Annotated in this window: 99 protein-coding genes, 1 tRNA gene and 1 riboswitch (1 of these 101 running past the window's edge); of the genes, 56 read left to right on the top strand and 44 right to left on the bottom strand. The window is 73.2% G+C overall.

Features of this window, described 5'->3' with window-relative positions:
* On the bottom strand, nt 1-1,885 hold the 5' portion of the coding sequence (locus ATJ97_RS13150) for a cation-translocating P-type ATPase (RefSeq protein WP_098484135.1). 707 nt of this gene lie to the left of the window's left edge; the window shows 1,885 of its 2,592 coding nt (coding positions 1-1,885); its start codon is at nt 1,883-1,885; its stop codon lies beyond the left edge, outside the window.
* A gap of 23 nt (nt 1,886-1,908) precedes the next feature.
* Nucleotides 1,909-2,637, bottom strand: a complete 729-nt coding sequence (locus ATJ97_RS13145; RefSeq protein WP_170037450.1) for an alpha/beta fold hydrolase — start codon at nt 2,635-2,637, stop codon at nt 1,909-1,911.
* A 365-nt stretch (nt 2,638-3,002) separates the two neighbouring features.
* Here ATJ97_RS13145 and ATJ97_RS13140 point away from each other — a divergent pair, with 365 nt between their 5' ends.
* The 4 genes from ATJ97_RS13140 (at nt 3,003) to ATJ97_RS13125 (ending at nt 7,489) form a co-directional block, all read left to right on the top strand.
* On the top strand, nt 3,003-5,714 hold the full coding sequence (locus tag ATJ97_RS13140) for a sodium-translocating pyrophosphatase (protein WP_098485455.1): 2,712 nt from the start codon (nt 3,003-3,005) through the stop codon (nt 5,712-5,714).
* A complete protein-coding gene (locus ATJ97_RS13135) occupies nt 5,711-6,781 on the top strand; it encodes a glycosyltransferase family protein (protein WP_098484133.1) in 1,071 nt (356 codons plus the stop codon). Before ATJ97_RS13140 ends, ATJ97_RS13135 begins: the two co-directional genes overlap by 4 nt.
* 79 nt (nt 6,782-6,860) lie before the next feature.
* Nucleotides 6,861-7,193 (top strand): hypothetical protein, encoded by a 333-nt coding sequence (locus tag ATJ97_RS13130; protein WP_098484132.1) that lies wholly within the window; start codon nt 6,861-6,863, stop codon nt 7,191-7,193.
* Nucleotides 7,194-7,225: 32 nt separating this feature from the next.
* Complete coding sequence (locus ATJ97_RS13125) at nt 7,226-7,489, top strand: hypothetical protein (RefSeq protein ID WP_098484131.1); 264 nt, start codon at nt 7,226-7,228, stop codon at nt 7,487-7,489.
* Nucleotides 7,490-7,500: 11 nt separating this feature from the next.
* Here ATJ97_RS13125 and ATJ97_RS13120 read toward each other — a convergent pair whose 3' ends face one another.
* Nucleotides 7,501-8,949: an amidase gene (locus ATJ97_RS13120; protein ID WP_098484130.1), complete on the bottom strand. Its 1,449-nt coding sequence runs from the start codon at nt 8,947-8,949 to the stop codon at nt 7,501-7,503.
* Between the two features lie 40 nt (nt 8,950-8,989).
* Entirely contained in the window at nt 8,990-10,642 is a 1,653-nt protein-coding gene (locus tag ATJ97_RS13115) for an alpha/beta hydrolase (protein WP_098484129.1), read from the bottom strand.
* A gap of 363 nt (nt 10,643-11,005) precedes the next feature.
* On the opposite strand from ATJ97_RS13115, the gene ATJ97_RS13110 reads away from it, so the two are divergent.
* The 18 genes from ATJ97_RS13110 to ATJ97_RS13025 all read left to right on the top strand — a co-directional run bounded on the left by ATJ97_RS13110 (nt 11,006) and on the right by ATJ97_RS13025 (nt 30,240).
* On the top strand, nt 11,006-11,188 hold the full coding sequence (locus tag ATJ97_RS13110) for an antitoxin (RefSeq protein ID WP_098484128.1): 183 nt from the start codon (nt 11,006-11,008) through the stop codon (nt 11,186-11,188).
* Between the two features lie 198 nt (nt 11,189-11,386).
* The gene (locus ATJ97_RS13105) at nt 11,387-12,619 is read left to right on the top strand and encodes a substrate-binding domain-containing protein (protein ID WP_098484127.1); all 1,233 of its coding nucleotides are present in this window, start codon (nt 11,387-11,389) and stop codon (nt 12,617-12,619) included.
* Nucleotides 12,620-12,702: 83 nt separating this feature from the next.
* A complete protein-coding gene (locus ATJ97_RS13100; RefSeq protein ID WP_098484126.1) occupies nt 12,703-13,464 on the top strand; it encodes an ABC transporter ATP-binding protein in 762 nt (253 codons plus the stop codon).
* The gene (locus tag ATJ97_RS13095) at nt 13,461-14,186 is read left to right on the top strand and encodes an ABC transporter ATP-binding protein (RefSeq protein WP_098484125.1); all 726 of its coding nucleotides are present in this window, start codon (nt 13,461-13,463) and stop codon (nt 14,184-14,186) included. Before ATJ97_RS13100 ends, ATJ97_RS13095 begins: the two co-directional genes overlap by 4 nt.
* The gene (locus tag ATJ97_RS13090) at nt 14,183-15,061 is read left to right on the top strand and encodes a branched-chain amino acid ABC transporter permease (protein WP_098484124.1); all 879 of its coding nucleotides are present in this window, start codon (nt 14,183-14,185) and stop codon (nt 15,059-15,061) included. The genes ATJ97_RS13095 and ATJ97_RS13090 overlap by 4 nt, the downstream gene beginning before the upstream one ends.
* On the top strand, nt 15,058-16,242 hold the full coding sequence (locus ATJ97_RS13085) for a branched-chain amino acid ABC transporter permease (RefSeq protein ID WP_098484123.1): 1,185 nt from the start codon (nt 15,058-15,060) through the stop codon (nt 16,240-16,242). Before ATJ97_RS13090 ends, ATJ97_RS13085 begins: the two co-directional genes overlap by 4 nt.
* Nucleotides 16,239-17,789 carry a class I adenylate-forming enzyme family protein gene (locus ATJ97_RS13080; RefSeq protein ID WP_245862493.1) on the top strand — a complete coding sequence of 517 codons (1,551 nt, stop codon included), beginning with the start codon at nt 16,239-16,241 and terminating at the stop codon, nt 17,787-17,789. Before ATJ97_RS13085 ends, ATJ97_RS13080 begins: the two co-directional genes overlap by 4 nt.
* Entirely contained in the window at nt 17,786-18,436 is a 651-nt protein-coding gene (locus ATJ97_RS13075) for a TetR/AcrR family transcriptional regulator (protein ID WP_098484122.1), read from the top strand. Before ATJ97_RS13080 ends, ATJ97_RS13075 begins: the two co-directional genes overlap by 4 nt.
* Nucleotides 18,433-19,188: a 3-hydroxybutyrate dehydrogenase gene (locus ATJ97_RS13070; RefSeq protein ID WP_098484121.1), complete on the top strand. Its 756-nt coding sequence runs from the start codon at nt 18,433-18,435 to the stop codon at nt 19,186-19,188. The genes ATJ97_RS13075 and ATJ97_RS13070 overlap by 4 nt, the downstream gene beginning before the upstream one ends.
* Complete coding sequence (locus tag ATJ97_RS13065) at nt 19,185-20,099, top strand: alpha/beta fold hydrolase (RefSeq protein WP_098484120.1); 915 nt, start codon at nt 19,185-19,187, stop codon at nt 20,097-20,099. Before ATJ97_RS13070 ends, ATJ97_RS13065 begins: the two co-directional genes overlap by 4 nt.
* 110 nt (nt 20,100-20,209) lie before the next feature.
* Complete coding sequence (locus ATJ97_RS13060; protein WP_425432759.1) at nt 20,210-21,601, top strand: short-chain fatty acid transporter; 1,392 nt, start codon at nt 20,210-20,212, stop codon at nt 21,599-21,601.
* A gap of 46 nt (nt 21,602-21,647) precedes the next feature.
* Nucleotides 21,648-22,475 (top strand): CoA transferase subunit A, encoded by an 828-nt coding sequence (locus ATJ97_RS13055; RefSeq protein WP_098484119.1) that lies wholly within the window; start codon nt 21,648-21,650, stop codon nt 22,473-22,475.
* A 1-nt stretch (nt 22,476) separates the two neighbouring features.
* Nucleotides 22,477-23,139 carry a CoA transferase subunit B gene (locus ATJ97_RS13050; protein ID WP_211287232.1) on the top strand — a complete coding sequence of 221 codons (663 nt, stop codon included), beginning with the start codon at nt 22,477-22,479 and terminating at the stop codon, nt 23,137-23,139.
* Complete coding sequence (locus tag ATJ97_RS13045) at nt 23,136-24,371, top strand: acetyl-CoA C-acetyltransferase (RefSeq protein WP_098484118.1); 1,236 nt, start codon at nt 23,136-23,138, stop codon at nt 24,369-24,371. Before ATJ97_RS13050 ends, ATJ97_RS13045 begins: the two co-directional genes overlap by 4 nt.
* 91 nt (nt 24,372-24,462) lie before the next feature.
* Complete coding sequence (locus ATJ97_RS13040) at nt 24,463-25,539, top strand: alpha/beta hydrolase (protein WP_098484117.1); 1,077 nt, start codon at nt 24,463-24,465, stop codon at nt 25,537-25,539.
* Between the two features lie 76 nt (nt 25,540-25,615).
* Nucleotides 25,616-27,745: a prolyl oligopeptidase family serine peptidase gene (locus ATJ97_RS13035; RefSeq protein WP_098484116.1), complete on the top strand. Its 2,130-nt coding sequence runs from the start codon at nt 25,616-25,618 to the stop codon at nt 27,743-27,745.
* A gap of 2 nt (nt 27,746-27,747) precedes the next feature.
* Nucleotides 27,748-28,251: an HIT family protein gene (locus ATJ97_RS13030; protein ID WP_211287358.1), complete on the top strand. Its 504-nt coding sequence runs from the start codon at nt 27,748-27,750 to the stop codon at nt 28,249-28,251.
* A gap of 69 nt (nt 28,252-28,320) precedes the next feature.
* Complete coding sequence (locus ATJ97_RS13025; protein ID WP_143427023.1) at nt 28,321-30,240, top strand: HNH endonuclease signature motif containing protein; 1,920 nt, start codon at nt 28,321-28,323, stop codon at nt 30,238-30,240.
* A gap of 254 nt (nt 30,241-30,494) precedes the next feature.
* Here ATJ97_RS13025 and ATJ97_RS13020 read toward each other — a convergent pair whose 3' ends face one another.
* The 5 genes from ATJ97_RS13020 to dnaK all read right to left on the bottom strand — a co-directional run bounded on the left by ATJ97_RS13020 (nt 30,495) and on the right by dnaK (nt 36,357).
* Entirely contained in the window at nt 30,495-31,904 is a 1,410-nt protein-coding gene (locus ATJ97_RS13020) for a hypothetical protein (protein ID WP_143427022.1), read from the bottom strand.
* A gap of 312 nt (nt 31,905-32,216) precedes the next feature.
* On the bottom strand, nt 32,217-32,645 hold the full coding sequence (locus ATJ97_RS13015) for a heat shock protein transcriptional repressor HspR (RefSeq protein ID WP_098484113.1): 429 nt from the start codon (nt 32,643-32,645) through the stop codon (nt 32,217-32,219).
* 97 nt (nt 32,646-32,742) lie between these two features.
* The gene (locus ATJ97_RS13010; protein ID WP_098484112.1) at nt 32,743-33,744 is read right to left on the bottom strand and encodes a DnaJ C-terminal domain-containing protein; all 1,002 of its coding nucleotides are present in this window, start codon (nt 33,742-33,744) and stop codon (nt 32,743-32,745) included.
* A 73-nt stretch (nt 33,745-33,817) separates the two neighbouring features.
* A complete protein-coding gene (gene grpE / locus ATJ97_RS13005) occupies nt 33,818-34,483 on the bottom strand; it encodes a nucleotide exchange factor GrpE (RefSeq protein ID WP_098484111.1) in 666 nt (221 codons plus the stop codon).
* Nucleotides 34,480-36,357: a molecular chaperone DnaK gene (dnaK, locus tag ATJ97_RS13000; RefSeq protein WP_098484110.1), complete on the bottom strand. Its 1,878-nt coding sequence runs from the start codon at nt 36,355-36,357 to the stop codon at nt 34,480-34,482. Before dnaK ends, grpE begins: the two co-directional genes overlap by 4 nt.
* Nucleotides 36,358-36,910: 553 nt before the next feature.
* Here dnaK and ATJ97_RS12995 point away from each other — a divergent pair.
* The 3 genes from ATJ97_RS12995 (at nt 36,911) to ATJ97_RS12985 (ending at nt 43,700) form a co-directional block, all read left to right on the top strand.
* Nucleotides 36,911-42,370 (top strand): ThuA domain-containing protein, encoded by a 5,460-nt coding sequence (locus ATJ97_RS12995; protein WP_098484109.1) that lies wholly within the window; start codon nt 36,911-36,913, stop codon nt 42,368-42,370.
* A 203-nt stretch (nt 42,371-42,573) separates the two neighbouring features.
* Nucleotides 42,574-42,897 carry a YciI family protein gene (locus ATJ97_RS12990; RefSeq protein ID WP_098484108.1) on the top strand — a complete coding sequence of 108 codons (324 nt, stop codon included), beginning with the start codon at nt 42,574-42,576 and terminating at the stop codon, nt 42,895-42,897.
* A 275-nt stretch (nt 42,898-43,172) separates the two neighbouring features.
* Nucleotides 43,173-43,700 carry a CarD family transcriptional regulator gene (locus ATJ97_RS12985; RefSeq protein ID WP_170037447.1) on the top strand — a complete coding sequence of 176 codons (528 nt, stop codon included), beginning with the start codon at nt 43,173-43,175 and terminating at the stop codon, nt 43,698-43,700.
* Nucleotides 43,701-43,843: 143 nt separating this feature from the next.
* Here the strand turns inward: ATJ97_RS12985 and ATJ97_RS12980 are convergent, their stop codons facing one another.
* Entirely contained in the window at nt 43,844-44,533 is a 690-nt protein-coding gene (locus ATJ97_RS12980) for a DUF981 domain-containing protein (protein ID WP_098484106.1), read from the bottom strand.
* 199 nt (nt 44,534-44,732) lie between these two features.
* On the opposite strand from ATJ97_RS12980, the gene pip reads away from it, so the two are divergent.
* Complete coding sequence (pip, locus tag ATJ97_RS12975; protein ID WP_098484105.1) at nt 44,733-45,767, top strand: prolyl aminopeptidase; 1,035 nt, start codon at nt 44,733-44,735, stop codon at nt 45,765-45,767.
* Here pip and ATJ97_RS12970 read toward each other — a convergent pair.
* A complete protein-coding gene (locus ATJ97_RS12970) occupies nt 45,694-45,897 on the bottom strand; it encodes a hypothetical protein (protein ID WP_098484104.1) in 204 nt (67 codons plus the stop codon). The two genes, pip and ATJ97_RS12970, sit on opposite strands and share 74 nt — an antisense overlap.
* Nucleotides 45,898-46,025: 128 nt before the next feature.
* On the opposite strand from ATJ97_RS12970, the gene ATJ97_RS12965 reads away from it, so the two are divergent.
* Nucleotides 46,026-46,574, top strand: a complete 549-nt coding sequence (locus ATJ97_RS12965) for a type 1 glutamine amidotransferase domain-containing protein (protein ID WP_098484103.1) — start codon at nt 46,026-46,028, stop codon at nt 46,572-46,574.
* Nucleotides 46,575-46,680: 106 nt separating this feature from the next.
* On the opposite strand, the gene ATJ97_RS12960 is transcribed toward ATJ97_RS12965, so the two are convergent.
* The 8 genes from ATJ97_RS12960 to glyA are packed head-to-tail and all read right to left on the bottom strand — an operon-like array spanning nt 46,681 to nt 56,753.
* On the bottom strand, nt 46,681-47,841 hold the full coding sequence (locus tag ATJ97_RS12960) for a YkvI family membrane protein (protein ID WP_245862489.1): 1,161 nt from the start codon (nt 47,839-47,841) through the stop codon (nt 46,681-46,683).
* 51 nt (nt 47,842-47,892) lie between these two features.
* Nucleotides 47,893-48,840 (bottom strand): formyltetrahydrofolate deformylase, encoded by a 948-nt coding sequence (gene purU / locus ATJ97_RS12955; protein ID WP_098484102.1) that lies wholly within the window; start codon nt 48,838-48,840, stop codon nt 47,893-47,895.
* A gap of 11 nt (nt 48,841-48,851) precedes the next feature.
* Nucleotides 48,852-50,249: an L-serine ammonia-lyase gene (locus tag ATJ97_RS12950; RefSeq protein ID WP_098484101.1), complete on the bottom strand. Its 1,398-nt coding sequence runs from the start codon at nt 50,247-50,249 to the stop codon at nt 48,852-48,854.
* Nucleotides 50,249-50,956: a sarcosine oxidase subunit gamma gene (locus ATJ97_RS12945; protein WP_245862487.1), complete on the bottom strand. Its 708-nt coding sequence runs from the start codon at nt 50,954-50,956 to the stop codon at nt 50,249-50,251. The genes ATJ97_RS12950 and ATJ97_RS12945 overlap by 1 nt, the downstream gene beginning before the upstream one ends.
* Nucleotides 50,949-53,918 carry an FAD-dependent oxidoreductase gene (locus tag ATJ97_RS12940; RefSeq protein WP_098484100.1) on the bottom strand — a complete coding sequence of 990 codons (2,970 nt, stop codon included), beginning with the start codon at nt 53,916-53,918 and terminating at the stop codon, nt 50,949-50,951. The genes ATJ97_RS12945 and ATJ97_RS12940 overlap by 8 nt, the downstream gene beginning before the upstream one ends.
* A 2-nt stretch (nt 53,919-53,920) precedes the next feature.
* Nucleotides 53,921-54,211, bottom strand: coding sequence for a sarcosine oxidase subunit delta (locus ATJ97_RS12935; protein ID WP_098484099.1), 291 nt, complete (start codon nt 54,209-54,211; stop codon nt 53,921-53,923).
* A gap of 14 nt (nt 54,212-54,225) precedes the next feature.
* Nucleotides 54,226-55,446, bottom strand: coding sequence for a sarcosine oxidase subunit beta family protein (locus ATJ97_RS12930; protein ID WP_098484098.1), 1,221 nt, complete (start codon nt 55,444-55,446; stop codon nt 54,226-54,228).
* Entirely contained in the window at nt 55,446-56,753 is a 1,308-nt protein-coding gene (gene glyA, locus ATJ97_RS12925; protein WP_098484097.1) for a serine hydroxymethyltransferase, read from the bottom strand. The genes ATJ97_RS12930 and glyA overlap by 1 nt, the downstream gene beginning before the upstream one ends.
* Before the next feature lie 339 nt (nt 56,754-57,092).
* Here glyA and ATJ97_RS12920 point away from each other — a divergent pair, with 339 nt between their 5' ends.
* The 8 genes from ATJ97_RS12920 (at nt 57,093) to ATJ97_RS12885 (ending at nt 66,581) form a co-directional block, all read left to right on the top strand.
* On the top strand, nt 57,093-57,770 hold the full coding sequence (locus ATJ97_RS12920; protein WP_098484096.1) for a GntR family transcriptional regulator: 678 nt from the start codon (nt 57,093-57,095) through the stop codon (nt 57,768-57,770).
* 313 nt (nt 57,771-58,083) lie between these two features.
* Complete coding sequence (locus ATJ97_RS12915; RefSeq protein WP_098484095.1) at nt 58,084-59,463, top strand: MFS transporter; 1,380 nt, start codon at nt 58,084-58,086, stop codon at nt 59,461-59,463.
* A 68-nt stretch (nt 59,464-59,531) separates the two neighbouring features.
* Nucleotides 59,532-60,785, top strand: a complete 1,254-nt coding sequence (locus ATJ97_RS12910; RefSeq protein WP_098484094.1) for a M24 family metallopeptidase — start codon at nt 59,532-59,534, stop codon at nt 60,783-60,785.
* 255 nt (nt 60,786-61,040) lie between these two features.
* Complete coding sequence (locus ATJ97_RS12905; protein WP_342746901.1) at nt 61,041-62,831, top strand: BCCT family transporter; 1,791 nt, start codon at nt 61,041-61,043, stop codon at nt 62,829-62,831.
* A 45-nt stretch (nt 62,832-62,876) separates the two neighbouring features.
* Nucleotides 62,877-63,776 (top strand): creatininase, encoded by a 900-nt coding sequence (locus ATJ97_RS12900; protein WP_098484092.1) that lies wholly within the window; start codon nt 62,877-62,879, stop codon nt 63,774-63,776.
* A gap of 38 nt (nt 63,777-63,814) precedes the next feature.
* Entirely contained in the window at nt 63,815-64,657 is an 843-nt protein-coding gene (locus tag ATJ97_RS12895) for an IclR family transcriptional regulator (RefSeq protein WP_245862483.1), read from the top strand.
* A 59-nt stretch (nt 64,658-64,716) separates the two neighbouring features.
* Nucleotides 64,717-66,042 (top strand): DUF4921 family protein, encoded by a 1,326-nt coding sequence (locus tag ATJ97_RS12890; RefSeq protein ID WP_098484091.1) that lies wholly within the window; start codon nt 64,717-64,719, stop codon nt 66,040-66,042.
* A gap of 14 nt (nt 66,043-66,056) precedes the next feature.
* A complete protein-coding gene (locus ATJ97_RS12885) occupies nt 66,057-66,581 on the top strand; it encodes a 2'-5' RNA ligase family protein (protein ID WP_098485449.1) in 525 nt (174 codons plus the stop codon).
* On the opposite strand, the gene ATJ97_RS12880 is transcribed toward ATJ97_RS12885, so the two are convergent.
* The 3 genes from ATJ97_RS12880 to ATJ97_RS12870 form a co-directional block, all read right to left on the bottom strand.
* Nucleotides 66,571-67,122, bottom strand: coding sequence for a hypothetical protein (locus ATJ97_RS12880; RefSeq protein ID WP_143427021.1), 552 nt, complete (start codon nt 67,120-67,122; stop codon nt 66,571-66,573). The genes ATJ97_RS12885 and ATJ97_RS12880 overlap by 11 nt on opposite strands.
* Nucleotides 67,123-67,193: 71 nt before the next feature.
* Nucleotides 67,194-68,486 (bottom strand): glycosyltransferase, encoded by a 1,293-nt coding sequence (locus ATJ97_RS12875; RefSeq protein WP_098484089.1) that lies wholly within the window; start codon nt 68,484-68,486, stop codon nt 67,194-67,196.
* Between the two features lie 71 nt (nt 68,487-68,557).
* On the bottom strand, nt 68,558-70,792 hold the full coding sequence (locus ATJ97_RS12870) for a glycoside hydrolase domain-containing protein (RefSeq protein ID WP_098484088.1): 2,235 nt from the start codon (nt 70,790-70,792) through the stop codon (nt 68,558-68,560).
* A 150-nt stretch (nt 70,793-70,942) separates the two neighbouring features.
* Between ATJ97_RS12870 and ATJ97_RS12865 the strand changes: the two genes are divergently transcribed.
* Together ATJ97_RS12865 and ATJ97_RS12860 are read left to right on the top strand one after the other, a co-directional pair.
* On the top strand, nt 70,943-71,614 hold the full coding sequence (locus tag ATJ97_RS12865) for a cytidylate kinase-like family protein (RefSeq protein WP_098484087.1): 672 nt from the start codon (nt 70,943-70,945) through the stop codon (nt 71,612-71,614).
* 77 nt (nt 71,615-71,691) lie between these two features.
* On the top strand, nt 71,692-72,036 hold the full coding sequence (locus tag ATJ97_RS12860) for a cupin domain-containing protein (RefSeq protein ID WP_098484086.1): 345 nt from the start codon (nt 71,692-71,694) through the stop codon (nt 72,034-72,036).
* A gap of 88 nt (nt 72,037-72,124) precedes the next feature.
* On the opposite strand, the gene ATJ97_RS12855 is transcribed toward ATJ97_RS12860, so the two are convergent.
* Nucleotides 72,125-72,364: a heavy-metal-associated domain-containing protein gene (locus ATJ97_RS12855; protein WP_098484085.1), complete on the bottom strand. Its 240-nt coding sequence runs from the start codon at nt 72,362-72,364 to the stop codon at nt 72,125-72,127.
* Between the two features lie 167 nt (nt 72,365-72,531).
* Between ATJ97_RS12855 and ATJ97_RS12850 the strand changes: the two genes are divergently transcribed.
* On the top strand, nt 72,532-73,968 hold the full coding sequence (locus ATJ97_RS12850) for a lipase maturation factor family protein (RefSeq protein WP_098484084.1): 1,437 nt from the start codon (nt 72,532-72,534) through the stop codon (nt 73,966-73,968).
* A 22-nt stretch (nt 73,969-73,990) separates the two neighbouring features.
* Here the strand turns inward: ATJ97_RS12850 and ATJ97_RS12845 are convergent, their stop codons facing one another.
* Nucleotides 73,991-74,305 carry a GNAT family N-acetyltransferase gene (locus tag ATJ97_RS12845; protein WP_098484083.1) on the bottom strand — a complete coding sequence of 105 codons (315 nt, stop codon included), beginning with the start codon at nt 74,303-74,305 and terminating at the stop codon, nt 73,991-73,993.
* A 122-nt stretch (nt 74,306-74,427) separates the two neighbouring features.
* Between ATJ97_RS12845 and ATJ97_RS12840 the strand changes: the two genes are divergently transcribed.
* From ATJ97_RS12840 to ATJ97_RS12820, 5 genes are all read left to right on the top strand, one after another.
* Nucleotides 74,428-74,886, top strand: coding sequence for a YflT domain-containing protein (locus ATJ97_RS12840; RefSeq protein WP_098484082.1), 459 nt, complete (start codon nt 74,428-74,430; stop codon nt 74,884-74,886).
* A gap of 181 nt (nt 74,887-75,067) precedes the next feature.
* Nucleotides 75,068-75,535, top strand: coding sequence for a TspO/MBR family protein (locus ATJ97_RS12835; RefSeq protein ID WP_098484081.1), 468 nt, complete (start codon nt 75,068-75,070; stop codon nt 75,533-75,535).
* 54 nt (nt 75,536-75,589) lie between these two features.
* Nucleotides 75,590-75,904, top strand: a complete 315-nt coding sequence (locus tag ATJ97_RS12830; protein ID WP_098484080.1) for a putative quinol monooxygenase — start codon at nt 75,590-75,592, stop codon at nt 75,902-75,904.
* Nucleotides 75,901-76,422 carry an SRPBCC family protein gene (locus ATJ97_RS12825; RefSeq protein WP_098484079.1) on the top strand — a complete coding sequence of 174 codons (522 nt, stop codon included), beginning with the start codon at nt 75,901-75,903 and terminating at the stop codon, nt 76,420-76,422. The genes ATJ97_RS12830 and ATJ97_RS12825 overlap by 4 nt, the downstream gene beginning before the upstream one ends.
* Before the next feature lie 45 nt (nt 76,423-76,467).
* Complete coding sequence (locus ATJ97_RS12820; protein WP_245862481.1) at nt 76,468-78,216, top strand: bifunctional 3'-5' exonuclease/DNA polymerase; 1,749 nt, start codon at nt 76,468-76,470, stop codon at nt 78,214-78,216.
* Here ATJ97_RS12820 and ATJ97_RS12815 read toward each other — a convergent pair.
* The 10 genes from ATJ97_RS12815 to ATJ97_RS12770 all read right to left on the bottom strand — a co-directional run bounded on the left by ATJ97_RS12815 (nt 78,198) and on the right by ATJ97_RS12770 (nt 89,431).
* Nucleotides 78,198-79,349: an ABC transporter ATP-binding protein gene (locus ATJ97_RS12815; protein WP_098484078.1), complete on the bottom strand. Its 1,152-nt coding sequence runs from the start codon at nt 79,347-79,349 to the stop codon at nt 78,198-78,200. The two genes, ATJ97_RS12820 and ATJ97_RS12815, sit on opposite strands and share 19 nt — an antisense overlap.
* Complete coding sequence (locus ATJ97_RS12810) at nt 79,343-81,022, bottom strand: ABC transporter permease (RefSeq protein WP_098484077.1); 1,680 nt, start codon at nt 81,020-81,022, stop codon at nt 79,343-79,345. The genes ATJ97_RS12815 and ATJ97_RS12810 overlap by 7 nt, the downstream gene beginning before the upstream one ends.
* A complete protein-coding gene (locus ATJ97_RS12805) occupies nt 81,022-82,116 on the bottom strand; it encodes a thiamine ABC transporter substrate-binding protein (RefSeq protein WP_098484076.1) in 1,095 nt (364 codons plus the stop codon). Before ATJ97_RS12805 ends, ATJ97_RS12810 begins: the two co-directional genes overlap by 1 nt.
* A gap of 58 nt (nt 82,117-82,174) precedes the next feature.
* Nucleotides 82,175-82,279: riboswitch (TPP riboswitch) on the bottom strand.
* 22 nt (nt 82,280-82,301) lie between these two features.
* Nucleotides 82,302-82,565 carry a DUF4235 domain-containing protein gene (locus ATJ97_RS12800; RefSeq protein ID WP_098484075.1) on the bottom strand — a complete coding sequence of 88 codons (264 nt, stop codon included), beginning with the start codon at nt 82,563-82,565 and terminating at the stop codon, nt 82,302-82,304.
* Between the two features lie 100 nt (nt 82,566-82,665).
* A complete protein-coding gene (mnhG, locus tag ATJ97_RS12795; protein WP_098484074.1) occupies nt 82,666-83,106 on the bottom strand; it encodes a monovalent cation/H(+) antiporter subunit G in 441 nt (146 codons plus the stop codon).
* The gene (locus tag ATJ97_RS20075; protein WP_211287230.1) at nt 83,103-83,687 is read right to left on the bottom strand and encodes an MrpF/PhaF family protein; all 585 of its coding nucleotides are present in this window, start codon (nt 83,685-83,687) and stop codon (nt 83,103-83,105) included. Before ATJ97_RS20075 ends, mnhG begins: the two co-directional genes overlap by 4 nt.
* On the bottom strand, nt 83,684-84,304 hold the full coding sequence (locus ATJ97_RS12785; RefSeq protein ID WP_098484073.1) for a Na+/H+ antiporter subunit E: 621 nt from the start codon (nt 84,302-84,304) through the stop codon (nt 83,684-83,686). The genes ATJ97_RS20075 and ATJ97_RS12785 overlap by 4 nt, the downstream gene beginning before the upstream one ends.
* Nucleotides 84,301-85,860, bottom strand: coding sequence for a Na+/H+ antiporter subunit D (locus ATJ97_RS12780; protein WP_245862851.1), 1,560 nt, complete (start codon nt 85,858-85,860; stop codon nt 84,301-84,303). The genes ATJ97_RS12785 and ATJ97_RS12780 overlap by 4 nt, the downstream gene beginning before the upstream one ends.
* Before the next feature lie 14 nt (nt 85,861-85,874).
* The gene (locus ATJ97_RS12775) at nt 85,875-86,405 is read right to left on the bottom strand and encodes a Na(+)/H(+) antiporter subunit C (RefSeq protein WP_098484071.1); all 531 of its coding nucleotides are present in this window, start codon (nt 86,403-86,405) and stop codon (nt 85,875-85,877) included.
* Complete coding sequence (locus ATJ97_RS12770) at nt 86,402-89,431, bottom strand: Na+/H+ antiporter subunit A (RefSeq protein WP_098484070.1); 3,030 nt, start codon at nt 89,429-89,431, stop codon at nt 86,402-86,404. The genes ATJ97_RS12775 and ATJ97_RS12770 overlap by 4 nt, the downstream gene beginning before the upstream one ends.
* A gap of 313 nt (nt 89,432-89,744) precedes the next feature.
* On the opposite strand from ATJ97_RS12770, the gene ATJ97_RS12765 reads away from it, so the two are divergent.
* Both ATJ97_RS12765 and ATJ97_RS12760 read left to right on the top strand, forming a co-directional pair.
* A complete protein-coding gene (locus ATJ97_RS12765) occupies nt 89,745-92,033 on the top strand; it encodes a (Fe-S)-binding protein (protein WP_245862479.1) in 2,289 nt (762 codons plus the stop codon).
* Nucleotides 92,030-93,319, top strand: a complete 1,290-nt coding sequence (locus tag ATJ97_RS12760; RefSeq protein WP_245862477.1) for an MFS transporter — start codon at nt 92,030-92,032, stop codon at nt 93,317-93,319. The genes ATJ97_RS12765 and ATJ97_RS12760 overlap by 4 nt, the downstream gene beginning before the upstream one ends.
* Before the next feature lie 6 nt (nt 93,320-93,325).
* Here ATJ97_RS12760 and ATJ97_RS12755 read toward each other — a convergent pair whose 3' ends face one another.
* Nucleotides 93,326-94,207, bottom strand: a complete 882-nt coding sequence (locus ATJ97_RS12755; RefSeq protein ID WP_098484069.1) for a hypothetical protein — start codon at nt 94,205-94,207, stop codon at nt 93,326-93,328.
* On the bottom strand, nt 94,204-94,782 hold the full coding sequence (gene dcd, locus ATJ97_RS12750; RefSeq protein WP_170037444.1) for a dCTP deaminase: 579 nt from the start codon (nt 94,780-94,782) through the stop codon (nt 94,204-94,206). The genes ATJ97_RS12755 and dcd overlap by 4 nt, the downstream gene beginning before the upstream one ends.
* A 201-nt stretch (nt 94,783-94,983) precedes the next feature.
* On the opposite strand from dcd, the gene ATJ97_RS12745 reads away from it, so the two are divergent.
* A tRNA-Gly gene (locus ATJ97_RS12745) sits at nt 94,984-95,054 on the top strand.
* A 181-nt stretch (nt 95,055-95,235) separates the two neighbouring features.
* A complete protein-coding gene (locus ATJ97_RS12740) occupies nt 95,236-96,378 on the top strand; it encodes a serine hydrolase domain-containing protein (protein ID WP_170037441.1) in 1,143 nt (380 codons plus the stop codon).
* 23 nt (nt 96,379-96,401) lie between these two features.
* Here the strand turns inward: ATJ97_RS12740 and ATJ97_RS12735 are convergent, their stop codons facing one another.
* The gene (locus tag ATJ97_RS12735) at nt 96,402-97,136 is read right to left on the bottom strand and encodes a M50 family metallopeptidase (RefSeq protein WP_245862475.1); all 735 of its coding nucleotides are present in this window, start codon (nt 97,134-97,136) and stop codon (nt 96,402-96,404) included.
* A 92-nt stretch (nt 97,137-97,228) separates the two neighbouring features.
* Between ATJ97_RS12735 and ATJ97_RS12730 the strand changes: the two genes are divergently transcribed.
* The 7 genes from ATJ97_RS12730 (at nt 97,229) to ATJ97_RS12700 (ending at nt 105,500) form a co-directional block, all read left to right on the top strand.
* Nucleotides 97,229-98,191, top strand: a complete 963-nt coding sequence (locus tag ATJ97_RS12730; protein ID WP_098484066.1) for a TIGR03885 family FMN-dependent LLM class oxidoreductase — start codon at nt 97,229-97,231, stop codon at nt 98,189-98,191.
* 3 nt (nt 98,192-98,194) lie between these two features.
* Complete coding sequence (locus tag ATJ97_RS12725) at nt 98,195-99,880, top strand: alpha-amylase family protein (RefSeq protein ID WP_098484065.1); 1,686 nt, start codon at nt 98,195-98,197, stop codon at nt 99,878-99,880.
* A gap of 166 nt (nt 99,881-100,046) precedes the next feature.
* On the top strand, nt 100,047-100,763 hold the full coding sequence (locus ATJ97_RS12720; protein ID WP_098484064.1) for a YqeB family protein: 717 nt from the start codon (nt 100,047-100,049) through the stop codon (nt 100,761-100,763).
* 110 nt (nt 100,764-100,873) lie between these two features.
* The gene (locus ATJ97_RS12715) at nt 100,874-103,351 is read left to right on the top strand and encodes a circularly permuted type 2 ATP-grasp protein (RefSeq protein WP_143427020.1); all 2,478 of its coding nucleotides are present in this window, start codon (nt 100,874-100,876) and stop codon (nt 103,349-103,351) included.
* Nucleotides 103,348-104,406 (top strand): transglutaminase family protein, encoded by a 1,059-nt coding sequence (locus ATJ97_RS12710; protein WP_143427019.1) that lies wholly within the window; start codon nt 103,348-103,350, stop codon nt 104,404-104,406. The genes ATJ97_RS12715 and ATJ97_RS12710 overlap by 4 nt, the downstream gene beginning before the upstream one ends.
* Before the next feature lie 171 nt (nt 104,407-104,577).
* Complete coding sequence (locus ATJ97_RS12705) at nt 104,578-105,039, top strand: PPOX class F420-dependent oxidoreductase (protein WP_098484061.1); 462 nt, start codon at nt 104,578-104,580, stop codon at nt 105,037-105,039.
* Nucleotides 105,036-105,500, top strand: a complete 465-nt coding sequence (locus ATJ97_RS12700) for a (deoxy)nucleoside triphosphate pyrophosphohydrolase (RefSeq protein WP_342746899.1) — start codon at nt 105,036-105,038, stop codon at nt 105,498-105,500. Before ATJ97_RS12705 ends, ATJ97_RS12700 begins: the two co-directional genes overlap by 4 nt.
* A 31-nt stretch (nt 105,501-105,531) precedes the next feature.
* Here the strand turns inward: ATJ97_RS12700 and ATJ97_RS12695 are convergent, their stop codons facing one another.
* Nucleotides 105,532-106,365 (bottom strand): variant leucine-rich repeat-containing protein, encoded by an 834-nt coding sequence (locus ATJ97_RS12695; RefSeq protein WP_098484060.1) that lies wholly within the window; start codon nt 106,363-106,365, stop codon nt 105,532-105,534.
* 111 nt (nt 106,366-106,476) lie between these two features.
* On the opposite strand from ATJ97_RS12695, the gene ATJ97_RS12690 reads away from it, so the two are divergent.
* Together ATJ97_RS12690 and ATJ97_RS12685 are read left to right on the top strand one after the other, a co-directional pair.
* Complete coding sequence (locus ATJ97_RS12690) at nt 106,477-107,112, top strand: TetR/AcrR family transcriptional regulator (RefSeq protein ID WP_098484059.1); 636 nt, start codon at nt 106,477-106,479, stop codon at nt 107,110-107,112.
* Nucleotides 107,113-107,194: 82 nt separating this feature from the next.
* Nucleotides 107,195-107,770, top strand: a complete 576-nt coding sequence (locus ATJ97_RS12685; protein WP_098484058.1) for a mycothiol transferase — start codon at nt 107,195-107,197, stop codon at nt 107,768-107,770.
* A 3-nt stretch (nt 107,771-107,773) separates the two neighbouring features.
* Here the strand turns inward: ATJ97_RS12685 and ATJ97_RS19855 are convergent, their stop codons facing one another.
* From ATJ97_RS19855 to ATJ97_RS12655, 6 genes are read right to left on the bottom strand one after another with little or no spacing between them, the layout of a single operon-like run.
* A complete protein-coding gene (locus ATJ97_RS19855) occupies nt 107,774-108,901 on the bottom strand; it encodes a hypothetical protein (RefSeq protein ID WP_098484057.1) in 1,128 nt (375 codons plus the stop codon).
* Nucleotides 108,898-109,926, bottom strand: coding sequence for a vWA domain-containing protein (locus ATJ97_RS12675; RefSeq protein ID WP_143427018.1), 1,029 nt, complete (start codon nt 109,924-109,926; stop codon nt 108,898-108,900). The genes ATJ97_RS19855 and ATJ97_RS12675 overlap by 4 nt, the downstream gene beginning before the upstream one ends.
* A complete protein-coding gene (locus ATJ97_RS12670; protein ID WP_143427017.1) occupies nt 109,923-110,936 on the bottom strand; it encodes a vWA domain-containing protein in 1,014 nt (337 codons plus the stop codon). Before ATJ97_RS12670 ends, ATJ97_RS12675 begins: the two co-directional genes overlap by 4 nt.
* Nucleotides 110,933-111,406 carry a hypothetical protein gene (locus ATJ97_RS12665; RefSeq protein WP_098484054.1) on the bottom strand — a complete coding sequence of 158 codons (474 nt, stop codon included), beginning with the start codon at nt 111,404-111,406 and terminating at the stop codon, nt 110,933-110,935. Before ATJ97_RS12665 ends, ATJ97_RS12670 begins: the two co-directional genes overlap by 4 nt.
* Nucleotides 111,390-112,283: a DUF58 domain-containing protein gene (locus ATJ97_RS12660; protein WP_098484053.1), complete on the bottom strand. Its 894-nt coding sequence runs from the start codon at nt 112,281-112,283 to the stop codon at nt 111,390-111,392. Before ATJ97_RS12660 ends, ATJ97_RS12665 begins: the two co-directional genes overlap by 17 nt.
* Before the next feature lie 15 nt (nt 112,284-112,298).
* Nucleotides 112,299-113,318, bottom strand: coding sequence for an AAA family ATPase (locus ATJ97_RS12655; protein WP_211287229.1), 1,020 nt, complete (start codon nt 113,316-113,318; stop codon nt 112,299-112,301).
* Nucleotides 113,319-113,504: the final 186 nt, after the last annotated feature.

Here is a 113,504-nt window from a genome sequence, read left to right as displayed (position 1 = left end):
CCACGCCGGCCACGATGGAGGCGAAGTGGTCGTCGAGGATGACCAGGTCGGAGGCCTCGCGGGCGACGTCGGTGCCCGAGGCCCCCATGGCCACGCCGATGTCTGCCTCGTGCAGGGCCGGTCCGTCGTTGACGCCGTCGCCCGTCATGGCGACGACGTGCCCGCGCGAGCGCAGCACGCGCGCGATCCGCAGCTTCTGCTCCGGGGTCACCCGGGCGACGACGGCACCGGGCCGCTCGAGGAGCCTGCCCAGCTCGCCGTCGTCCGCCGGCAGCTCGTCGCCCGTGACGACCGGCGCCCCCGGGCGGTGCAGGCCGACCTCGTCGGCGATCGCCACCGCCGTGGCCGGGTGGTCGCCGGTGACCATGACGACCGTGACACCGGCGCGCCGGCAGGCGTCCAGGGCCTCGCCGACGTCGGTGCGCGGCGGGTCCTCCAGCCCCAGCAGCCCGTACAGCTCCAGGTCCCGCTCCGCCTGGTCGGCCGTCGCGGGCACACCGGTGACGGCCGTGCCCGCGACGGCGAGGACCCGCAGGCCGCGGGCGGTCAGCCGGTGCAGGGCCGCGGCGGCCGCGCCGTCGTCCCCGCCGCGGCAGAGCGGCAGGACGGCGTCGGGCGCGCCCTTGACGTGGACGTGCCCGTCGGCGACGACGGACATCCGCCGGCGCCGTGGGTCGAAGGGGAAGCGGGCCCGTGCGCCGTCGGCACGGACCGCGTCGGTGTCGACCCCCGCCCGGCGTGCGAGGACGTCGAGAGCGGCCTCCATCGGGTCGCCGTGGGCGACCCAGCGGCCGTCCTCCTGACGGACGTGGCCGTCGGAGCACAGCACGGCGGTCCTCGCCGCCCGGAGGACAGCCTCCCGCGACCCGCCGGCGGAGAGCCGGAGCGACCCCCGCGGGTCGTAGCCGGGCACGTCCGTCGTCGCCGTCCCGCCCGCGGTCCAGACGGCGACGACGGTCATCTGGTTCTGGGTGAGCGTCCCGGTCTTGTCGGTGCAGATGTGCGTGACCGAGCCCAGGGTCTCGACCGCCTCGAGGTTGCGGACCAGGACGTTGCGCCGGGCCATCCGTTCCGCGCCGATCGCGAGCGCCAGCGTCACCGTGGGGAGGAGCCCCTCCGGCACCAGCGCGACGGTGACGCCGATCCCGAGGACGAAGCTGGCGCCGGTGGGCATGCCGAGGAGGAGGGCGACGGCGTAGAAGGAGCCGCCGACCCCGAGCGCGACGAGGCTGATCGTGCGCACGACCCGGCGCAGCTCCCGGGTCAGCGGGGTGACGGGCTCGTCGGCCGCGGCCGTGAGGCGGGCGATCGCCGCGAGCCGCGTCCCCTCGCCGGTCGCCGTCACGACGGTGTCCGCCTCCCCCTCGACGACGAACGTCCCGGCGAACAGCTCCGCGCCGTCGTCGACGGCGGCCGGCTCGCTCTCCCCCGTCAGCATCGAGGTGTCGAGGAGCAGCCCGTTGCCGGCGAGGACCTGCCCGTCGGCGGGGACGCGGTCGCCGGCGGCGAGGAGGAGCACGTCCCCGCGCACGACCTCGGTGGCGTCCACGACGACGGGCCGGCCGCCGCGCCGAACGTTCACCCTGGCGGGCAGGAGGGCCCGGAGCCGTTCGGCCGCCCGCCCCGCCCGGCTCTCCTGGATCACCGAGAACGTGGCGTTGAGGGCGACGACGGCGACGATCGCCACCGTCAGCTGCGGCATCCCGGCCAGCCCGGCCAGCGTGGCCGCGAACCACAGCAGCAGCGCGAAGAAGTGGGTCAGCTGCGCGACGATCCGGCGCACCAGCGATCTCGGGCGCGGGTGGGGCAGCACGTTGGGGCCGTCCGCCGCAAGCCGCTGGGCGGCCTCCTCGGCCGAGAGGCCCTGGGCAGAGGGCGTGCCCATGTCCCGATGGTAGGGACGCGGGCCTACGGTGCGGCGAGGAACGAGAGGATCGCCCGGCGGGCGGTGCGCGAGGACACGGTGACGCCGTGACCGGCCCGCGGGAGCAGCAGGAGGCGGGCGCCGCGGACGCCCTCGGCCGTGCGGCGGAACAGCTCCGCCCCGTAGAAGGCGTCCCGGCCTCCTCCGACGACCAGCGTCGGGGCGCCGATGCGTGCGAGGTGCGCCGTGGCGTCGAACGCGTCCTCGGACTCGATCGTGCGCACCAGGTCGTCCACGTCGACCGGCGGCAGGCGGCGGGAGAGGATCCAGGTGAGCGCGGCCATGGCGGCCGCGCCGACGCTGGTGGCGGCGACGGCCCGGGCGCTGGACGCCTGGGCGAGCCGGTGCCGGCCCGCACGCAGGTGCCCGGCCTCGGCCCGTTGCACGGCACGGCCGCGGTCGGAGAGCCGGCACGCGCTCGCCCAGATCACCAGGCGCCGCACGACGTCGGGGTGGTCGGCGGCGAGCTGGAGCGCGACGGAGCCGCCCGTCGAGATGCCGACGACGTCGACCGGGGCGTCGAAGCGCTGTCGCAGGGCTCGCGCGTGGTCGGCGGCGAGGTCGGCCATCGAGGTGCCCGCGGGCAGTCCGCGGCGCCGCCGCAGCACCACGACGGTGCACCGCTCGGCGAGGGCGCGGTAGCGGCGTACCTCGAAGGCGCGCGCCGCTCCCTCCGGGTTGACGTTCGGCCCCTCCAGGCCGGGCAGGACCACGACCGGGGGGGGCCGGCCCCGAAGGTCAGGCAGGGCAGCCCTGCCACCTCGCCCGCGGTGGGGGCCGCCGTCGCACGGGCCGTCGTCGTCGACCGCATCGCGCCTCCCTCGTCCCCGCCATCGTGCGTCGGCGCCCGTCCGGCCGCCAGGGACCGACGGCCCGGGCCGAAGGTCTCTTCTCCCCGGCCGGGACGAGTCGTAGCGTCGGAGGCGGACGGCGTCGCAGCCGGCGGCGGCGTCCGGACACCGACAGCGAGGTCACGGTGAGCGCAGGGCGACGAGGCAGCGAGGTGCCGCGAGGCACCTCGGGGACCGGAACCCGTCCCGGCGGCGCCCCGCCCGGCCGGACGCCCCGCGCGCCGGTCCTGCTCGCCGTCGTCCCTCTCCTCCTCCTTCTCGCCGGGTGCGCGGGCGGGGCGCCCGGGGCCGGGGCCGCCCCGGAGCACCGGGGCGAGATCAACCTCGTGCTGCCCGACCTCGGCGCGACGACGGTGCTCGGCGGGATTCGCGGCACCACGGTGCTCTGGCTGGGGCTGGTGGTCTGCGCCGTCGGTCTCGCCTCCGGGCTGGCCGCCTCCGTGCAGCTGCGCCGCCTGCCCGACCACCCGTCCATGCGGGCGGTCGCCGAGCTCATCTACACCACCTGCAAGGCGTACCTGGTCCAGCAGGGCCGTTTCCTTATGCTGCTGTGGACGTTCATCGCCGCGGTGATCGTCACCTACTTCGGTGTGCTGGTCGCCCTGCCGTGGGGCCGGGTGGCCGTCGTCGTCGCGTTCAGCCTGGTCGGGATGGCCGGCTCCTACTCGGTGGCGTGGTTCGGGATCCGGGTCAACACCCTCGCCAACTCGCGCACCGCGTTCGCCTCGCTCGCGGGACGGCCGCTGCCGGTGCACCGCATCCCGATGCGGTCGGGCATGTCGATCGGCATGGTCCTCATCAGCCTCGAGCTGGGCACGATGCTCGTCATCCTGCTGCTCCTGCCGGCCGACATCGCCGGCGCCTGCTTCATCGGGTTCGCGATCGGGGAGTCCCTCGGCGCCGCGGCGCTGCGCATCGCGGGCGGCATCTTCACCAAGATCGCCGACATCGGCTCGGACCTGATGAAGATCGCCTTCAAGATCAAGGAGGACGACGCCCGCAACCCCGGCGTCATCGCCGACTGCACCGGTGACAACGCCGGCGACTCCGTCGGCCCGAGCGCCGACGGCTTCGAGACCTACGGCGTCACGGGCGTCGCCCTGGTGACCTTCGTGCTGCTGGCCGTGGAGGACCCGGCGGTCCAGGCGGTCCTGCTGGTGTGGATCTTCACCGTGCGGATCGCGATGGTGGTCACCTCGGGCGTGGCCTACCTCGTCAACGACGCGATCACCCGGGCGAAGTTCTTCCGCGCCGACCGGCTCAACTTCGAGACCCCGCTCACCGCGCTCATGCGGCTCACGTCCGTGCTGTCCGTCGCCGCGACGTACGCGGTGGCCTGGGCGGTCCTGGCCCCGAGCACCCCCGACGGGCTGTGGTGGAAGCTCGCCACCATCGTCTCGTTCGGCACCGTGGCCGGGGCGGTCATCCCCGACCTGGTGCGGGCGTTCACCTCCACCGGCAGCCGCCACGTGCGCGAGATCGTCAAGAGCTCGCGCCAGGGCGGGGCGTCGCTGAACATCCTCTCCGGCCTCGTCGCGGGCAACTTCTCCGCGTTCTGGCTGGGGATCGTCGTCGTCGCCCTGACCGGCGGCGCGTACCTCGTCAGCCTGCAGGGGCTCGACGCCCTCATGCTCGCCCCGGCCGTCTTCGCGTTCGGGCTCGTGGCCTTCGGCTTCCTCAGCCTGGGACCGGTGACCATCGCCGTCGACTCCTACGGCCCGGTCACCGACAACGCCCAGAGCGTCTACGAGCTGTCCATGATCGAGGAGATCGACGGCGTCGAGGAGGAGATCCGCCGCGAGCACGGCTTCGAGGTCCGCTGGGACCGCGGCAAGCAGATGCTCGAGGAGAACGACGGCGCGGGCAACACCTTCAAGGCGACCGCCAAGCCGGTCCTCATCGGCACCGCCGTCGTCGGCGCCACCACGATGATCTTCTCCATCATCATGGCGCTCACGGACGGCCTGACCACGGACCTGGACAAGCTCTCCCTCATGCACCCGCCGTTCCTCCTCGGGCTGATCACCGGCGGGGCCGTCATCTACTGGTTCACCGGTGCCTCGATCCAGGCCGTGACCACCGGCGCGTACCGGGCGCTGGAGTTCATCCGCCGCACCATCCGGATCGACGACGAGGCCACCCGGGCCTCCGCCGAGGACTCGCGCCGGGTGGTGGAGATCTGCACCCAGTACGCCCAGAAGGGCATGCTGAACATGTTCCTCGGGGTGTTCTTCGCGACGCTGGCGTTCGCGTTCCTCGAGCCCTACTTCTTCATCGGCTACCTGATCTCCATCGCCGTGTTCGGCCTGTACCAGGCGATCTTCATGGCCAACGCGGGCGGGGCGTGGGACAACGCCAAGAAGATCGTCGAGGTCGACCTGCACGCCAAGGGCACCGCGCTGCACGACGCGACCATCGTCGGCGACACGGTCGGCGACCCCTACAAGGACACCTCCTCGGTGGCGCTGAACCCGGTCATCAAGTTCACGACGCTGTTCGGGCTGCTCGCCGTCGAGCTGGCCGTCTCCCTCACCGCCCAGGGTCTGCACACCCTGGTGCTGGTCCTCTCGGCGGCGTTCTTCGTCGTGATGGTCGTCTTCGTCCTGCGGTCCTTCTACGGGATGCGCATCCGCACCTCCCTCGCCGGCGACGGACCGGACCTCGCCGGCGAGGGCGTTCCCCTCCACGACGACGGCGCCCGCGCCGCCGGCGGCGACGGTGCGCTTCCGGCGGCCCACCCCGCCGCGTACGACGGCCACCTCTCCCCCACCCCCGGACGTGCCGGGCCGGCCGGCGTCGCGGCCACGGACGGCGCCCCGGCGTCGGACGGCCCCTCGGCGTCGGACGGCCGCGCGGGCACGAGGCACGACGAGCCCCCGCGGACGAGGGGAGCCGTCAGACGGGAACGGGCCGACGCAGGAAAGGGTGAGCAGCGATGAACGTGGCGGTGCGCCTCGGCACGATCCAGCTCGAGGACGGCCGCGTCGGCGGCCACGACGCGGGCGCCACGCTCGTGCGGCGGTTGCTGCGTCTCTTCCCCGACGCGCAGGTGATCGGCCCCGAGCGCCGGGCCGGCGACGTCGACGTCGTCCCGCTCGAGGAGGTCGACGGCTCGAGCACCGTCGTGGTCAACATGGACGTGATCGACTCCGTCGCCGTGTGGCAGACCCTCGCGCGCCGGTGCGAGCGCCCGCAGGTGATGAACCTCGTGTGGTGGAACCCCTCGCGGTACACCCGCACGGTCGACGTCGCCGCCCTGGCGCTGTCCTGCGCGCTGTTCCCGACCTTCTGCAACTCCGAGCGCACGGCCACCGAGGTGCGCGAGACCGTGGCCTCCTGGGCGGTCCCGCGCCTCGCGGGGCGGGCCCGGATCGCGTGGGTGAACCTCGGCGTGCGGCTCGACCACGTGCAGCCGCGCCAGGAACCGCCGGTGCCGGTGGTCCTGTACCCGGCCATCTACGTCTCCGACCGCAAGCGGCCGGACCTGTTCCTGCGGGTCGTCGAGCGGGTCGCCGCCCGCACCCCCGTCCGGGTGGAGGGCCGCCTGCACGAGTCCCACCTCGTGACCGAGCGGGCCATGGCCCTCTCCCGCAAGGAGTGGGCCTGGTTCGGCCCGCTGACCGCCAGCCGGGAGACCTACTGGGAGTCGCTCGCCCGGACGACGGCGTTCCTGGCGACCGCCGAGGAGGAGTCCTACGGCCTGGAGTACGTGGAGGCCCTCGTCGCCGGCGCCGTCGGCATCTTCCCCGACCGGCCGTGGGTGGCCGGGATCGTGCCGGAGGGCTACCCGTTCGTGTACCGCACCGCCGAGGAGGCGGAGTCGATGCTCCTGCGGGCGGTCACGGACCCTGCGTCCTGCCGCGCCGAGATGGACCGCGCGGCCGGCGGCGACTTCGGGGCGTGGCTGCGGGCCCGGCACGACGACGACGCCTTCGACCAGGCCGTCACCGCCCGGCTCCGCGAGTGGTTCGGTGTGGGCGCCAGCCCCGTCCCGGCCGGCTCCTGACCGCCTGCGCGTGCGCCGGAGCCCGTCAGGCGCGACGATCAGGGCAGCGCGCGAGGTGCGCGCAGGACCGGAGGTCGTCATGAGCACGTCCGACAGCACCGACCCGATGCGCCGCGACGACGCGGCCGCGGACGCCTACGCAGAGGGTGCACCGAAGAGTCCCGGCAACCCGGCGGTGCCGGGCACACCGGGCGTCCCGGGAGAGCCGGAGAGTCCCGGCGTCCCCACGCACGCGCGGCACCGGGCCGGCAGCCCGGTCTCGGCCGAGACGCCGGAGGAGCCCCGCAGCCCCGGACCGCCGCCCGGGTCCGGCCCCGGCAACGACCCGAGCCAGGCGTTGCGCTCGGCGGAGTCCCCCGAGGAGCCCACGAGCCCGGGCCCGCCGCCCGGGTCCGTCCCGGGGAACCGCTGACCGAGCCGAACGCGACAGAGCGAGGAGACGAGATGGGGCTGGACGACCTGGCACGCAGGGCCAGGGAGGCGTGGCAGGAGGAGAAGGAGCGCAACGCCCGCGAGTCCGGGCGGGCGGGCCTGACCGCGGTGGGCACGGAGCCGCCGTCTCCTCCGGACCCGGCGACGCCTGACCGGCCGGAGCCGAACCCCGAACCGGGGACGGTCCCGGAGCCGGGCTCCGTGCCGGGGGCACCGACCGACCCGACGGTTCCGCCCACCACGCCCCCGACCGAGCCGCCGGTGCGGCCGGTCTGACCCGCCGGAGGTCAGGCCGGCAGGCCCGGGGCGAAGGCAGGCCACGGGTCGGCCGCCTCGAGCTGGGCCGCGAGCGCCAGCAGGGTCTCCTCCTGGCCCGTGCGCGCCCCGAGCATGACCCCGAACGGCAGCTCGGCGCCGTCCACGACGGCGCGGTGCAGCGGGAGGCTGATCGCCGGCGCCCCGATGATGTTCCACGCCGACGTCCAGGGCGTGAAGGCCTTCTGCGCCTGGAAGTCGGCGGCGGGGTCGGCGTCGTCGCGCATCGACCCGATCGGGACGGGCGGCTGCGCCAGCGTGGGGCTGAGGATGACGTCGAAGGCCGACCATGCCAGGGCGGTCTGCCGCGTCAGCCGCTGGACGCCCGTGACGGCGTCGGCGTACTGCGCGCCGGTCACCGACCGGCCGACCTCGCGCATCCAGCGGGTGAGCGGGACCAGCCGCTCCTCCCCGCCGGGCGGCAGGGGTGCCTGGAGCGGTCCGACCGACCACAGCGGCATGAACGCGTCCCACTCGGCCTCCCCGAAGGGCAGGGGCGCCCGGTCCACGTGGTGCCCCATCCCCTCCAGCAGGCGCACCGCGCGGTCGACCGCCGCGAGCGCCTCCGGGTGGACGGGCGCGTCCGCCACGTTGACGGGCTCCGTCAGCACGCCCACCCGGAGGCGGCCCGTGTCCCGCTCGCAGGCCTCGAGGAACGTGCCGCGGGGGGCGGGCAGGAGATAGGTGTCGCCCGGCCAGGGCTGGGCGAGCACGTCGAGGAAGGCGGCGGTGTCCCGGACCGTGCGGGTGAGCACCCCGTCGGTGGTCAGCCCCGAGCCGTCCACGCCGTGCGGCCCCTTCGAGACCCGGCCGCGTGAGGGCTTGAGCCCCACGAGGCCGCAGGCCGCGGCCGGGATGCGGATGGAGCCGCCGCCGTCGCTGCCGTGCGCGACGGGCACGATGCCCGCCGCCACGGCGGCGGCAGCCCCGCCGCTGGAGCCGCCGGCGGTGCGGCCGAGGTCCCACGGGGTGCGGGCCGGCGGCGCCACGTCCGGCTCGGTGTACGGCGGGAGGCCCAGCTCCGGCGTCGTCGTCTTGCCGACCATGAGGGTGCCGGCCGCCCGCAGCAGGGTGGCCACGCCGTCGTCCACGGGGGCGACGAAGCCCTCGAAGGCCGCCGAGCCCAGCTCGAACGGCAGCCCGGCCACCATCGTCAGGTCCTTCACCGGGACCGGGACGCCGAGGAACGGCGGGAGCGCGCCGCCGCCCCGGGCGGCGGACCCGACGTCGGCGAGCAGCTCCTCCGCCTCGGCGGCCTGGGCGCGGGCCCGTTCGTCGGCGACGTGCGCGAACGCGCCCACGCCCGGGCCGAGCCGGTGCGCCCGCTCGAGCGTGTGCTCGGCGACCTCGGTCGGCGAGACCTCCCCGGCGCGGACGGCGGCGGCGAGGTCGAGGGCGGACAGCTCGTGGATGTCGGTCATGAACCGACCGTAGCCGCGCCGCCGCCGGTCCGGCGGACGGCTACCGGATGCGGGCGAGGAGCGCACCGAGGTCGTCGAGCAGGGCGCCGGCGTCGGCCGGGACCTCGGCGGGTGCGGGCTGCGGCGCGGTGAACGGCGTGGTCTGCTCGCAGACCAGCCCCTCGGCGGGGAGCGTCAGGTCGACGAGGTAGGACTCGACCGCGGCGTTCACGCAGGGGGACCCGGCGGGGTAGGCGCCGTGGCCGTCGCCCCTCATCGTGACGAGCCGGGCGTTGCCGAGCTCGTGGACCGTCCGCACCCCGCCGTTGTACGGCGTGGCCGGGTCGTACGTGGTGGCGACGACGAGCGGGGTCGGCGAGGAGGCCGGCACGGTGAAGGGTCCCTCGTACGCGTCCTCGTCACGCACCGGCCACAGGCCCCACGGCGTGTCCGAGTAGCCGGAGTTGTACCAGAAGTGCGGGAACGCGGCCCAGGACTCCGCGCCCTTGTCGAGGTAGGCGTCGATGTCCCGCGGCCAGTGCCGCTCCGCCGCGCTGATGGCGAAGAACTGGTCGGAGCCCGGCGCGTACGACCCGTCGTTCTGCCGGTTGTAGGCCAGGTCGACGACGAGACGGAGCACCGAGGCGTCGCCCGCGGCCGCCTGGGCGAGCCCCGCGCCGAGGATGCCCCAGAGCTGCTTCGAGTACAGCAGCGTCGTGGTCGCGACCCGGATGTCGTCGCCGTCGACGGGCCGGGGGTCGGCCTCGTGGCGCGGCGCCGGGATCGGCGCCCGTTCCGCGAGGGCGACAAGAGCGTCGTAGGCGGTGGACGGCCGGGCCCCGCCGAACCCCGAGCACGCCCCCTGGTCCTTCGCGCACGCCTCGAAGAAGCGCTGCAGCTCGCGCTCGAAGGCCGCGGTCTGCGCGGTGCCGTTGGCGAGGGGGTCGTCGACGTACTGCTGGAGGTCGACCGGGGAGTCGAGCACGAGAGCCCGGTAGCCCTCCGGGAAGAGCGCGGCGTACGTGGCGCCGAGGAACGTGCCGTAGGAGTAGCCCAGGTAGGTGAGCTGCTCGTCGCCGACGGCGGCGCGCAGCAGGTCCATGTCCCGCGCGACGTTCGCGGTGGAGACGTGGGCGAGGATGTCACCGTTGTTCGCCAGACAGCTGTCGACGTACGCCTGCGCCCTGGCGACGTGAGCGTCGACGTCGATGTCCAGCGGTGTGGGGAAGGGCTGCGCAGAGACGCCGAGCTCCTCGGGGTTCACCTGGCAGTCGACGGCAGGGGTGCTCTGGCCGACGCCGCGCGGGGCGACGCCGACGAGGTCGAACCGCTGGTTCAGCGCCGCCCACGTGCGCCCGCCGCCCCGCTGGAGGACGTCCACGATCGTCCCGCCCGGCCCGCCCAGGTTGACGAAGAGCGAGCCGACCCGGTTCGCCGCGTCCCTCGCCGGGACCCGGGCGACGGCGATCCCCACCTGCTCACCGTCCGGGTCGTCGTAGTCGATGGGCAGCGTCGCGGTGGCGCACTGCACCCCGGCGGCGGTGCCCTCCGGCGTGGTGCCGCAGGCCGCCCACGCGAGCTCGGGGACGGGCACGTCCCGGCGCTCCTCGACCGCCCGGTCTCCCAGCGCGCGGTCCTCGACCGTGCGGTCCTCGACGGCAGCGGCAGAGCCGCCGCCCGCGACCAGGGCGGCGAGCAGCGGACCGAGCAGCATCCCCACTGCCGCGCGCCGCCGGCGCGGGCGGCGGTGCGGGCGGCGGCGCGAACTGGCGGTGCGTGGTCGTGGTCCTGGAGCTGTCATCGCGGTCCCCTGTCACGGTCCCCGGGGCGACGCCCGGGGGGCTACGTCGTCGGCCCGGGGTCCGGGCCTGGCTGGAAGGGACCGGTCCGCGCACCCTCGCACGGCGGCCCCTGGATCACGCGGCGCCCTGGAAGTCTGGCACCCCGCGCGTCACCCGGGTGTGACCGGAGGCTTACCGACGCGGCGGGACGGCCCGGTTGCAGGTGCCCGGGCCCCGCCGGAGACTCGAACTGGCCGTACCGGCCGGTGCGACCGCCCCGAAGAGAGGAGAGACCGATGGGTCTCGGTGACCTGGCAGGCAAGGGCAAGGACTTCCTCGGCAGCGAGAAGGGCGAGAAGGCCAGCGACGACGCTCTGGAGAAGGGCTCGGACCTCGCCAGCGACAGGACCGGCGGCAAGTACGACGACAAGATCGACAAGGGCAGCGACGCTGCCGACAGGCGCATCGGGAACGAGTAGCGCAGCAGACCTGGAAGGGGCGCGGCCGGCACGACCGGCCGCGCCCCTTCGCGTCTGCGGGTGTGCCGAACGGACACACGACCGCCTGGGACTATGGTCCCGGTCGCCATCGACTGGAGGCTCCGGACCGTAAACCCTGTACCTGAATCACCTCTCAGGTTGGGAGGTGCAGAGACGAACTTCAGGAAAGGCGGTCTCATGCGAGTCACGAAGAAGTCCCTCGCGCTGACCTTCGGCGTCGCGACCATGATGGCCGTCGCCGCGTGCGCACCCTCGACCGGCGACGGCGGAGCCGAGCCGGCCGGCGGCTCGAGCGCGTCGTCCGGGGCCGAGGCCTCGGGCGAGCCGATCGACGTCGCCCTCATCACCTCCACCACCGGCCCGCTGGCCGCCTACGGCAAGACGTTCGTCGAGGGCTTCGAGGCGGGCCTCGAGTACGCCACGGACGGCACCGGCGAGGTGAACGGCAGCGAGATCAACGTCGAGATCATCGACGACGCCGGTGACACCGACAAGGCCGTCGCGGCCGCTCGCGACGCCATCGGCCAGGGGCACAAGATCCTCACCGGCACCGCGTCCTCCGGCATCGCCCTCTCGCTCGCCGAGCAGGCCGAGCAGAACCAGGTGCTCTACATCTCCGGCCCGGCCGCCGCCGACGCCGTCACCGGGATCAACGACTACACCTTCCGCTCCGGCCGCCAGTCCCTCCAGGACGTCGCCACGGCGGGCTCGTTCATCGACGCCGACGGGCAGAAGGTCCTCGTCTTCGCGCAGGACAACGCGTTCGGCCAGGGCAACCTCGCCGCCGTCGAGGGCCTGCTCGGCGGGCAGGGCGCCGAGGTCACCTCCGTGATGGTCCCCGAGGACGTCACCGAGTTCACGCCGTTCGCCGCCCAGGTGCTCGACGCCGACCCGGAGATGGTGTTCGTGGCGTGGGCCGGTGCGACGTCGGGCGCCATGTGGCAGGCGCTGGACCAGCAGGGCGTCCTCGACGACATCACCGTGGTCACCGGCCTGGGCGACACCTCCACGTACAACGCCTACGGGGCCGCGTCGGAGAAGATCGACTTCCTCAACCACTACTTCGCGGGCGCGGCCGGCAACGACGTCGAGGCCGCGATGATCGAGCACGTCGAGGGCGCCGGCGGCACCCCCGACCTGTTCACCCCTGACGGCTTCACCGCCGCCCAGATGGTCGTGCACGCGATCGAGGAGGCCGGCGGCGGCGACGACGTCGACGCCATGGTCTCCGCCCTCGAGGGCTGGAGCTTCGACGGCCCGAAGGGCAGCTACACGATCCGCGAGTCCGACCACGCGCTGATCCAGCCGATGTTCCAGGCCAAGCTCGTCTCCGACGGCAACGGCGGCTGGAAGCCCGAGCTCGTCGGCACCGTCGCCGCCGAGGACGTCGCGCCGCCCGAGGCCGGCTGACCCTCCCCGCACCGCACCACCCACGACAGGCCCCGGCCCCAACGGTTCGGGCCGGGGCCTGTCGCACCCAGGAAGAGGCCACCATGCCCCCCACCGCAGCCGCGCTCACGGTCGAGAGCCTCTGCTTCGCCGTCGGAGGCGCGAAGATCCTCACCGACGTGAACCTCGAGGTCCCGTCCGGCGAGATCATCGGCGTCATCGGCCCCAACGGCGCCGGCAAGACCACGCTCTTCAACATGATCTCCGGCATCCATGCCCCCACCGCGGGCCGGATCCTGCTGGACGGCCGGGACATCACCCACGACCAGATCCACCGGCGGGCGCGCGCGGGCCTGGGCCGCACCTTCCAGACCTCCAACCTCTTCCCCGGCCTGAGCGTCCTCGAGAACGTCCGCCTCGCCGCCCAGCGCCGCCTCGGCGGCAACCTGTCCGTCCTGCGCTTCCCGCGCCGGGACGACGACGCCTCCGCCGTCGCGCTCGATCACCTCGCCGAGGTGGAGCTGACCGACCGGGCGGACGTCCTCGCGGGCGGCCTGAGCCACGGCGGCAAGCGCAAGCTCGAGATCGCCGTCCTGCTCGCCATGAACCCCAAGGTGATCCTCCTCGACGAGCCGATGGCCGGCGTCGCCCGCGCCGACGTCCCCGGCCTCTCGGAGGTCATCCGGCGCATGCACCGCGACCACGGCTGCACCGTCCTGATGGTCGAGCACCACATCGACGTCGTCATGGGCCTGGTGGACCGCGTCGCGGTCCTGCACCAGGGCACGATCCTGGCGCTCGACGAGCCCGGGAAGATCATGGCCGACCCGCTCGTGCAGAGCGCCTACCTGGGAGCCGCCGCGTGAGCGCGATCCTCGAGGTCGAGCACCTCTCCGCCACCATCAACGGCCAGCTGGTCGTCGAGGACGTCACCTTCTCGGTGCCGGCCACCGGCGTGACCGCGATCCTGGGCCGCAACGGCGTCGGCAAGACCTCCACGATCAAGGCGGTCATGGGCCTCATCGGCCGCGCCGGCCGTGTCGAGTTCGACGGGCACCGCATCGACCGCGAGGACACCCACCGGATCGTGCGGCGCGGCATCGGCTACGTCCCGGAGGACCGCGAGGTCTTCGCCGGCCTGACGGTCGCCGAGAACCTGCGCCTGGCCGAGCGGGACGCGAAGCCCCGCCGCGAGCTCGTCGAGCAGCTCTTCCCCGACCTCGTGCGCCGCTCCGGCCAGCGGGCCGGCACCCTCTCGGGCGGCCAGCAGCAGATGCTCTCGCTCTCCCGCGCGCTGCTCAACGCCAACCGTCTGCTGCTGGTGGACGAGCCCACCAAGGGCCTGGCCCCGAAGATCGTCACCGAGGTCGCCGAGGCGCTGGAGGAGGCGGCCCGCACGGTGCCGATCCTCCTCGTGGAGCAGAACCTGCCCGTCATCGAGCGCCTGGCGCAGGACGTCGTCGTCATCGACGCCGGCACCGTCGTCCACACCGGCGACGCCCGTTCGCTCCTCGCCGACGACGACGCCGTCCACCGTCTGCTCGGCGTGCACGCCGAGACCACCCCGGCCCCGGAGGGAGCCAAGTGAGCATCCTCGTCCTGCTGCTGGTCACCGGCCTCGGCCTGGGGGCCCTGTACTTCCTCGTGGCCTCCGGCCTCTCGCTCATCTACGGCCTGATGGGCGTGCTGAACTTCGCCCACGGGGTCTTCCTCTCGCTCGGCGCCTTCATCGGCTGGGAGGTGGCCCGCCGGCTCGACCCGAGCTCCTGGACCGGCTTCCTGCTCGCCATGGTCGTCGGGGCCCTGGCCGGGGCGACCCTCGCCGCCCTCACCGAGCTGCTGCTCATCCGCCCCCTGTACAACCGCCACATCGAGCAGGTGCTCGTCACGGTGGGGCTCGGCCTGGTCGGCGTCGCCCTCTTCGAGGGCGTGTGGGGCACCGATGCCGCCTTCATCTCCGGCCCGCCCTGGCTGAAGCAGACGACGTCGATCGCCGGGGCCCGCATCTCCAACACCAACTTCCTCGCGATCGCGGTGGCCGTCGCCGTGCTGGTCGCCCTGATCCTCTTCCTCAGGCACACCCGCTACGGCCTCATCATCCGCGCCGGGGTGGAGAACCGGTCGATGGTCACGGCGCTGGGCATCGACGTGCGCAAGTCGTTCACGCTCGTCTTCTCCATCGGCGGCGCGGCCGCCGGTCTGGGCGGCGTGCTGGCCTCGCAGTACTTCGGCTACGTCTCCGCCCACCTCGGGCAGACGCTGCTGATCTTCGCGTTCATCGTCACCGTCATCGGCGGCCTCGGCTCCCTCGGCGGCGCCGCCGTCGCCGCGGTGGTGGTGGCGATCCCGCAGCAGCTCGCCAACTACTACCTCGGCGGCATCGGGGACCTCATCGCGGTCCTGGCCCTCGCCGTCGTCCTGCTCATCCGCCCGACCGGCCTGATGGGAGCGAAAGCAGCATGACCTCCCCCACCTCCACCGAGCGTCCCGCGACCGAGCGGGCCGCGGCCCCCGAGGCGTCCCCGGCCCCCGTCCGCGAGCGCCGTCGCCTGCCCGGCTGGCTGCTCGGCGTCGTCGCGGTCGTCGTCGCCGCCTGCCTGCCGCTGCTGAACCTGTCGGTGCCGGGCGTCCTGCCCGGACCGACGTACATGCCGGGCAGCCTCCACCTGATGGCGCTGTGCATGATCTTCGCCGCCCTCGCGCTGAGCTACCACCTGCTCTACGGCGTCGCGGGCATGCTGAGCTTCGGCCACGCGCTGTACTTCGCCGCCGGCGCGTACGGGCTGGCCATCCTGCTCAAGTACACGGAGATGCCGCTCCTCGTGGCGGGCGCCCTGTCCCTCGTCGGGGCCATCCTGCTGGCCACCCTCGTCGGGGCCGTGTCCCTGCGCGTCGCGGGGGTCTCCTTCGCGATGGTCACCCTCGCGTTCGCCCAGGCGGGCAACGTGCTGGTTCGTCGCAACCCCCGCGGCCTCACCGGCGGCGAGGAGGGTGTCGGACTGGCCACCGCCAACGTGCCGGACACGCTCGTCGGCGTGGTCAACACCCGCAACATGTTCTGGGTCGCCCTCGTCACGCTCGTGGTCGTGTACGTCGTCGTCACGTGGGTCCAGCGCTCGCGCGCCGGGCACGTGGTGGAGGCGACGCGGGAGAACGAGATGCGCGTGCGCGTCATCGGGCAGCCGCCGTACCTCATCCGCCTGCTCACCTTCGTCATCGCCGGGACCCTCGCCGCGGTGGTCGGCATGGTGTACCTGCTGCTGCAGTCCCAGGCGGTGCCCGCCATCACCTCCGCCGACTTCACCATCCAGGCGCTGATCATGGTGGTGCTCGGCGGCGTCGGGTCGCGCTGGGGCGCGGTCGTCGGCGCCGTCGTCTACACCCTCCTCGACCAGCGGCTCAGCGTGCTCGCCGGGTCGGACCTCGTCGAGTCGCTCCCCACGCTGCTGCGCGTCCCGCTCAGCGAGCCGGCGTTCATCCTCGGGGTGCTGTTCATCCTCGTGGTGCTGTTCATGCCGGGCGGCATCGCCGGCGGCGCACGGCGCCTGACCGAGCGCCGCCGCGGCCCCGTGCGGGCCGCCGGCTCGCACACCAAGTCCGCCGCCGAGGCCGCCGAGCGCCGGCGCCTGGAGGAGCTGGCGTGAGCATCCTGCCCCTGCCCGCCGACGAGCCCGGCCGCCACACCCTCGGCCGGTGGACGTCCGACCGGGCACGCCTGACGCCCGGCCGCGTCGCCGTCGAGCAGGCCGGGGAGGCCACCACCTACGCCGAGCTGGACGCGCGTGCCACCGCGCTCGCGGAGCGGCTGGTGCGGGCGGGCTACGTGCCCGGGGACCGCATCGCCACGCTCACGCGCAACAGCACGGACCACGTGGTGCTGTTCTTCGCCTGCGCGAACGCGGGGCTGGTCCTGGCGCCGATGTCCTGGCGCCTGACGGCCGAGGAGCTCGCCTACCAGCTGCGCCACGCCCGCCCCGCGCTCGTCGCCGTCCAGCCCGCTCTCGCCGAGGACGCCCGCACCGCGCTCGCCCAGCTCGACGTGCCGCCGCCCGTGGAGCTGCTCGGCGCCGACGGCGTCGAGCAGCACGTGCCCGGCCCCGCCCGGCCCGACGGCACCCCGCCCGGCCCGCTGCGCTGCGTGCGCGACGACGACCCGCTGCTGCTCATCTACACCTCCGGGACCGCCCGGGCGCCGCGCGGGGCGCTGCTCACGCACGAGAACTGCTTCTGGACCAACCTCTCCCTCGGCGGCGCCACCGGCATGACCGGCCGGGACGTGGTGCTGTCGGTGCTGCCGCAGTTCCACGTCGGGGGCTGGAACGTCCAGCCTCTGCTGGCGTGGTGGTCGGGCGCGACCGTCGTCCTCGAGGCCGACTTCGACCCGCCTGCCGTCCTGGAGCTGCTCTCCGGCCGCCGGATCACCACGATGATGGGCGTCCCGACGACGTACCAGCGCCTGGCCGAGCTGCCCGCCTTCGCCGAGGCGGACCTGACGGGCCTGACCCACGCCGTCGTCGGCGGGGCCCCGATGCCCGAGCCGCTGCTGCGCACCTGGCACGGGCGGGGCGTGCGGATCGTCCAGGGCTACGGCCTGACCGAGGCCTCCCCCAACGTGCTCGCCCTGCCCTCCGCCGACGCGTTCGACCACGTCGGGTCGGTGGGCAAGCCGTACCCGCACGTGGACGTCGCGGTGGCGGACCCCGTCACCGGTCACCACCTCCACGGGCCGGCGCGCGGCGAGCTCCTCGTCCGCGGCCCCGCCGTCTTCGCCGGGTACTTCCGCGACCCCGACGCCACCGCGGAGGCCGTTCAGGACGGCTGGCTGCGCACCGGCGACCTCGTCGAGCGCGACGCCGACGGCTACTTCCGCGTGGTCGACCGGCTCACCGACATGTACATCAGCGGCGGCGAGAACATCTCCCCCGCCGAGGTCGAGGCCGCCCTCGCCACCCACCCCGACGTCGTCGACGTCGCCGTCGTGGGGGTGCCGGACCCCCGCTGGGGCGAGGTGGGGCACGCGTTCATCGTCCGCTCCCCCGGCTCCGCCGTCGACGCCGAGCACCTGCTGGAGCACTCGCGCCGCCACCTGGCGAGCTTCAAGGCGCCGCGCGGGGTGACCTTCGTCGAGACCCTGCCCCGCACGGCCCTGCACAAGGTCCGCCGCGGCGCCCTGCGGGAGGTGGGACCGTGAGCACCCTGCCCCGCACCGAGCGCGGCACCCGCACGCGCGCCCGCCTGCTCGCCGTCGCCACCGACGTCTTCGCCGAGCGCGGCTACCACGACGCCTCGATCGTGAAGATCACCGAGGCGGCAGAGGTCGGCCAGGGCACGTTCTACCTGTACTTCGACTCCAAGCAGGCGATCTTCGAGGAGGTCGTGCGCGACCTCAACAGCCGCGTCCGCCGGGCGATGTTCGAGGCGTCGAGCCGGGAGACCGCACGTCTGGACGCCGAGCGGGCCGGCTTCCGGGCGTTCTTCCGCTTCACCGCGGAGAACCCCGCCCTGTACCGGATCATGCGCCAGGCCGAGTTCGTCGCCCCCGACGTGCTGCACATGCACTACGAGACCATCGCCCGCGGGTACGTCGCCGGGCTGACCGCCGCCCGCGAGCGCGGCGAGCTGGCCGCCGACGTCGACCCGAAGGTCGCCGCCTGGGCGCTGATGGGCATCGGCGAGCTCGTCGGCATGCGGTGGGTGCTGTGGACCGGGGACGACAGCGCCTCCGACCGCGCGACCTCCGACGGCGCAGCGCCCGCCCCCGGCCTTCCCCCCGACGTCTTCGAAGCCACCATGCGCCTCGTCGAGCGCGCCCTGTCCTCCCAAGGAGCACCACGATGACGACCACCAGAACGCTCGAGGGACGCCGCGCCGTCGTCACCGGCGGCGGCAACGGCATCGGGGCGGCCTGCGCGCGCGAGCTCGCCGCCCGCGGCGCCCACGTCGTCGTCGCCGACCGCGACGAGTCCGCCGCCTCCGCGGTCGCCGCGGAGACGGGCGGGGAGGCGTGGGTGGTCGACCTCGACGAGACCGCCGCGCTCGACGACCTCAGCCTCGAGGCCGACATCCTGGTCAACAACGCCGGCATCCAGGTGGTCCGGCCCATCGAGGAGTTCGACCCGGCGGACTTCCGGCGGGTCCAGCGACTCATGGTCGAGGCGCCGTTCCTCCTCGTGCGCGCGTCGCTGCCGCACATGTACGCCCGCGGGTGGGGCCGGATCGTCAACGTCTCCTCGGTGCACGGGCTGGTCGCCTCGCCGTTCAAGTCGGCGTACGTCACGGCCAAGCACGCGCTCGAGGGCCTGAACAAGGTCACGGCGCTGGAGGGCGCGGCGCGCGGGGTGACGAGCAACTGCATCAACCCCGCCTACGTGCGCACCGCGCTGGTCGAGAAGCAGATCGCCGACCAGGCCCGCGCCCACGGCATCGCCGAGGAGGAGGTGCTGGAGAAGGTCCTCCTCACCGAGCAGTCGGTCAAGCGGCTGGTCGAGCCGGAGGAGGTGGCCTCCCTGGTCGGGTGGCTGACCGGCCCGGACGCCGGGATGGCGACCGGGGCGTCGTACACGATGGACGGGGGCTGGTACGCGCGATGAGCACGCACACGACGGGTACGCACACGTACGAGGAGATCGACGTCGCCGTCGACGGCGGCACCCTGCGGGCCGGTGTCTGGGAGCCGGTCGCACCGGCCGGGCCCGTGCCGACGGTGCTCGCGGTGCACGGCATCACCGCCACGCACCGGACGTGGACCTACCTGACAGACGCCCTGCCGGGGACGCGCGTGGTGGCGCCGGACCTGCGCGGGCGCGGGCGGAGCAACGCCCTGCCGGGGCCGTTCGGGATGGCCCGGCACGCCGACGACCTCGCCGTGCTCCTGGGCGAGCTCGCCGCGGGACCGGTCGTCGTCGTGGGGCACTCGATGGGCGGGTTCGTCTCCGTGGTGCTGGCGCACCGGCACCGCGACCTGGTGGACTCCCTCATCCTCGTCGACGGCGGGCTGCCGCTCGACGTCCCCACGGGCGCCGACCCGGACGAGCTCATGCAGGCCGTGCTCGGGCCGGCGTCCGCACGGCTCGCGATGACCTTCCGCGACCACGAGGCGTACCGCGACTTCTGGCGCGCCCACCCCGCGTTCACCGACCGCGTCGACCAGCGTCTCGGCGCCTACTTCGACTACGACCTCGAGCCGGCCGACGGGGCCTGGCGTCCGTCGTCGCGCATCGAGGCGGTCACCGGGGACCAGCGCGAGCTGGTCACGGGCGAGTCCCTCCTGCCCGCGCTCGACGCGCTCGACGCCCCGGCGGTGTTCCTCCGGGCCCCCCGGGGCCTGCTCGACGGCGAGCCGCTCTACGCCGCCGAGCACGTGGCCGCGTGGGTGGAACGCCTGCGCATCGCCGCCGCGGACATCCCCGACGTCAACCACTACACGATCGTCATGGGCCCCGCCGGGGCGGAGGCGGTGGCTCAGCAGGTCCGCGCGCTGCAGGTGGGGGTGCGGATGTGACCCGCAGCACGCCCGGTTCGTCCGGGTCTGGTATCAACGGGTCCGGCCACGTGGGCCCGTGCCTGTCCGGCACCCCACCGACAACGATGTAGCAGGGGGAAGTTCTCAGCATGTCTACCACCAGCCAGAAGTCGCGCGAACCGCAGGCCGCCGGCGCGCCCAACCCGTTCACCCGTCTCATGCGGCCGGTCAACACCCTGGTCGAGCGGTTCATCCCCAGCGCGCTGGTGTTCGCCATCGTCCTGACGGTCATCGTGGCCGTCATGGCGCTGCTCCTCACCGACGCCGGCCCCGTCGACGTCCTGGTCGGCTGGGGCGACGGCCTCGCCGGCCTCCTCGCGTTCATGACGCAGATGGCGCTCATCCTGCTGCTCGGGCACATGCTCGCCAACACCCGCCCGATGCGGCGCCTGCTCGCCCGGCTCGGCGGGTTGCCCCGCACGCCGGTGCAGGCCTACGTGTTCGTCTTCCTGGTGGCCGCCGTCGCCTCGCTGCTGCAGTGGGGCCTCGGGCTCGTGGTGGGCGCCCTGCTCGCCAAGGAGGTCGCCGCGCAGCTGCGCGAGAAGGGCGTACGACTGCACTTCCCGATGCTCGTGGCCGCCGGGTTCTCGGGCTTCGTCGTCTGGCACATGGGCTACTCCGGCTCCGGCCCGCTGACCGCGGCCACCGGGGGCTCGTTCATCGCCGAGCAGCTGGGGACCACGGTCCCGGTCAGCGAGACCACCTTCGCGGCGTGGAACATCGTCGCCGCCGTCACGACCGTCGTCGTCGTCGCCGTCGCGCTGGCCCTCGTCGCGCCGCGCCGGGGCGACCGGATCGTCGAGCTCGAGGTCGACATCCGCGACCAGGGCGTCGAGGTCGAGGAGGACGTGGTGACCCCTGCCGACCGGCTGGACGCCAGCCGCTTCCTCACCACGCTGATCGGGCTCGCTCTCGCGGCCTACCTCGTCGTCTATGTCGCCCGCGGTGGCACGCCCACCCTCGACTTCGTCAACTGGTCCTTCCTGGCGCTGATCCTGCTGCTCGTGCGCAGCCCGTTCGAGCTGACCGCCCTGGTGAAGGACGCCGCGTCCAACGTGGGCGACATCCTCCTGCAGTTCCCGCTCTACGCGGGCATCCTCGGCATGATGACCGCCACCGGCCTCATCGCGGTGCTGTCCGACTGGTTCGTGAGCATCTCGACGCCGCAGACCTTCGGGTTCCTCGCGCTGCTCTCCGCCGGCCTGGTGAACTTCTTCGTCCCCTCGGGCGGCGGGCAGTTCGCCGTCCAGGCGCCGATCCTCCTGGACGCCGCGGCACGCCTCGGCGTCGATCCGGCGGTGCCGATCATGGCGGTCTCCTACGGTGACCAGTGGACGAACATGATCCAGCCCTTCTGGGCCCTGCCGCTCCTGGCCATCGCCGGCCTGAAGATGAGGGACATCCTGGGCTACACCACCGTGACGCTCGTCGCCTCCGGCGTCGTCTTCTCCGCCGTCCTGCTGATCGTCGGCGCCGGCTGAGCCACCCCGCACCCCACCCGAAGAGAATGAGAAGAAGGAGACCACGATGACCAGCGGAACAGCGAGCGCCACGATCCGGCCGGGGACCTCCCGCGGCCTGGACAAGGTGGTGGCCTCGGCGGCGGAGGCGGTGGCGGACATCCCCGACGGCGCGTCCCTCGCGGTGGGCGGGTTCGGCCTGTCCGGGAACCCAATGGCGCTGATCGAGGCGCTGCTGGCCCAGGGGGCGAAGGACCTGTCGGTGGTCTCGAACAACTGCGGGGTGGACGACTGGGGTCTCGGGCTGCTGCTGAACGCCGGGCGCCTGTCGAAGATGACCGCGTCCTACGTGGGGGAGAACAAGGAGTTCGAGCGCCAGTTCCTCTCCGGCGAGCTGGAGGTGGAGCTGACCCCTCAGGGCACGCTGGCGGAAAAGCTGCGCGCCGGCGGGTCCGGGATCGCGGCGTTCTTCACCACCACCGGGGTGGGCACCCAGGTGGCCGAGGGCGGTCTGCCGCGCCGGTACGACGGCTCCGGCGGGGTGGCGAAAGCCTCCCCGAAGAAGGAGGTGCGTTCCTTCGCGGTGCGCGGGCAGGAGCGCGAGTTCGTCCTGGAGGAGGCGATCGCGACCGACTTCGCCCTGGTGCACGCCCTCAAGGGTGACCGGCACGGGAACCTGGTGTTCAACAAGGCGGCGCGGAACTTCTCCCCGCTGGCCGCGATGGCCGGGCGGGTCTGCATCGCCCAGGTCGAGGAGCTCGTCGAGCCCGGCGAGATCGACCCCGACCAGGTGCACCTGCCGGGGATCTACGTCCACCGCGTCGTCCACGTGGGCGGCGACATCGAGAAGCGGATCGAGAAGCGCACCGTGCGCGCTCGTGGCGAGGAGGCCTGAGATGGCACTGACCCGGCAGGAGATGGCCGCCCGCGCGGCCCTGGAGCTGGCCGACGGCTCCTACGTCAACCTCGGCATCGGGCTGCCGACGATGGTGCCGAACTACGTGCCCGAGGGCCGGCAGGTGGTGCTGCAGTCGGAGAACGGCATCCTGGGCGTGGGCCCGTACCCGTACGAGGACGCGGTCGACCCGGACCTGATCAACGCGGGGAAGGAGACCGTGACCACGCTGCCCGGGGCGGCGTTCTTCGACTCGGCCCTGTCCTTCGGGATGATCCGCGGCGGGAAGATCGACGTCGCGATCCTGGGCGGCATGCAGGTCTCCGCCGCCGGTGACCTGGCCAACTGGATGATCCCGGGCAAGATGGTCAAGGGCCCGGGCGGGGCGATGGACCTCGTCCACGGTGCCGGGAAGGTCATCATCCTCATGGAGCACAACGCCCGCGACGGCTCCGCCAAGATCGTGGGCGAGTGCTCGCTGCCGCTGACCGGGCGCGGCGTGGTCGACCGCATCATCACCGACCTCGCCGTCATCGACGTCACCCCGGACGGCCTCGTGCTGACCGAGCTCGCCCCCGGGGTCTCCGTCGAGGAGGTCCGGGAGCGCACCGAGCCCGAGCTGAGAGTGTCCGAGCACATCCACGCCGTGGAGGTCGACGCATGAGCACCACACCCACCACCCCCGCCACTCCGGGCGCCGGCCAGGCCGGGCCGCGGCCGGACGACGTCGTCGTCGTCGGCGCCGCCCGCACCCCGCAGGGCAGGCTCAAGGGCCAGCTCGCCCCGCTGACCGGGGTCCAGCTCGGCACCGTCGCGATCAAGGGGGCCCTGGACCAGGCCGGCGTCCCCGCCGACGCGGTCGAGGCCGTCTACATGGGCCAGGTCCTCCAGGCCGGTGCCGGGCAGGCGCCCGCCCGGCAGGCCGCCGTCGGCGCCGGGATCCCCTGGTCCGCCCACGCCACCACCGTGAACAAGGTCTGCCTGTCCGGGCTGACCGCGATCATCGACGCCGCCCGGCTCATCCGCTCCGGTGAGGCAGGCGTCGTCGTCGCCGGCGGCATGGAGTCCATGACCAACGCCCCGCATCTGCTCATGGGCTCCCGCGCGGGCTGGTCCTACGGCAACGTCGAGGCCGTGGACCACATGGCCTACGACGGGCTGACCGACGCCTACGACCGCGAGGCCATGGGCCTGGCCACCGACAAGAAGACCACGTCCACCTACCCCCTCACCCGCGAGCAGCAGGACGAGGTCGCCGCCCGCTCCCACCAGCGCGCCGCGCAGGCCTGGCGGGGCGGGGTGTTCGAGGGCGAGGTCGTCCCCGTCACCGTGAGGACCCGCAAGGGCGAGGTGGAGGTCACCACCGACGAGGGCATCCGGCCCGAGACCACCGTGGAGTCCCTCGCCAAGCTGCGCCCGGCGTTCACCCCGGAGGGCTCCATCACCGCCGGGAACGCCTCCCAGATCTCCGACGGCGCGGCCGCCGTGGTCCTGACCACCCGCGCCCGCGCCGAGGAGCAGGGCTGGACCGTCCTCGCGGCCCTGCGCGCCCCGGGGCAGGTGGCCGGCCCGGACGCCTCCCTGCACGCCCAGCCCGCCCGCGCGATCGAGAAGGCCCTGGCCCGGCAGGGCTGGGACGTGGCCGACCTCGACCTCATCGAGATCAACGAGGCCTTCGGCGCCGTCGTGGCCCACTCCGCCGCCGAGCTCGGCGCCGACCCGGAGAAGGTCAATCCCCACGGCGGCGGCATCGCCGTCGGCCACCCCATCGGCGCCTCCGGCGCCCGGCTCGTGGTCCACGCCGCCCACCAGCTCGCGAAGAACGGCGGCGGCCGGGCCGCCGTCGGCCTGTGCGGCGGCGGCGGCCAGGGCGAGGCCCTGCTGCTCGAGGGCTGAACGATCCCCGACGGCGGCACCCCCGTGCCGCCGTCGGGGCAGGATGGCGCACGGCGGGCGGTCCGCCGTCGGGGAGACGAAGGGGTTTTCCATGGGTGAGGTCATCGAGCACGACGTCCAGACGCCGCGGATCCGCGTGCACGTGCGGGACACGGACCCGGGCGGCGCGGCGTCGCCGTCGGGCACCGTGATCCTCGTGCACGGGAACTGCTCCTCATCGGCGTTCTTCCACCGCCTGCTCGGCGCGTTGCCGGAGGGGTGGCGCGGCATCGCGCCGGACCTGCGCGGGTACGGCGACACGGAGCCGTTGCCGATCGACGCCACCCGGGGCATGCGCGACTTCGCCGACGACCTCGCCGCGCTCATGGACACCCTCGGCCTCGAGCGGGCTGCGTTCGTCGCGCACTCCGCCGGTGCCGGCGCCGTCATGCAGCTCGCGATCGACCACCCGGAGAAGGTGGGCGCGGTGCTGCTGGAGGCTCCGGCGTCGCCCTTCGGCTTCGGCGGGACGGCGGACGCCGAGGGCACGCCGGTGTGGCCCGACCACGCCGGCTCGGGCGGCGGGACCGCGAACCCGGACTTCGCCGCGGCGATCGCCGCCGGTGACCGGTCGACGGACGCGCCGCACTCCCCGCTCAACGTGTTCCGCTCGCTCTACGTCGCGCCGGGGACGCAGCTGGAGGACGAGGAGCTGCTGCTGGACTCGGTGCTGTCCACGCGCATCGGTGATGACCACTACCCGGGCGGGACGGAGCCGAGCGAGAACTGGCCCGGGGCCGGCCCCGGCACCACCGGGATCAACAACGCGCTCTCGCCGCGGTACTACGACATGAGCGACTTCGCGGACGTGCCCGAGGTGGGGCCGGTGCTGTGGGTACGCGGCGACGCCGACGCGATCGTCTCGGACACCTCGCTGCTGGACCTGGGGCACCTCGGCTCCGTCGGGGCGATCCCCGGGTGGCCGGGCGCCGACGTCTACCCCGCCCAGCCGATGGTGAGCCAGATGCGCACGGTCCTCGACCGGTTCGCCGAGGCCGGCGGCCACTACGAGGAGGTCGTGCTGGAGGGCATCGGGCACAGCCCGCACCTGGAGGACCCGCAGCGTTTCACGGCGCTGCTCGCCGAGCTGCTGAGCCGGGACGTCGAGGGAGTGCGGACGGCGTCGTGACAGGCGCGGGCAACTACGGACGGAAGCCTTCCCGTTCTCGGGGACGGACGTCCCTGGCACATGGTGAGATAGACGGATGACGAGGACCGAGGCAGTGACAGGTCCGGCGAGCACGGTCGACACCCCTGACCGGTACGCCTGGCTGGAGGACGTCGAGGGCGAGAAGCAGCTGGCCTGGGTGCGCGAGCGCAACGCGCACGCGGAGTCGGTGCTGGCCGCCGGGGAACGCTTCGACGCCATGCGTCGCGGGATCCTCGAGGTGCTGGACTCCACCGAGAAGATCCCGGGCGTGGTCCAGCGCGGCGAGCACCTCTACAACTTCTGGACCGACGCCGAGCACGAGCGGGGCCTGTGGCGTCGCACCACGTGGGACTCCTACCGCACCGACGACCCCGAGTGGGAGGTGCTCATCGACGTCGACGCCCTCAACGAGGCCGAGGGCGCCAACTGGGTGTGGCACGGGGCGCGGGTGCTGCGTCCGTCGTACACGCGCGCGCTCGTCCAGCTCTCGCGGGGCGGGTCGGACGCCGACATCACCCGCGAGTTCGACCTGACCACGAAGACGTGGGTCGAGGACGGCTTCACCCGCGAGGAGTCGAAGGGCGGCATCGGCTGGGCGGACGCCTCCGGCGACTCCGTGTTCGTCTACTCCGACTTCGGCGAGGGGTCGATGACCACCTCCGGCTACCCGCGCACGGTGCGCCGGTGGCACCGGGGCACCCCGCTCTCCGAGGCCAAGGAGATCTACGCCGGCGAGCCCACCGACATGCTCATCGGCGCCGGGCACGACTCCACGCCCGGCTACGAGCGCGACTTCGTGTTCCGCCACCTGGCCTTCTACGACTCCGAGCTCTACCTCCTCGGGCCGGACGACGAGCTCACACTCATCGAGGTCCCCCGCTCCGCCGAGCCGGACCTGTGCCGCGACTGGCTCACGGTCGAGCTGCGCGAGGACTGGGCCGTCGACGGCCGCACCTACCCCGGTGGCGCCCTCCTCGGCATCCCGGTCGAGCACTTCCTGGCGGGCGACCGCCGTTTCGAGGTGCTCTACGCGCCCACCCCGACGACGTCGCTCGCCGGGGCGACGTGGACCCGGCACCATCTCGTCCTGAACATCCTCGACGACGTCTCGAACCGGCTGGAGGTCCTCACTCCCCCGGCCCCCGCGTCGCGCGGGCCGTGGCGCCGTCGTCCCCTCGACCTGACGGCGGGCGGCACCGCGGCAGGCGAGGTGCCCGAGCTGGCGACGATCGCCGTCGGCGCCGTGGACGCAGACGAGGAGGACGCGCTGTGGCTGACGACCACCGGCTTTCTCACCCCGACGACGCTCGCGCGGCTGGACCTGGACGAGGACGGGGCGACGACGTCGATCGAGCGGCTCAAGTCGCTGCCGGCGTACTTCGACACCACCGGGCTGCACGTGGAGCAGCACTTCGTCGCGTCGGCGGACGGCACGCGGGTGCCGTACTTCCAGGTCTCCCGCGAGCCGGTGGCGCACGACGGCGAGGTCGAGCCCGCCCCGACCCTGCTCTACGGGTACGGCGGCTTCGAGATCTCCCGCGTCCCGGCGTACTCGGGCGGGATCGGCCGGGCGTGGCTCGAGCGCGGCGGGGTGTACGTCGTCGCCAACATCCGCGGCGGCGGGGAGTACGGGCCGCGCTGGCACCAGGCCGCGCTCAAGCAGAACCGGCACAAGGCGTACGAGGACTTCGCCGCCGTCGCCCGCGACCTCGTGGCGCGCGGCGTGACCGACCGGGCCCACCTCGGGGCGCAGGGCGGCTCGAACGGCGGGCTGCTGATGGGCAACATGCTCACGCAGTACCCGGAGCTGTTCGGCGCCATCGTCTGCCAGGTGCCGCTGCTGGACATGAAGCGCTACTCGCACCTGCTGGCCGGGGCCTCGTGGATGGCCGAGTACGGCGACCCCGACGACCCGGAGCAGTGGGAGTTCATCAAGGAGTTCTCGGCGTACCACCTCTTCGAGCCGGACCGCGACTACCCGCCGGTGCTGTTCACGACGTCCACGCGTGACGACCGCGTCCACCCGGGGCATGCGCGGAAGATGGCGGCGCAGATGATCGACGCCGGCAAGGACGTCAGCTACTTCGAGAACATCGAGGGCGGTCATGGCGGTGCGGCGACGAACGCCCAGGCCGCGTTCATGCAGGCGCTCGCCTTCGAGTTCCTGTGGCAGCGCATCGGGTGAGCATGACCGACGGCGGAACTGAACCGGGAGACGGAGCGGCGTCAGCGGGCGGAGCGACGTCGGGCCAGCGAGACGCCGGCTGCCTGTTCTGCGCGATCGTCGCCGGTGACGCTCCGTCGAGCGTCGTCCACGCGGACGACGACGTCGTCGCCTTCCTCGACACCGTTCCTGTCAACACGGGGCATGTGCTCGTGGTGCCGCGCCGGCATGCGGACGGGCTCGTCGACCTGCCAGTCCCCCTCGGTGAGGCCGTGTGGCGCGCAGCGCACCGCATCGCCGCCGTCATGCGCGCCGGTCCGGAGTGGTCCGAGGGCGTCAACCTCCACCTGTCCGACGGTGAGGCGGCCGGGCAGAGCGTCGGTCACGTCCACCTGCACGTCATTCCCCGGAGGACCGACGACGGGCTGCGGATCGTGGAGGACAACGTCCCCGCCCGTCCTTCGAGGGACGAGCTCGACGCCGTGGCGGCGCGGCTGGCGCGCGCGCTCGGCCTCTCAGGCAGCTGAGACGCCGGCCTGTCCACAGATCTCCGGCAGCCTGAGCGGATGTCGGTGGGTCGTACTAGTGTTCGATGCATGGTCAGGGACGGGGTGAGCGGGTTCGGCGGTCAGGGTGCCGCCGGGGCCTCGGGTGCCTTGGTGTCGGACCTGGAGCGTGCGTTCGCCGAGGTCGTGAGCGGCTGGGCGGAGGCAGGTGTCGCGCTGTACCCGCCCTCGTCGGAGCTGGTGTGGGAGGTCGGGGCGCCGGCCGACCCGGCGGAGGGCGCGCCCGTGACCTCGGGCGACGACGTCTCGGCGGGCGCCATCTCGGCCACGGCACCGGATGGCGGCGGTTCGGCCACGGCGACCGATGGCGGCGCCTCGGCCGTCGATGAGGACCCCACTGCCGACGTCGTTCCCTCTCCCGACTTCGCTCCCTCTTCCGACTTCGCTCCCTCGCCCGGCTTCCCTCCCTCTTCCGACGTCCCTCTCTCTTCCGGCTCCTTGCTCTCTCCTTCCGGCGGTGGCTCGTCCGGGGAGGGCGCCGCTGATGATGGTGCGGTCTCCTCGTTGCCGTGGTGGGCGGTGGTGCCCACGGGGGCGGCGCCGGTCCCGAGCAGCGGGCGGGTGCCCGTGCCGGGGGATGCGGCGCTGGTGGAGGCGTTGGGGCGGGGGCTGGTGGACGGGGAGGCGGACGCGGCCGGGGCCTCGGCCCTGGAGGCCCTGCCCGGGGGGCCGGTCCTGGCCGGGCTGCTGGGTTCGTTGGTGCCCGGGGAGGTCGGGGCGGCGACGTTGGTGGAGACGATCGCGGCGTTCGAGCGGGTGGCGTCCTGGGCGACGGCGATGCAGGCGGTGCATGTGCGGGAGCTGACGGATCGGCAGGGGATGACGTCGCGGGCGGCGGACCGGACGGCGGCGGAGGTCGCGGCCCGGCTGGGGTCGACGAACGCGGTCGGGGCGGCGAAGGTGAGCCTGGCCGCGGCGCTGGACTCCTTCCCCGAGGTCGCCGACGCGCTGAGCACCGGGCGGATCGATTCCCGCAAGGCGACCGTGCTGACCACGAGGGAGCCGGGCCTGACCACGGGTCAGCAGCGCCGGGTCGTGACCGGGCTGCTCAAGGACGCGGACCGGCTCTCGGGGCCGAAGCTGCGCAACCGGCTCCGCGCCGCCGCGCTGAGCGTGAACCCGGAGGCGGGGGTGGAGCGGCGCCGGCGCGAGCACGCCGCCCGCAAGGTCACCATCACCCCCGCCCCGGACGCGATGGCCTGGATCACCGCCTACGTGCGCGCGGACCACGCCCACACGATCAAGACCGCCCTGCGCGCGCTGGCCGATGCCGCCGTGGACGGCGACCAGTCGGATGAGCGGTCCCGGGAGCAGGTGGAGGCGGACGCGTTCGTCGACCTGTTCGCCTCGGTCCTGGACCGCGGCGTGGACCTGGCCGGGCACCCGTTGCCGTCGGGGCGGGTTGCGCGGGCCGGGGCGCAGATCACCGTCGGCGCCGGCACCCTGCTCGGCCTGGACCACCAGGCGGGATACCTGGCGGGGTACGGGCCGATCCCGGCCGAGCTCGCCCGCGAGCTCGCGCAGGACGCGACGTGGCGGGCGCTGCTGACCGACGAGCACGGCCACTTCAAGGACCTCTCCACCAAGGCCTACCGGCCCGGGGCGGACCTGACCCGCACCGTCCGCGCCCGCGACGTCACCTGCACCTTCCCCGGCTGCACCCGGCCGTCGGTGGTGTGCGACCTGGACCACCGCATCGCCTACGACCCCTCCATCGCGCACCTCGTGGCGCAGACCAGCGTGTGCAACCTGCACCCGCTGTGCCGGCGGCATCACAACCTCAAGACGTCGAAGCACTGGGACGTGGTCCGGGAGAAGGACGGGACCCTGCTGTGGATCCCCGCCCGGACCGGGCACCGGTACCGGCACACCCCCGACCCGCCAGCCGGCGCACCGGCCGCCGTCAACCGCTGGGCCGACCTCTTCGCCAACACCGACCCACCGTTCTAGAAACCTCGGCAGTGGAACGTTCGCCTTGTTCTGCCGGTCGTACTGGCTGGGCCTCGGACTCGAGGCAGCGCAGTGAGCCTGCTCGTGATCGACGGGCGTGGCCCTGCAGCAACGAGGGGCTCCCGGACCAGTCGGTCCGGGAGCCCGTCGTCGTCACAAGAAGGTTCGCCCCGCGCATGCTGTCCATGCCGGGGCGTCACCACATGGAACGGGCGCGCCCGACGTCGGGGGATAACGTCGGGCGCGCCCGGGTCTCAGGCCGTGCGCCGGTGCGCGCGACGGCGGAACGGGCGCCAGCGAGTCAGCTCGCCGGTGGTCGACGCAAGGGCGCCCCGTGACACGCCGCCACGGTGACGGCCTCGTCCGTCTGCGATGCGCGCCACCCAGGCCCGGAAGGCGAGGAGCGCGGTCCCTGCGGCGACGGCGAGGCCGGCCACCGGGAGGAGCCCCTCACCGACACCAGTGCTCGGCAGGCTCGCCGTCGCGGCCTTTGCGGGGGTCGCCGCAGCAGCCGCTGTGCTGCTGACGGCCACAGCGGGGCACACCACGCCGGGGTGGACCATCTGGTTCTCGAAGACGGCAGGCTGCGCGATCTCGTCGGTCCACGCCGGCCGGTCCTCGACCTGACGTGTCTCTCCGGTCGCCTCCCAGCCTTCACCCGGCGACTCGGCGGACCACACTTCCTCGGCGTGCCCGGCCTCCGGCACCTCGGGGAGCGCCTCCTGGGTGATGACCCGCCGGGTGTACTCGAGCTCGACGCCCCACTCCTCCGGCACCTCGGGCACGGCCGGCTGGTACGGGGTGACGACGACCGTCTCGTAGGTGGGCGGGATCTCTTCCTGCCCCGGGTCGATCACGACCTCCTCGACCCACGCGTCCTTGACGAGTACCTGCTCGTCCCGTGCCGGGCTGACGAGGACCTCCTCGTCCCAGGCTGCGGTGACGAGCTTCTCCTCGTCCCACGCCTCCTTCACCACCTCGCTGACACCGGTGGCCTCCCAGCCGATGCTGTTCGGGTTGCCCTGGGCGTTCCAGTCGGGGTCTGTCTCCCAACGCGTGATGTTCCCGTTCTTCTGCCGGAACTCGTACTGGATCACCGCGTCGTGGTGGATGGTCTCGTACACCGCCGGGTGGTGGACGGTCTCGTACACGGCCTCGTGATGCACGGTCGTCCACTGGGCATCGTGGCGAATCAGCTCGACCGTCGGCGGCACGTACGGCTGTCCCGGATGGACGAGGCGTTCCTCGGTGACCGCCGGGACCTCCGGAACGGCGGGCGCGCCCGGGCGGACCAGGACCCGCCGCGACTCACCGGTGGCGGTCCATCCGGCGAGCGGCTCCGCCGACCACTCGAACTCGTCGTGCGCGACCTCCGGGACGGCAGGGCGGTACTCCTGGTCGACCACCCAACGGGTGTAGAGCGCCTGCGTCACCCAGGTGGCCTCGTGCTCGATCCGCTCCGTCCAGGCCGGGCGGACCATCACGTCCGCGTACGTCGGAGCAGCACCGACGCACTTCTGCGCCGCCATCGCCGCGACGCCGACCGACGAGCTCAGCCCGAACGCCGCCCCGGCACCCGTGCCGGCTGCCGCCGGCGCCGCAACCAGCATGCCCGCGCTGAGCGCGACGACTCCCAACGCACCTGACGCCTTCAGAAGAACCACGGCCCGCTCCTCGTGCCCGACCCCTGTCGCGCTCGCCGTCGAACGGTGGGGGCTGCGGGGGGCCACGTCGTCGCGGCCGCGCCTCCGCCGTCCGGCGGGTCACGCTCGGCGGAGAGCCCGGCGGGCTTCCGCGGGACCCGAGCTGGTGCCAACGGCACCGTCCGGATCCCTGGTGAAAGCACACCGCGTCGGTCGCTGCGGATCGAGGATACGGACGGCTGATGACCACCTGATCGTGCGGGTGACCCGGAAGGGTGATCCGGGGTGAGCGAGGGTGAGACGAGAAGGGCCCAGAGGGTGAGGCGGCGGGCGTCAGCGCCCCTGCGGCCGCCAGAGCACGAGGGCCCCGCCGCTGGTCGTGGACACGCGCCGCACGCGGGTTCCGCGCGGCACCGCCACCACGTCGCCGGACGGCCCGGCCGCAAAGATCCGCTGCCCCGGGTCCGCCAGAAGCCGGAGCCGGTCGTTCTCCGAGCGAACCTGGACCAGCTCGTCCTCGAGCTCCAGGATCCGCTTGATGCCGGCGAGGTTGACGCCCTCCTCCTGGCTCAGGCGCTGAACCTCGCGGAGCCTGACCACGTCACGCATCGAGTACCGGCGTCCCCGCCCTCGGGTGCGGCGCGGCTGGACGAGGCCGAGCCGGTCGTACTGCCGCAGGGTCTGCGGGTGCATGCCGGCGAGCTCCGCCGCCACCGAGATCGGGAGCAGCGGCGCGTCCTCGCGCCTCTCGGTCGTCGCCATCCGTCCCTCCCTTCGTCCGCCACAACTTCTTCGTCCGGGCCGGCACCGTCTCCGCCGGGCCGACACCGCCGGGTGGTTCACCCACCCGGCGGAGAAGTCAGCGTGCAGCCTGCTCCATCAGCCCCTGCCGGGGGTTCACGCCCTCGTTCGCCGCCGCGAACGCCTTGACGGCGTCCTTCGCGGCGCTCGAGAGCCGGCTCGGGACCACCACGTTGACGGTGACCAGGAGGTCGCCGTCGGGACCGTTCTTCACGTTGAGGCCCTTGCGCCGCACCCTGAGGGTCCGGCCCGACGGCGTACCCGCCGGCACCTTCACCTTCACCGTCCTGCCGTCGAGGGTGGGCACCTCGATGGTGGCGCCCAGCGCCGCCTCGTCGAACGTGACCGGCACGGTGATCCGCACGTTCTTCCCGTCGAGGGAGAACAGCGGGTGCGGCTCGACCTGCACGGTGACGATGAGGTCACCCGGCTCGCCGCCGTTCTGCCCCGGCCTGCCCTTGCCCCGCAGACGGATCTTCTGACCGTCGTGCACCCCGGGCGGGATGCGCGTGGTCATGGTCCGCCCGTCCACGGTGAGCTGGACGGTCGAGCCCTCCACGGCGCTGCGGAACGGGAGCGAGGCGGTGGTGGTCACGTCCGCGCCGCGCTGCGGCCGCCGTCGGGAACCGAAGCCCCCACCGCCGAACATGCCGGAGAGGATGTCCTCGAAGCCCGGCGCGCCCTGGCCCTGGCCCTGGCCCTGCGTCGTGTAGCGCACCCGCGGGCCTCCGGCGCCGGCACTTCCGCCGAACATGTCACCGAAAAGGTCCTCGAAGCCCGCACCCCCGGGACCGCCGCGGCCGGCGGAGAACCGCGCGCCGCCGCCTGCCATGGCCCGCAGGGCGTCATACTGCTTGCGCTGCTCGGGGTCGGAGAGCACCGCGTAGGCCTCGCCCACCGACTTGAACTTCTCCTCCGAGGCCGCGTCACCGGGGTTCTGGTCCGGGTGGTACTGCCGGGCGAGCTTGCGGTAGGCCTTCTTGATCGCGTCGGCGTCGGCGTCCTTCGCGACCCCGAGGGTGGCGTAGAAGTCCTTCTCGAGCCAGTCCTGTCCGGTCATCGCGCCTCACCTCCTCGATCATGAGGTGCCGCGGCGGAGAGTCCGCCGCGGCACCAGGTCATGCTCTGCACGCTCATTCGGGGCTGCTGACCGCCACCCGGGCGGCACGCAGCACCCGCTCCCCGGCACGGTAGCCGGGCTGCAGCACCTGCGTGACCGTCGTCGCCGTGGCGTCGGGGTCGGTGCTGTGCATGAGCGCCTCGTGGATCTCGGGGTCGAACTCCTCCCCGACCGCGCCGTAGCGCACCACCTCGAAGCGCTGCGCCAGCGTGGTCTCCACCTTCTCGGCGATCGCCCCGAGCGGACCCGTGAGGTCGCCGTGCTGGCGGGCGAGCTCGATCTCGTCGAGCACGCCCAGGAGCGCCTCCGCAACGTCCTGCGCACCGGCCTGCCGCTGGGCTGCGGCGTCGGCCTTCGCGCGGCGCACGTAGTTGTTGTACTCCTGCTGGAGGTTGTAGAAGTCCGCGTTGCGGCGGGCGAGCTGGTCGGCCAGGTCGAGCGCCTCAGCCTTCGCCCGGGCCGCCTCGTCGCCCTCGGACGACGCCGGAGCCTCCGCCGTCGCCGCCTCGCCGCCGGAACCGGTGGCGGCCTGGGCCGCCCCGGCGGGGGCGCCGTCGGACGACGGCGCCTCCCCCGCGACGGGCTCGCGAACCTTCCCGGTCTCCGGGTCGATCCGCCGTCGGTCGTGCACCACGGGCTTCTCGTAACCCTCCTCGGGACGGTCGTTCTCGGCCGTCACTTGGCCTCCTCGTCGTCCACGATCTCGGCGTCGACGACGTCGTCGTCAGAGGTGGAGCTGCTCTGACCGTCGCCCTCGAAGCCCGGGGCGCCCTGCGGGCCGGGGTTGGCGCCGCCGGCCTGCTGCTGGGCGTAGAGGGCCTCGCCGATCTTCTGGCTCTTGGTGGTCAGCTCGGACTGGGCGGACTTGATCGCCTCGAGGTCCTCGCCCTCCAGGGCCTTCTTGAGGCTGTCGACGGCGCCGCGCACCTCGGACGTGACGTCCTCCGGCAGCTTCTCGGCGTTGTCCGTCAGCAGCTTCTCCGTGGAGTAGACCAGCTGCTCGGCGGTGTTGCGGGTCTCCGCCTCCTCGCGACGCTTGGCGTCCTCGGCGGCGTGGGCCTCGGCCTCCTTGATCATGCGGTCGATCTCGTCCTTCGGCAGCGCCGAGCCGCCGGTGATCGTCATCGACTGCTCCTTGCCCGTGCCGCGGTCCTTGGCGGAGACGTGCACGATGCCGTTGGCGTCGATGTCGAAGGTGACCTCGATCTGCGGCATGCCACGGGGGGCCGGGGCGATGCCGGTGAGCTCGAACGTGCCCAGCGGCTTGTTGTCCCGGGCGAACTCACGCTCTCCCTGGAAGACCTGGATCAGCACGCTCGGCTGGTTGTCCTCAGCCGTGGAGAACACCTCCGACCGCTTGGTCGGGATGGCCGTGTTGCGCTCGATCAGCTTGGTCATCACGCCGCCCTTGGTCTCGATGCCGAGGGAGAGCGGGGTGACGTCGATCAGCAGGACGTCCTTGCGGTCGCCCTTGATGACACCGGCCTGCAGGGCGGCGCCGACGGCGACGACCTCGTCCGGGTTCACGCCCTTGTTGGGCTCCTTGCCGCCGGTCAGCTCCTTGACGACCTCGGTCACGGCCGGCATACGGGTCGAACCACCGACGAGGACCACGTGGTCGATGTCGGAGAGCTGGATGCCCGCGTCCTTGATGACGTTGTGGAACGGCGTCTTGGTGCGCTCGAGCAGGTCGCGCGTCATCTCCTCGAAGGCGGCCCGGGTCAGCTTCTCGTCCAGGTGGATCGGGCCGGACTCGCTCATCGAGAGGTACTGCAGGGAGATGTTCGTGCTCGTCGTGGAGGAGAGCTCCTTCTTCGCCTGCTCGGCGGCCTCACGCAGACGCTGAAGGGCGATCTTGTCCTTGGACAGGTCGACGCCGGTCTTGTTCTTGACCTGCTTGACCAGCCAGTCGACGACCCGCTGGTCCCAGTCGTCGCCACCGAGGCGGTTGTCACCGTTGGTCGCGCGGACCTGGATCGTGGAGAAGTCGTCCTCGTCCTTGCCCACCTCGAGCAGGGAGACGTCGAAGGTGCCGCCACCGAGGTCGAAGACCAGGATGAGCTCGTCCTCCTTGCCCTTCTCCAGGCCGTAGGCGAGGGCCGCGGCGGTCGGCTCGTTGATGATGCGCAGGACGTTCAGGCCGGCGATCTGACCGGCGTCCTTGGTGGCCTGGCGCTCGGCGTCGTTGAAGTACGCCGGCACGGTGATGACCGCGTCGGTGACGGGCTCCCCGAGGTACGCCTCGGCGTCCTTCTTCAGCTTGCCGAGCACGCGTGCGGAGATCTCCTGCGCGGTGTAGGACTTGTCGTCGATGTCCACCTTCCAGTCGGTGCCCATGTGGCGCTTGACGGAGGTGATGGTGCGGTCCACGTTCGTGACGGCCTGACGCTTGGCGACCTCGCCGACCAGGACCTCGCCGGACTTGCTGAACGCCACCACGGACGGGGTGGTGCGGGACCCCTCCGCGTTGGCGATGACGGTGGGCTCACCACCCTCGAGGACGGAGACCACCGAGTTGGTCGTCCCCAGGTCGATCCCGACAGCTCGTGCCATGTGCGTTGCTCCTTCGTCTCGGCACCGGCGCTTGCCGCCGGCACTGTGTTGAGTCGTATGCACTCAAGTCTGGACCTCGAAGAAAACCGCGTCAAACGGGCTGGCTCAAACTTGAGTCTGACTGGCTCAACCCGGAGTCGGTCGAGTTCATTCCCGCGACGAAGAACTCTCGGTACCGGCCCCCGGGCTCCGCGACCAGTTCCCGCAGCCATGCGTCCGCACGTCCCGCGACCGCACACCAGGCGGCGGCGGGCTCCGGTGCTCCAGCCCGAGGGGGCATCGAGGCGGCGCGCGCTGAAACCCAATAGTTTGCATTCCTGCATACAACTTATGCTTGACCGAAAACAGAAGTTTCCCTAGGGTTCGGCGCAGGCGTCGCACTGGTCCGACCCCGGACCACCGGCTCGGAGCGCGCACGGCCATCCCCGTGCAGGTCCGCGCCACGGCGCCCACGTGGCGCACCACTGGTCGACGACGACGTAGCCGCCGATGACGACATGTGCGCCCCACTCTCGGCGATCAAGGCAGATCGCCGGCCGACCAAGGGGGAACCATGGTTCGAGATCAGAGAGCAGCCACGCGGCTGCTCGCGCGAGGGGCGACGGCGTCCCTCGCTGGTGCGTTGGTGCTGCCGCTGAGCACCGGCGCCTGGGCGGACACGTCGACCGCCCCGCCACCGAACGAGGTGAGGACTGCCGTGCCGGCGGCGGCGAGCGAGACCGAGCCGTTCTCGGCCCTGGTCTTCAGCGCGACCGCAGGATTCCGGCACTCGTCGATCGAGGACGGTGTCGAGGCGATCCGCCAGCTCGGCGACGAGCACGGGTTCTCGGTGGAGCACACCGAGGACCCCACGTCCTTCACGACGGAGAACCTGCAGGACTTCGACGTCGTCGTCTGGCTGTCCACCACGGGCGACGTCCTCAACGCCGATCAGCAGGCCGCGTTCGAGCAGTACATCCAGAACGGCGGCGGCTACGCGGGCATCCACGCCGCGAGCGACACCGAGTACGGCTGGGAGTGGTACGGCGACCTCGTGGGCGCGTACTTCTCCGGCCACCCCCAGAACCAGGACGCGACGGTCGTGGTGGAGGACCCGGCCCACCCGTCCACCGCGCACCTCGAGGCGCGGTGGGACCGGTACGACGAGTGGTACTCGTTCCGGGACAACCCGCGCGGCGACGTGCACGTGCTGGCCTCCCTCGACGAGGAGTCCTACGACCCGGGCAGCCACGCGATGGGTGAGGACCACCCCATCGCCTGGTGCCAGGAGTTCGACGGCGGCCGCGCCTGGTACACCGGTGGCGGCCACACCTCCGAGTCGTTCGCGGAGCCCGCGTTCCTCGAGCACCTCCTCGGCGGCCTGCAGACGGCCGCCGGCGTGGTCGACGCAGACTGCGCCGCGAGCCAGACCGAGAGCTTCGAGAAGGTCACGCTCGACGACAACACCCAGAACCCGATGGACCTCGCCACGGCCCCCGACGGCCGCACGTTCTACGTGGAGCGTGACGGACGGGTGCAGATCATCCGGCCGGGCGGCGGCACCGTGACCGCGGGCACGGTGGACGTGACCACGGTCCAGGAGTTCGGCCTCGTGGGGATCGAGCTCGACCCGGCCTTCGAGGAGAACGGCTGGCTCTACCTCTACTACTCGCCGAACGGCTCGGCGACCGACTACGTCTCGAGGTTCACCGTCGTCGGCGACACCATCGACATGGACAGCGAGAAGGTGCTCCTCGAGGTGCCGGTCCAGCGGGAGGAGTGCTGCCACGCGGGCGGTGCCCTGCAGTTCGACGGCGACGGCAACCTGTACATCGCCACCGGGGACAACACGAACCCCTTCGCCTCGGACGGGTACACGCCGATCGACGAGCGGGACGGGCGCTCCGCCTGGGACGCGCAGCGCACCTCCGGCAACACCAACAGCCTCTCGGGCAAGGTGCTGCGGATCCACCCCGAGGCCGACGGCAGCTACACGATCCCGGACGGCAACCTCTTCGAGCCCGGCACGGACCGGACTCTTCCCGAGATCTTCGCCATGGGCTTCCGCAACCCGTTCAAGATCGGCATCGACCCACGGACCGACACCCTCCTGGTTGCCGACTACGGCCCCGACGCCGGCTCGGCGAACCCGAACCGCGGCCCTGCGGCCACGGTCGAGTGGAACGCGCTGACCGAGGCGGGCAACTACGGGTGGCCGTACTGCGTGGGGCCGAACACGCCCTACATCGACTACAACTTCGCGACGTCGCAGTCCGGCGCGGCCTTCGACTGCGCGAACGGGCCCACGAACGACTCGCCCAACAACACGGGCCTGACCAAGCTCCCGCCCGCGATCCCGGCGACGATCTGGTACCAGAACAACGGAGCCCTCAGCAACGCCCCCGAGATCGGGAACGGCGGAGCGCCGATGGCCGGCGGCGTCTACGTCTACGACGAGTCGCTCGCGTCGGAGAACAAGTGGCCGGCCTACTGGGACGGCAAGGCGATGTTCGCCGAGTGGAACACGAACAAGCTGTTCTCCTTCCAGCTCGGTGACGACTCTGCCGACGTCGTGGACGTCAACAGGATCCTCGAGGGGATGTCCTTCAAGCGGCCGCACGCCCTCGAGTGGGGCCACGACGGCGCGCTGCACATCATCGAGTGGGGCTCGGGGTTCGGTGGCAACAACGCCGACTCCGGCATCTACCGGATCGACTACGTCTCGGGAAGCCGGGCGCCGATCGCGCGGATGAGCGCCGACGTGACGTCCGGGCCGGTCCCGCTGACCGTGCAGTTCGACTCTGCGGGCAGCCGAGACCCGGACGGCAGCGAGATCACGGTGGCGTGGGACTTCGGTGACGGTGCCACCTCGACCGACCCGGCGCCCTCCCACACCTACACGGAGGCCGGCGACTACACGGCCACGCTGACGGTGACGGACGCGGACGGCCAGACCAGCTCCGCCACGCGCGCCATCACGGCGGGCAACACCGCCCCCACGATCACCGTGGACGCGCCGCCGAACGGGGGCTTCTTCTCCTTCGGCGACGTCGTGCGGTACTCGGTGACCGTCACGGATCCCGAGGACGGCGAGATCGACTGCGAGGACGTCATCGTCCAGCCGGCCCTGGGCCACGACGAGCACGCCCACCCGTACGACCAGTACCGCGGGTGCTCGGGCGCGATCCCGATCGAGGGTGACAGGGGGCACCTCGGTGCCAACATCTTCGGCGTCATCACGGTCACGTACACCGACCGCGGGGCCGAGGGCGTCTCCCCGCTCACGACGCAGGAGGTCATCATCCTGCAGCCCAAGAAGAAGGAGGCGGAGTTCTTCAGCTCCACCGGCCGGCTCGCCGGCTCGACCAGCACCGGCGACCCGGGCGTCCAGACCGAGGACACCAGCGACACCGGCGGCGGGAAGAACATCGGCTACATCGAGCCCGGCGACTGGTTCTCCTTCGAGCCGGTGAACCTCAGCGGCATCGACTCGCTCCGCGTCCGCGGCGCCTCCCAGCCGGGCGGCGTCATGGACGTCCGCACGGGCGCCCCCGACGGGCCCTCGATCGGGACCATCACGATCCCGGCCGGCGGCTGGCAGACGTGGGCCGACCACACCCTCGAGCTGCCCGACGACGTGACGACCGAGACGACGGAGATCTTCTTCGTCGCGACCTCCGGCCAGTACAACGTCAACTGGGTCGAGTTCGAGGGCCAGGGCGTCACGGACAACGCGAGCCCGACGGCGGAGCTCGTCGTGAGCAGGACGTCCGGCACCGCCCCGCTCGTGGTCGACTTCTCGGTCGACGCCGACGACCCCGACGGCGACACCCCCCTCACCTACGAGTGGGACTTCGGCGACGGGGCCACGGAGGACACCGCCGCGGCGTCGCACACCTACACCCGCGCGGGCACCTACACCGCCCGCGTCACCGTCACCGACGCCCGGGGTGCCACCGCCACCCGGACGACCGAGATCCGCGTCAGCGCGCCCGCCCTGGTGTGCCTCGCCGGACGCTCGGACGACTTCACCGGTGACCAGCTCGACCGGGACCGGTGGACCACCGTGCTCCGGGAGAACCAGGACCTCCGGCTCGAGGACGGCCACCTCGTCCTCCCGACGTCCTCCACGGACATCTACGGGACGAACAACACGGCGACTCCGAACATCGTCCTGCAGGACCTGCCGGAGGGGCCGTTCACCGCGACGGCGAAGGTGACCCTGCCGGGGAGCGAGGCCTACCAGCAGGCCGGCCTCGTGATCTACGGCGACGACGACAACTACGCGAAGATGGTCATCCAGGGCCGTAGCACCTCGGGCCCGAACCCGGCCGCCCGGATCTTCCAGTTCATCCGCGAGGAGAACGGGACCCCGAACGAGGTCGGCGCCAGCAACACCGCCAACCTCGGGGCCGACTACCCGAGCACCGTCTGGGTGCGGTTCACCAGCGACGGGGAGAACCTCACGGCCTCCTACAGCGCCGACGGCGCATCCTTCTCGGAGATGCCGGAGACGAAGTCGCTCGCCGGGATCGAGGACCCGAAGATCGGCCTGATCTCCCTCCAGGGGTCGGGACGTCCGCAGCAGCCCGTGGACGCGGCGTTCGACTACTTCGCGATCACGCCCGACGACACGGCCGGGGCCGTCGAGCCGGACGACGAGTTCGAGGGCTCGGCCCTCGACGGGTGCCGGTGGGACGTCGTGCGGCACGACCCGATGCACCTGCGGGTGGCCGGCGGCGCGCTCGAGCTGGACACCACACCCGGTGACATCTACGGCGGGGACAACGGCACGCCGAAGAACTTCGTGCTCCAGGACCTCGCGGGGGACTGGACCGTGGAGACGGTCGTCGACGCAACCTCCTTCGACCGGCGCTACCAGCAGGCCGGACTGATCGCGTACGCGGACGACGACAACTACGTCAAGCTCGACGTGCTCACGACCAACACCCCGGGCAGCGCGGTGACGCGCGGGCTCGAGCTCCGCAGCGAGATCGGTGGCGTGGTCCAGAACCCGCAGCCGTCCCAGGGCAACCTGGACAGCGGGGTCTGGCACCTGCGGCTGCAGAAGTCGGGTGACACCTTCACCGGTTCCTACTCCGCCGACGGCGAGACCTGGACGGCGTTCGAGTCGCTCAGCAACGCGGGCGTCGCCGACGCCGGCCGGGTGGGACTCTTCGCCCTCGGGGCGGAGGCCACGCAGATCGCCACGGCGACGTTCGAGCACTTCCGGGTGCTCGACGACGCGGTGGACGTGACCGCGCCCGAGGTCACGGTGACGACCGACCCGGCGGAGCCGAACGGTGACAACGGGTGGTACACCTCCCCCGTCACGGTCACCGCGTCGGCGACGGACGACTCGGAGGGGCCGGTGACGGTCGAGTACCGGATCGGTGACGGCGAGTGGGCCACCTACACCGAGGCGGTCACCATCGCCGAGGACGGCTCGCACGAGGTCACCTTCCGGGCCACGGACGAGGCCGGCAACGTCTCTGAGCCGGTGACCGTCAAGGTCGCCCTGGACGCGACCGGACCGGAGGTGTCCGTCGACGGCCTCGCCGACGGCGACACCCTGGCGTGGTCCGACGCCCGCGAGCTCGAGGTCTCCGCCACGGCGGATGACGCAGGCTCCGGCGTCGCCGCCCTCACGCTCACGGTGGACGGCGAGGAGGTCGACAACCCGGCCACCATCGCCCTGGGCGCCGGTGAGCACGAGGTCGTCGCCACGGCGACGGACAAGGCCGGCAACGCCGCGTCCACCACGGTGACCGTCACCGTCGCGGGGGCGACCGTCGCGGAGGTCCGTGACGCCCTCACGGCCCCCCTCGCGGGCCCGGACGTCCCGCGGTCGGTCGAGCAGCAGGTCGGCAACCACCTGAACTCGGTCGAGCGGTTCCTCGAGCGCGGGCAGAAGGCACAGGCCGGCGCCAGCCTCGACCGCGCCAGGAGCGCAGCCGAGAAGATCTCGAACGCCGACGTCCGGAAGGAGGTCGTCGACCTGATCGAGCAGCTGCGTCACCACGTCGACGGGTGACCGACGACGGCCCGTGAGGCCGTCGTGATGACGGTTCCGGCCGGGGCGAGCGACCGCCCCGGCCGGACCCGTGTCCCGGCTCGTCACGGGCCCCTGGCCGGTGTCGAGTCACATGGCTGGTGTCTGTCCCGGGCCGGGTCGTTCGTAGCAGGGGTGAGAGGCCGCCGACCGCGGCGGCCCCCGACCGCAGGAGATGATCCGACATGCAGTTCCTGTTCTCCGTCATCCACGACTCGGCCGGCCTGGCCACGCCGGAGGAGATGGCCGCCATCGACGCGTTCAACCTCCGGCTCCAGCAGGAGGGTCGCTGGGTCTTCGCCGGCGGTCTCGGAGCGCCTGGCTCGGCCACCGTCGTCGACAACCGCGGCGACAAGGCCCTGGTCACCGACGGACCGTTCCTGGAGTCGAAGGAGCACCTTGCCGGGTTCTGGATCATCGAGGCCGAGGACCACGACGTCGCGGTCCGGCTCGCCACCGAGGGGTCGAAGGCCTGCAACCGGAAGATCGAGGTCCGGCCGTTCCTCTGACCGGGCGCCGGTTTCCCGGGTCCAGACACAGGGTCTAGATATTTCCGGAATTATCTGACATAATTAGGGGGCCGGCTTGCCGAGGTCGGACTCTCCCACCGGAAGACCAGTCCCTTCCACGCACTGCGCAGACGTCGTCCCGTAGATGCACCAGCACCTGGTGCGGGCACTCCGCCGCCATCGACGACTGCCTCCCGACGGTGGACCCGACCCCGAGCGCAGCGCTCCCCCTCCGGAGCGCGCGGCCGGCGGCGTTTCGTCGAAAGGAACACGCGTTGAACTACTTCCCCGGTCAGGTTCTCGTCCACCCCCACCACGGCCCGGCGACCGTCTCGAAGATCGCCACCCGAAAGGTCGGCAAGAGCCAGAAGCGCTATCTCAAGCTCGACGTGCACGACGCCGAGCTCTCGGTCGGGGTCCCGATCGAGCAGGCCGAGGAGATGGGTGTCCGGCCCCTGCTCGACGCCGACGGCCTCCGGGAGGTCTTCGACGTGCTCCTGGCGCCGACCGGGGAGAAGGAGAAGGTGTGGTCCCGGCGGGTCAAGCGGAGCGCGGACCAGCTGCGCTCCGGCGACATCAGGATCATCGCCGGCCTCATCCGTGACCTGACCCGGTGGAACGAGGAGAAGCGACTCTCGTTCGGGGAGTCCAAGACGCTGCGGGACGCGCTCACCCCGTTCGTCGCCGAGGTCGCCCTCGTGCTCGCCGTCGACGAGGACGAGGCGGCCGCCGTCGTCGAGGCCGCAGTTCTGAACGGCACCCGGCCCACCATCCCGCAGGGCAGGCTCGCCGCAGCCAGCTGATCCCGCCGGCGGTGCCTCGTCGGCGATATCTCGTCGGCAGGATCTCGACAGCAGGATCTCGACAGCAGGATCTCGTCGGCGACGAGAGAGGGGGCCGACCCGGACGTGTCCAGGTCGGCCCCCTTCTCAGGCTCGCGGGGCGGCTACCACTTGATCATCGTGCCGTGGGCGATGTTGTAGTACATGCCGATGTGCGTGTAGAAGTTCATCGCGCCGAAGAGGGCGAACGCGACACCACCGATCACCCAGGCCCACATGGCCCAGCGCAGCAGCTGGGGGCGGTCCGTCCACAGCGCGATCGCGAAGAGCAGGGCACCGAGGGCGACGACGCCCCAGAGTCCTCCGAGGAAGAGCGCCTCGAGGAGCGGCAGGTGACCGAAGCGGCCCGTGATGGGCTCCTCCGGCGGGGCCGCACCGAGCTGGTACCGCACGAACGACACGGCGAGCACGGCCATCCCGAGGCCCAGCACACCGACGAAGATGCCGGCCGGCCGCAGCGCGAGGATGGTCCTCGCCGTCGCCGCCTCGACATCACCCTCGTAGACCGCGCGGTTGCGCCACAGGTAGACCGAGGCCATCAGCAGCAGCGCACCGAAGCCGGCCGCCGGCTGCCCGAACGCGATGTTGGCGTACTCGAAGCCGTCCCCGCCGTAGGGCCAGGTCACCGTCGTGTGGAGACCGAGGAGAAACAGCAGCAACCCGGTGACTCCGAAGAACCCCGCCCACCCCTCGCTGTCGATCCGCTCCTTGCGGATGAGGTGCGCGAGGAACTTCGCGAAGCCCAGCAGTCCGGCTCCCGCCGTGATGGCGATGAGCTCGTTGTAGACGATCACGTCAGCCCTTCCCTTCTGACCTCCGGGTCACACCGCGGAGGGTTGTTGAATCATCAATCACTATAGCCCCGCGCGGCGACGGTCTGTTCCCGGAGAGTCCGCGGGCGTAAGCGCCCGTCAGCGCCGATGTGCACGCAAGCGCGACGACGCACCGCGGGCTGGACTGCCCGTCGGCGGTCCGCCCGGTACTTTCGCCGTCATGTTCCCTCGTTCGGCGGCGTACCGGTCCGGGCTCCTCGAGCTCGACGACGGCCAGTCGGTCTTCTGGGAGGAGACGGGCAACCCGGACGGGCTTCCCGCCCTCTACCTGCACGGCGGGCCCGGGGGCGGGCTCGGGCGTCGCGGGTACGTCAGGAGCTTCGACCCCGACCGGTTCAGGGTGGTCGGGCTCGACCAGCGCGGGTGCGGACGGTCGGCACCGCTGGCGGACGACCCGCGCCACGACCTCGACGCCAACACCACCCCCCGGCTCGTCGCGGACCTCGAGGCGCTGCGGGAGCACCTCGGCATCGAGGCATGGGTGGTCGACGGCGTCTCCTGGGGCTCGACCCTGGCCCAGGCCTACGCGCAGGCGCACCCGGACCGCGTCCTCGGCATGGTCCTCATGGCCGTCACGACGACGAGCCGGGCCGAGGTCGACTGGATCACCGAGCACGTGGGCGCCATCTACCCCGAGGGCTGGGACCGGCTCGCGTCCCACGCGGAGGGAGCCGGTGTCGGCTACCGCCGCGGCGAGCGGCGGGTCGTCGAGGCCTACGCGCGGCTGCTGCGGGACCCGTCGTCAGCCGTGCGTGCCGCGGCGGCGCGGGCGTGGACGGAGTGGGAGGACACCCACGTCGCCGTCGGGGCGGGCGGGTTCCGGCGCGACCCGCGCTGGGACGACGGCGCGTACGCCGAGGTGTTCGCGACGCTCGTCACGCACTACTGGGCGCACGACGGCTTCCTCGACCCGCCGCTCCTGGCGCGCACGGGGACGATCGCCCACATCCCGGCGATCCTGCTCCACGGCCGGCTCGACGTCAGCGGACCGCTCGTCACCGCCTGGCAGCTGCACCGGGCGTGGCCGGCGAGCGAGCTGGTCGTCGTGGAGGGAGAGGGCCACGGGGGCAGGTCGATGGCCGAGCAGTGGGCCGCGGCGAACAGCCGCATGGCCGACACCGTCAGCGCAGCTCGTCGAGCGACGCGACCCGCACCACACCGTCCAACCTCCGGGCCAGCTGCCGGGCCGGCGTGACGAACGCGTCGGCCTGGAGCTGGGTGGAACGCAGCAGCGTGGGCGCGAGGAGCTCGTGCCCCTCAGGGAGGGCCGCCCCCTCCTCCGCCAGCCGCAGGACCGCTCCGGCGTCCACGACGAACCTGGTCATCTGGCACCTCTCTCGGGGTCGGTGGCGAACCACGCTGAGGACGCCCCGCGGCGACACCCGCGGATGCGACCCTCACTGCCCGAACGTAGCCTCGAAGGGAAAGTCACCGAACCGAAAGGAGTCGAACCATGGCGGAACTGACCGGCAAGCGGATCGCGTTCCTGGCGACGAACGGCTACGAGGACTCCGAGCTCACCTCTCCGTGGGAGGCGGTGACGTCCGAGGGGGCCGAGGCCGTTCTGGTCTCGCCCGAGTCGGGCACGATCACCGGCAAGAAGGGGCACGAGGCCAAGGTCGACCTGTCGGTCGGCGAGGCCGACGCGCAGGACTTCGACGGTCTCGTGCTGCCCGGCGGCGTCGCCAACGGCGACAAGCTGCGGATGGACGAGAAGGCGGTCGCGCTGACCCGGGCCTTCTTCGACCAGCACAAGCCTGTCGGCGTGATCTGCCACGGCGGCTGGATCCTCACGGACGCCGACGTGCTGCGCGGCCGCACCGTCACCTCCTACCCGAGCCTCAAGACGGACCTGCGCAACGCGGGGGCCACCTGGGTGGACGAGGAGGTCGTCGTCGACAACGGGCTCGTCTCGAGCCGCACGCCCGACGACCTGCCGGCGTTCAACGACAAGCTCGTCGAGGAGCTCGCGGAGGGCGAGCACGAGAGGCAGTCGGCATGATCCGAGCCTGAGGGCGGCGCCTCCGCCCGCGAACAGGGCGGGGCGTCCGCCCCCGGACGCACACCGGCCCCGGTCCGCACGGACCGGGGCCGGTGGCACGCCGCTGTCAGGCCGTGACGGCCGCGGTCGCCTCCGTCGGCGCAGCCGGCCCCGGCGGCGCGGCCGGCGCCGGCGCACTCCCCCGCCGCAGGATCCGCGTGGTCGTCCGGACGAGCATCAGCGCCAGGAGCAGCACGCCCACGTAGCCGTTGATGACGTAGACGACGTTGATCATCGTCGAGAACGGCACCATGAGCCCGAGCACGCAGCCCAGGGCCGCCAGCCCCACCGAGAGCCCCTTGAAACGCGGGCTCCTGTCGGCGAACACCCGCGACGCCACGGTCCACAGGAGCGGCACCGCCGTCGTGTAGATCCCGGCGACGATGATCAGGGAGAAGCCGTCGGCGAGCAGCGGGCTGACGTTCGCCGCCAGGTGCAGCATCGGGATCTCCGCGCCGTGGACCTGCGCGACGTTCGCCAGCAGGCCCAGCCCGACGACGATGCACGCCGCCGAGAACGCCACGCTGCCGACGGCGCCGCCCAGGACGGCCTCCTTCCGGCTGCGGGCGGTCCGCCCCATCGCGGTGAGGAAGGCCGCGAGCCACAGCATGCAGAACCCGACGTACGAGAGGGCGGCCAGGAACCAGTTGCTGGATGCCTGGGTGACCGCCAGGTCGGGCAGCACCGCGTTGCCCTCGGCGATCCCGCCCGGGTTGCGCACCACCGCCCACAGGCCGAGCCCGATGGCGATGGCCACGATGACGGGACCGACCTTGCCGATGACGTCGACCAGGCGGCCGAGCCCGAAGAAGACCGTCATGGCGGCGACGACCGCGAGGCCGGCGCCGCCCACGTAGCCGGGCAAGCTGTAGTGCTGCTCGAACAGGGCGCCCATGCCGCTCACCATCACCATGAAGCTCATGAAGATGAAGACGATCGAGAAGTAGTCGAAGAACGTCCCCAGGTACTTCCCGCAGTAGTACTGGTAGATCATGCTCGGCCTGGCGAACTGCTTGGTCTGCCCCACGTACAGGAACTCGACGCACACGTACGTCATGAGCGCCAGCACCGCGAGACCGGTGCCGAAGACGCCCCAGTACCCGTACGAGGTGAAGTACTGCATGATCTCCTGGCCGGTGGCGAAGCCCGACCCGATCAGGAAGGCGATGATCGCACCGCCGAACGTGATGACCCTGGTCCAGCTAACAGCTTGTCTTCCTTGACGCATGGCTGTTCCTCTCGGATTTTTCTTTCGATACAGCAGGGATGTGTGCGGTCGTCAGCGCAGGACGACGGTCCGGTTGCCATGGAGGACGACCCGGCCCTCGCAGTGCCACCGGACCGCGTTCGACAGCGCCTTGCACTCCGTGTCGCGCCCGGCGGCGACCAGGTCCTCCGGCCCGTAGGCGTGGTCGACCTCCTGGACCTGCTGGGCGATGATCGGCCCCTCGTCCAGGTCGCTGCTGACGTAGTGGGCCGTGGCCCCGACCGTCTTCACGCCGCGCTCGTAGGCCTGGTGGTACGGCCGTGCCCCCTTGAAGCTCGGCAGGAACGAGTGGTGGATGTTGATGGCGCGTCCGCGCAGCTGCCCGGCGAGGTCGTCGCTGAGGATCTGCATGTAGCGCGCCAGCACCACCAGCTCGACCTCGAACCGGTCGACGAGCTCGAGCAGCCGCCGCTCCGCCTCGGGCTTCGTCTCCTTCGTGACCGGGACGTGGAAGAACGGGATGCCGTGCCACTCGACCAGGGCCCGGTGGTCCGGGTGGTTGGAGACGACGGCCACGATCTCCGCGGGGACGTCCCCGACCCGGGTCCGGGAGAGGAGGTCGTTCAGGCAGTGCGCGAACCTGGACACCATGACGAGGACCCGACGGCGGGCTCCCGCCTCGCGCAGCTCGAACCGGAGCTGGTGCTCACGCACCAGGGGCTCGAAAGCCTCACGCAGCGCTGCGAGGCCCGGGTCGCGACCCTCGGGGACCGCGAAGTGCACCCGGAGGAAGAACCGCCCGCCCCGGAAGTCGTCGAACTGCTTGAGCTCGAGGATGTCGCCGTGGTGCTCGAGCAGGAAACCGGTGACGGCGTGCACCAGGCCCGGCCGTTCCGGGCAGTCCAGGGTCAGGACGTACTGGTGGTTCACGGGCGGGACCGGGATCTCCGGCGCCGCCGCGGGGGCTGTGCCGGTGCCGGCTGCGGGAGGGGCGGCCGGCGCGAGGTCGGTGGTAGCCATGGATCCCGCCCTCAGCACTCGATCACGTTGACCGCCAGGCCGCCGCGGGAGGTCTCCTTGTACTTGACCTTCATGTCCGCGCCGGTCTCCCGCATGGTCCTGATCGCCTGGTCGAGGGTGACCTTGTGGGAGCCGTCCCCCTGCAGCGAGAGGCGGGCCGCGTTGATCGCCTTGACCGAGGCGATCGCGTTGCGCTCGATGCACGGGATCTGCACCAGACCCCCGACCGGGTCGCAGGTCAGGCCGAGGTTGTGCTCGATGCCGATCTCGGCGGCGTTCTCCACCTGCTCCGGCGTGCCGCCCAGGACGGCGCACAGGCCGGCGGCCGCCATCGAGCAGGCCGAGCCGACCTCGCCCTGGCACCCCACCTCCGCCCCGGAGATGGAGGCGTTCAGCTTGAACAGGATGCCGACGGCGGCGGCGGTGAGGAGGAACTCGACGACCTTGTCGTCGTCGCCGTCGACGAAGCGGTTGTAGTAGTGCAGCACGGCGGGGATGATCCCGGCCGCCCCGTTGGTGGGGGCCGTGACGATGCGGCCGCCGGAGGCGTTCTCCTCGTTCACGGCCAGGGCGTACAGGTTCACCCACTCCATTGCCCACAGCGGGTCGGTCATGTGACCGCCGTCCCTGGTGGCCTCCGCCTCCTGCGCGCGCAGCCGCTCCCGCAGCTCGGGCGCCCGGCGGCGCACCCGCATCCCGCCCGGCAGCACCGGGTCCGTGCGCGTGCAGCCGTTCTCCACGCACTGCTGCATGACGTCCCAGATGCGCAGGAGCTCCCAGCGCACCTCGTCCTCGCTGCGCCAGCACAGCTCGTTGGCCATCATCACCCCGGCGATCGAGGTGCCCGCCTCGCGGCAGCGCTCGAGCAGCTCCGCCCCGGTGCTGAAGGGGTACGGCAGCACGGTGGCGTCGGCCACCACCCGGTCCGCCCCGACGGCCTCCTCGTCCACCACGAACCCGCCGCCCACCGAGTAGTACGTGCGCAGCCGCAGCGACTTGCCGTCCGCGTCAAACGCCTCGAACGTCATCCCGTTGGGGTGCGCCGGAAGGGCCCTGCGCCGGTGCATGACGAGGTCGACGTCGGGGTCGAACGGGATCCGGTGCGTGCCGGCCAGCGTCAGGGCCCGCTCCGCGCGCAGGGTCTCGACCCGTGCCTGGGCGTGATCGGTGTCGACCGTCTCCGGGTCCTCGCCCTCCAGCCCGAGCAGGACGGCACGGTCCGACCCGTGGCCGTGGCCCGTGGCGCCCAGCGAGCCGAACAGCTGGGCCTGCACCCGGGCCGTCGCCGGCACGAGGCCGTCCGCGGCCAGCCCGGCGGCGAACCGCCGGGCTGCCCGCATCGGCCCCACGGTGTGCGACGACGACGGACCGATCCCGATGGAGAACAGGTCCAGCGCACTGAGAGCCATCAGACGAACTCCCGCATCCCGTCCAGGAGCCAGCGCACCGTGTGGGTCGCGAACGAGGCGCGCGGCATGACCCGCCACGTCACCTCACCCGTGTGCCACAGGATCACCGGCGTCGTGCCGAGCACGGTGACCACCGCGCGCCCGACGGGGAACTCCCGCGGGTGCAGATCGATCCGGCAGCTTTTCTCCAGCACCGTGCGGGCGCGCGGCCCGGAGAGCTCGAGCGTGGTCCGGTTGGCCGAGACGTCCACCACCTGCCCGGGCCGGGCGCCGAGCGCGCCGGCCAGGCGGCCGGCGTACTCGGTGGTGGCGACGCCGGAGACGGCCTCGTCCGGGGCGACGAGCAGGAACTCGTCGGGCGAGAGCCACAGGACGGCGACCTCGCCGGTGCCGTCGGGGATGCCGGTGACCTCCCCGACCCGCCGCGGCAGCGGCGCGCCGAGGGCGGCCTCGAGCGCGTCGCCGGCGTCGGTGCCGGGTACGGCCCGCAGCCCGATCTGGGTGAGGAACGGCAGCTCCCGCAGCCCGACCTGCTCGCCCGAGCCGGCGGTCATCTCGTCGGCCAGGTGCTGCGCCGGGCTGCGCCGGTGGACGAGCACGTCGTGCACGGCCGTGGCGGCCTCGCGGACCGCCGGGGCCCCGGGGGCCGCCGGGGCTTCCTGGAGTGCGTGGGCGTCGGGGGCGATCGTCATCGTGTTGTCAGCCATCTCGCCTGGCTCCTTCCTTGTCGTAGAGCACCGGTTCGTCGACCTCGACCTCGACGAAGCGTCCCTGGAAGGACGCGATCAGCCGCTGACCGATCCGGTCGCGACCGTCCTTGACCAGGGCCAGGCCGAAGCTCCGGCCGAGCGCCTGGCTGTGGTAGCTGGAGGTGACGTGCCCGACCATCGGGATCGGCCGCGCGGGCAGCCCCTCGCCCGTGTAGTCGCCCAGCGCGCCCTGCTCGACGAGCTGCGTGCCCTCCGGCAGGCGCAGCGCGCGGTCCACCGGCAGCACGCTGACGAGCTGCTTGCGCCCACCCTGGGTGTGGGAGGCGCGGGAGTAGGACCGCTTGCCGATGAAATCCTTGGTCCTGGAGACGATCCACTCCATGCCGAGGTCCTGCGGCGTGACGGTGCCGTCCGTGTCCTGCCCGACGATCGGGTAGGCCTTCTCGGCGCGCAGGACGTGCATCGTCTCCGTGCCGTAGGGCGTGATGCCGAGGTCGGCCCCCGCCGCGGCGACGTCCTCCCAGACCTTCAGGCCGTACCAGGTGGGCACGTTGATCTCGAAGGCGAGCTCGCCGGAGAACGTGATCCGGCAGATCCGGGCGGCGATCCCGGAGGCCAGCACGGTCTCCCGGAACTCCATGAACCCGAAGCCCTCCTTGCTCACGTCCAGGTCGGGCGCGAGCCGGGCGACGACGTCGCGCGACCGCGGTCCGACGACGGCGACGGTCGACCACTGCTCCGTCACGGACGTGAGGACGACGTCGAGCTCGGGCCACTCCGTCTGGGCCCACTCCTCGAGCCACTCCAGCACCTTGGCGGCGCCGCCCGTGGTCGTCGTCATGAAGTAGCGGTCCTCGGCCAGGCGCAGCGTCACGCCGTCGTCGAAGACCATGCCGTCCGGGGTGCACATGACGCCGTAGCGCCCCTTGCCCACCGGCAGCTTCTTGAAGGCGTTCGTGTACACGCGGTTGAGGAACTCGCCGGCGTCCGTGCCGCGGATCTCGATCTTGCCCAGCGTGGTGGCGTCCATGAACGCGACGCCCTCCCGGGCGGCGCGGCACTCGCGCGCCACCGCGGCGTCCATGTCCTCCCCCGCCTGCGGGTAGTACCAGGGCCGCTTCCACTGGCCGACGTCCTCGAACAGCGCCCCGTGCGCGACGTGCCACGGGTGCGCCGGCGTGGTCCGCGCGGCGTCGAACAGGTCCCCGCGGGCGCGGCCGGCGAGCGCGGCGAAGGCGACCGGGGTGTAGGGCGCCCGGTAGGTGGTGATGCCCAGGTCGCCGGGGGTGGGCCGCCGGGACTCCCCGACGGCGGTCGCGGCCTGGCCGGGCTGCCCGGGCGGGACCGCGGCCGTGTCCTCCCCGGTCAGGACCCGCGTCAGCAGGCCGACGGTGTTGACGCCGCCGATCTTGCCCTGCTCCACGCCGGTACCGATCGAGGTGTAGCGCTTGACGTGCTCGACCGAGCGCATCCCGGCGCCGGTGGCGCGGAAGACGTCGTCGGCGGTGTTGTCGCGCTGGAGGTCGACGAAGTGGGTGGCGTACCCCTCCTCGCGGCCCTCGACCAGCCAGAGCTGCCGCGGCCGGCCGGCTCGCGAGCGGCGCACGTCGTCCCAGTCCGCGGCGGTGACGGCCGGCAGGGCCGGCCGGACCGACGGGTAGCCGACCGCCTCGGCGGCGGCCCGTCCGGCGCGCGCGCCCTCGGCGACGCAGCCCTGGGTCCAGTAGGTGGCGTTGACGGCGCCCGCGAGGTGCTGGTCGCGCACCGGGGCGACCGGGACGAACCCGGCTGCGTCGTCGTCCCAGCGCATCTCGCCCTGGCGCTGGCTGTGCAGGTGCACGTTCGGGTTCCAGCCGCCGGAGACGGCGACGAGGTCGCACGCCACCCGGCGTGCCTCGCCCGTCGGGGCCCCCTCGCCGTCGATCGGGGCGATCCAGGCGGCCTCCACGGCCGTCTCGCCGTCGATGCCGACGACGGCGGAGCCGGTCTCCACGGTCAGGCCCGCCTCGCGGGCCGCGCGGGAGGCCTCGCCGTCGTCCCTCACGTCCACGACCGTGACCTCGGCGCCGGCCGCCCTCAGGTCGTACGCGGCGTCGTACCCGGAGTCGCTGGTGGTGAGGACCACCGCAGTACGCCCGGGCAGGGTGGCGTAGCGGCCGAGGTAGGTGCGCACCGCGGAGGCGAGCATGACGCCCGGCACGTCGTTGCCGGCGAAGACCACCGGGCGCTCGATGGCGCCGGTGGCCAGGACCACCTGGCGGGCGGTGATGTGCCACAGCCGCTGGCGCGAGACGCCGTCGCGGCCCTCGAGGTGCTCGGCGCGCTTCTCGAGGGCGGTCAGGTAGTTGCCGTCGTAGCTGCCGACCACCGCGGTGCGGGTGAGCACGGTGACCTCGGGCGCGGCCTCGAGCTCGGCGCCGACCGTCTCGACCCACTCGCGGGCGGGGACGCCCTCGACGCTCCGCGCCGGGTCGGCGAGAAGGCTGCCGCCGAGGCGGAAGTCCTGCTCGAGCAGCATCACGCGGGCACCGCCGGAGGCGGCCTCGCGGGCCGCGGCGAGACCGGCCGGTCCCGCACCGATCACCGCGACGTCGGTGTAGACGTGCATCTTGTCGTACTCGGCCGGGTCGACCTTCTGGTCGAGCACACCCAGCCCGTCCAGCAGCCTCAGGTCCAGCCCGGGCGTCAGCTCGAGGGTGGTCGCGGGGAGCATGGACTCGTTGTGCTCGCCCTTCACCATGACGAAGGCGTTGGGCTCCTCCACCCCGGCGGAGAGCACCCCGCGGGGGCGGCGGCGGTAGATGGAGTCGCCGACGCGGAGCCGGCCGTTGGCGATGAGGGCGGAGGCGACGGTGTCGCCGGCGTACCCGGTGAGCTCGGCGCCGTCGACGACGAAGGGGATCGGCCGCGAGCGGTCGATCAGGCCGCCGTCGGGCAGGCGGGAGGTCTGGTCGGCCATGGTCAGGCTCCCTTGCTGAGAAGTTCGGGGCGGGGCGCGGAGACCGGGTACGTCTGCGCGAACTCGTAGGTGCGCGTGTCCCGGACCGCGTTGAACCACTTGCGGCAGCCGGCGGAGTGCACCCACCGCTCGGCGAACGCGCCCTTGGGGTTGTCGCGGTAGAAGAGGTACTGCGCCCACTCCTCGTCGGTGAGGGCGTGCGGGTCCTCGGGGTAGGCGACGTGCGCCTGGCCGCCGTAGCCGAACTCGGTCTCCGGTCGGGGCCCGCAGAACGGGCAGTCGATGGTCAGCATCGCTCAGGTCCTTTTCAGTGGGCGACGGCGGCTGCGCCGTGCTCGTCGATGAGGGCGCCGGAGACGAAGCGCTCGAGGCTGAACGGACGGTTCAGCTCGTGCGGCTCGTCGTTGGCGATGGTGTGTGCGTAGGCCCAGCCGGCACCGGGCACGGCCTTGAAGCCGCCGGTGCCCCAGCCGCAGTTGACGTACATCTGGTCGACGGGGGTCAGGCCCACGACCGGCGACGCGTCGAGGGTGACGTCGACGATCCCGCCCCAGGTGCGCAGCAGGTGCGCCCGGGAGAACGCGGGGAAGAGCTCGACGGCGGCGGCCATCTGCTCCTCGATGACGTGGAAGGAGCCCCGCTGGCCGTAGCCGTTGTAGGAGTCGATGCCCGCCCCCATGACGAGCTCACCCTTGTGCGCCTGGGAGACGTAGACGTGCACGTGGTTGGACATCACCACGGTGGGGTGGATGATCTCGTGCAGCTCGGAGACCAGCGCCTGGAGCGGGTGGGACTGGATCGGCACCCGGAAGCCGGCCAGCTCGGCGAGCACGGAGGTGTGCCCGGCCGCGGCCAGGGCGACCTTCCCGGCGCCGATGCGGCCGCGGGTGGTCTCCACGCCGGTGACGCGGTCGCCGTCGAACGTGAAGCCGGTGACCTCGCAGTTCTGGATGAGGTCCACGCCGAGCTCGCTGGCGCGGCGGGCGTAGGCCCACGCCACCCAGTCGTGCTTGGCGATGCCGGCCCGCGGCTGGTAGGTCGCGCCCATGACGGGGTAGCGGATGTCGTCGCCGATGTTGATGATCGGGCAGATCTCCTTGACCTGCTTCGGGTCGATCCACTCGGCGTCGACGCCGTTGAGGCGGTTGGCCTCCACGCGCCGCACGGAGTCCCGGACGTCCTGCAGGGTGTGCGCGAGGTTCAGCACGCCGCGCTGGGAGAAGAAGATGTCGTAGCCGAGCTCGTCCTCGAGCCCCTCCCAGAGCTTGAGCGCCTGCTCGTAGATGGCGGCCGACTCGTCCCACAGGTAGTTGGAGCGGATGATCGTGGTGTTCCGCGCCATGTTGCCGCCGGCGAGCCAGCCGCGCTCGAGGACGGCCACGTTGGTGATGCCGTGGTTCTTGGCCAGGTAGTAGGCGGTGGCCAGGCCGTGGCCGCCGGCCCCGACGATGACGACGTCGTAGCTGGCCTTCGGCTCGGGGTTGGCCCAGAGGAAGTCCGGGTGCTCCGGAAGTTCGCGCTGGTTCATCAGTGCTCCTGGAGGTTCGGGTAGAGCGGGAAGCGGGCGGCCAGGGCGCGCACCCGCTCGCGCAGCGGGTCGAGGGCGGCGTCGGAGCCGTCGCCGGTCAGGGCGAGGGCGATGACGTCGGCGACCTCGGCGAACGCCTCGGCGTCGAAGCCGCGGGTGGCCAGGGCCGGGGTGCCGATCCGCAGCCCGGAGGACACCATCGGCGGGCGGGGGTCGAACGGCACCGCGTTGCGGTTGATGGTGATGCCGACGGAGTGGAGCAGGTCCTCGCCGCGGCGGCCGTCGAGCTCGGAGTGGCGCAGGTCGACCAGCACGAGGTGGACGTCGGTGCCGCCGGTCAGGACGCTGATGCCGCGCTCGGCCACGTCCGCCCGGGAGAGCCGCTCGGCGAGGATGCGGGCGCCGTCGAGCGTACGTTGCTGCCGCTCGGCGAACTCCTCGCCGGCGGCGACCTTGAAGGCGACCGCCTTGCCGGCGATGACGTGCTCCAGCGGCCCGCCCTGCTGGCCGGGGAAGACGGCGGAGTTGATCTTCTTGGCAAGGTCCGACTCGTTCGTGAGGATGATGCCTCCGCGCGGGCCGCCCAGGGTCTTGTGCGTGGTGGAGGTGACCACGTGCGCGTGCGGCACCGGGGAGGGGTGCAGCCCGGTGGCGACGAGCCCGGCGAAGTGCGCCATGTCCACGAAGAGGTAGGCGCCCACCTCGTCGGCGATGCGACGGAACTCGGCGAAGTCGAGCTGGCGCGGGTACGCGGACCAGCCGGCGATGATCATCCGCGGCCGGTGCTCGCGGGCGAGACGCTCCACGTCGGCCATGTCGACGCGGTGGGTGTCCTCGCGCACGCCGTAGGCCACGACGTTGTAGAGCTTGCCGGAGAAGTTCAGCCGCATCCCGTGCGTGAGGTGACCGCCGTGCGCCAGGTCCAGGCCGAGGATCGTGTCGCCCGGGGTGAGGAGCGCGTGCATGACGGCCGCGTTCGCCTGGGCGCCGGAGTGCGGCTGGACGTTGGCGTAGCCGGCGCCGAAGAGCGACTTGACCCGCTCGATCGCGAGGGTCTCCACCACGTCGACGTGCTCGCAGCCGCCGTAGTAGCGCCGGCCGGGGTAGCCCTCGGCGTACTTGTTCGTCAGCACCGACCCCTGGGCCTGCATGACGGCCACCGGGGCGAAGTTCTCCGAGGCGATCATCTCGAGCGTGCCCTGCTGGCGGTGCAGCTCGGCGGTGATCGCCTGCTGCACCTCGGGGTCGAGCTCGTGAAGGTCGGCGTCGAGGACGGTCCGAGCGGTGATGAGGTCCGAGGCCGTCATTGGCCCTCCTAGCGGTTCGATACCTGTTGTGCGCTACTGATATATCAGTGCGTGCCGAGAAGTATGTCTACGGGATGCGCTCCCGTCAACGGTCTTCCGCAACGGACTTTCGTCCCGGGGCCACGACGGCGAGACGGCGGCTCGAGCCGTGAGCCGTGAGCCGCCGTCGGGGCGTCGTGACGTCGCCGCAGGCGGCCGCCCGCCAGGACCGGCGACCGCGAGCGAGCGCCACGCCGGTCCGATACGGGCGTCGTCCAGGGCATACTGATATATCAGTCGCGCTAGGCTGGCGTTCCGACACGGAACCCACGAGACCGCGCCCCCGCCCCAGGAGGACACATGCCCAGCACCGACGCTGAGCAGGAGTACGTCTCCCTGGCGGAGCAGGCGTACCGCGCCCTGCGGGACCGGCTGATCCTGCTCGAGATCCCGCCTGGCGCCCCGATCAACGAGGGCCACCTCGCCGCTGAGCTCGGCATCGGCCGCACGCCGATCCGCGAGGGCCTGAAGAAGCTCGAGCTGGAGCACCTGGTGGTGTCGTACCCGCGCCGAGGGACGTTCGCCACGCAGGTGGACATCACCGACCTCGCCGACATCAGCGAGGTGCGGCAGGTGCTGGAGCCGCTCGCGGCCCGCCGCGCCGCCCGGCTCGCCCGCCCGCAGGTACGCGCGGAGCTGGACGCCGCTGCCAGGCAGATCGCGTCGATGGAGCGCGAGCCGGCGGACACCCGGTCCCTCATGGAGCTGGACCTGAGCGTGCACCGCCTCATCTACCGCGCCGCCGAGAACCCGCACATGACCGAGACGCTCGTGCGCCTCGACAACCTGGCCACCCGGATCTGGTGCCTGGTGCTCGACCGCCTGCCGTCCGCGTTCGAGCACGTGCGCGAGCACGCCGCGCTGCTCGAGGCCATCGTGGACCGCGACGCCGACCGGGCCGCCGAGCTCGCCTCCGACCACGTGCGGGACTTCGAGCAGGCGATCCGCGCCGTGCTCTACGAGCCCGCGAGGGGCTGACCGCCTCCACCCTGGACCGGCCGCACCCTCGGGCCCGCGGGCACGGCCGGACGGCCGACGCGAACGGCGATCATGGAACGGCCCACGGGAACCACGGCACCGCCGGCACGGCCCGGGGACCGCGATCCCGGCGTCAGACCTGTCGCCGCCACCAGCCTCGCCGCCGCCCGGGCCACCCGGCGATACGCGAGCGCGCCGAGATCCCGAGCGCGCCGAGACCCGGACAAACACCCCATTGACACGTGATCGCCGTCACCCTAGGTTCTACGCAACGCGGTTGCGGTGAGTGCAACCATGAGACGACGGAGTGCTCATGACGGTCCTTCGACCGGGCGGCAAGCCTCAGACAGACACCGGGTCGGACATCGACCTCCGAAGCAGCCTGAGCGGGCGGCAGCGGCCGAACGACGGGACCGGCATCGACGCAGCAGCGCGACGCCGGGTCGTCACCGCGAGCTTCATCGGGAACTTCGTGGAGTGGTTCGACTACGCGGTGTACGGCTACCTCGCCGCCACCATCTCGATGGTGTTCTTCCCGACGGCGGACCCCCAGGCGGCCCTGCTGTCGACCTTCGCCCTCTTCGCGATCTCCTTCCTCGTCCGCCCCCTCGGCGGCTTCTTCTGGGGGCACCTCGGAGACCGCATCGGCCGACGGACAGCGCTGTCGCTGTCGATCCTCATCATGTCGGCCGCGACCTTCTGCATCGCGCTCATCCCCGGCTACGCGAGCATCGGCCTGTGGGCGCCGGCGCTCCTGCTCGTCGCTCGGCTCGTCCAGGGATTCTCGGCGTCGGGGGAGTACGCCGGGGCGTCAGCGTTCCTGGTCGAGTACGCACCCGCCAACCGCCGCGGCATCTACGCCGCGGTCGTGCCCGCCAGCACCGCGGCCGGACTCCTCCTCGGGTCCCTCATCGCCACCCTGCTCACCGCGACGCTGAGCGCCGAGGAGATGCAGTCCTGGGGCTGGCGCCTGCCGTTCCTCCTCGCGGCACCGATGGGCCTGATCGGCCGGTACATCCGCAACAAGCTCGAGGACACGCCGGCCTTCCGGGAGCTCGCCGAGGACGACACGGTCGTCCACCCGCCGATGAAGAGCCTCTTCGTGCACCACTGGCGACCGCTGGTCAGGGCGGCCGGCGTCGTGCTGCTCAACGCCGTGGGCTTCTACGTCATCCTCAGCTACATGCCGACGTACCTGTCGGTGGAGCTGGGCCTGGACACCACCCGGTCCTACATCGCCACCACGGTCGCCCTGGCCACCTACATCGGCTTCATCTTCCTCACCGGATCGCTGTCCGACCGCTTCGGGCGCAAGCGGGTCCTCATCTCCGCGTCCGTGGCGTTCCTCCTCTTCACGGTGCCGGCCTTCGCGCTCCTGGACAGCGGCAGCTTCGTCACCGTCCTGCTGGTCCAGGTGGCGCTGGGCGCGATGCTGACCCTCAACGACGGCACGCTCCCGAGCTTCCTCGCGGAGATGTTCCCGACGCGCGTCCGGTACAGCGGCTTCGCCGTCAGCTTCAACCTCTCCAACGCCCTCTTCGGCGGTACGGCGCCCTTCGTGGCCACCCTGCTGATCGGCGCCACGGGCACCGACCTCGCGCCGGCCTGGTACCTGATGGCGGCCGCCGCCGTGGCGCTGGTCTGCGTGTGCCTGGCCCCGGAGACCAGCAGGTCCCCGCTGCGCATGGACTAGCGACCGCCCTCCCCGACCACCCACCGACCTACCGAGCGTCAAGCAACAAGCAACGAAGGAGCACCACCATGACCGCAACGTCCGCCGCCCCCACCTCGGTCGCCGAGCTCGAGCGCCTGAAGGTGCTGCACAACGGCACCAAGCAGCCGCTGACCTTCTCCGACGCCGAGTTCGAGCGCCGCCTGTCCGGCCTGCGCCAGATCATGGCCGCCAAGGACCTCGACGCGGTGATCCTGACCAGCTACCACGGCATCAAGTACTACTCGGACTTCCTGTTCACCTACTTCGGCCGCTCCTACGCGCTGGTCGTCACCGCCGACGACTCGGTCACCGTCACCGCCAACATCGACGCCGGCATGCCCTGGCGCACGAGCTACGGCGAGAACATCGTCTACACCGACTGGAAGCGCGACAACTTCTACCACGGCCTGCAGGAGGCCCTGCGCCAGCGCGGCGTGAAGGCCCGCCGCCTCGGCGTCGAGGACGACTCCCTCCCCCTGATCAACCGCCAGCGGCTCCAGGCCGCCTTCGACGGCGCGGAGCTCGTCGACGTCTCGCAGGACGCCATGCGCCAGCGCATGATCAAGTCCGCCGAGGAGATCGAGGTCATCAAGCACGGCGCCCGCATCGGCGACCTGGGCGGCGAGGCCATCCGGGCCGCGATCCGCGAGGGCATCACCGAGTACGAGGTCGCCCTCATCGGCACCGAGGCCATGGTCCACGAGATCGCGCGCACCTTCCCCCACCGCGAGGTCCGCGACACCTGGGTGTGGTTCCAGTCCGGCATCAACACCGACGGCGCCCACAACTGGGCCACCACCCGCAAGCTCCAGCGCGGCGACATCCTCTCGCTCAACTGCTTCCCGATGACGTCCGGCTACTACACCGCCCTGGAGCGCACGCTGTTCCTCGGCGAGCCGGACGCCCGCTCCCTGGAGCTGTGGAACGTCAACGTCGAGGTGCACCGCCGCGGCCTCGAGCTCATCAGGCCCGGCGCCGTGTGCAAGGACATCGCCGCCGAGCTCAACGAGATCTACGTCGAGCACGGCCTGCTGCCCAACCGCACCTTCGGCTACGGCCACTCCTTCGGCGTCCTGTCCCACTACTACGGCCGCGAGGCCGGCCTGGAGCTGCGCGAGGACATCGACACCGTCCTCGAGCCCGGCATGGTCGTCTCCATGGAGCCGATGATCACCGTCGCCGACGGCGAGCCCGGCGCGGGCGGCTACCGCGAGCACGACATCCTCGTCGTGAACGAGTCGGGCGCGGAGAACATCACCAAGTTCCCGTTCGGCCCGGAGCACAACATCATCCCCTGCTGAGAGCAGGCAGCCCGGGGCGCCGGCCGCGCGACACCGCCGGCCGGCGCTCCGCCCGCACCCGCCGACCAGGAGCGGGCCACACCGAGGGCTCGGCCAAGCACCACGCCAGCCGCCTCGCACCGCCGCACAGGGCACCGACCGCCGTCGCAGAGCGACTCCCGTCGCCCGTCACCACAGCCGGACGGTCGCCCCACGGCACCGCACCGTGACCTATTCTCCCCGCGGGCATCGCCGCCCAGCCGAAGGGACGCCAGCATGACCACCTTCAAGGAACCGCCGACCACCGGCGCTCTGACCACCGACACAAGGACCGCCGAGCCCTCGGCGCCGCCGGAACCCGCCGCGCCACCGGTTCCGGCGCGCAAGGGAAGGTCGGCCCGTCGACGGCCCCGCATGGTGGAGCTGCCGCGCTTCCGCGGCCAGATCCTGCCGCCGCTGGACCGCGCGATCATCAAGGCGCTGCCCCCGCTGCTGATCGTCGCCACGATCGCGGTGGTCACGGCGAACCCGGACGGTGCCGCGGGCGTCATCAACCGGATGCGCACCTGGGTGACGTCGGGGTTCTCGTGGTTCTTCGTGCTCTACTCCGTGATCGCGGTGGTGGTGTGCGTCTGGATCACGGTGAGCAAGGTCGGCGCGGTCCGGCTGGGCGGCCCGAAGGCCACCCCGGAGCACGGCCGCTTCGCCTGGTACTCCATGCTCTTCGCCTGCGGCCAGGGCATCGGCCTGATCTTCTGGTCCGTCGCGCAGCCCATCATGATGCGGGACGGCGCCCCGGTCATCCCCTCCGGCGCCAACCCCGGCGAGGGCGGCATCGTGTGGACCTACTTCCACTGGGGGTTCACGGCCTGGGCCATGTACTGCGTCGTCGCGGTCTGCCTCGCCTACTCCCACCACAACCTCGGCAAGACCCTCACCTTCCGCGAGGCGACCGTCGACATCCTGCCGTCGAAGGCGCGGCGCCCGGCCGGCGTCGTCGTGGAGCTGCTGGCCATCATCGCCACCGTCCTCGGGCTGGCCACCTCCTTCGGCTTCGCCTCCCTGCAGTTCACCTCCGGGGTCGCCTCCTTCACCGGGCTCGAGGCCGGGCCCGGCGTGTGGATCGCCGTGATCGCCGTGCTCGGCGGCCTCACCGCGATCTCCGCGTTCCTGGGCGTCAACAAGGGCATGAAGCGGGTCAGCGAGGCCAACTCGATCCTCAGCATCGTCCTCGTGGCAGGGGTGTTCGTCTTCGGGCCGACCGTCTACATCCTGTCGAACCTCTCCCAGACCTTCGGCACCTTCTTCTACCAGTTCGTCCCCATGAGCCTCTGGACCGAGGCCGAGAGCGCGGTGGCCCCGCTCGACAGCTGGCAGGACAGCTGGAGCGGTTGGTGGACGGTCTTCATCTGGTGCTGGGTCATCGCCTTCTCGCCCTTCGTCGCCGGGTTCATCGCACGCATCTCCCGGGGCCGCACGCTGCGGGAGTTCATCATCGGCGTCACCATCGTCCCGTCGCTGATCGTCATGGTCTGGGTGGGGGTCATCGGCTCCGCCGCCCTGCACTACGACGACGCCAGCGGCCGGTCGATCTCCGAAGCCGTCGCCCAGGACACCTCGGGCGGCCTGTTCGCGGCGCTCGACATGGTTCCCGTCGTCGGCGGCGTCCTGCTGGTGGTGGCCACGATCCTCGTCGCCACCTACTACGTGACGAGCCTCGACTCGGGCACCTACGCGCTCGCCGAGTTCGTCTCCGCGCCGAAGAAGTCCGGCCCGTGGTTCCGCGTGGTCCTCGTCGCCAGCATCGCCGCGGTCGCCCTGGTGCTGCTGTCCATCGGGGGCACCGCCGTCGTCGACACCGTCCAGACCGGCACGATCATCGGCGCGTTCCCGTTCTCCTTCGTCATTCTCCTGATGATCGCCAACCTGGTCCGCCGGCTCCGGAGCAGGGACAGGGCCGTCAAGGCCCTGGAGAAGGAGGTCAACGACCCGCACCACCGGCCCGAGGACGAGCTCGCCGCCGCCCAGGGCCTGGCCGTCCCGGCCGAGTCCGTCCCCGAGCGCTAGGCCCGACGGCGCACGCCGCGGCACAGCCGACCTGAGAGGAGAGGCATGGACGCCTCCATGCGACGCAGCACGGTCCAGATGTCCGAGATCGACGCCCACACCTACCGCGACTGGCTCGCGTCGGGGCAGGCGACGGTCTGGGTGCCGGTGGGGGCGCTGGAGCAGCACGGCCCCCACCTGCCGATGGGGACGGACGCGATCCTGTCCCGCCGGATCGCCACCGCCGCCGCCGAGGCGACCGGCGGCCTGGTCGCCCAGCCGGTGGCCTACGGGTACAAGTCCCAGCAGAAGTCCGGCGGCGGCAACCACCTCGCCGGCACCACCAGCCTCGACGCGAGCACGCTCATCGGGCTCACGCGCGACCTGGTGGTCTCGCTGCTGGGCCAGGGGGCGCGGCACGTGGTGCTCGTCAACGGCCACTACGAGAACTACCAGTTCCTCTACGAGGGCGTCGACCTCGCCCTGCGCGACCTCGGGCTCCGGCCGGGCGACGGCTCGTGCGTGCTGCTGCTGTCCTACTGGGACTACGTCTCCCAGGAGACCCTGCGATCCGTCTACCCGGACGGCTTCCCCGGGTGGGACGTCGAGCACGGCGGGGTGCTGGAGACGTCGCTGATGCTGCACCTCGAGCCGGAGCTGGTCGACCTCGGGCGCGCCGTCGACCACGCCCCCGCCGACCTGCCGCGGTTCGACCGGCTCCCGGTGGTCCCGTCCCGCACCCCGGCGACAGGGTGCCTCTCCGCCCCGACCGGGTCCGACGCCGCGAAGGGCCGGCTGCTCTTCGAGCAGGTCACCGCGGACCTGGCCCGCGACGTCGCCGCGGAGCTGGGACTCGCGTGCCGGGACGCGGAACCGCCGGTCGCGGGCCCGGAGGCCGGTCGATACGGTGACCGGGACGTCCCCGGGCGGGCCGCGGCGGAGCCGCTCGTGCGGGTCGACGCCTGACCGGCGGACATCTCGCACCCATCGGAAGGAGCACCCCCGTGGCGGCCACGGCACCGAACGTGACAGACGACGGCGACCACGACCTCTCGGGTCCGGACGCGGCCGGCCCGAACGGGTCCGGCCGCGTCCGGGCGGCGTCGGTCATCCTCAACGTCATCGAGGTGCTGCGCTGCTTCACCGTCGACGAACCGCTGCAGGGGGTGACCGAGATCGCCGCCAAGGTCGGCCTGCACAAGTCGAGCGTCTCCCGCATCCTCGCCACCCTGGAGGAGCAGGAGGTCGTCGAGCGCGACCCCGCGTCCCGCAAGTTCCGGCTCGGGCTCGGCCTGCTCGCGATGGCCGGGCCGCTGCTGGCGAACCTGGACGTCCGGCAGGTCTCCCTCCCCACGCTCCAGGACCTCAGCGCCACAACACGGGAGACCGCCGCCCTCATGCTGTGGAGCGGCTCCGAGGCCGTCACCGTCGAGCAGGTGGCCAGCCCGATGCAGGTCAAGCACACCAACCCGCTGGGTGCCCGGCACGGCACCGCGCTGAGCGCCTCCGTCCAGGTGTTCCTCGCCGAGATGCCGGCCGACCGGGTGCGGCAGCTGCTCGGCCAGGGGCTCCCGTCCCTCCCCGACGGCAGCACCGCGGTGGAGGACTACGTGGGGGAGCTGGCGCAGGTCCGTGAGCGCGGCTACGCGGTGAACCTCGGCCAGACCTCCCCGGAGGAGGTCGGCATCGCGGCGCCGGTGCGGGACCACCGCGGCGACGTCGTCGCGGCCGTCCTGCTCGCGGCCCCGTTCTTCCGGGTCGGGCCGGACCGCGTCGCGGAGCTCGGCGCGGCGTGCGTGGCGGCCGCCGCCCGCGTGTCCGCCCGCCTGGGCGCCGTCTCCCCCTGAGCCGGCCGGCGCTCCGCGGATCCGCTGACGTCGCGTGCCCGCCGGGCCAGGATGGGGGCATGCCCGGGCACACGCTGACACGCCCGCTGAACCGCCTGGCCGACGGGACCGTCAAGCAGGTCAACCCGCTCACCGGCACCGAGGTGTGGACGGTCCCGGGCCGCGGTCACCGCCCGATCTCCACCGCCCCCGCCGCCCGCGAGCGCCTCGACCCCGCCGGCGAGACGCGCACCTGCGCCTTCTGCCCCGGCCGCCACCTCGACACCCCGCCCGAGAAGGCCCGGCTCGTCCGCACCCCCGAGGGGTGGCGCACACTTCACCACCTGCCGGCCGAGGAGCTCGACGCCACGGTGGCCGAGTTCCGGCGCATCCCCAACCTCTTCGAGATCCTCTCCCTCGACTACTGGCGCGCGAACCACGGCTACCAGGTCCCGGCGTCGGCCCTCGATCACGAGCGCGAGTATGTCGCCACCCCCGCGGGGCGCACCCACGTCCTCCGCGTGCTGCGCCGTCGGCTCGAGGCGGCCGGGACGGCGGAGGCCGAGCGGGACGCGATGACGGAGGAGGAGCTGCTCGCCCGCGCGCAGGGCCTCTTCGCCGGCGGGCACGATCTCGTGGTCGCCCGCCGCCACCACGTGGACGGCGCCGAGTTCGACGACGAGCTGGCCTCCTCCGGGACCCTCACGCCCGAGGAGCACCACCACTACCTCGCGTTCACGGTCGAGACGATGCGGTCCCTGTACGAGGCCAACCGCCACGCCCGGTACGTGGCGGTCTACCAGAACTGGCTGCGCCCGGCCGGGGCGTCCTTCGACCACCTGCACAAGCAGCTCGTCGCCATCGACGAGCGCGGGCGCCAGGTCGACCACGAGCTGGACCTGCTGCGCACGCGGCCGGACCTGTACAACGCGGCGGTCCTCGAGGTGGCGCTGACCGAGGGCCTGCTCGTGGCGGAGAACGACCACGCGGTCGCGCTCTCGGGCGTCGGCCACCGCTACCCCACGCTGGAGGTGTGGTCGAAGTCCGCCGCCGCCGTGCCGTGGGAGCTGACGACGGCGGAGCTGCGGGACTTCTCCGACCTCCTCCACGCCTGCCACGCCGCCACGGGCGCCGGGGTGCCGACCAACGAGGAGTGGCACCACCGGCCCCCGGACGCCCTGCGGCCCATGCCGCTGCGGGCGATGCTCAAGTGGCGGGTCTCGACGCTGGCCGGGTTCGAGGGCGGGACGAAGATCAACCTCAACACGATCTCGCCCGACGACCTGCGCACCCGGGTGGTCCGGCGGCTGGCCGAGCTGCGGGAGGCCGGCGGCATCGCTCCCGTGCCGGTCGGCGACGAGTGCGCGGGACGCCCCGGGTCGCTGCGCTACCGGGACGCGGGCTGAGCCGGGAGGCCGCCGTGGCCCTCGCCGTCTGCCTCCTCCTCGACGCCGCCGCGGACCGCGCGCTGCGGGCCCTGTGGACCCGCCTCGAGGACGCCGGCGTGCCGACCCTGCTGAGCCACACGCACCGCAACCACGTGCCGCACCTGTCCTACGCCGTGCTGCGGACCTACGAGGTGGAGGCCGTGCTGGGCGCCGTCGCCGCGCTCCCGGACGCGGGTCCCCTCGTGCTGCACGCCGACGCCCTCGGCCTGTTCCGGCGGGGCCGCGCCTCCCTGGTGCCCGCCGTGACGTCCGAGCTCGCCGGCCGGCAGGAACGGGTGGTCGAGGCGGCGGTCGGCACGGGCGCCGACCTGCACCGCAACTACCGCCCGGGCACCTGGGTGCCGCACGTCAGCCTCGCGACCCGGGCACGGCTCGGGGACCTGCCGGCCGTCGCCGCCCTGGCCTACACGGTGCTGCCGATGCGGCTGCCCGTCAGCCGCGCCGCGCTCGTGGACAGCTCCACCGGCCGGCGGTGGCCCCTGCCGGTCATCCCGTGACGCGCACCGTGCCGTCGCCGCTCGGCGCCGCCCCGGACCGCGCGGTGACCACGGCGGCCGGCACCAGCACGCCGAGCCAGGGCAGCGCCCACGACCACAGGCCCATCCCCAGCAGCCCGGTGTGGAAGGCCGCGATCCCGCCGAGCCCGGCCACGCGCCGGCGCGGGTCCCGGGAGAGCGCGAGCGCCCCGATCGTCGCCTCGAACCCGATGCCGACCAGCGGCACCCACACGCGCGGGTGCCGACCGAAGGTGGCGGTCCACAGGTCCGGGAGGGGCCCGAGGTTCCAGGGGGAGACCCCCTGGAACCAGGCGCCCATCCCGGCGTAGGAGGCGGGCCGGGCGATCACCATGTACGTGTTGAGACCCGCGCCACCGACCATCATGGCGCCGGCGACGCGGGCGACGCCACGCGCCCACGGCGGGGAGGGGTCCGGCGGCAGGGAGGGGACCGGCGGTGCTGACGCCGTGCCAGGTCCGGGCGGTGCCGGAGCCGCGCCGGCCTGGGGAACCGCCACCTTCGGGGACCGTTGCTGCCTCATCGCCGCACCTCCGCCGTCGTCCTCCCTTTCTACCGGGACGACGGCGGAGCCGCGGGCTTTCGGTGCCGCCGTCAGGCGCGGGCCCGGACCAGCTCCGGCAGGTCGTCGAGACGGGCGAAGAGCCGGTCGAAGACGTTGGCCCGGTCGAACTGCAGGCCGTGCGCCCTCGCCCGCTCCTCCCAGGCGCGGCGCTCCTCGGCGGGCATCCCGACGGCACGGTCCAGGGCGGCGGCGATCGCGGCCGGGTCCTCGACCGGGACGACGATCGCGCAGTCGCCCACGGCCTCGCCGATCCCGCCGGTGTCGGTGGTGATCACCGGCCCCCCGCCGGCGAGCATCTTCTCCACCAGGGCGATGCCGAAGGTCTCGACGAACTCCGGCAGCGGCTTGCTGGGCAGCGCGTAGGCGGCGCTGCCCGCCATGAGGTGGGGCTTCTCGGCGTCGTCGACGTCGTCGAGGAACAGGATCCGGTCCGCGACGGGGGAGGCGGCCGCCTGCGCGCGCAGGCTCGCCGCGGCCGGCCCGTCGCCGGCGACGACGAGCCGGACGTGCTCGTGCACCGTGCTGGCGGCGAAGCCCTCGATGAGGTCGTCGACGCCCTTCGCGGGGCTCAGGCGTGAGAGGAACAGCACGTACCCGTCGCGCTCGAGCCCGCGGGCGGCCAGCGCCCGGTCGGTCTCGGCGGGGTCGAGGTCGAGGTAGGCGGAGGTGTCGATGGCCGGGTAGGAGATGGCGACCCGCTCGCGGCACTGGTCGGCGAAGGTGGTGCCGTGGCGGGCGTCGATCGCCGCGGCCTCGGTGACGATGAGCTCGCGGGTGTACTCCGAGACGGCCACGCACACGTCCGCGGAGAGGTAGCTGGACAGCACGTGCGCCGCGGCGCCGAAGCGGCCCTCGTCCACGCAGGAGCGCACCACGTTCGTCACGTCCGAGCCGACGGCCTCGGCGATGGTGGTGACGCTGACGGGCAGGCCGGTGCTGCGGGCGACGCGGACGGCGTCCGCGACGGCCACGGTGTGCGGGCTGAGGTACAGCGACATGCACACGGTCGGCACGCCGTCTGTGAACAGCTCGACCAGCCGCCCGGTGATCCCGGCGAGGTAGCGGCCGTCCGGGACCTTGTAGTCCCCCACCGGGCCCGGCCGCTCCACGACGATGCCCTCGCTGTAGGGCAGCACGTGGTCCAGCGGCTTGAGGGGCAGGCCGGTGGCCTGGAGGCGCTCGATCGGCCAGGTGACGATGCGGACCTCGTCGAACCCGCGGGTCAGGGCCGCCTCGGCGAGGTTGCGCGCCTCGCCGGAGTGGCCGCAGATCACCGGGTCCGCCCGGACGACGATCACCAGACGGCGCTCAGGGGTGGTCATGACAGTGCTACCTCCACTGCGGTGAGGTGTGAGACGTCAACTCCTCGCTGAGAGGTCATGGGCATGACGTCTCAGGGAGAAGATGACATCTCGGCGGAAGATGGGGTGGGCCCGTTGAACGACGGCGGCCGGTGGGCCACGGCCGTGCCCCAGTCCGACGGCGTGGCCGCGAGCTCGAGGAGAAGTGTGCCACCCGCATGGACCTCGTTACCCGTCAACCACGTCCGTTCCAGCGGCGCGCCGTCGAGCGTCGCCGAGCGGACGTACTGCGCCGGCCCGCCCGGCTCCGGCTCGACGAACCCGGAGGTGGCGATCTCCAGGCAACCGCCGGGGACGTCGATCCTCGCGTGCCGGAACGCCGGCGCGTTGACCAGGAACAGGTTCTGCCCCGCCACGGGGAACAGGCCCAGGGAGGCCCAGACGTACCAGGAGCTCAGGGCGCCGGAGTCGTCGTTGCCGGGCAGCCCGCCGCGGCCGGTGCCGAACTGGTGCTGCAGGGCCGCGTGCACCACCTCGGCGGTCCGGTCCGGGCGGCCCGCGTACTGGTAGGCCCAGGGTGCCTCCATGTCGGGCTCGTTGTTCAGCCCCTCGAACCGGTCGAGCCCGTACCCGCGCGCCATCTCCGCGGCGGAGGGCCGGGTCCCCGGCTGGGTCACCGGCTCGGCGCCGAAGCCGAAGAACCGGTCGAGCAGGCTGACGAACGCCTCGTCCCCGCCCGCGAGCGCGATGCGCGCCGCCATGTCGTGCAGCAGGCGGAAGGAGTAGTTCCACCGGCCGCCCTCGTAGAACGTGGAGTCCTTGAGCAGCCCGGTCGACGGGTCGAAGGCGTTGCGCCACTGCGCGGCGAGCGGGGCGAACTGCGCCACCAGGGCACGGTCGCCCACGTGCTCGGCCACCTTGGCGGTGCACCAGTACCCGAAGGCCAGGTCGAGGGTGTGGCTGATCGGGTGGGCCTCGCCGCGCAGGAGGAAGTCCTCGCCGTACATGCGGCGCAGGTCGTTGTGCATGTGCACGAGGGCCCACTCCCAGTCCATGCCGGGCAGGCCGAGCTGGCACAGGTCCGCGAGGAACGTCTGGGCGAGCGCGGAGCCCTGCCGGGAGAACTGGTCGGCGCCGCGGGACATGCGGTACCCGATGGGCAGGTTGCCCTCCTCCTCGCAGATGTGGATGAGCGCCTCGGCGAGCTCGACCGCCCGCTCGGGCACGAGCGTGGTCAGCAGCGGCAGCTGGGTCCGGTAGATGTCCCACATCGTGCTGATGTCGAACGCGAACGGGCCGTCGGTGGGCCAGAACGGGCTCTCGCCCCGGGCCAGGCAGGGCTTGAGGAGGGAGTGGTAGAGCGCCGTCGAGAAGATCGTCTCCCGCTCGGCCGAGGGGGTGTCCACGGTGATCCTGCCGAGGTGCTCGCGCCAGACCTCGGCGGTGGCCGCCCGCCGGTGGCCGAAGCTGCTCGGCCCGGGGCCGCAGTCGCGGTAGAGGTTCTCGCGGGCCTGCTCCTCGCCCCGCAGGGAGAACCCGAGGCGCAGCTCGACCACCTGGCCGGGCTCCGCGGGGCCGGCCCACATGAGGCCGAACGGGCGCAGCGTCGTGGGTCGGATGGAGTCGAAGTCGAGGCGCGTGCCGCCCGGCATGAGCCGCCTGTCGTACCAGAGCATCTGCCGCCACTGCTCGGCGTCGCACTCCGCGTGGACGGCGAGCGGGGCGCCCTCCATGACGATCTCGCCCTGCGCGACGCCCGGTGCCAGGGTCTGCAGGTGGGCCCGCAGCGGGATCGTCGCCCCGTACGGGATGGCCAGCCCGCCGAGGGAGAGGTCCACGACCAGCCGAGCGTTGCGGTGGGCGGGGAACGTGTAGCGGTGGACGGCGCTCCGAGGCCCGACGGTCACCTCGCACCGGATGCCCGACGCGAGGGTTGCGGCGTACCAGCCAGGCTCCGCCTCCTCCTCGACGATCTCCCACAGCGTGCCGAGGGCGTCGAGCGGCTCCAGCATCGGCGTGACGCGGAAGTAGTTGTAGTACTTGCGGATCGCGCCCGTGCCGGACTGCTGGAAGTGCGTGAACCCCGAGGCCACCTGGCGCTCGTGCATCGTGCCGGGGACGCCCTCGGTGCTCAGCTCGTAGCGGCCGTAGCCGGTGGGGTACGCGCCGGAGTACGCGCACGCGGACACCATGCCGAGCGGGTAGGCGGCGCCCGGATGGGTGTTGCCGATCTGCGGCTTCGGCCACCACCACGTGGCGGCGAGGCCGGACGGTGGCGGCAGGTCCGTGACCTCGGTGCCGATGAACGGGTCAACGCGCTCGAGCACGCCCGGCCCCCTCCCCCGCCCCGGCGGCCGGCCGGGCGCGCGCGACGACGATTCGCATGACCGGACCGTAGAGCGTGCGGATGCGCGGCGCCCGGCCGACACGGTCCACGGCCCATACAGTGGTGGGAGCGGCTACGGGCGGAGGCAGCGATGTCGAGCAGCGAGCAGGGCGCCACCAGGCCGGTGGTCACCCTCTTCGAGACCTACGGCGCCGGCGCGAGCTACGTCGGCCCCCGGGTGGCCGAGGCGCTCGGCCTGCCGTTCCACCGCCAGGCGTTCAGCTCCGAGGATCTGGAGGCCGAGGAGGCGCGGCGGGAGAAGGAAGGTCTGCTCTCCCGCGTGTTCAGCGCGATGGGCCACGGCTACGCCGGCCCCGAGGGGGGCGCCGTCCCGGTCGCTCAGCGCGACCGCTACGAGCTCGTCATGGAGAACACGCGCATCGTCCAGGAGGAGGCGGAGCAGGGCGGGGTGATCATGGGCCGCAACGGCGCCTTCATCCTCGCCGGGCGCCCCGCCAGCCTGCACGTGCTCCTCGACGGCCCGGTGGAGAAGCGGATCGCACGCGCCGCCCGGGAGACCGGCATCGGCCCCGAGCGCGCCGCCAGGAGGCAGAGGCGCGAGGACGAGGTCCGCGGTCAGATGTCCCTCGACCTCTACGGGTGGGACCCGCGCAGGCCGGACCGGTACGACCTGGTCATGAACACCGGGTCGCTGTCCCTCGACGAGTGCGTCGCGATCATCGTCCACGCCGCGCGCGTCCGTGCCGGCCTGGCGGAGGGGCCGGCCATGCCGTCGGCCGCGCCGCCTCCCGCGGGCGGCTGAGGTGCTCCGTCGCGGGCTGCAGGACCCGCCGTCCGGCGGCATAGTGGTGACGTCCGAGACCCTGCCTAGGAGGACCCGTGGCCGACCTGTCCCAGCTCGCCGCTGCTCACCTCGCCGCCGCGAAGGCCGACGAGCGCGGTCGCAGCCCGGAGCTGCTCGTGCACGACGGCCCGCTGCGCCAGACGATCATCGCGCTCGCGGCGGGCACCGAGCTGGCCGAGCACAACTCGCCCGACGCCGCCAGCCTCCAGGTGCTCCTCGGCCGGGTGCAGGTCACCGGCGACACCGTCGAGCTCGCCGCCGGTCAGCTGGCCGTCCTGACGCACGAGCGGCACGCCGTCCGCGCCCTCGAGGACTCGGTGTTCCTGCTGACCACGGTGACCAGCGTCGGGCAGACGGCCGAGCCGCAGCGGGGACGGTAGCTCCGTCACGCGGGAGGCGCCGCGGCCCGGGCGTGGAGCCCGGTCCGCGGCGCCTGTGGTGCCCCTGGGAAGGGCGCGCGGTTCCCTGTCAGAAGGCCGACGGGCGAGCCACGTAGCCCGCCTTGCCGACCGCCTCGACGAGGTCGTCGACGCTGGCCCTCGTGGCGTCGTGGCCGACCTCCACGCGTCCGCTGGCGAAGTGGACCTTCACGTCCGTGACGCCGTCGAGCCGGCCGACCTGCTTCTCGATCTTGGCGACGCACGAGGGGCAGGAGAACCCCTCGGCGCGCAGGACGGTGCGGGTGGTGGCGGGTGTCTCGGTGCTCATGGCCCCGACCTTTCTGTTCCTCAGCCGCGGGCGGGTCCCGGGCTGCTGGTTGTCACGCTAGGTACGCGAACCGTTCGGAACCATGACGCGCGTCAATCAACCGCAACCGGCTCCGGCTGCGGCCCGGCGGGACCGGGTGTGCAATGTCGGCGAGGGAGGGACTCGCAGTGGAGTGGTTCGGTGCCGGGGACTACGACGCCGCCCGGTTCGTGCTGCAGCGCGGCATCGCGTTGCTCTACCTCGTCGCGTTCGTCGTGGTGCTGCGTCAGTTCCGGCCGCTGCTCGGTGAGCACGGCCTCCTGCCGGTCCCCCGCTTCCTCGAGCTGGCCGGCGGGCGGGCCGGACCGACCTTGTTCCGCCGTCGCTACTCGGACCGGCTGCTGCTCGCGGTCGCCTGGGCGGGCGTGGTGCTGGCGCTGAGCGTCGTCGTCGGGCTGCCGCAGTCCGGTCCGCCCTGGGTGCCGATGCTGGTGTTCCTCGCGATGTACGGGCTGTACCTCTCGATCGTCAACGTCGGGCAGGTCTTCTACGGCTTCGGGTGGGAGTCCCTGCTGCTGGAGGCCGGCTTCCTCGCCGCGTTCCTCGGCTCGGACGAGGTGGCGCCGCCGGTCGTGGTGATCTTCCTGTTCCGCTGGCTGGTGTTCCGCGTGGAGTTCGGCGCCGGGATGATCAAGATGCGCGGCGACGTCGTGTGGCGGGACCTGACGGCGCTGTACTACCACCACGAGACCCAGCCGATGCCCGGGCCGCTCAGCTGGTTCTTCCACCACCTCCCCCGCCCGCTGCACAAGGTCGAGGTGGCGGCCAACCACGTCACCCAGCTGATCGTGCCGTGGCTGCTCTTCGCGCCCCAGCCGGTGGCCACCTTCGCGGCCGCGGTCGTCGTCGTGACGCAGGGGTGGCTGGTGCTGTCCGGCAACTTCGCGTGGCTGAACTGGCTCACCATGGTCCTGGCGTTCTCCGCGGTGTCCGACGACGTGCTCGGCCGGGTCCTGCCGCGCGGCGACGCCGCGCACGCCCCGACGCCGGTGTGGTTCGTGGTCGTCGTACTGGCGGTCGGTGCGTTCCTGGTGGTGCTGAGCTGGTGGCCCGCGAGGAACCTGGTCTCGAAGCGCCAGGCGATGAACGCCTCGTTCAACCGGTGGCACCTCGTCGGCGCCTACGGCGCCTTCGGTTCCATCACGCGGCGCCGCTCGGAGGTGGTGGTCGAGGGCACGGAGGACGACGACCCGTTCACCACCGACTGGCACGAGTACGAGTTCAGGGGCAAGCCCGGCAGCGTCGACCGGTGGCCGCGCCAGTACGCGCCGTACCACCTGCGGCTGGACTGGGGCATGTGGTTCCTGGCGCTCGGCTCCCCCTCGCAGCACCGGTGGTTCACGATGCTGCTGCGCCGCCTGCTGGAGGCCGACGGCCCCACCCTGCGCCTGCTCGCCCACGACCCCTTCGAGGGGCGCCGTCCGCGCTACGTCCGGGCACGCGTGTTCCGGTACCGGTACTCCACCCTCGACGAGCTGCGCCGTAAGCACCGGTGGTGGGCACGCCAGGAGGAGGGCCTGCTCGTCGCTCCCCAGGACCTGGCGTCGATGCGCCGGCTGGGCTGAGGAGCCGGGCCGAGCGGTGAGGTCAGGACCTCGCTGCGACGAGGTCGCCGTCGTCGTCGGAGGCCGGCTCCACGAGGTCGGCGTACTCCTCATGACGCTCGACGTAGGCGGCCACGTAGGTGCAGACCGGCACGACGCGCCGACCCTCCTTCCGGGTCTCGTCCAGGGCGTGCCCGACGAGCCGGCCCGCCAGGCCCCTGCCGGACATCGCGTCGTCGACCCTCGTGTGGTCGAAGATGCGCCGGTCCCCGTCGTCGAGGTACTCGGCCACGCCGACGACCGCGTCGTCGACGAGGATCTCGAACCGGTTCTCGGCCGCGCGAACTGTGGTCTCCATGACGGGCCCAACAACGGACCGGGCCGCCCCATTCCGGAACGGGCCCGGCCCCTCCCGGTGGCGAGGCCATGGCCGCCGTCCTACGGTTGGTATGACCCAACCAATCGCCAAGGAGGCACTGCATGACTGTGTCCACCGCACGTCCTACCGCCGACTACCGCACGCTGGTCGAGCTCGGCACGTACCGCGAGGCGCAGAGCCTCGTCGACCACCTGTCCGACAACGGCTTCCCCGTCGGCGAGGTCCGCATCGTCGGGTCCGGCCTGCACACGGTCGAGCAGGTCACCAGGCGCGTCACCAACGGCGCCGCCGCGCTGCGCGGCGCGGGCAGCGGCGCCTGGTTCGGCCTGCTGCTCGGACTGCTGCTCGGCCTCTTCCTGCCCGGCGCCGCCTGGCTCGCCGTCCTCCTCACCGCCGTCGTGCTCGGTGCCGTCTGGGGGGCCATCTTCGGCTTCCTCGCGCACTGGAGCACCCGCGGCGAGCGTGACTTCGCCTCCGTCAAGGGCCTGGAGGCCGACCGCTACGAGGTCCAGGTCAGCGCCACCGAGCTGGGACGCGCCCGGCAGGTCGCCGGCCTCTGAGCCGACCGGGGCCCCGCGCGGCGTCCCCCCGCCTCGCCGGTCCGCTCGCGACCCCCGCGGCGCCACGGCATGCTCGTGGCATGAGGGCGAGCATCGCGTGCCTGGTGATCGACGCCGGAGATCGCCGGAGGGTGGCCGACCTCTGGCTCGCCGCCCTGGGCCGGCAGGAGCGGGAGAGGCCATGAGACCGAGAACGCTCGCCGCCACCGCGGCCGCTGTCGTGGCGACGGCGGTGGCCGGCTCCCTCGCGACCGACCCGGACGACCGGTGGTACCGCGACCTCGACAAGCCGTCGTGGCAGCCGCCGCCCGTCGCCTTCCCCGTGGTCTGGACGGCGTTGTACGCCGACATCGCCGCGGCCTCGGCCGCGGTGCTCAGCGACGAGGCGCCCACGCCGGCCGACCACCGGGCGTACCGCGTGGCCCTCGGCACGAACCTGGCCCTCAACGCCGGCTGGAGCTGGCTCTTCTTCCGCTCCCGGCGGCCCTGGCTCGCGGCGGCGGAGTGCCTCGTGCTCACCGCGAGCTCGGCGGACCTCGTGCGCCGGACGGCCCGCGTCCGCCCGCGTGCCGGGGCCGCCCTGGCCCCCTACGCCGCGTGGTGCGCCTTCGCGACCGTCCTGTCCACGGCCATCGCCCGCCGCAACTGACGGTCCCGGCCGAAACCCGCTCCGCGGGCGCGGCGACCTCCGTACGGTGACCTCATGACGTACGGCCGCCTCGGCAGGTTCACCGCGCAGCCCGGTGGCCGCGACGAGCTCGTGGCCGTGCTGCGCCGGGCGGCCGAGGCCATGCACCGCGACCCCGGCTGCCTCCACTACGTGGTCGGCACGTCGCAGGAGCCGGACGCCGTCTGGGTGTGGGAGGCCTGGACCGACAAGGCGGCTCACGACGCCTCTCTGGAGCCCCCCGAGGTGCGGGAGACGATCGCCGCGGCGATGCCGCTGATCGCCGGCATGTCGGACGTGGCGGAGCTGGACGTCGTCGGGGGCAAGGGACTTCCGGAGGAGCACGCATGAGCCCGACCCCCACCGGTTCGCTGAGCGCGACCGCCGACGGCCGTGACCTCGAGCTCGCCCGCACCCTCGACGTACCCGTGGAGGAGGTCTGGGCGTGGCTGACCGAGCCGGACAAGACGGCTCGCTGGATCGGCAGGTGGTCGGGCGCGCCGGGCGTCGGCCGCACGGTCCGGTTCGCCATGACGTTCGAGGAGGGCGGCTTCGAGTCCGACGTCACCATCCTCGCGTGCGAGCCGCCGCGGCACCTGGCGGTCGAGCTGGGCGAGGAGGTCGGCGGCTGGCAGCTCGAGGTCATCGTCGCCGAGGCCGGCGGAGGCAGCACCGTGACGCTCCTCCACCACCTCGACGACGGCGCCGCGCTCGCCGAGGTCGGGCCCGGCTGGGAGTACTACCTCGACAACCTGCTCGCCGCGCTGGCGGGCCGCTCGCCCGTGCAGTTCGCGGACTACTACCCCGCCCAGTCCTCCTACTACGCGGGGCTCGACGGCGGCGCGGGATCCGAGGCCCGCGAGGCCTGAGGCCCGGCGCAGTCGGAGGTCGGTGCCCGGGCATACGCTGCGCCGGTGAGGATCCTGGTCTCGACCGTCGACGGCGGCGCGCAGCTGCGCCCGCTCCCTGACAGCGCCGAGGCCGGCCGGGAAGGTGGTGCGGGCGCCGCGGGACGGGTCGCCGCAGACACGCCGGCGGGTGGGACCGTACCCGCCGCGGCGCTCCCCGGACGCGTCCGCGAGCTCGAGACCGCGCACCGCCCCAGATGGGTGTGGGCGGACACGGCCTCCGTCTACCCGCCGCTCCTGCGCGCCGGCGTACGGGTGGAACGCTGCCAGGACCTCCGCCTGTGCCACGCGATCCTGCGGCACGCCGCCGCGAGCGCCGGGTCCGAGATCGCCACGTCCCCGGAGGGGCCGTGGGACCACCACCCCGCGGACCCCGACCACGAGCCGACGCTCCTCGACGCCGTCGCCCCTGAGCTCGGCCCCGAGGACGTCCTGGCCGAGCAGGTCCGCCAGGACGCCGCGGTGGAGGCCGCGACCGAGCCCGGCCGGCTCCGCCTGCTGCTCGCCGCCGAGTCCGCGGGCGCGCTGCTCGCTGCCGAGATGGCCCACGACGGACTGCCGTGGGACCGCGACGTCCACGACCGGCTCCTCACCGAGCTGCTCGGTCCCCGTCCCGCCCCCGGCGGACGTCCGCCGCGGGTGGAGGCGCTCGCCGCCGAGATCAGGCAGCACCTCGACGCCCCCGGCCTGAACCCCGACTCCGCGCCCGAGCTCCTTCGGGCGCTGCACTCGGCCGGCGTCGAGGTGGCCACCACGCGCAAGTGGGAGCTGGTCCGCCACGACCACCCCGTGATCCCGCCGCTGCTGGAGTACAAGAAGCTCTCCCGCCTGCTCAGCGCGAACGGGTGGGCGTGGATGGACACGTGGGTGCGCCCCCGGCCGGGCGCCGCCCGCTCACGCTTCCACCCCGACTACGTCCCGGGCGGGGTGGTCACCGGCCGGTGGGCCACCAGCGGCGGCGGGGCGCTGCAGCTGCCCAAGCAGGTCCGGGCGGCTGTCGCGGCCGACCCCGGCTGGCGGCTCGTCGTCGCCGACGCCGCCCAGCTCGAACCGCGGGTGCTCGCCGCCATGTCGCACGACACGGCCATGGCGCGGGCGGCGCAGGGCGGCGACCTGTACCAGGGCCTCGTCGACCAGGGCATCGTCGACACCCGTGCCCGCGCGAAGGTGGCGATGCTCGGCGCGCTCTACGGGGCGACCACCGGCGAGGCGGGCCAGCTCATGCCGCGGCTGCTGCGCGCCTACCCACGCGCGACCGCCGTCGTCGAGGACGCCGCGCGCACCGGCGAGCGCGGCGGGGTGGTCAGCACGTGGCTGGGCCGGACCTCCCCGCCCCCGCCGGAGAGGTGGTGGGAGGCGAGGCGCCGCGCGGCCGACGCCGACGCCACCGGCGAGGACACCCGGCGCGCCCGGCAGCTGGCGCGCGACTGGGGCCGGTTCACCCGCAACTTTGTCGTGCAGGGCACCGCCGCGGAGTGGGCGCTGTGCTGGATGGCGGAGCTCCGGCTGCGGCTGCGGTCCATGGGCGCGGCGCGCGGCGACCTTTCCTCCCCGGACGGGACGGCGACGGGGCCGCACCTCGTCTTCTTCCTCCATGACGAGGTCATCGTCCACACCCCTGCCGAGCTGGCTGACGACGTCGCGGCCGCCGTCCGCGGGTCCGCCGCCGTGGCGGGGCGCCTGCTCTTCGGCGACTTCCCGGTCGACTTCGCGCTCGACGTCGCCGTCGTGGAGAACTACGCGCAGGCCGGCTGACCGGGCGTCTCCGCCGGGACGACGACGGCCGCGTCGGGGTCGAGACGCACCTGCACGTGCGACGGCAGCTGCACGGCACCGGGGGCGACGGCGGTCGCCGCGGTCCCGTCGGGCAGGAGGACGTCCACCTCCGTGCGGCCCCGCACGAACCGGGTCGCCACCGCCGGCACCTCGACGTCGTGCCCGCCGGCCCAGCCCTCACCCGTCACCACCTGCAGGGCGCCGGGCCCCAGGCCCACCACGACGCGGCCGCTCGGGCCGGTGGACGCGGGCGCAGCCGCGGACCCGGTTGACGCCTGGGCCGGGGCGGAGGTGCCGGACGCGATCGTCCCGCGCAGGGGCACCTCCCCCAGCGACGTCACGGCGACGTGGTTGCGCGTCTCTGCGGGCAGGAACGGCCCGTACCCCAGGAACGCCGCGACCCTGCGGTCAGCCGGCACGCGCCACAGCCGGGCCGGCTCGTCCACCTGGGCCAGGTGACCGTCGATCATCACGGCCACCCGGTCGGCCACGGTGAACGCCTCGTCGTGGTCATGAGTGACGTACAGGGCGGTGGTGCCGGTGCGGCGGAGGATGTCGTGCAGCTCCGCGGTGAGCCGGTCCCGCAGCCCGCGGTCGAGCGCGGAGAGCGGCTCGTCGAGCAGCAGCAGCTTCGGCTCCGGCGCGAGCGAGCGGGCCAGCGCCACCCGCTGCGCCTGCCCGCCGGAGAGGGTGCTGACCGCCCGGGGGCCGTAGCCCTCCAGGCCGACGAGCTCGAGCAGCTCCGCCACCCGCCGCGCCCGCACGGCGCGCGGGACCCCGGACATGGCCAGCCCGTACGCGATGTTGCCGGCGACCGAGCGGTGCGGGAAGAGCTGCCCCTCCTGGAACATCAGGCCGAAACCGCGCCGGTGCACGGGCACGTTCGTCACGTCCCGCCCGTCCCAGGACACCGACCCCGCGGCCACGGGCTCCAGCCCGGCGACGGCCCGCAGCAGGGACGACTTGCCCGACCCCGACGGCCCGAGGAGGGCGAGGATCTCGCCGACGGCGACGTCCAGGTCCACCCCGGCGACCGCCGTCGTCGCGGTCTTCCCCGCCCCCTCGTACCGCACCACCAGGTCACGCACCGCGAGGCCCCGCTCGCTCACCACTCGGTCGCCTCCTTCGTGCGCAGCCGTTCGGCCACGCCCATCACGGTCGCGGTCAGCACGGCCAGCAGCACGGCCGCCGCCATCGCCATGCCGTAGTTCTCGGCGCCCGGCCGGCCGATGAGCCGGAAGATCACCACGGGCAGGGTGGGGCGGTCGGGGCGGGCCAGGAACGACGTCGCCCCGAACTCTCCGAGGGAGACGGCGAACGCGAACCCGATGGCCAGCCCGAGCGCCCGGACGAGGAACGGGCCGTCGACGGTGGCGAGGACCCGGCCCGGCGACGCCCGCAGGGTCGCGGCGGCCTCGCGCAGCCGTGGGTCGATCGCGCGCAGCACCGGCAGCACGGTGCGCACGACCATCGGCACCGCGACCACCGCCTGGGCGATCGGCACGAGCACCGCGGAGGTGCGCAGGTCCAGCGGCGGGCGGTTCAGGGTGATGAGGAACCCGAACCCGACCGTCACGGCGGAGACGCCCAGGGGCAGCATGAACAGCGCGTCGAACAGGTTCACGGCCCGGCGGGCGGCGCGGCGCCGCGGCCGGCGGGAGACGACGAGCGCCACGAGGGTCCCCACCACCACGGCCATGACGGTGGCGTCGACGGCGGTGCGCAGGGAGTTCTCGGTGGCCTCCCACACGGTGACGGTCAGGGCGTTGTCCCCGCCGGTGGTGCCCAGGTTGACGTAGTTGGCCAGCCCCCAGCCGCCGTCGGGCGTGCGGAAGGACCGCACCACCAGGCCGGCGAGCGGCAGGCCGAGGAGCCCGACGACGACGGCGGCCGTGAGGGCGGCGGGCAGCGCGTCCGGTCCCGGCCGGAGCCCGCCGCCGCGCCGGGCGACCAGCGTCAGCCGGTGCCCGGTGTCGGCGTCGGTGCGCAGCCGCAGGGCCCGCTCCTGCCGGCGGCGGCTGCGCCCCGCGAGGGCGAGGGCGGCCGCGACGACGACGAGCTGGACCACCGAGAGGACCGCGGCGGCGCGCAGGTCGAGGAACTGGGTGGTCTGGATCCAGATCTCGGTCTCGATGGTGCCGAACCGGATCCCGCCGAGCACGAGCACGACCCCGAACGCGGTGGCGCAGAACAGGAACACCATCGACGCCGCGGAGGCGATCGCCGGGGCGAGCGCGGGCAGCGTCACCGTGCGGAACGCGCGGGCCGGCGAGGCGCCCAGGGCGCGGGCCGCCTCCTCGGCGCGCGGGTCCAGCCGCTGCCACATGCCGCCGACGATGCGCACGACGAGGGCGTAGTTGAAGAAGACGAGCGCCGCGACGATCGCGGCGAAGGTGCCGTCCAGGCCGAGGAACCCCAGGGGGCCGCCCTCGGCGAGGAGCGCCCGGAACGCGACGCCGACCACCACGGAGGGCAGCACGAACGGGACCGTGACGAACGCGCGCACCAGCGCGCGGCCACGGAAGCGGCACCGGTAGAGCACGTACGCCCCGGGCAGGCCCAGGAGCACGGACAGGGCCGTGCCCAGGCTCGCCTGCGCGAGCGTGAGGCCGACGATCCGCCACGTCCGTGACCGGGTGAAGACGTCGGCGAACGCGCTGAGGTCGAGGGCGCCGTCGGAGACGAAGCCCCGCCCGACGATGGCGAGGACGGGCCAGGCGAAGAAGACACCGAGGAAGACCAGCGGCACCGCCGTGGCCAGCGCCCATCCCAGCCGGCGGACCATCAGCCGGTCACGATGTCGGACCAGGTGGCGATCCAGTCCTCGCGGTGCGCGTTGATGGTCGCCGGGTCGACGGTGAACGGGTGCTCGGCGAGGGGGGCGTGCTCGGCCCACGCGGCGGGGAGCTCGACGGTGTCGTCGACGGGGTACATGTACATCTGCCCGGGGATGTCGGCCTGGACCTCCGGGGAGAGGAGGAAGTCGATGAAGGCGTGCGCGCCCGCCTCGTTCTGGCCGCCCGCGATGACCCCGGCGTACTCGACCTGCCGGAAGCAGGTGTCGAGCATGGCGCCCGTGCGCGGCTCACCGCCGCCCTCGGGCACCTCCGCGGCGGGCGAGGAGGCGTAGGAGAGCACGATCGGGCGCGGGCCGGCGCCCTCGGAGCCCGAGAAGTCGACGTAGTAGGCGTCGGACCAGCCCTCGACGACCTTGACCCCGTTGGCCTTGAGGTCCTTCCAGTACTGCTGCCACCCGTCCTCGCCGAACGCGCCGACCGTGGCGAGCAGGAAGGACAGGCCCGGCGACGAGGTCGCGGGGTTGGTGACGACGAGGAGGTCCTTGTACGCCGGCTCGGTGAGGTCCTCCAGGGTGGTGGGCTCCGGGACCCCCTTCTCGGCGAACCACCGGTGGTCCACGTTGAGGCAGACGTCGCCCATGTCGACAGGGGTGAGCGAGCCGGAGTCGTCGGCGGCGTACTGCTCGGCGGAGGCGGGCAGCTTCTCGGAGGTGTAGGGCTCCAGCACGCCCGCGTCGATCGCGCGGGCGGCGAAGGAGTTGTCGATCCCGTAGACGACGTCCCCGAGCGGGGAGTCGGCGGTGAGGATCAGCTGGTTGACCAGTGCTCCGCCGTCGCCGGGGGCGACCATCTCGAGCTGGTAGCCGGTGTCGGCCTCGAACTGGTCGAGGAGGTCCTGGCTGAGGTGGAAGGAGTCGTGCGTGACGACCGTGAGCCTCCCGCCGCCGGTCGAGCTGCCCGTCCCGTCGGCGGCCGCTCCGCCGTCGTCCCCGCCGCCGAGGCTGCAGCCCGCCAGGGCGAGCGCGGCGGCGGCGGTGGCCGCGGTGGTCCGCGCGAGGCGGCGGCGCGTGGTGCTGGTCATCAGTGCGTCCTCCCAGGATGCAGGAGGGGCTGCGACGGGCGCGGGCGCGCCAGCCGCAGGGAGAGGTGTCCCGACTTCCTTCGCCGGTGCTAACCGGTGCAGGTTCGAGGGTCTGCGGATGTCCGCACTCTCAGCGCCCTCCGGCGCTCCCCTGTCGTCTCACCGGCACCCTAGCACCGCGGGACTCACACCTGGTCGATGCGCTTCTCCACCGGACCGCCGTAGAACTTGGTGGCACCGCGCAGGGCGAGGTGACGGGCCAGGCCCAGGAGCGCCCCGGAGACCACGGTGAACGCGATGACCTCCCACCACTCGACGTCAGGGTCGTCCTCGTCGGTCGGCGGCTCGTGGCCGGTGACGGCCTTCCAGCCGGCACTGACCGCCTTGGTGGTGATGAACGTGGCGGCGATCGTCGCCCCGGTGCTGACGGCTCTCCAGCCGATGTCCATGCGGTACTCCTCAGTCGTTCGCAGCGTCGCGGGCGGCGCCTGCGTGCGGTTCGATCATGCCTGACGCACCGGCGACCTGCATGGCGGGCTCGCGGGCCGGTCAGCGCCTCTCGGGGGCCCTGCCGCCGTCCGGGCGATCGAGGTCCCGGTTGAGCTCGGCGATGCGGCGCTCGACCTCCTCGTCGGAGAGCTCGTCGGAGGCGCGCAGGTCCTCGGTCAGCTCGTCGACGACCAGCGCCTCGGAGTCGACCTTGCCGGTGCGGTAGCCGGCCCGGCCGACCATGTGGGCGGAGATCGGCGCCGTGATGAGCTGGAACGCCACCACCAGCACGAGCGTCCAGACGACCACCGGGTTGCGCACGGTGAGCGCGAGACCAGCCATCATGATCACCAGGCCGAGCACCTGCGGCTTGGTGGCGGCGTGCATCCGGGAGAGCAGGTCGTCGAAGCGCAGGATCGCGATGGCGGCGACCAGCGTGAGGGTGGAGCCGAGCACCAGCAGGACGGTCCCCGCCACGTCGGCCACGTCGGTCCAGCTCATCGGTCCTCCTCCCCCGCGGGTGCCGCCCCGCCCTTGACGTCAGGGTCGGGGTTGGGGGCGGTCCTCTGGTCGATCGGCTCCGTGCCCTCACCGCCGCCCGCCCCGTCGTCCGGTCCGTCCCGCGTCCCGTCGTCCGGGCCGGCGTCGAGGCGTGCGTCGACGGCGCGGGCCTCGGCGGCGTCGTCGTCCTCCTGGTCCTCGCGCTCGTCGTCGTTGTCGGCGTCGGGGTCGTGGACCGGTGCGTCCTCGTCGCTGAGCGCGCGCTGCTGCGCGAGGACCTCGGCGAGCTCCTCCTTGGTGAGGATCCGGGCCTCCTCGGGCGCCTCGACGGCGGCGAAGCGGGCGATGGTCACGGAACCGACGAAGCCGACGATCGACAGCACCACGAGCACCGGGACGAGGTCCGTGCGCGCGGTGCGGGCGCTGATGAGCGCGACGGCGCCGAGGACGACGGCGGTGACGACGTCGAGGGACACCACGCGGTCCAGCATGGTGGGCCCCTTCTCCATCCGGGTCAGGGCCACCAGCGCCGCGATCGCGAGCACGACGAGGCAGTACGCGAACAGCACGGTCGAGGTCATCGCCGCACCTCCCCGGCCGACTTCGTGATGCGTCCGGCCCGGGGCGAGGAGCCGGGCACGTAGCCGGCGTCGATGAGCTCCTCGCGGGAGGCGACGGCCCGCAGGATCCGTTCCTCCTGCTCGAGGACGATCCGGTGGGCGGTGTCCAGCCCGCCGTGCAGGCGGACGTCGAAGACGTGGATGTACAGGGTGCCGGTGACGCGGTGGGCCTCGACCACGATGGAGCCCGGCACCAGGGAGGTGAACCCGGCGGTGGCGGTGAGGTAGGTGTCGGAGTGCGAGCGCAGGCGCACCCGGATCACCGCCCCCTGGGGCTTCCGCCCGGTGAGCGCCATCCAGGAGATCTGGAGGGAGGCGACGACGACGTCGTACGCGAACTTCACCATGAGGCGCGTGACGCCCCACGGGCGGAAGCGGCCGTCGAACGGGGTCCGCGGCAGCGGCGCCAGCGTGGTGACGAGGAGGGCGATGCCCAGCCCGGCCACGACGTTGGCGAGCGTGATGTCGCCCCACAGCAGCACCCACACCGCGGTCAGCCAGGCGAGCATGCCCCAGGAGCTGCGCGGCCAGCGCTGGCGCCGGCGGTCGGCCGTCGGGGCGCCCGTCGGGTTGCTCATCGGTCCTCCCCTGAGGTGCTCTGGCTCTCCGGCTCCCCGCGCCGGCCCTCCTCGGTCACCTCGGGCGACTGGCCGGTGCCGCGCCCGTGCTCGGGCAGGACGGAGACGATGTACGGGACCCGGGCGCGCAGGTCGCGCGAGGCGTGGTCGGTGTAGTCGTAGAGCGGGCCGGCGAGGACGGCCAGCAGCAGCGAGAAGACGACCAGCCCAGCCGCCGGCCCCACCATGCCGCTCGGGGTGTCGGTGTCGGGAAGCGGCTCCGGGGCCTCCTGCCAGAACGCCATGTTCCAGGTCTTCGCGATCGCGTAGAGGGTCAGCAGCGAGGTCACCAGCCCGCCGACGATCAGCGCGTAGGACAGGCCCGCACCGTCCTGGGCGGACGCCTCGATCAGGCCAGCCTTGCCGAGGAAGCCGCTCATCGGCGGGATGCCGCCGAGGTTCATGGCCGGGACGAAGAACAGCACGGCCAGCAGCGGGGCCACGCGGGCGAGCGACCCCAGCCGCACGAGCGACGTCGTCCCGCCGCGCCGCTCGATGAGGCCCGCGACCAGGAAGAGCGCCGTCTGGACGGTGATGTGGTGGGCGACGTAGAAGATCGCCGCCGAGAGGCCCGCCTCGGTCGACAGGGAGATGCCCCAGATCATGAAGCCGATGTGGCTCACCAAGGTGAAGGACAGCAGACGCTTGATGTCCTCCTGCGCCACGGCGCCGAGGATGCCGATCACCATCGTGGCCAGCGCGACCACCTTGAGGAGGTCGTCGAGCCGCCCGTCCGGGAAGAGCAGCACCTGGGTACGGATGATCGCGTACACGCCGACCTTGGTGAGCAGCCCGGCGAACACCGCCGTGACCGGTGCGGGCGCGATCGGGTAGGAGTCCGGGAGCCAGGCCGAGAGCGGGAAGACGGCGGCCTTGATGCCGAACGCCACCAGCAGCATCAGCTGCAGGATCAGCTGCATGTTCGGGTCGATCTCGGGCAGCCGCACGGCGAGCTGGGCCAGGTTCACGGTGCCGGTGGCGGCGTAGATCAGGGCGATCGCCACGAGGAAGATCACCGAGCTGATCAGCGAGACGACCACGTAGATCGTGCCCGACCGGATGCGGTCGCGCGTGCCGCCGAGCGTGATGAGCACGAAGCTCGCCGCCAGCAGGATCTCGAACCCGACGTAGAGGTTGAACAGGTCGCCCGTGACGAAGGTGTTGGAGACCCCCGCGGACAGCACGAGGAACGTCGGGTGGTAGACGGCGAGCGGGGCGCCCTCGTCGCCGTCGGCCACGCCCTGCGCGAGGGAGTAGACCAGGACGGCCAGCGTGACCGTGACCGAGACGACGAGCATGAGGGCCGCGAGCCGGTCCACCACGAGCGAGATGCCCACGGGCGCGGCCCAGCCGCCGACGTCGAGCACCATCGGCCCGGAGTCGACCATCACGAGCAGCGCCACCGAGATGCCGAGCACGATGGTCAGCACGGAGACGGAGACGACGCCCTGCACCCGCGGGTGCCGGGCCATCGCGAGGGCGAGGCCTGCACCGATCAGGGGCAGGACAACGGGCATGGCGACGAGCCAGGTCACGGCTTGGCCTCCTCGTCGTCGGCGCCCAGGGCAGCGGGGTGGTGCCCCACCCGGGCGTGCTCGTCCTCGCCGCGGGCGGTCTCGTCCCGCGTGTCCGCGGCGTCCTCGGCGAGGGTGGCGCCGGAGTCGTCGGTGACGCGCTCGGACAGCTCGTCACGGGCCGCGCGGCGGGCGATCCGGCGGTCCTCGAGGTCGTCCTGCACCTCGTCGTGGCCGTTGAGCTGCCAGGACCGGTACGCCATCGCCAGCAGGAAGGCGGTCATGCCGAGCGTGATGACGATGGCGGTGAGCACCATCGCCTGGGGCAGCGGGTCGGACATGTCCTCCGGGGCCGTCTCGCCGAGCAGCGGCGGCCCGCCGGCGCTGCCGCCGGCGACGAGCATGAGCACGTTGACGCCGTTGCTGATCAGGGCGATGCCGATGATGACCCGGCTCAGCGACCGCTCGAGCAGCAGGTAGACGCCGGTGCCCACGAGGACGGCGACGAGCACCACCAGGGACAGGTTCGGGGCCATGTCGATGTTCATCGGGCACCTCCTCGCCGGCTCAGGGCTTCGTCCTCGCGCCTCGCGTCGGGCGCCGGCACGGCGTCGTCGCGGACGTGGACCGGGTCGTCGAAGGCGACGTCGGGCGCCTGGTTGCCCTCGACCTCGCCGTGGCGGTCCACCTCCGCGCCCAGGGAGCGCAGGATGTCCAGCACGAGGCCGACGACCACGAGGTAGACGCCGATGTCGAAGAACAGCGCGGTGGCCAGGTGGACGTCGCCGAAGACGGGCAGGGTGACGTCGATGATCGTCGACTGCAGGATCGTCCCGCCGAAGAGGACGGGCACGGCGCCGGCGCCGGCGGAGAGGAACAGCCCGGTGCCGAGCAGGTGCCCGGGGTGGACGGGGGCCGCCTCGCCGAGCTCGTAGCGCCCGCCCGCCAGGTACCGCACGGTGAGGGCGATGCCGGCCACGAGCCCGCCGGCGAACCCGCCGCCGGGGGCGTTGTGCCCCGCGAACAGCAAGAAGAGCGAGAACACGAGCATGGTGTGGAACACCATCCGCGTGCCGACCTCGAAGATGACCGAGCGCCGCTGGGGGGCCACCGTGGAGCCCGCGCTGAGCCACGTCCGGCCGCGGCCGGGGACCCGGCCCTTCTGGGGCTTCGTCAGCAGTCCGCTGCGCAGGCGCGCCCCGCCGTGGGTCTCACCCTGGCCGCGCACCCACAGCGGGGTGCGGCGGGCGTCGACGGCGCGGTCGATGTGCCCGATGCGGGTGCGCAGGAAGACGAGGGAGGCGACGCCGGTGGCGGCCACGAGGACCACGGAGATCTCCCCCATGGTGTCCCAGGCGCGGATGTCCACGAGGGTGACGTTGACGATGTTCTTGCCGTAGCCGTACTGGTACGCCTCCTCCGGGTAGGCCACGGACACGGGGTCGTGCACCCGGCTGCCGGCGGCCATGACTCCCAGCGCCGCGACGGTGATCCCGACGGCGGCGCCCAGGATGGCCCGCCACCAGCGTGAGGTGGCCAGGGGACGGTTGGAGAAGTACGCCGGCAGGCGGCGCAGGACGAGGACGAAGACGACGAGGGTGACGGTCTCGACCAGCACCTGGGTCAGCGCCAGGTCCGGGGCGCCGTGGAGCTCGTAGAGGAGGGCGATCCCGTAGCCGGAGACCCCGAGCAGCAGCACCGCCTTGAGGCGGCGGCGGGCCCGGGCGGTGAGGAACGCGGCGACGGCGATGACGACGGCGGTCGCCAGCTGCGCCGGGCTGTCCCAGGCGCGGACGCGCTCGGGCCACAGCACGCCGCTCACCGTGGCGGCACCGAGGACGACCACGACGACCGTGATGAGGACGGTGGACAGGTACGCCGGGAGGGAACCGCGCTGGGTCAGGGCGGTGACGTCCGCGGAGACGTTGTCCAGCGCGCGCAGCGTCCTGCGGTAGGCGCCCTCGGCGCCCTCGACGTCCCGGAAGGACCGCTGGAACCGCTCGACCGGCCGGCGCCAGACGAACATCGCGACACCGAGGACGACGATGCCCACGGTGATCGCCAACGCCGCCCCGAAGCCGCCCCACAGGGTCAGGTGCCCGGCCTCGCCGGGGTACGTGTCGGCGTAGGGGGCGAGGTAGCGCTCGAGCGTGCCCGGCACCAGGCCCAGGCCGAGGCTGAGAGCGGCGAGCACCACCGGCGACGCCATGATCAGGCGCGAGGTGCGCTGCGCCTCCGGCTCGGCGACACCGGGCTTGTCCCAGAAGGCGCCCCACCAGAACCGCAGCCCGTAGGCCAGGGTGAGGACGGAGCCCAGGGCCACCGCGGCGAGCACCCACAGGTCGGCGCCGGTGCCGAGGTGCACCAGCGACTCGAGCGCCGCCTCCTTGGCGACGTAGCCGAGCGTGGGCGGGATGCCGGCCATCGAGGCGACGGCGATGGCGGCCGCGACCGCCGCGACCGGCATCCGCCGGCCCAGGCCGGAGAGCTGGCGCAGGTCACGGGTGCCGACCGACCAGTCGATGACACCGACCAGGAGGAACAGGCACGCCTTGAAGAGGGCGTGGGAGAGCAGCATCGCCAGGCCGGCGAGGGCGACGGCGCGATCACCGTGGCCCACGAGGACGATGATCAGCCCCAGCTGGGAGACGGTGCCGAAGGCGAGGACCAGCTTGAGGTCGTGCTGGCGCAGGGCCCGGTACCCGCCGACGAGCAGGGTGAGCACCCCCAGGCCGACCACCATCCACCGCCAGACCTGCAGGTCTGCCAGTCCCGGCGCGAGGCGGGCGACGAGGTAGACGCCGGCCTTGACCATGGCGGCGGCGTGCAGGTAGGCGCTGACCGGCGTCGGGGCGGCCATCGCGGCCGGGAGCCAGAAGTGGAAGGGGACCTGGGCGGACTTGCTCAGGGCTCCGAGGAGGATGGCGCCGACGGCGACCGGGACGAGCGCGGGCGGGGCGCCGGCGCCGAGCTGGCCGGAGGCCGCCGAGGCCACGAGCTCGCTGATGCGGTAGGAGCCGCCGTCGACCTCGCCGAGGACGATGAGGCCACCGAGCATGGCGAGGCCGCCGAGGGTGGTGACGAGGATGGCCTGCATGGCCGCACGCCGGGAGGACTGGCGCTCGTGGTAGTGGCCGATCAGCAGGTACGAGAAGACCGTCGTCAGCTCCCAGAAGACGTAGAGCATCAGGGAGTTGTCGGTGATCACCAGGCCGAGCATCGCGCCGGCGAACGCGACGAAGACGCCGGCGAAGCGGCCGAGGGCGGTCGCCGTGGCCGAGAAGTAGGCGGCGCAGTAGACGAGGACCAGCGCCCCCACGCCCCCGACGACGAGCACCATCAGCCAGGACAGCGGGTCGAGCCGGAACACCAGCTCGATGTCGAGCGCCGGGACCCACGGCACGGACTGGAACGGGTAGTCACCGGCCAGGACGTGGGAGGTCTGCGTCGCCGCCCACACCGCCGCGGCGGCGGGCACCGCGGCCAGCGCGATGAACGCCCGGCGCCCGAAGCGGCCGACGATCACGGGCGCGAGCAGGGCCGCAACCAGATGGATCGTCAGCAACTGCAGCACGGGCCGCTCCGAGAACTCGGTATTCGGTCAGGTCAGTACGCCCCGTGCAACCCGGCGGACGAGCAGGCCCAGGCACCGAAGCTGGTGCGGACAGGGGATCGGGAACCACTTTAGCAACCGAGTTGCGCGCCGGCCCGGCGGCGTCCACCGCCTGGGAGACGGAGGGGAGGTACGTCCCGGCCGGCGGACGGTCCGGGCCCGGGGCGCGGGCCGCGCCGTCCCGCGGCCGCCGGGCGGTGCAGGCGACCGGCCGCCGTGGGGGTGGTCGGAGGTACCGTGTGGCGAACTCCACCGATGCCGGAAGGACCACCCCGTGCTGCAGACCGTGCTGCTCGTGATCGTCGCGCTCGCGACGGTGGTGGCGCTCGCCGTGTTCGCCCGCGGGGTCGCGTCCATCGTCCGGCAGGTCGGTGCGGGACGCCCGGCGCCGGGGCGGCTGGCTCCCGCGGGGCGCCGCACCCTCACCCTGGTCAAGGAGGTGCTCGGGCACGGCCGGTTCCAGCACCGCCCGGCCGTCCGGGTCGCCCACTGGGCGGTCATGGTGTCCTTCCCGCTGCTCTTCCTCACGCTCGTCACCGGCTACGGACAGCTGGTCGACCCCGGGTTCGCGCTCCCCCTCATCGGGCACCTGCCGCCGTGGGAGTGGCTGACGGAGGCGATCGCGTGGCTGGGGCTGGCGGGCATCGGGTGGCTGATCGTCGTGCGGCAGCGGACCCAGCCGGACCGTGACGAGGCGGTCGGCACGGCCCGCCGGTCCCGGTTCTTCGGCTCGACGCGGTGGCAGGCGTACGTCGTCGAGGGCGTGATCCTCGCCGTCGTCGTCTGCGTCCTCACCCTGCGCGCGCTGGAGCACGCCTGGCTCTCCGGCGGGAGCGCCGAGGAGGCGGCGCTGGCCACCCCGCTGCACTACCCGCTCACCGGCTGGCTCGGCGAGCTGCTCGCCGGCGCGGACCGCGGCGTGCTCGCCGGCGCGATCGCCGCCGTGGCGGCGGTGAAGATCCTCGTGTCGCTGGCCTGGCTCGTCGTGGTCGGGCTGCAGCCCACGATGGGCGTGGCCTGGCACCGCTTCCTCGCGGTGGTCAACGTCTACGCCCGCCGCGAGCCCGACGGCGCCCCCGCCCTCGGGCCGCTCCAGCCGGTCGTCGTGGACGGCCGGGAGCTGGACGTCGAGGCGCTGGAGGACCTGCCGGAGGACGCCACCCTCGGGGTCGGCCGCATCGAGGACTTCACCTGGAAGGGCCTGCTCGACTTCTCCACCTGCACCGAGTGCGGCCGGTGCCAGGAGCAGTGCCCGGCGTGGAACACCGGCAAGCCGCTCTCGCCGAAGCTGTTCACCCTGGCCCTGCGCGACCACGCCGCCGCGGCCGCGCCGTTCCTGCGCGCGGCCGGCGCCGCTTCGGGCGCGGGGGCGGCGGGCGCCGGGGCGACGGGCGCCACGGACGACGTCGCCGCCGCCGTCGCGGGCCGGGACGGCTTCCGTCCCCACACCGGGGACGTGCTGGGGGCGCTGGCGGCGTCCGGCGCCACGGGCCCGGACGGCGTCGCCGCCGTGCCCGACACCCTGGTGCCGGACGTCATCGACCCGGACGTGCTGTGGGCGTGCACCACCTGCGGAGCCTGCGTGCAGCAGTGCCCGGTGGACATCGAGCACGTCGACCACATCCTCGACCTGCGCCGGCACGAGGTGCTCATGGCCTCGGCGTTCCCGGCCGAGCTGGGCCAGATGTTCAGGAAGCTCGAGTCGAAGGGCAACCCGTGGGGCATGGCGCCGCGGAAGCGGCTCGACTGGGCCAAGGGCCTGCCCTTCGAGGTGCCGGTGGTGGGGGCGGACGTGGAGTCGGCCGCCGAGGTCGACTACCTCTTCTGGGTGGGGTGCGCGGGCGCGTTCGAGGACCGGGCGCGGCGCACCACCCGCGCGGTGGCCGAGCTGCTGCACACGGCAGGGGTCTCCTTCGCGGTGCTCGGCGACGGCGAGTCCTGCACCGGCGACCCGGCCCGCCGGTCCGGCAACGAGCTGCTCTTCCAGATGCTCGCCGCCCAGAACGTCGAGACCCTCGCCGAGGCCGGCGCCACGAGGATCGTGGTCACCTGTGCCCACTGCTTCAACACCCTCGCCCGCGAGTACCCGCAGCTGGGCGGGCACTACGAGGTGGTCCACCACACCCAGCTGCTCAACCGGCTGGTGCGCGACGGCAGCCTCCGCCCCGTCCCGCCCGAGCCCGGCAGCGACGACGCACGCACCGTCACGTACCACGACCCCTGCTACCTGGGCCGGCACAACCAGATCTACGCCCCGCCGCGCGAGCTGCTCGGCGCCCTCGACGGCGTCGAGGTGGCCGAGATGCCGCGGTCGGGCGTGGACGCCATGTGCTGCGGGGGCGGCGGCGCCCGGGTGTGGATGGAGGAGAAGATCGGCACCCGCGTGAACGCCGAGCGTGCCCGTGAGGCGGCCGGGACCGGCGCCTCGGCGGTGGCCACCGGGTGCCCGTTCTGCATCACCATGCTCTCCGACGGCGCGGCCGCCAACGGCGACGACGTCGAGGTCATGGACGTGGCCCAGCTGCTGCTCGCCGGGGTCCGCCGCGGCGAGGACCACGCGTGAGCGCGTTTGACCCACCCGCCACCTGGCTCGAGCTGCCCGACGTCGTCCGCGCGCGGCGCCGCACGCTGACCACGCTGCTCGTCGCCCAGGTGCTCGGGACCCTGGGCATCGGTGCCGCCCCGTCGGTGGGCGTCCTGCTCGCCGAGCAGGTCACCGCCTCGGAGACGTGGGCCGGGCTCGCCCGCTCCTCGACGACGGTGGGCGCCGCGCTGGCGGCCTTCCCCCTCGGCGCGCTCGCCGCGCGGCGGGGGCGCGCCGGCTCCCTCACCCTGGCGTGGACGGTGGCGGCCGTGGGGACGGCGCTGCTGGTGGCAGCCGCCCAGACCGGCTCCACCGTCCTGCTGGTGCTCGGCATGCTCGGCACCGGCGCCGGTGCGGCGGCCGGCCTGCAGTCGCGGTTCGCCGCCACGGACCTCGCCGAGCCCGCGCACCGGGCGCGCAGCCTCGCGCTCGTGGTCTGGATCGGCACGCTCGGGGCCGTCGTCGGGCCCAACCTCGGTCTCCCGGGCGAGTGGGTCGAGGCGCGCCTCGGGCTCGCTCCCCTGGCCGGCGCCTTCGCGATCGGCGCGGTGCTGCTCGCCGTGACCGCCGGCGTCGTCGCCCTCGGCCTGCGCCCGGACCCGCTGCTGCTCGCCCAGCGCCACACCGCCGCCGACGCCCGGCCGGGCGGAGGGGCGCCACTGCCCGGGCGTGCGGGGTTCGCGGCCGCGCTGCGCGAGGTGCGCGCGTCCCCACGGGGCGCGCTCGCGCTGACGGCGCTCGTGCTCGCGCACGTGGCGATGGTCTCGGTCATGACCATGACACCGGTGCATCTCGCGCACCTGGGTCACGGCGTCGGGGTGGTGGGCCTGACGATCAGCCTGCACGTGCTCGGCATGTTCGCCCTCGCCCCGGTGGTCGGGGCCGCCGCGGACCGGTTCGGCCAGGTGCCGACGATCCTCGCGGGCCAGGTGACCCTCGTGGGGGCGGCGGCGGTGAACCTGCTCGGCGCCGCGTCGACCCCGGCGGTGGCCACGGGCCTGTTCCTGCTCGGGCTCGGGTGGTCGGTGGTGACGGTGCCCGCGGCGGCGCTGCTGTCGGAGTCCGTGCCGGCCCGCTCCCGCCCGCTCGTGCAGGGCACCGGTGACGCCCTGATGAACGCCGCCGCGGCGCTCGGCGCGATCGTCTCCGGCCCGCTGCTGGCCGTCGCGGGCTTCCCGGGTCTCGCCGTCGTGTCGGGGCTGTGCGTGGTGCCGGTGGTGGCGCTGGCGGCCCGGGCGCGGCGCGTGCCGGGGCGTGGGGCCTGAGGCGGCTCAGCCCTCGAGGTCGGCGGGGTCCACGAGGAAGCCGTCGTCGTCGCTGATCTCGCCGCCGACGACGGCGTGCAGCGCGACGGCGGCCCGCTCGATCAGCGCGGCGGCCTCCGAGCGGGCGCGGCGCTGCCCGAGCGGCGGGCGGGCCGCGAACGCGGTCTCGGGGTGCGCCGGGCGCCAGCGCAGCTCGTAGGTGACGACGCCCTCCGACGCCCACTCCTCCCCGCGCAGCACCGCCGGCGTGCGCGCCGTGCCGGACGCGATGAGCTCCACGAGGTCGCCGGAGCCGAGCTCGGAGACCATGCCGTACCCCTCGAGCCCCTCGGCGGCCGCCTCGGGGACGTCGTCGAGCAGGGAACGCACGTGCGGGAGCGACTGCTGGAGCACCTGCAGGCACGCGTCGGGGTCGAGCCACACCGGTGACATCACCGTCAGGTCGGTCGCGGCCTCCGGGTCGGGCACGACGACGGCGCCGGAGCCGGCGAGCCGCAGCGCCCCGCCGAGGCGCCGGGCGAAGGCGCGCAGGTGGTCGAGGGCCTCCTGCTCGACGCCCACCGGGACACCCTCGACGAAGGCGTCGAGCAGGGGGTCGACCCCCTGCAGCTCCGGCGGCAGCGCTCCCCCGCGCTGGACGGGGCAGCGAAGCAGGAACGCCTGCGCCGCCCAGGCGGGCAGGTCGAAGGCGTCCCGCAGCTCCGGGTCGAGCGACCACGGGCCCGTCAGGTGCACGCCGGGGGCCAGGCGCAGGTCGGCCTCCCCCGCCCAGCTCGCCGTGTCGCTGCGGGAGACCGCGAGCGCCTCCAGCTCGTCGGGGTGGACGTCCGCCGCCAGCACCAGCAGGTGGTGCGGCTCCGCGAGCGTGCGGACGAGCGGCGCGCTCATCGCACCGGCGTCCGCTGGAAGTTCAGGTACGAGCGCGACGCGGTCGGCCCGCGCTGCCCCTGGTAGCGCGACCCCCGCACGCCGGAGCCGTACGGGTGCTCGGCGGCCGAGGAGAGCTGGAAGAAGCACAGCTGCCCGATCTTCATGCCCGGCCAGAGCATGATCGGCATGGTCGCCGTGTTCGACAGCTCGAGGGTGACGTGGCCGGTGAAGCCCGGGTCGATGAATCCTGCGGTGGAGTGCGTGAGGAGGCCGAGGCGCCCGAGGGAGGACTTGCCCTCGAGGCGGGCGGCGATGTCGTCGGGCAGCGTCACCTGCTCGTACGTGGCGCCGAGCACGAACTCGCCCGGGTGCAGGATCAGCGGGTCGTCCGGCCCGGCGTCGACGAGGCGGGTCAGCTCCGGCTGGTCCTGCGACGGGTCGATGACCGGGTACCGGTGGTTGTCGAACAGCCGGAAGTAGCGGTCGAGGCGGACGTCGAGGCTCGCGGGCTGGATCATCTCGGGCTCGAACGGGTCCAGCCGGACGCGTCCGGAGTCGATCTGGGCGCGGATGTCACGGTCGGAGAGCAGCACGGCGCCCATCCTGCCACCGCCGCGGACGGCGGCCAGGCGGGCGTCCGGACACGAGAACGGGCGGCCTGACCCACGCGGGGCGTGCGACCTGTACCCACGCAGAGCCTGCGACGCGGCGCAGGTCACGTCGGCGGGGGCACCCGGATTTCGTCCAGGCCGCCCGAGGATGGGTATAGTGGCGGCGCGCTCACAAGGCGCACTGCGGGTGTAGTTCAATGGTAGAACTTCAGCTTCCCAAGCTGACAGCGCGGGTTCGATTCCCGTCACCCGCTCTCGCACGGATGACACAGGAGCCGTACCGGGATCACCCGGTGCGGCTCTTGTCGTCTCACGGCCGGCGCCGGAGCATGGACGTCCCCGGGGACCCCTGCTGGCGGAGCGCGTCATGGGCCACCGGAGAGGCGGGCCTCGTCGAGGCCGTGCCGTGCACGGCTGGCGAGCACCGTCGTGGGTGTGACCCTGCTGCTGACGACCTGCGGGACGGTCCTCGACGAGCCGCCGCTCCCCCGGACCACCGAGACTGCGCCGTCGGCGGGGCCGACGGCCGCGACCACCACGGCCGGCACCACGTGGGCGGCGCCGTCGTCGTGCGGCAGCGAGCCGCGCCGCCCGGGACCGACGCTGCAGGAGGTGCTGGACGACCTCGCCGCCGGCCATGCGGGCGGCCTGGTGGTGGCGGTCGGTCGCGACGGCGAGCCCGTGCGCCTCTGCGCCGCCGGCCGTGCCGACACCCGCGGCACCCCGCTCCGGCCCGACGACGCCTTCCGCATCGGCAGCATCACCAAGACCTTCACCGCGGTCATGGTCCTCCAGCTCGTCGACGCCGGCGCCGTCGCCCTCGACGACCCTGTGTCGGCCTACCTGCCGGACGCGCCGCTCGTGGACGGGGTGACCGTGCGGCAGCTGCTGAACCACTCCAGCGGCATCCCGGACTACGCCGCACAGCCCGCCTTCGAGACCGCCGTGCTCGCAGACCCGGCGCGGACGTGGACGCCGGAGGACTCCCTCGCGATCGTCGAGGCCCTCGACCGCGACTTCCCGCCGGGCACCCAGACCGCCTACTCGAACACGAACTTCGTCCTGGCGGGCCTGGTCGTGGAGAAGGTCACCGGGCGCAGCCTCGCGGAGAACCTGCGGACCCGGATCACCGGACCGCTCGGCCTCGGCCGGACCGCCCTCCCGCCGGGCGGGCCGGAGCCGGTCACCGGGTTCTCCCAGGAGCTCGGCACCGACGCCAACAGCGAGAAGACCTCGCTCCACTCGCTGGAGACGGCGGCCTGGGCCGCCGGCGGCATGGTCTCGACGGCGCAGGACCTCACGACGTTCTTCCGCGCCCTCGCCGCCGGCGAGCTCCTGTCCGCGGCCGCGATGGGGGAGATGACCGACTTCCGCGGCCGGGCGGGCTTCGGGCTGGGCCTGTGGCGCGTGCAGCTGTCGACCGGTCCCGGGTACGGCCACGGAGGCAGTCTGCCCGGCTTCAAGGCGTTCGCCGCCGTGCGCAGCGAGTCCGGTGACGTGCTGGTGGTGCTGGCGAACGAGGACGACCTCGACCCGTCGCCGTACCAGTTCAGCCGTGTCGTGTTCCGGGCGTGGTGACGGTCCCGGTCAGCGCCCGCCGCTCAGGCCAGGCCCGCGAGCGCCCCGAACGGGGCGAGCGCGAACCAGGACGCCAGGCCGAGGACGACGGCGAAGCTGAGGACCCAGCACCACCGCGGCACCCGCGTCAGGCCGGCGAGGACGGCCGCGTCCGAGCCCGGCGAGCGGCTGCCGAGCAGCGCCCCGAGGTGGCGCCACGCCCCCACGAGCAGGAACAGCCCGACACCGAGGAGCACCGCCGCCTGCAGCGCGCCGCCGACCCACCACCACAGAGCCGCCGTCGCAGCGGTCAGCGCCACCATCACCAGCGCGGTGTACCAGGAGCGGACGCGGACGAGGGAGACGAGCAGGACGAGAGCCCCCACGCCGAGCACGGTCGGGGCCCAGCCGGTGCCCGCGGCTCGCACGAGCAGCGCCCCCACGACGGCGGGTGCGGGGTAGCCGGCCCAGGTGGACAGCACCCTGCCGGCCCCGCGTGCCGGCCCCACGGTCACCGCGTGGCCGGACATGTCACCGCGCAGCACGAAACCGGTGAACCGGCGCCCGCACAGCACGCCGACCAGACCGTGACCGAGCTCGTGCACCACCGTCACCACCACCCGCAGGTGGCGCCACAGCAGCGGCACCGCGACGGCCGCGACGACCGCCGCCACCACGACGGCCAGCACCGCGGCGTCCTCCGCCGGGACCGGGCCGGGCCGCAGCCGCGACCAGGCCTCCGCGAGCCAGGGTCCGACGTCGTCCAGGGTCTCTCCCACGGACCCATCCTCCCCCGGCGGACCGGGTGGTTCCGGCCGACGCCGGGCCGTTCGGGAGGCGAGGACGCCCGGAAGCCCCTAGACAGGGGAGCGTGACCACCTACGGCTTCCACTGCTCCCACGAACAGATCGCGCCGAGCCAGCTGCTCGCCGACGTCCAGGCGGCGGAGCGCGCAGGCTTCGACATGGCGATGTCCTCCGACCACTTCATGCCGTGGAGCGAGCGCCAGGGACACTCGGGCTTCACGCTGTCCTGGCTCGGCGCCGCCCTGGCCACCACGTCCTTCCGGATCGGGTCGGTCAACGCGCCGGGCCAGCGCTACCACCCGGCGATCGTCGCCCAGGCGACGGCGACCCTCGGGGAGATGTTCCCGGGCCGCTACTGGGTGGCGCTGGGCTCGGGCCAGGCGATGAACGAGCACGTCACCGGGGACCGCTGGCCGGACAAGGGGACCCGGGTGCGGCGCCTCGAGGAGTGCGTGGACGTGATCCGGCGCCTCCACGCCGGCGAGGAGGTGAGCCACGACGGGCTCGTCCGGGTGGACCGGGCCCGCCTCTACGACCTGCCCGCCCGGCCGGTCCCGCTCGTCGCCACGGCCATCAGCGCCGCGAGCGCGGCGCGGGCGGCCGCGTGGGCGGACGGGATGATCACCATCAACCAGCCCCACGAGACGCTGCGCGAGGTGGTCGCCGCCTACCGCGACAACGGCGGCCGCGGCCCCCTGGCCCTGCAGCTCCACCTGTCCTGGGCCCCGACCCGCTCCGAGGCCGAGGCGATCGCCCACGACCAGTGGCGCTCCAACGTCTTCCCCGAGCCGCTCAGCCTCGACGCGGCAACCCCGGCCCACTTCGACGCCGCCAGCCGCGACGTCACGGTCGCGACGGTCGAGGGCGCGGTCCGCGTCTCGGCCGAGCCCGCCCAGCACGTGGAGTGGATCCGCGAGTACGCCGCGCTCGGTTTCGACGAGATCTACCTCCACCACGTCGGCCAGCACCAGGCACCCTGGCTCGACGTGGCGGCCACCGAGATCCTGCCCGCCCTGAAGGAGGCCTGACCGTTGCGGATCACCGACACGTCCGACCTGTGGTGGAAGAACGCCGTCATCTACTGCCTCGACGTCGAGACCTACTTCGACGCGAACGGTGACGGGGTGGGCGACTTCACCGGCCTGGCCCAGCGCGTGGACTACCTCTCCGAGCTCGGCGTGACGTGCCTGTGGCTCATGCCGTTCTACCCCACGCCCGGCAAGGACGACGGCTACGACGTGTCGGACATGTACGGGGTGGACCCGCGGCTCGGGGACCACGGCGACGTCGTCGAGCTCATCCGCACGGCCAAGGACCGCGGGATGCGGGTCATCATCGACCTGATCGTCAACCACACCTCCGACCAGCACCCCTGGTTCAAGGAGGCACGGAAGAGCAAGGACAACCCGTACCGCGACTACTACGTGTGGCGCTCCGACCCGCCGCCCGACACCTCCGACCAGGTGGTCTTCCCCGACAAGGAGGACTCCATCTGGGAGAAGGACGAGCGGACCGGCGAGTGGTACCTGCACCACTTCTACCGGCACCAGCCGGACCTGAACATCGCCAACCCGAAGGTCCAGGACGCCATCGCCAGCGTGATGGGCTTCTGGCTGCAGCTGGGCGTCGACGGGTTCCGCGTGGACGCCGTGCCGTTCTTCCTCAACGACCTCGGGATGTCGGAGCACGACAAGCACGACTTCTCCGAGCCGCACGCGTACCTGCGCGCGCTGCGCCAGTTCCTCCAGCGTCGCAGCGGCGACGCGATCCTCCTGGGCGAGGTGAACGTGCCGTTCGAGGACCAGGTGGCCTTCTTCGGCGGGCGGGACGGCGACGAGCTGACGATGATGTTCGACTTCGTCGGCATGCAGAACATCTACCTCTCGATGGCCCGCGAGGACGCCCGGCCGCTGGCCCAGGCCCTGCGCGACCGTCCCCTGGACCAGATCTCGCCGGACTCGCAGTACGCGAACTTCCTGCGCAACCACGACGAGCTGACGCTCGACAAGCTCACCGACGCCGAGCGGCAGGAGGTCTTCGCCGCCTTCGGCCCGGAGCCGGAGATGCAGCTCTTCGGGCGCGGCCTCAAGCGACGCCTCCCGCCCATGCTCGGCGGCGACCCCCGCCGCCTGAAGATGGCCTACTCGCTCCTGTTCGCCCTGCCCGGCACGCCCGTGCTGTTCTACGGCGAGGAGATCGGCATGGGCGAGGACCTCGACCTGCCGGGCCGCATGGCCGTGCGCACGCCGATGCAGTGGACGGACGAGCCGGGCGGCGGCTTCTCCCCCGCCCCGGCGAGCAAGCTGGTCGCCCCCGTGGTCACCGGCGGCTACGGGCCCGAGCACGTCAACGTGGCCAGGTCCCGCCACGACCCGGACTCCCTGCTGCGCCACATCACCCTCATGGCCCAGCGCTACCGCGAGTGCCCCGAGCTGGGCTGGGGCGCCTTCGAGGTGCTCGACCAGCCGCACCACGCCGTGCTCGCGCACCGGTGCACCTGGGACGAGGCGTCGATGGTGCTGCTGCACAACCTCGGCCCCGAGCCCGTCGTCGTCCCGCTCGCCCTCGAGGAGGACGACGGCGGCACCGACCTGGTCGACCTGCTCCAGGAGGGCCGGAGCCGGCTGGACGAGCGCGGCCGGGTGGAGCTGCCGCTCGACGGCTACGGGTACCGCTGGCTGCGCGTCATGCACCCCGGCGACCGCCGTCTGCCCTGAGGCCCCGACCAGGCCCTTAGGGGGAGTCACCTACGACCAGGGATGCAGGTGATCAGGGACTTTTCATCCTTAAAGGTGATGCCTCGGCACCGGCGCGCACGGCACGCTTGAGCATGTCGGGGCGGCCTCCCAGGAGCCGCCCGCAGCGCGAGTCGAGGAGGGAAGCATGGCCGGCACCACATCGGTCCGTCTGCCCCGGCGCGTACGTGCCGCCCTCTTCGCCGGCCACCCCGTGGCCGGCGCGCTGCTCGGCCTGCTCACCGGTCTCGGGCTGGAGGGGCTCGCGCAGGTGAGCGCAGGGTTCGACGGCGTCCTGGGCGTCGGCGGGCACGTCGGCGAGCCGGTCGCACTGGCCGTCATGGCCGGTCTCGGCCTGCTCGTCGGCGTGCTGCTCGCCGTCACGGTCTACGGCGAGTCGCTGCGCGCCACCGTGAGCGACCGCGCCCTGACCCTGGAGTGGGACGACGCCCGCGTCTCCGTGCCGCGCCACCTGGTCACCACGGTGGTCCTCGCGCAGGACCTGGTGCTGATCGGGCCGGGGACCGTCGAGCTCGCGCGGGTGCGCTGCGACCTCGACCGCGCCGCCCTGCGCGACGCGCTGGACCGGCACGGCTTCCCCCGGCCCGTGGAGTCCGACCCGCACGACGACGCGTTCGTCCCGGTGTGCCCGGCGGCCGGGCTGACCACCGACGACCTGCGGCTCCTCGAGGCCCGCTCGGCGGCGCTCGCGGACGGCTCCCACGGGGATGCGGAGCTCCTGCGCCGCCAGCTGGCGGCGCGCGGCATCATGGTCCGCGACCTGCACCGGCCGGGCCGCCGCAGCACGGGACAGCAGTGGCGGGCCGTCGAGGCCCTCCTCGCCCCGCAGGTCGCCGCCGCCTGACCGGTTCCCGGCATCCACGAGGCAAATCCCCGGTAAAGTCGCCTCTGCGCGCACCGCACCTGTTTTACCGAGGGCAGGAACAACCGCGGGGCGTCCGGGAGGTGGCGGCCGTGGGGGACCTGCTCGAGGCCTACCGTGCCCACGGTCCCGGTCACGACGAGATGCTGCAGGCCACCGGCCCGACCCGCTCGGCCTGGACAGAGCTGGCGGAGTACGCCCGGCTCGGCCGGGCCGAACGCCTCGAGGCGGCCCGCTCCGACGTCGTCACCCTGCTGCAGAACCAGGGCGTGACCTACGGCGGCGACGACGGCTGGCGCCTCGACCCGCTGCCCGTCCTCGTGGACGAGCTCGAGTGGCAGCGGCTCGAACGGGGCCTGCGCCAGCGCGCCGGCCTCCTCGACCAGGTCCTCACCGACCTCTACGGCGAGCGCCGCCTCCTCACCTCCGGGCTGCTGCCGCCCGAGATCGTGCTCGCCCACCCCGGTTTCGTCCGCGCCGCGCACGGCATCACCGTCCCGGGCCCGCACCAGCTCTTCCACACCGCGACCGACCTCGCCCGCAACGCCGACGGCGCCTGGACCGTCCTGACCGACCGCACCGACGTCCCGCTCGGGATGGGCTACGTCATGGCGGACCGGCGGGTCGTCGCCGAGGCGCTCGCCGGGCCCTACCGGGCGTCCCGCACCCGGCGGGTGGGGCCGTTCTACGCGGCCCTGTACGACGCGCTGCTCGGCGCCGCGCCGTCCGCGGCCCGCGACGACCCCCGCGTGGCGGTCCTCGCCCCGGGCCCCGCCGCGCCGACCGCGTTCGACCACGGCTACCTCGCCCTCCTGCTCGGCGTCCCGCTCGTCGAGGGCGGTGACCTCGCCGTCGAGGACGGCCGCGTGTGGCTGCGGTCCCTCGGCCGGCGTGAGCCCGTCGACGTGCTGCTGCGCGCGGTGCCGGCCAACGCCGCCGACCCGCTCGACCTCGACCCCGCCTCGACCCAGGGCACCGTGGGGCTCGTCCACGCCGCGCGCAGCGGCGCGGTGTCCGTCGTCAACACCCTCGGATCCGGGGTCCTGGAGAACCCCGCGCTCGCCACCTACCTGCCGCGCCTGTCCCGGGCCCTGCTCGACGAGGAGCTGGAGCTGCCGTCGGCGGTGACGTACTGGTGCGGCGACCGGTCGATGTGCTCGCACGTCATCGCGAACCTGGGCCGCCTCATCGTCCGGCCCGTCTCCGGCGCCGAGCCGCCGGCGTTCGGCTGGGAGCTGAGCCTGGGCGAGCGGGCGGACCTCGCCGCCCGGATCGCGGCGCGGCCCGCGGGGTGGGTGGGTCAGGAGCCGGTGGAGGCCTCGACCACCCCGACCCTGGCCGGCGGGGCGCTCGAGCCCCGGCCGACGTCGCTGCGCACCTTCACGCTCGCGCACGGGGCCGACTACCTCGTCATGAGCGGCGCGCTCGGGCACGTGGGCGCCGGGCCGCGGGCGACGCTCACCGGCACGACGCTGCCGGGCACCGCGAAAGACGTGTGGGTGCTGGCCCCCGAGCCGCTGCGCGTGGCCGCACCGGCGCTGCCGGGTCACGGGCTCCTGCCCGGCCGCTCCCCCGACGCGACCATCTCCCCGCGCGTGGCCGACGACCTCTTCTGGCTCGGCCGGCACACCGAGCGGGCCGAGGCCGCCGTGCGCATGCTCCGGACGGTCGCGGACCTCTGGGACGACTACCACGCCCGCCCCGGCACCTCCGCCGACGACCCGGGCGGCCAGGCCCTCGGCGTCCTGCTCGCGGCCCTGCGCGAGACGACGGCGGACGCGGGACTCGCCGAGCTGGTCACCGACGAGTCGCTCGAGGGGTCGCTCGCGTGGACGCTCGCCCGGCTCGCCCGGGACGCGGCCGGCGTGCGCGACCACCTCACGCCGGACGTGTGGCTCGCCCTCTCCTCGATGGAGCGCACCCTGCAGCAGGAACGGGCACGCCGCCGCGCCGACGTCGGCGACGGCGGAGCGGGCCAGGGGCCGGTGCTGATGCGCCTGCTCGAGGCCCTGCTCACGCTGCAGGGCATCTACGCGGAGTCCCTGGTCCGCGACGTCGGGTGGCGCATGCTCGAGGTGGGCCGCCGCCTCGAGCGCTCCCGCCACGTCGTCGCCACGCTGCGGGCGACGCTCGGGGTCAGGCGCGACCCCGCCGTCGAGACGCTGGTGACGACGGCGGTGGTCACCGCCCACGAGTCCGCCATCACGTTCCGGCGCCGCTACCCGGCCGGCGGGGTCCGGGCCGTGCTGGACCTCCTGCTGGCCGACCCGGCCAACCCGCGGTCCCTGGCGTTCCAGCTGGAGCACCTGCGCCGGCACCTCGCCGACCTGCCGGCCGTGGCCCGCGGGCCGGCCACGCGGGACCAGCTGCTCGACGACGTCGGCGACCTGCTCACGGAGCTGCGCACCGACCGCGCCGTCCGGGAGGACGCCGAGGGACGGCGCACCGTCCTCGAGCGCACGCTCGGGTCCATGGCGTGGCGGCTGGACGAGCTGGGCGCCGAGATCACCCGGGTCCACCTCACCCGGCCGACGCCCACCCGGTGGCCCGGCGGACGGCGGCCGGCATGAGCAGACGCAGCGCCGGTGGCGGCGGCCACCGCCACTACCGGCTGGTGCACCGCAGCACGTACACCTACCCCGAACCGGTCGCCAGCTCGTACGGGCGCGCGATGCTGCTCCCCCGCGACGGCGGCGGCCAGCGGGTGCACCGGGCGGCGCTCACCGTCTCCCCCGGGCCGGCGGAGCAGTCCGCGTACGTGGACCCGGCCGGCAACCGGTCGGAGTACTTCCACGTCGCGACCGAGCACACGGTGCTGGAGGTGGTGGCGAGGTCGCTGGTGACCGTCAGCCGCCGCCGCGCCGACGCCTCGGCCCTGCCCCAGGTGCCGTGGGAACGGGCGGTCGCCTCGCTCAGCGGCATGCGGGCGACCGGCCGGGGCGAGCAGGGCGAGGGTCCGTCGTCGGTCATGACCATCGTGGAGTCGGCGCTGCCTTCCGAGCTGGCGGCCCCCGACGAGCGGGTCCTGGAGTACGCGCTGCCGTCGTTCCGGCCCGGCGCACCGCTGGTCCCGGTGGTGGCCGACCTCGCCCACCGCGTCCACGAGGACCTGGCCCGCCGCCCCGGTCCGACGGCGGAGGCTGCGGGCACGGGGGACGTGCTCGAGAGCCGGTCCGGCACGAGCCAGGACCTCGCTCACCTCACCATCGCGGCCCTGCGCGCGCTGGGGCTCTCCGCCCGGTACGTGTCCGGCTACGTCGACACGACGCCTCCGGCCGAGCTCGGGAGCGCCCCCTCGCCGGGCCCCGCGCCGCACGACGGCCCGGCCGGCGGCGGTCGGCCCGACGGCGGTCTACCCGACGGCGGTCGGCCCGTCGGCGGTGCGGGAGCCGTGCACGGGTGGGTCGCGGTGTGGGTGCCCGGAGGCGGGTGGCTCCACGTCGACCCCGGCAACGACGCCCTCGTGGACGAGCGCTACGTGGTGCTGGGCTGGGGCCGCGACGCCGGCGAGGTCGCTCCCCTGCGCGGGATCGCCTACTCCGCCGTCGAGGGCGCGCGGGTCGAGACGGCCGTGGAGCTCGAGCGGCTTTCCGACGAGGACCTCCACGCCGAGGTGAGCGCCTGAGCCGCCGGAGAGGCCCCTTCTGCGAGCGCGGGTCGACACCACGACCGCGGGTGGCGCACCACGCGCGGTCGCGGTGTCGGACAGCGGTCGACCACGCTCCGCCCAGGATCAGCGCTCTGCCCGCACGGTGTCCCGAGAGAGGCGCGCGCCGGTGCCGATACGCTGCCCGTCATGGCCAGGAACATCGCGACGACCACCACCGTCTCGCGCGAGGACATGCAGGACTTCGTCGCCGCCCGTCACCACGCGGTGCTGCTCACCCACCGGTCCGGCGGCGGCGTGCAGATGAGCCCGGTGACCTGCGGGCTCGACGACGCCGGCCGCGTGGTGGTCTCCACCTACCCCGACCGCGCGAAGACGACGAACCTGCGGCGTGACCCGCGCGCGTCGCTGTGCGTGATGTCGGGCGACTTCGACGGCCCGTGGATCCAGCTCGACGGCACCGCGGAGGTGCTGGACCTGCCGGAGGCCCTCGAGCCGCTCGTCGACTACTACCGCTCGATCGCCGGCGAGCATCCCGACTGGGACGAGTACCGCCAGGCGATGCGCGACCAGGGCAAGTCGCTGGTGCGGATCACCGTCGAGTCGTGGGGACCGGTGGCCACCGGCGGCTTCCCGGCGAGGCTCGCTTGAGCGACGCCGTCACCGACGCCGCGGCCGCCGACGCCGGTGGCGCAGCCCGGCCGAGGCGCCTCGTGGTGGCCGCGGCGATCGTGGACTCCCTCGACCGCCCGACGTCGATGCTGTGCGCGCAGCGTTCCGCGCCGGCCCACCTGGCGGGCAAGTGGGAGCTGCCCGGCGGCAAGGTGGAGCCGGACGAGACGCCGGTGGCCGCCCTGCACCGCGAGCTGGCCGAGGAGCTGGGCGTCGAGGTCCGGCTCGGCCGGGTGGTGCCCGCCGACGGGGGCGCGGACTGGCCCATCCTCGACCACCTGCGGATGCGGGTGTGGCTGGCGGAGATCACCGCCGGCGCGGCGGCCCCGCTGCAGGACCACGGGGAGCTCCGCTGGGTCGAGCGGGACGCGCTGGAGGATCTCGACTGGCTCGAGCCCGACCGCCCCATCGTCCGGGCCCTCATGGACGCGACGGCCTGAGCCCGCCGCGCGAGGTCACGTCAGCGCCGGGTCACATCAGATCGGTGCAGTACTGGTCCGTGCCGGGGAAGCGCCCGCCGCACGAGCCGCCGAACTCCTCGTACTCGGAGCCGAAGGGCGACTCCAGGAAGAGGTCGTCGCACGCCTGGGCGTTCCCGGCCTCGCACTTGTCCCACAGGGCGTCGAGCGCGGCGTCCTCGCCGTAGCCGTCGGGCCCGGAGGTCTCGAAGCCACCGAACCCTGAACTGATCAGCCCGATGACGACGGCGACCACCGCGACGATCACGAGCACGGCCCCGCCGACGATCCACTTCACGGCCGAGCTGGACCTCGGCTGCGCCGTCGTCCACGGCCCCGCCTGCGGGTTCTGGTAGCCGTACGGCGGCTGGGCACCCTGGTGACCGGGCTGGCCGTAGGAGGCCCCGTACGCGGGGCCGTACCCCGCGGGCTGACCGTTCGGGCCGGGCTGGACGAAACCGGTCGGCTGACCGTAGCCGGCGGGCTCGCCGTAAGTGCCCGCCTGACTGTGGCCGGCGGGCTGTCCGTAGGCGCCCGGCTGGCTGTGGCCGGCGGACTCGTGGGCGCCGGGCTGCGCGTCGAGACCCGGCTGCTGCCCGTACGCGGCCTGCGGTCCGGCGTCCGGCTGCTGCCACGGGGAGGACGCTCCCGCACGACGGCGCAGCGCTGCGTCCACCGCCACGTCGCCGAGGCCGGCGAGCCACTGCGCCGTGGGCTCCGGGGTCGACGGGTTCGCGGCCACCAGCGCGCGCAGCTCCGGGCGGTGCTGAGCGATCTCGGCGAGCACCTCGGGGCGCGTGGACGGGTGGCTGGCGTCGTAGGACGAGTACTGGTCGGCGGCGGCCATGTGTTTCCTTCGGTTACGGTCGTTCTCCTCCGGAGGTTAGGGCATCGGACCAGCCACCCCGCTCTTCACGACGATTCGCGCAACTTCGTCAGCAAGTGGCATGATCTGTCCATGCCCAAGATCATCGGCGGCTCCCTGGCGGAGCACCGCCAGCGCACCCGCGAGGCTCTCTTCGGGGCCCTCTCCGGCCTCATGGGTGAGCGAGGCTTCGACGCCATCTCGCTCGCAGACATCGCCTCGCGTGCGGGCATCGGCCGCACGGCCGTGTACAACCACTTCCCCGACAAGGAGTCGCTGCTCCTGGCGTTCATCGAGCACGAGACGTCGGCGTACGTGCGCTCCCTGGAGGACTCCCTGGCCGAGGTCGAGGAGCCGGTGGAACAGCTGCGGGTCTACGTCCGCCAGCAGCTCGCGCTCGCACCGTCGTACCACTTCGCGCCCGGCCCGGACCTGCGCGAGGTCGTCTCCCGCGAGGCGGTGCAGGACCTGCGCTCCCACGTCCGTCAGGTCGAGGGCCTGCTGCGCGAGATCCTGACCCGGGCCATCCAGGCCGGTGACATCCCCGACCAGGACCTCGACTCCGTTGTGCCGCTGGTGCACGCCTGCCTGAGCGGGCGCCGCGGGCCGCAGCAGGAACCGGGTCGCTCGGCCTTCGCCGCCGCGACCGAGGAGTTCGTGCTCCGAGCGGTCGGGGCCCCGCTTTCCGGCCCCGCCGTCACGGCCGCGGACGCCGCCCAGGTCGCCTGACCGGCCCGGAGCCAGCGCCAGGCAGCCACGCACCCGTGGCAACCAGCACCCGCAGGCCCGACCCCTCGTCAGGAGGAACGCAATGACGCGTCACGATCCGCCCTGGGAACCACCGCTTGCCGGGACCGACGTCGAGCATGCGATCGGCACGCTCGAGCGCCTCCGTGCGACCTTCCGGTGGAAGGCCGACGGCCTCGACGTGGACCAGCTCCGCGCACGAGCTGTCCCCACCTCCGAGCTGACCGTCGGCGGGCTGCTCAAGCACCTGGCCGTGTGCGAGGACGACATCTTCTGCTGGCGGATGTCCGGCCGCCCGCCCGTCACCTGGCTGGCGGTGCCCGAGAACGACGTCGCCCGGTGGCAGTTCACCGTCGACCCCGACGAGAGCGCCGAGCAGGTCTACGGCCTGTGGGAGGCAGCTGTCGCGCGCTCGCGGTCCACCCTGCAGGACCTCCTCGTCGACGGCGGACTGGACCAGCCCGGCCACCTCGAGTTCGACGGTGCGCGCCCAAGCGTGCGCCGTCACCTGCACGACCTGATCGAGGAGTACGGCCGCCACACCGGCCACATGGACCTTCTGCGTGAGGCGATCGACGGCCGCGTCGGGGAGGATCCGCCGGCCGACTGGCCGATGCTCCCGTCGGTCGGCGAGGCCTGAACGTCACCAGTTCTGGCCGCCGCCGAAGCCTCCGCCCTGCTGCTGCTCCTGCTCCTGGCGGTCGCGGTCCGCCTGGCGGTTGCGCTCCTCGAGCTCGCGCTGCTTGGGGTCGGTCGGTTGCTGCTGCTCGTCCCCGCCGCCCGACGGCGCATCCTCGTTGCCGGGGCCCTGCCCGCCCGAGGGGTCGTCCTGGCCGGGCCCGCCCGGCTGGTCCTGGGAGCTGCCGCCCTGCGCGTCGCGCTGCGCCTGGTCGGCCTTCTGCCGCTGACGCTGCTCGGTCTGGTCCGGGGTGCCGCCGCCCGGCTGCTGGTTCTGGCCCTGGTCGGGCTGCTGCTGGCCCTGGTCGGGCTGCTGGTTCTGCCCCTGGTCGGGCTGCTGACTGGGGTCCTCGCCCGGCTGCTGCGACTGGTCCTGGCCCGGCTCCTGGGACGGGCTCTCGCTGCCGTCCTGGCCGTCGCTGGGCTGGTCGGACGGGTCCTGACTCTGGTCCTGCGACGGGTCCTGGCTCTGGTCCTGCGACGGGTCCTGGCTCTGGTCCTGCGACGGGTCCTGGCTCTGGTCCTGCTGCTGCTCGTCGGACTCCGACTGCCCGTCCGAGGTGCACGGGCCGATCATGTCCATCGCCTCGTTGTAGTGCACCAGCGCCATGGCAGGGTCCCCGGCCTCCTGCGCGTCGTCGCCCATGGCCTCCAGGGCCAGGGAGAGGTTCGTGCGGACGCGGCACTCCGGCGTCGTGGGGTCCGGGTTTCCGTCGGCGTCCGTGGTGCCGGGCGGGACGAGCCGGTGGGCCTCGCGCAGGTCCTCGACGGCGCGGAAGTGCTCCGCGGTCTGGAACTCGGCGGTGCCGGCGTTGAACCACGCCTTCCACGGCTCGACCACCCCGGAGGTGAACGGCACCTGGTAGCTGAACCGGTCGGCGGCGGTGGCGTAGCGGCCGTCGTCGTAGGCGGCGCGGGCGTGCAGGTTCCCGAAGGTCACGCCGAGCAGCAGGCTGCCCCCCAGGAGCAGGATCAGGACGACCGGGGAGGAGAGGCCGAGCATCCACCGGCGCAGGCGCAGGTGCTCGGGCAGGGGCGGGCGCGGCGCCTTCCGCCCGTGGCCCAGGCCGGGGCCTCCTCGCTGCTCGCTCACGCGGTCACCTCTCGCACCCGCCGCCACCGGGCGGCGAGCTCGAACGCCTCCCACGCGGTCAGCACCGCGAGGAGGGCGGCCGCCGGCCAGTAGACGTCGCGGTAGGTGTCGATGTCGCGGCGGCCGTCGGCGGCGATCTCCTGGACGTCGATGCCCGCGACGAGCTGGTCCACCGGGCCCGGCTCGAGCCGGTGCGTGTACTCCACCCCGAGATCCTCGGCCACGCGGCGCAGGTTGGTCTCGTCGATGCGCGAGACGGCCGGCGGCGACCCGGGCTGGGTGTCGTCGGTGATCCACGGGGCGTCGGTACCGGGGCCGGAGGCATCGGTGCCGTCGTAGGAGCGCATCTGACCACCCTCCGCGGTGCCGTACCCGAGCACGGCCCCGCCGTCGACCAGCGGGGCGAGCGCGGCGTAGGCGCCCTCCTGGGCGGTCGAGGAGGAGTTGTCGCCGTCGGTGTTCTCACCGTCCGAGAGCAGGAAGACCAGGCGGACGTTGGCGGGGTTGCGCTCGGCGGCCGCCTCGAGAGTCTGGGTCAGCGCGGCGACCGGCCGGTCGATGGTCGACCCCGCCGAGTACCAGGTGATCTCCTGGCGCAGCGTCTCCGCCCACGAGCGCACGGCCCGGGAGTCCGTGGTCAGCGGCAGCTGCCGGGCGGCCTGGGAGTCGAACCCGATGACGGAGTAGCGCGCGCCGGGCATCGCCTCCATGAGGGCCACGAGGTCGTGGCGCACCCCGTCGAGCCTGGGCCGGCCCCCGTCGTAGTCCTCGGCCGCCATGGACCCGGTGCGGTCGACGACGAAGAAGACCTCCGCGTTCGTCTCCACCGTCTCCGTGGCGGCCGGAACCGCCGGGGCGAGCCCGATCAGCAGGGTCGAGAGGACCATGCCGCCCCGCCGCAGCCACGCGACGTCCGTGCCGTCCTGGGTGCGGCGCGCCCGCAGCCAGGCGTGGACGCACAGCGCGAGCAGCGGGCCGACGACGATCACCAGCGCCCACACGGGCCAGACCATCCGCAGGATCATGTCCGCACCCTCCACACCACGAGGAGGAAGGCGCCGAGGCCGGCCACCAGCCAGCCGTACCAGCGGTCCGGGCGGTCGGTGATGACCAGCTGCGGGTCGGCGTCGAGGTCGATGGCCTGCTGGGCCTCGATGTCCTCGATGATGCCGTCGACGGCGGCCGGGTCGTCGGCCTCGAAGAAGAGTCCGCCGCCCGAGGTGATGACCTGCTGCATCTCCGCCTTCGCGCTGGCCGAGTCCGCGTCCGAGAGGGAGGCGTACATCCCGTGGACGGTGATGTCCCGGTCCGCCGCCAGCTGGGCGGCCTCCGGCAGGGCGTAGATGGGGGTGCCGAGCACGAGGTTGTCGGTGGCGAGGATGATCGAGCGGGAGCGCTCGGTGTCCGCGGCGTCGAAGGCCAGCGCGCAGGTGGCGAGCCCGTCGCCCACGAGCGAGGAGGACTCGTTGTCCAGCGAGACGGTGCCGACGAGGAAGTCCTCGAGCTTCTTCAGCGCCTCCTGGTCGTACACCCAGGCGTCCAGGTCGAAGTCGAGCGCCGACGCCGCCGTGTCCAGCTCCTCCTTGACCAGGGCGTAGTCGTCCGTGAGGGGGAAGACCGTGCGCGAGGTGTTGTTCCAGATGCTCAGCGCGATGCGCTCCCCCTGGAAGGAGTCGACCATCTCGGAGAACTTCTGCACGATCTCGGTGTCGAGCTCGATCATCGAGCCGGAGACGTCCAGGCACAGCACGATGTCGCGGGTGGCGAGCACCTCCGAGCGCACGTCGCGGTCCACCGGCCGCGCGGTCAGCGACGCCGTCGCCAGGGAGGCCAGCGCGAGCGCCGCGGCCGCGGCGGCGAGACCTCCCCGCAGCACCCGCATGCGCCGGCGGTAGCTCGTCAGCGACCGCAGGTACCCGGAGTTGGCCACCCACGTCACGGCGGCGGCCCGCTTCTCGGGGCGGTGCAGGAACCAGCCGAGGGCGGCCGCGGCGGCGATCGCGACGAGGACGACGGGCACGAGCCAGGGCGTCACCACTGCGCGATCACCTCCTTGGCGTGCGCGGCGGAGGAGGCCGCCTCGGCGTCGGACCGGACGGCGAAGCTGGGCTCCTCCCACTGGGCGAGCAGGCCGCCGATGCGGCGGGTCGGGTCGTACCCGGCGACGTCACCGCGGGTCCACGCCCGCACGTCCGTGCCGATCCGCTCCGAGGCGAACTCGCGCATGGTGCGCGAGAGCTCCAGGTGCAGCTCGCGCAGGTCGTACTCGCCCTCGCGGTAGCGCTCGTGGTGCTCGTCCACCTCGGCGGCGAAGCGCTGGCGGATGTTGTTGGTCATCGGCACCGGCGCCCGGCGCTGCCGCGCCCGCTCCGCGACGCGGGCGGGGTCGGTCCAGCGGTGGACGAACACGTACCAGGCGGCGACGAGCAGCAGGAGCAGCACGCCGAGGGCGGGCACCCACCACGCGTACGCCTCCGGGGCGAGCAGGTCAACGTCGGGCGACACGGCGCTGCCTCCCGAGCAGGTCGATGAGCCGGTCCACCAGGTCGTCCTCGCCGGCCACGGTGACCGACTCGATGCCCCGACGGCGCAGCACGGCCCGCACGTCGGCCTTGCGGGCCTCGACGGCGGCGAGGGCCTCCGCGTGGAGCTTCTCGTCGTCCCGGAGGAACGCCGGGAGCGGGGCGGCGCCGTCGACGTCCGCCGTCGGCCCGATGCCGTGGGCGGTGGGCAGGGCGTCCGCGACGGCGATCACCATGACCTCGTGGCGGGTGCGCAGGCGCCGCAGGGCGTCCTCGTGCTCCGGACCGGGCCTGGCCTCGTCCGTGATGACGACGACGAGGGAGCGGCGCGTGAACCAGGTCAGCACCCGGTCCAGCACCCGTCCGAGGTCCGACGGCGGGGCGTCCAGGCTCAGCGGCGCCTCGACCGTGCGCAGCAGCAGCTCGAGGTGGGCGGTGCCGGCGCGGCCGGGCAGCTGCTCCATCCGCTCGGCGTCGCCGGCCACCAGGGCGACCAGGTCCCCGCGGGAGCGCGCCAGGTAGGCCACGACGTCGGCCGCGAACATCGCGACCTTCGACTTCGGCTCCCCCGACGGCGCCGTGGCGGCCATGTTCCGCCCCGTGTCGACGGCGAGGACCATGGCGAGGTTCGACTCGCGGACGAACCGCCGGATGATCGGGTGCCCGGCGCGGGCCGAGGACTTCCAGTCGATGTCGCCGATGTCGTCCCCGGGCCGGTACTCCACCTGGTCGTCGAAGTCCTGCCCGTGCCCGCTGAAGATCGAGCGGTGGCGCCCCTCCAGCAGGCCCGTGGCCCGGCGGACCGTGGGCAGGTCGAGCCGGGCGCGGACCTTGGCGAGGCGCGAGGTGGACGTGGACATCGGGACCCGGGGGCGTCAGGGGGTGGGGACGGTGGCGAAGACGGCGTCCACGAGGGACTCGGGGGCGACGTTGTTGGCGAGCGCGTCGTACGTGCGGACCAGGCGGTGGCGCAGCACCGGGTGGCGCAGCTTCTTCACGTCGTCGGGCACTACGTAGGTGCGCCCCTCCTGGAGGGCGACGGCCTGCGCGACCCGCATGAGCGCGATGCCGCCGCGGGGCGAGGCACCGACGCGCACGTGCTGGTGGAAGTTCGGCAGCGGGCGGGGGCCGCCGCCGCGCGTGGTGTTGATGAGCGCCACGATGTACTGCTTGATCGACAGGTCCACGTACACGCGGCTGACGAGTCCCTGGAGGAACTGGACGTCGTCGAGGGTGATCGGCTGGTGCTCGATCGGGTCCTCGAAGGCGCCGGCGGAGGTCAGCTCGAGGATCTCGACCTCCTCGTTCGGCGTCGGGTAGGTGAGCACCTCCTTCATGAGGAAGCGGTCCATCTGCGCCTCGGGCAGGACGTAGGTGCCCTCCTCCTCGATGGGGTTCTGCGTGGCCAGGACCATGAACGGCCTCGGCAGGGGGTAGACCTCGCCGCCGATGGAGGTCTGCTTCTCCTGCATCGCCTCGAGCATCGCGGACTGGGTCTTGGCGGAGGAGCGGTTGATCTCGTCCAGGAGCACGAAGTTGGCGTGCACGGGGCCGAGCTGGGTGGAGAACTCGTTGGTGGCGTAGTTGAAGATCTGGGTGCCCACGATGTCGTTGGGCATCAGGTCCGGGGTGCACTGGATGCGGTGGAAGGTCCCCGACACGGCGCCGGCGAGGGTCTGGGCGGCCGTGGTCTTGGCCAGGCCGGGCACCGACTCCAGCAGCACGTGCCCGCCCGCGAGCATGGTGGAGATCAGGGCCACGCGCAGGCTGTCCTGCCCCACCACCCGCTCGCCGAAGATCGCGGAGACCCGGGACACCAGCCGTGTCGCGCGCTCCGTCTCCGACTCCGTGATGACGTCCTGCCGGACCCTGGACCCCGTTGCCGATTCGCTCATCGTGCTCCCACCGTCTCCTCGTGACTGGTCGAGCGTATGGCACGGGGCCGCGGCGGCGTCAGCACCGGCCACGGCCAGAACTCCCCACCCGGCCGCGCCGGCGGCGCCGTGAGCGGGCGAGCGCGAGCGCGGCTCGACACCGCGAGCGCGGGCGGTGGGCCACCCGCGGTCGCGGTGTCGAGCCGC

Source organism: Georgenia soli (genome assembly GCF_002563695.1).
GTDB classification, from domain to species: domain Bacteria; phylum Actinomycetota; class Actinomycetes; order Actinomycetales; family Actinomycetaceae; genus Georgenia; species Georgenia soli.
Note: the sequence above shows the minus strand (reverse complement) of the source record. Positions and strands in the feature narration are given on the sequence as shown.

What these genes read in the sequence shown, in the direction of transcription:
- ATJ97_RS13135 (WP_098484133.1), top strand. Translation starts at nt 5,711, where the DNA reads ATGAACGTGGCGGTGCGCCTCGGCACGATCCAGCTCGAGGACGGCCGC.
- ATJ97_RS13130 (WP_098484132.1), top strand. Translation starts at nt 6,861, where the DNA reads ATGAGCACGTCCGACAGCACCGACCCGATGCGCCGCGACGACGCGGCC.
- ATJ97_RS13125 (WP_098484131.1), top strand. Translation starts at nt 7,226, where the DNA reads ATGGGGCTGGACGACCTGGCACGCAGGGCCAGGGAGGCGTGGCAGGAG.
- ATJ97_RS13120 (WP_098484130.1), bottom strand. Translation starts at nt 8,949, where the DNA reads ATGACCGACATCCACGAGCTGTCCGCCCTCGACCTCGCCGCCGCCGTC.
- ATJ97_RS13115 (WP_098484129.1), bottom strand. Translation starts at nt 10,642, where the DNA reads ATGCTGCTCGGTCCGCTGCTCGCCGCCCTGGTCGCGGGCGGCGGCTCT.
- ATJ97_RS13110 (WP_098484128.1), top strand. Translation starts at nt 11,006, where the DNA reads ATGGGTCTCGGTGACCTGGCAGGCAAGGGCAAGGACTTCCTCGGCAGC.
- ATJ97_RS13105 (WP_098484127.1), top strand. Translation starts at nt 11,387, where the DNA reads ATGCGAGTCACGAAGAAGTCCCTCGCGCTGACCTTCGGCGTCGCGACC.
- ATJ97_RS13100 (WP_098484126.1), top strand. Translation starts at nt 12,703, where the DNA reads ATGCCCCCCACCGCAGCCGCGCTCACGGTCGAGAGCCTCTGCTTCGCC.
- ATJ97_RS13085 (WP_098484123.1), top strand. Translation starts at nt 15,058, where the DNA reads ATGACCTCCCCCACCTCCACCGAGCGTCCCGCGACCGAGCGGGCCGCG.
- ATJ97_RS13070 (WP_098484121.1), top strand. Translation starts at nt 18,433, where the DNA reads ATGACGACCACCAGAACGCTCGAGGGACGCCGCGCCGTCGTCACCGGC.
- ATJ97_RS13065 (WP_098484120.1), top strand. Translation starts at nt 19,185, where the DNA reads ATGAGCACGCACACGACGGGTACGCACACGTACGAGGAGATCGACGTC.
- ATJ97_RS13060 (WP_425432759.1), top strand. Translation starts at nt 20,210, where the DNA reads ATGTCTACCACCAGCCAGAAGTCGCGCGAACCGCAGGCCGCCGGCGCG.
- ATJ97_RS13055 (WP_098484119.1), top strand. Translation starts at nt 21,648, where the DNA reads ATGACCAGCGGAACAGCGAGCGCCACGATCCGGCCGGGGACCTCCCGC.
- ATJ97_RS13050 (WP_211287232.1), top strand. Translation starts at nt 22,477, where the DNA reads ATGGCACTGACCCGGCAGGAGATGGCCGCCCGCGCGGCCCTGGAGCTG.
- ATJ97_RS13045 (WP_098484118.1), top strand. Translation starts at nt 23,136, where the DNA reads ATGAGCACCACACCCACCACCCCCGCCACTCCGGGCGCCGGCCAGGCC.
- ATJ97_RS13040 (WP_098484117.1), top strand. Translation starts at nt 24,463, where the DNA reads ATGGGTGAGGTCATCGAGCACGACGTCCAGACGCCGCGGATCCGCGTG.
- ATJ97_RS13035 (WP_098484116.1), top strand. Translation starts at nt 25,616, where the DNA reads ATGACGAGGACCGAGGCAGTGACAGGTCCGGCGAGCACGGTCGACACC.
- ATJ97_RS13030 (WP_211287358.1), top strand. Translation starts at nt 27,748, where the DNA reads ATGACCGACGGCGGAACTGAACCGGGAGACGGAGCGGCGTCAGCGGGC.
- ATJ97_RS13025 (WP_143427023.1), top strand. Translation starts at nt 28,321, where the DNA reads ATGGTCAGGGACGGGGTGAGCGGGTTCGGCGGTCAGGGTGCCGCCGGG.
- ATJ97_RS13015 (WP_098484113.1), bottom strand. Translation starts at nt 32,645, where the DNA reads ATGGCGACGACCGAGAGGCGCGAGGACGCGCCGCTGCTCCCGATCTCG.
- ATJ97_RS13010 (WP_098484112.1), bottom strand. Translation starts at nt 33,744, where the DNA reads ATGACCGGACAGGACTGGCTCGAGAAGGACTTCTACGCCACCCTCGGG.
- dnaK (WP_098484110.1), bottom strand. Translation starts at nt 36,357, where the DNA reads ATGGCACGAGCTGTCGGGATCGACCTGGGGACGACCAACTCGGTGGTC.
- ATJ97_RS12995 (WP_098484109.1), top strand. Translation starts at nt 36,911, where the DNA reads ATGGTTCGAGATCAGAGAGCAGCCACGCGGCTGCTCGCGCGAGGGGCG.
- ATJ97_RS12990 (WP_098484108.1), top strand. Translation starts at nt 42,574, where the DNA reads ATGCAGTTCCTGTTCTCCGTCATCCACGACTCGGCCGGCCTGGCCACG.
- pip (WP_098484105.1), top strand. Translation starts at nt 44,733, where the DNA reads ATGTTCCCTCGTTCGGCGGCGTACCGGTCCGGGCTCCTCGAGCTCGAC.
- ATJ97_RS12970 (WP_098484104.1), bottom strand. Translation starts at nt 45,897, where the DNA reads ATGACCAGGTTCGTCGTGGACGCCGGAGCGGTCCTGCGGCTGGCGGAG.
- ATJ97_RS12965 (WP_098484103.1), top strand. Translation starts at nt 46,026, where the DNA reads ATGGCGGAACTGACCGGCAAGCGGATCGCGTTCCTGGCGACGAACGGC.
- ATJ97_RS12960 (WP_245862489.1), bottom strand. Translation starts at nt 47,841, where the DNA reads ATGCGTCAAGGAAGACAAGCTGTTAGCTGGACCAGGGTCATCACGTTC.
- purU (WP_098484102.1), bottom strand. Translation starts at nt 48,840, where the DNA reads ATGGCTACCACCGACCTCGCGCCGGCCGCCCCTCCCGCAGCCGGCACC.
- ATJ97_RS12950 (WP_098484101.1), bottom strand. Translation starts at nt 50,249, where the DNA reads ATGGCTCTCAGTGCGCTGGACCTGTTCTCCATCGGGATCGGTCCGTCG.
- ATJ97_RS12945 (WP_245862487.1), bottom strand. Translation starts at nt 50,956, where the DNA reads ATGGCTGACAACACGATGACGATCGCCCCCGACGCCCACGCACTCCAG.
- ATJ97_RS12940 (WP_098484100.1), bottom strand. Translation starts at nt 53,918, where the DNA reads ATGGCCGACCAGACCTCCCGCCTGCCCGACGGCGGCCTGATCGACCGC.
- ATJ97_RS12935 (WP_098484099.1), bottom strand. Translation starts at nt 54,211, where the DNA reads ATGCTGACCATCGACTGCCCGTTCTGCGGGCCCCGACCGGAGACCGAG.
- ATJ97_RS12930 (WP_098484098.1), bottom strand. Translation starts at nt 55,446, where the DNA reads ATGAACCAGCGCGAACTTCCGGAGCACCCGGACTTCCTCTGGGCCAAC.
- glyA (WP_098484097.1), bottom strand. Translation starts at nt 56,753, where the DNA reads ATGACGGCCTCGGACCTCATCACCGCTCGGACCGTCCTCGACGCCGAC.
- ATJ97_RS12920 (WP_098484096.1), top strand. Translation starts at nt 57,093, where the DNA reads ATGCCCAGCACCGACGCTGAGCAGGAGTACGTCTCCCTGGCGGAGCAG.
- ATJ97_RS12915 (WP_098484095.1), top strand. Translation starts at nt 58,084, where the DNA reads ATGACGGTCCTTCGACCGGGCGGCAAGCCTCAGACAGACACCGGGTCG.
- ATJ97_RS12910 (WP_098484094.1), top strand. Translation starts at nt 59,532, where the DNA reads ATGACCGCAACGTCCGCCGCCCCCACCTCGGTCGCCGAGCTCGAGCGC.
- ATJ97_RS12905 (WP_342746901.1), top strand. Translation starts at nt 61,041, where the DNA reads ATGACCACCTTCAAGGAACCGCCGACCACCGGCGCTCTGACCACCGAC.
- ATJ97_RS12900 (WP_098484092.1), top strand. Translation starts at nt 62,877, where the DNA reads ATGGACGCCTCCATGCGACGCAGCACGGTCCAGATGTCCGAGATCGAC.
- ATJ97_RS12890 (WP_098484091.1), top strand. Translation starts at nt 64,717, where the DNA reads ATGCCCGGGCACACGCTGACACGCCCGCTGAACCGCCTGGCCGACGGG.
- ATJ97_RS12880 (WP_143427021.1), bottom strand. Translation starts at nt 67,122, where the DNA reads ATGAGGCAGCAACGGTCCCCGAAGGTGGCGGTTCCCCAGGCCGGCGCG.
- ATJ97_RS12875 (WP_098484089.1), bottom strand. Translation starts at nt 68,486, where the DNA reads ATGACCACCCCTGAGCGCCGTCTGGTGATCGTCGTCCGGGCGGACCCG.
- ATJ97_RS12865 (WP_098484087.1), top strand. Translation starts at nt 70,943, where the DNA reads ATGTCGAGCAGCGAGCAGGGCGCCACCAGGCCGGTGGTCACCCTCTTC.
- ATJ97_RS12855 (WP_098484085.1), bottom strand. Translation starts at nt 72,364, where the DNA reads ATGAGCACCGAGACACCCGCCACCACCCGCACCGTCCTGCGCGCCGAG.
- ATJ97_RS12845 (WP_098484083.1), bottom strand. Translation starts at nt 74,305, where the DNA reads ATGGAGACCACAGTTCGCGCGGCCGAGAACCGGTTCGAGATCCTCGTC.
- ATJ97_RS12840 (WP_098484082.1), top strand. Translation starts at nt 74,428, where the DNA reads ATGACTGTGTCCACCGCACGTCCTACCGCCGACTACCGCACGCTGGTC.
- ATJ97_RS12835 (WP_098484081.1), top strand. Translation starts at nt 75,068, where the DNA reads ATGAGACCGAGAACGCTCGCCGCCACCGCGGCCGCTGTCGTGGCGACG.
- ATJ97_RS12830 (WP_098484080.1), top strand. Translation starts at nt 75,590, where the DNA reads ATGACGTACGGCCGCCTCGGCAGGTTCACCGCGCAGCCCGGTGGCCGC.
- ATJ97_RS12825 (WP_098484079.1), top strand. Translation starts at nt 75,901, where the DNA reads ATGAGCCCGACCCCCACCGGTTCGCTGAGCGCGACCGCCGACGGCCGT.
- ATJ97_RS12810 (WP_098484077.1), bottom strand. Translation starts at nt 81,022, where the DNA reads ATGGTCCGCCGGCTGGGATGGGCGCTGGCCACGGCGGTGCCGCTGGTC.
- ATJ97_RS12805 (WP_098484076.1), bottom strand. Translation starts at nt 82,116, where the DNA reads ATGACCAGCACCACGCGCCGCCGCCTCGCGCGGACCACCGCGGCCACC.
- ATJ97_RS12800 (WP_098484075.1), bottom strand. Translation starts at nt 82,565, where the DNA reads ATGGACATCGGCTGGAGAGCCGTCAGCACCGGGGCGACGATCGCCGCC.
- mnhG (WP_098484074.1), bottom strand. Translation starts at nt 83,106, where the DNA reads ATGAGCTGGACCGACGTGGCCGACGTGGCGGGGACCGTCCTGCTGGTG.
- ATJ97_RS20075 (WP_211287230.1), bottom strand. Translation starts at nt 83,687, where the DNA reads ATGACCTCGACCGTGCTGTTCGCGTACTGCCTCGTCGTGCTCGCGATC.
- ATJ97_RS12785 (WP_098484073.1), bottom strand. Translation starts at nt 84,304, where the DNA reads ATGAGCAACCCGACGGGCGCCCCGACGGCCGACCGCCGGCGCCAGCGC.
- ATJ97_RS12780 (WP_245862851.1), bottom strand. Translation starts at nt 85,860, where the DNA reads ATGCCCGTTGTCCTGCCCCTGATCGGTGCAGGCCTCGCCCTCGCGATG.
- ATJ97_RS12775 (WP_098484071.1), bottom strand. Translation starts at nt 86,405, where the DNA reads ATGAACATCGACATGGCCCCGAACCTGTCCCTGGTGGTGCTCGTCGCC.
- ATJ97_RS12755 (WP_098484069.1), bottom strand. Translation starts at nt 94,207, where the DNA reads ATGAGCGCGCCGCTCGTCCGCACGCTCGCGGAGCCGCACCACCTGCTG.
- ATJ97_RS12720 (WP_098484064.1), top strand. Translation starts at nt 100,047, where the DNA reads ATGGCCGGCACCACATCGGTCCGTCTGCCCCGGCGCGTACGTGCCGCC.
- ATJ97_RS12710 (WP_143427019.1), top strand. Translation starts at nt 103,348, where the DNA reads ATGAGCAGACGCAGCGCCGGTGGCGGCGGCCACCGCCACTACCGGCTG.
- ATJ97_RS12705 (WP_098484061.1), top strand. Translation starts at nt 104,578, where the DNA reads ATGGCCAGGAACATCGCGACGACCACCACCGTCTCGCGCGAGGACATG.
- ATJ97_RS12695 (WP_098484060.1), bottom strand. Translation starts at nt 106,365, where the DNA reads ATGGCCGCCGCCGACCAGTACTCGTCCTACGACGCCAGCCACCCGTCC.
- ATJ97_RS12690 (WP_098484059.1), top strand. Translation starts at nt 106,477, where the DNA reads ATGCCCAAGATCATCGGCGGCTCCCTGGCGGAGCACCGCCAGCGCACC.
- ATJ97_RS12685 (WP_098484058.1), top strand. Translation starts at nt 107,195, where the DNA reads ATGACGCGTCACGATCCGCCCTGGGAACCACCGCTTGCCGGGACCGAC.
- ATJ97_RS12675 (WP_143427018.1), bottom strand. Translation starts at nt 109,926, where the DNA reads ATGATCCTGCGGATGGTCTGGCCCGTGTGGGCGCTGGTGATCGTCGTC.
- ATJ97_RS12660 (WP_098484053.1), bottom strand. Translation starts at nt 112,283, where the DNA reads ATGTCCACGTCCACCTCGCGCCTCGCCAAGGTCCGCGCCCGGCTCGAC.
- ATJ97_RS12655 (WP_211287229.1), bottom strand. Translation starts at nt 113,318, where the DNA reads ATGAGCGAATCGGCAACGGGGTCCAGGGTCCGGCAGGACGTCATCACG.